Source organism: Kitasatospora purpeofusca (assembly GCF_034043715.1).
Taxonomy (GTDB): domain Bacteria; phylum Actinomycetota; class Actinomycetes; order Streptomycetales; family Streptomycetaceae; genus Kitasatospora; species Kitasatospora purpeofusca_A.
Window position 1 is genome coordinate 1 of the sequence record NZ_JAXCLC010000012.1, and the last position, 110,762, is coordinate 110,762.

The 110,762-nt window shown below is 73.5% G+C and carries 111 protein-coding genes (1 of these 111 running past the window's edge); 39 read left to right on the top strand and 72 right to left on the bottom strand.

Features of this window, described 5'->3' with window-relative positions:
* Positions 1-70: 70 nt before the first annotated feature.
* Positions 71-940 (bottom strand): sigma-70 family RNA polymerase sigma factor, encoded by an 870-nt coding sequence (locus tag SM793_RS08740; RefSeq protein ID WP_320437493.1) that lies wholly within the window; start codon positions 938-940, stop codon positions 71-73.
* Between the two features lie 75 nt (positions 941-1,015).
* Here SM793_RS08740 and SM793_RS08745 point away from each other — a divergent pair, with 75 nt between their 5' ends.
* A complete protein-coding gene (locus tag SM793_RS08745) occupies positions 1,016-1,684 on the top strand; it encodes an FMN-dependent NADH-azoreductase (RefSeq protein WP_320437494.1) in 669 nt (222 codons plus the stop codon).
* Positions 1,685-1,759: 75 nt separating this feature from the next.
* On the opposite strand, the gene SM793_RS08750 is transcribed toward SM793_RS08745, so the two are convergent.
* The 4 genes from SM793_RS08750 to SM793_RS08765 all read right to left on the bottom strand — a co-directional run bounded on the left by SM793_RS08750 (position 1,760) and on the right by SM793_RS08765 (position 3,913).
* Complete coding sequence (locus tag SM793_RS08750) at positions 1,760-2,161, bottom strand: YccF domain-containing protein (protein WP_320437495.1); 402 nt, start codon at positions 2,159-2,161, stop codon at positions 1,760-1,762.
* Between the two features lie 118 nt (positions 2,162-2,279).
* On the bottom strand, positions 2,280-2,468 hold the full coding sequence (locus tag SM793_RS08755) for a hypothetical protein (RefSeq protein ID WP_320437496.1): 189 nt from the start codon (positions 2,466-2,468) through the stop codon (positions 2,280-2,282).
* Between the two features lie 43 nt (positions 2,469-2,511).
* The gene (locus tag SM793_RS08760) at positions 2,512-3,462 is read right to left on the bottom strand and encodes a M48 family metalloprotease (protein WP_320437497.1); all 951 of its coding nucleotides are present in this window, start codon (positions 3,460-3,462) and stop codon (positions 2,512-2,514) included.
* Between the two features lie 10 nt (positions 3,463-3,472).
* Complete coding sequence (locus tag SM793_RS08765) at positions 3,473-3,913, bottom strand: BlaI/MecI/CopY family transcriptional regulator (protein WP_079008939.1); 441 nt, start codon at positions 3,911-3,913, stop codon at positions 3,473-3,475.
* Positions 3,914-4,225: 312 nt separating this feature from the next.
* Here SM793_RS08765 and SM793_RS08770 point away from each other — a divergent pair, with 312 nt between their 5' ends.
* Entirely contained in the window at positions 4,226-4,720 is a 495-nt protein-coding gene (locus SM793_RS08770; protein ID WP_320437498.1) for a hypothetical protein, read from the top strand.
* Between the two features lie 169 nt (positions 4,721-4,889).
* On the opposite strand, the gene SM793_RS08775 is transcribed toward SM793_RS08770, so the two are convergent.
* Positions 4,890-5,837: a DMT family transporter gene (locus SM793_RS08775; protein ID WP_320437499.1), complete on the bottom strand. Its 948-nt coding sequence runs from the start codon at positions 5,835-5,837 to the stop codon at positions 4,890-4,892.
* On the opposite strand from SM793_RS08775, the gene SM793_RS08780 reads away from it, so the two are divergent.
* Positions 5,836-7,317 (top strand): PLP-dependent aminotransferase family protein, encoded by a 1,482-nt coding sequence (locus SM793_RS08780; protein ID WP_320437500.1) that lies wholly within the window; start codon positions 5,836-5,838, stop codon positions 7,315-7,317. The genes SM793_RS08775 and SM793_RS08780 overlap by 2 nt on opposite strands.
* Positions 7,318-7,343: 26 nt before the next feature.
* Here the strand turns inward: SM793_RS08780 and htpX are convergent, their stop codons facing one another.
* The 11 genes from htpX to SM793_RS08835 all read right to left on the bottom strand — a co-directional run bounded on the left by htpX (position 7,344) and on the right by SM793_RS08835 (position 18,415).
* Positions 7,344-8,204 carry a zinc metalloprotease HtpX gene (gene htpX / locus SM793_RS08785; protein ID WP_320437501.1) on the bottom strand — a complete coding sequence of 287 codons (861 nt, stop codon included), beginning with the start codon at positions 8,202-8,204 and terminating at the stop codon, positions 7,344-7,346.
* A 152-nt stretch (positions 8,205-8,356) separates the two neighbouring features.
* Positions 8,357-10,009 (bottom strand): NADH-quinone oxidoreductase subunit N, encoded by a 1,653-nt coding sequence (locus tag SM793_RS08790; RefSeq protein WP_320437502.1) that lies wholly within the window; start codon positions 10,007-10,009, stop codon positions 8,357-8,359.
* 2 nt (positions 10,010-10,011) lie between these two features.
* Positions 10,012-11,568, bottom strand: coding sequence for an NADH-quinone oxidoreductase subunit M (locus tag SM793_RS08795; protein WP_320437503.1), 1,557 nt, complete (start codon positions 11,566-11,568; stop codon positions 10,012-10,014).
* A gap of 56 nt (positions 11,569-11,624) precedes the next feature.
* A complete protein-coding gene (locus SM793_RS08800) occupies positions 11,625-13,679 on the bottom strand; it encodes an NADH-quinone oxidoreductase subunit L (RefSeq protein ID WP_320437504.1) in 2,055 nt (684 codons plus the stop codon).
* Positions 13,676-14,053 (bottom strand): NADH-quinone oxidoreductase subunit NuoK, encoded by a 378-nt coding sequence (nuoK, locus tag SM793_RS08805; RefSeq protein ID WP_320437505.1) that lies wholly within the window; start codon positions 14,051-14,053, stop codon positions 13,676-13,678. The genes SM793_RS08800 and nuoK overlap by 4 nt, the downstream gene beginning before the upstream one ends.
* Complete coding sequence (locus tag SM793_RS08810) at positions 14,053-14,745, bottom strand: NADH-quinone oxidoreductase subunit J (RefSeq protein WP_320437506.1); 693 nt, start codon at positions 14,743-14,745, stop codon at positions 14,053-14,055. Before SM793_RS08810 ends, nuoK begins: the two co-directional genes overlap by 1 nt.
* Complete coding sequence (locus tag SM793_RS08815) at positions 14,742-15,299, bottom strand: NADH-quinone oxidoreductase subunit I (RefSeq protein ID WP_320437507.1); 558 nt, start codon at positions 15,297-15,299, stop codon at positions 14,742-14,744. The genes SM793_RS08810 and SM793_RS08815 overlap by 4 nt, the downstream gene beginning before the upstream one ends.
* Positions 15,296-16,255 carry an NADH-quinone oxidoreductase subunit NuoH gene (gene nuoH / locus SM793_RS08820; RefSeq protein ID WP_413815898.1) on the bottom strand — a complete coding sequence of 320 codons (960 nt, stop codon included), beginning with the start codon at positions 16,253-16,255 and terminating at the stop codon, positions 15,296-15,298. Before nuoH ends, SM793_RS08815 begins: the two co-directional genes overlap by 4 nt.
* Positions 16,252-17,295 (bottom strand): NADH-quinone oxidoreductase subunit C, encoded by a 1,044-nt coding sequence (locus SM793_RS08825; RefSeq protein ID WP_320437508.1) that lies wholly within the window; start codon positions 17,293-17,295, stop codon positions 16,252-16,254. Before SM793_RS08825 ends, nuoH begins: the two co-directional genes overlap by 4 nt.
* Positions 17,292-18,008 carry an NADH-quinone oxidoreductase subunit B family protein gene (locus SM793_RS08830; protein ID WP_320437509.1) on the bottom strand — a complete coding sequence of 239 codons (717 nt, stop codon included), beginning with the start codon at positions 18,006-18,008 and terminating at the stop codon, positions 17,292-17,294. Before SM793_RS08830 ends, SM793_RS08825 begins: the two co-directional genes overlap by 4 nt.
* Complete coding sequence (locus SM793_RS08835) at positions 17,999-18,415, bottom strand: NADH-quinone oxidoreductase subunit A (protein WP_320437510.1); 417 nt, start codon at positions 18,413-18,415, stop codon at positions 17,999-18,001. The genes SM793_RS08830 and SM793_RS08835 overlap by 10 nt, the downstream gene beginning before the upstream one ends.
* Before the next feature lie 318 nt (positions 18,416-18,733).
* Here SM793_RS08835 and SM793_RS08840 point away from each other — a divergent pair, with 318 nt between their 5' ends.
* Complete coding sequence (locus tag SM793_RS08840) at positions 18,734-19,954, top strand: sensor histidine kinase (RefSeq protein ID WP_413815899.1); 1,221 nt, start codon at positions 18,734-18,736, stop codon at positions 19,952-19,954.
* Between the two features lie 146 nt (positions 19,955-20,100).
* Here the strand turns inward: SM793_RS08840 and SM793_RS08845 are convergent, their stop codons facing one another.
* On the bottom strand, positions 20,101-21,195 hold the full coding sequence (locus SM793_RS08845; protein WP_413815901.1) for a S1C family serine protease: 1,095 nt from the start codon (positions 21,193-21,195) through the stop codon (positions 20,101-20,103).
* Between the two features lie 232 nt (positions 21,196-21,427).
* Between SM793_RS08845 and galE the strand changes: the two genes are divergently transcribed.
* Positions 21,428-22,411: a UDP-glucose 4-epimerase GalE gene (gene galE, locus SM793_RS08850; RefSeq protein ID WP_320437512.1), complete on the top strand. Its 984-nt coding sequence runs from the start codon at positions 21,428-21,430 to the stop codon at positions 22,409-22,411.
* Between the two features lie 46 nt (positions 22,412-22,457).
* Here the strand turns inward: galE and SM793_RS08855 are convergent, their stop codons facing one another.
* Positions 22,458-24,884 carry a serine/threonine-protein kinase gene (locus SM793_RS08855; protein WP_320437513.1) on the bottom strand — a complete coding sequence of 809 codons (2,427 nt, stop codon included), beginning with the start codon at positions 24,882-24,884 and terminating at the stop codon, positions 22,458-22,460.
* Positions 24,885-25,340: 456 nt separating this feature from the next.
* Here SM793_RS08855 and SM793_RS08860 point away from each other — a divergent pair, with 456 nt between their 5' ends.
* The gene (locus tag SM793_RS08860; protein ID WP_320437514.1) at positions 25,341-25,988 is read left to right on the top strand and encodes a TetR family transcriptional regulator; all 648 of its coding nucleotides are present in this window, start codon (positions 25,341-25,343) and stop codon (positions 25,986-25,988) included.
* A 205-nt stretch (positions 25,989-26,193) separates the two neighbouring features.
* Here SM793_RS08860 and SM793_RS08865 read toward each other — a convergent pair whose 3' ends face one another.
* From SM793_RS08865 to SM793_RS08890, 6 genes are all read right to left on the bottom strand, one after another.
* Positions 26,194-27,138 (bottom strand): beta-ketoacyl-ACP synthase III, encoded by a 945-nt coding sequence (locus tag SM793_RS08865; RefSeq protein WP_320437515.1) that lies wholly within the window; start codon positions 27,136-27,138, stop codon positions 26,194-26,196.
* Positions 27,139-27,300: 162 nt separating this feature from the next.
* Positions 27,301-28,590 carry a L,D-transpeptidase family protein gene (locus SM793_RS08870; protein WP_413815900.1) on the bottom strand — a complete coding sequence of 430 codons (1,290 nt, stop codon included), beginning with the start codon at positions 28,588-28,590 and terminating at the stop codon, positions 27,301-27,303.
* Positions 28,591-28,700: 110 nt separating this feature from the next.
* Complete coding sequence (gene mqnE, locus SM793_RS08875) at positions 28,701-29,864, bottom strand: aminofutalosine synthase MqnE (RefSeq protein WP_320437516.1); 1,164 nt, start codon at positions 29,862-29,864, stop codon at positions 28,701-28,703.
* A gap of 91 nt (positions 29,865-29,955) precedes the next feature.
* Positions 29,956-30,918 (bottom strand): threonine/serine dehydratase, encoded by a 963-nt coding sequence (locus SM793_RS08880; protein WP_320437517.1) that lies wholly within the window; start codon positions 30,916-30,918, stop codon positions 29,956-29,958.
* A gap of 66 nt (positions 30,919-30,984) precedes the next feature.
* Positions 30,985-31,446, bottom strand: a complete 462-nt coding sequence (locus SM793_RS08885; RefSeq protein ID WP_320437518.1) for an Lrp/AsnC family transcriptional regulator — start codon at positions 31,444-31,446, stop codon at positions 30,985-30,987.
* Positions 31,447-31,575: 129 nt separating this feature from the next.
* Entirely contained in the window at positions 31,576-32,241 is a 666-nt protein-coding gene (locus SM793_RS08890) for a UbiX family flavin prenyltransferase (RefSeq protein WP_320437519.1), read from the bottom strand.
* Between the two features lie 54 nt (positions 32,242-32,295).
* Between SM793_RS08890 and SM793_RS08895 the strand changes: the two genes are divergently transcribed.
* From SM793_RS08895 to SM793_RS08915, 5 genes are all read left to right on the top strand, one after another.
* Positions 32,296-33,039 (top strand): cyclase family protein, encoded by a 744-nt coding sequence (locus SM793_RS08895; protein WP_320437520.1) that lies wholly within the window; start codon positions 32,296-32,298, stop codon positions 33,037-33,039.
* A 66-nt stretch (positions 33,040-33,105) separates the two neighbouring features.
* Complete coding sequence (locus tag SM793_RS08900; protein WP_320437521.1) at positions 33,106-33,822, top strand: MOSC domain-containing protein; 717 nt, start codon at positions 33,106-33,108, stop codon at positions 33,820-33,822.
* A gap of 104 nt (positions 33,823-33,926) precedes the next feature.
* Positions 33,927-34,337 carry a GntR family transcriptional regulator gene (locus SM793_RS08905; RefSeq protein ID WP_320437522.1) on the top strand — a complete coding sequence of 137 codons (411 nt, stop codon included), beginning with the start codon at positions 33,927-33,929 and terminating at the stop codon, positions 34,335-34,337.
* Positions 34,338-34,360: 23 nt separating this feature from the next.
* On the top strand, positions 34,361-35,287 hold the full coding sequence (locus tag SM793_RS08910; protein ID WP_320437523.1) for an ABC transporter ATP-binding protein: 927 nt from the start codon (positions 34,361-34,363) through the stop codon (positions 35,285-35,287).
* Positions 35,284-36,267 (top strand): ABC transporter permease, encoded by a 984-nt coding sequence (locus SM793_RS08915; RefSeq protein ID WP_320437524.1) that lies wholly within the window; start codon positions 35,284-35,286, stop codon positions 36,265-36,267. Before SM793_RS08910 ends, SM793_RS08915 begins: the two co-directional genes overlap by 4 nt.
* 356 nt (positions 36,268-36,623) lie before the next feature.
* On the opposite strand, the gene SM793_RS08920 is transcribed toward SM793_RS08915, so the two are convergent.
* The 4 genes from SM793_RS08920 to SM793_RS08935 form a co-directional block, all read right to left on the bottom strand.
* A complete protein-coding gene (locus tag SM793_RS08920) occupies positions 36,624-37,262 on the bottom strand; it encodes a hypothetical protein (protein WP_320437525.1) in 639 nt (212 codons plus the stop codon).
* Between the two features lie 726 nt (positions 37,263-37,988).
* Positions 37,989-38,159 (bottom strand): hypothetical protein, encoded by a 171-nt coding sequence (locus tag SM793_RS08925; RefSeq protein ID WP_320437526.1) that lies wholly within the window; start codon positions 38,157-38,159, stop codon positions 37,989-37,991.
* A 580-nt stretch (positions 38,160-38,739) separates the two neighbouring features.
* Positions 38,740-39,963 (bottom strand): helix-turn-helix transcriptional regulator, encoded by a 1,224-nt coding sequence (locus SM793_RS08930; protein WP_320437527.1) that lies wholly within the window; start codon positions 39,961-39,963, stop codon positions 38,740-38,742.
* Positions 39,964-40,404: 441 nt separating this feature from the next.
* Positions 40,405-40,779 carry a VOC family protein gene (locus SM793_RS08935; protein ID WP_320437528.1) on the bottom strand — a complete coding sequence of 125 codons (375 nt, stop codon included), beginning with the start codon at positions 40,777-40,779 and terminating at the stop codon, positions 40,405-40,407.
* A 90-nt stretch (positions 40,780-40,869) separates the two neighbouring features.
* Between SM793_RS08935 and SM793_RS08940 the strand changes: the two genes are divergently transcribed.
* Together SM793_RS08940 and SM793_RS08945 are read left to right on the top strand one after the other, a co-directional pair.
* The gene (locus tag SM793_RS08940) at positions 40,870-42,000 is read left to right on the top strand and encodes a GNAT family N-acetyltransferase (protein ID WP_320437529.1); all 1,131 of its coding nucleotides are present in this window, start codon (positions 40,870-40,872) and stop codon (positions 41,998-42,000) included.
* A 41-nt stretch (positions 42,001-42,041) separates the two neighbouring features.
* Positions 42,042-42,797, top strand: coding sequence for an alpha/beta hydrolase (locus tag SM793_RS08945; protein ID WP_320437530.1), 756 nt, complete (start codon positions 42,042-42,044; stop codon positions 42,795-42,797).
* A gap of 14 nt (positions 42,798-42,811) precedes the next feature.
* Here the strand turns inward: SM793_RS08945 and SM793_RS08950 are convergent, their stop codons facing one another.
* The 3 genes from SM793_RS08950 to SM793_RS08960 form a co-directional block, all read right to left on the bottom strand.
* The gene (locus SM793_RS08950) at positions 42,812-43,435 is read right to left on the bottom strand and encodes a DJ-1/PfpI family protein (RefSeq protein ID WP_320437531.1); all 624 of its coding nucleotides are present in this window, start codon (positions 43,433-43,435) and stop codon (positions 42,812-42,814) included.
* 85 nt (positions 43,436-43,520) lie between these two features.
* Positions 43,521-44,006, bottom strand: coding sequence for a diadenosine tetraphosphate hydrolase (locus SM793_RS08955; protein ID WP_320437532.1), 486 nt, complete (start codon positions 44,004-44,006; stop codon positions 43,521-43,523).
* Positions 44,007-44,154: 148 nt separating this feature from the next.
* A complete protein-coding gene (locus tag SM793_RS08960; protein ID WP_320437533.1) occupies positions 44,155-46,665 on the bottom strand; it encodes a collagenase in 2,511 nt (836 codons plus the stop codon).
* A 403-nt stretch (positions 46,666-47,068) separates the two neighbouring features.
* On the opposite strand from SM793_RS08960, the gene SM793_RS08965 reads away from it, so the two are divergent.
* Positions 47,069-47,689 carry a DUF998 domain-containing protein gene (locus tag SM793_RS08965; protein WP_320437534.1) on the top strand — a complete coding sequence of 207 codons (621 nt, stop codon included), beginning with the start codon at positions 47,069-47,071 and terminating at the stop codon, positions 47,687-47,689.
* A gap of 46 nt (positions 47,690-47,735) precedes the next feature.
* Positions 47,736-47,948, top strand: coding sequence for a DUF4287 domain-containing protein (locus SM793_RS08970; protein ID WP_320437535.1), 213 nt, complete (start codon positions 47,736-47,738; stop codon positions 47,946-47,948).
* 37 nt (positions 47,949-47,985) lie between these two features.
* On the opposite strand, the gene mqnP is transcribed toward SM793_RS08970, so the two are convergent.
* Positions 47,986-48,891, bottom strand: a complete 906-nt coding sequence (gene mqnP, locus SM793_RS08975) for a menaquinone biosynthesis prenyltransferase MqnP (RefSeq protein ID WP_320437536.1) — start codon at positions 48,889-48,891, stop codon at positions 47,986-47,988.
* Entirely contained in the window at positions 48,888-50,345 is a 1,458-nt protein-coding gene (locus SM793_RS08980; protein WP_320437537.1) for a menaquinone biosynthesis decarboxylase, read from the bottom strand. The genes mqnP and SM793_RS08980 overlap by 4 nt, the downstream gene beginning before the upstream one ends.
* Positions 50,346-50,482: 137 nt before the next feature.
* Here SM793_RS08980 and SM793_RS08985 point away from each other — a divergent pair, with 137 nt between their 5' ends.
* The 4 genes from SM793_RS08985 (at position 50,483) to SM793_RS09000 (ending at position 54,114) form a co-directional block, all read left to right on the top strand.
* Positions 50,483-50,887 (top strand): PLD nuclease N-terminal domain-containing protein, encoded by a 405-nt coding sequence (locus tag SM793_RS08985; RefSeq protein ID WP_320437538.1) that lies wholly within the window; start codon positions 50,483-50,485, stop codon positions 50,885-50,887.
* 440 nt (positions 50,888-51,327) lie between these two features.
* A complete protein-coding gene (locus SM793_RS08990; protein ID WP_320437539.1) occupies positions 51,328-52,929 on the top strand; it encodes an acyl-CoA carboxylase subunit beta in 1,602 nt (533 codons plus the stop codon).
* A gap of 77 nt (positions 52,930-53,006) precedes the next feature.
* On the top strand, positions 53,007-53,216 hold the full coding sequence (locus SM793_RS08995; protein ID WP_320437540.1) for an acyl-CoA carboxylase subunit epsilon: 210 nt from the start codon (positions 53,007-53,009) through the stop codon (positions 53,214-53,216).
* 247 nt (positions 53,217-53,463) lie between these two features.
* Positions 53,464-54,114, top strand: coding sequence for a ScbR family autoregulator-binding transcription factor (locus SM793_RS09000; RefSeq protein ID WP_320437541.1), 651 nt, complete (start codon positions 53,464-53,466; stop codon positions 54,112-54,114).
* Here the strand turns inward: SM793_RS09000 and SM793_RS09005 are convergent.
* A complete protein-coding gene (locus SM793_RS09005) occupies positions 54,084-54,752 on the bottom strand; it encodes a ScbR family autoregulator-binding transcription factor (RefSeq protein WP_320437542.1) in 669 nt (222 codons plus the stop codon). The two genes, SM793_RS09000 and SM793_RS09005, sit on opposite strands and share 31 nt — an antisense overlap.
* Positions 54,753-55,113: 361 nt before the next feature.
* Between SM793_RS09005 and SM793_RS09010 the strand changes: the two genes are divergently transcribed.
* Positions 55,114-56,193, top strand: coding sequence for a ScbA/BarX family gamma-butyrolactone biosynthesis protein (locus SM793_RS09010; RefSeq protein WP_320437543.1), 1,080 nt, complete (start codon positions 55,114-55,116; stop codon positions 56,191-56,193).
* A gap of 64 nt (positions 56,194-56,257) precedes the next feature.
* Here the strand turns inward: SM793_RS09010 and SM793_RS09015 are convergent, their stop codons facing one another.
* The 7 genes from SM793_RS09015 to hemL all read right to left on the bottom strand — a co-directional run bounded on the left by SM793_RS09015 (position 56,258) and on the right by hemL (position 63,578).
* Positions 56,258-56,665, bottom strand: coding sequence for a hypothetical protein (locus SM793_RS09015; protein WP_320437544.1), 408 nt, complete (start codon positions 56,663-56,665; stop codon positions 56,258-56,260).
* A gap of 124 nt (positions 56,666-56,789) precedes the next feature.
* Positions 56,790-57,923, bottom strand: coding sequence for a c-type cytochrome biogenesis protein CcsB (ccsB, locus tag SM793_RS09020; protein WP_320437545.1), 1,134 nt, complete (start codon positions 57,921-57,923; stop codon positions 56,790-56,792).
* A 3-nt stretch (positions 57,924-57,926) separates the two neighbouring features.
* A complete protein-coding gene (locus tag SM793_RS09025; RefSeq protein WP_320437546.1) occupies positions 57,927-59,813 on the bottom strand; it encodes a cytochrome c biogenesis protein ResB in 1,887 nt (628 codons plus the stop codon).
* Positions 59,814-59,816: 3 nt separating this feature from the next.
* Complete coding sequence (locus tag SM793_RS09030) at positions 59,817-60,590, bottom strand: cytochrome c biogenesis CcdA family protein (RefSeq protein ID WP_320437547.1); 774 nt, start codon at positions 60,588-60,590, stop codon at positions 59,817-59,819.
* Complete coding sequence (locus tag SM793_RS09035; protein WP_320437548.1) at positions 60,587-61,201, bottom strand: TlpA disulfide reductase family protein; 615 nt, start codon at positions 61,199-61,201, stop codon at positions 60,587-60,589. The genes SM793_RS09030 and SM793_RS09035 overlap by 4 nt, the downstream gene beginning before the upstream one ends.
* 294 nt (positions 61,202-61,495) lie before the next feature.
* A complete protein-coding gene (locus SM793_RS09040) occupies positions 61,496-62,143 on the bottom strand; it encodes a histidine phosphatase family protein (RefSeq protein ID WP_320437613.1) in 648 nt (215 codons plus the stop codon).
* A gap of 106 nt (positions 62,144-62,249) precedes the next feature.
* Positions 62,250-63,578, bottom strand: a complete 1,329-nt coding sequence (gene hemL / locus SM793_RS09045; RefSeq protein WP_320437549.1) for a glutamate-1-semialdehyde 2,1-aminomutase — start codon at positions 63,576-63,578, stop codon at positions 62,250-62,252.
* Positions 63,579-64,045: 467 nt separating this feature from the next.
* On the opposite strand from hemL, the gene SM793_RS09050 reads away from it, so the two are divergent.
* On the top strand, positions 64,046-64,528 hold the full coding sequence (locus tag SM793_RS09050; protein WP_078879960.1) for a hypothetical protein: 483 nt from the start codon (positions 64,046-64,048) through the stop codon (positions 64,526-64,528).
* Positions 64,529-64,687: 159 nt separating this feature from the next.
* Here SM793_RS09050 and SM793_RS09055 read toward each other — a convergent pair whose 3' ends face one another.
* From SM793_RS09055 to SM793_RS09075, 5 genes are all read right to left on the bottom strand, one after another.
* Positions 64,688-66,478, bottom strand: a complete 1,791-nt coding sequence (locus tag SM793_RS09055) for an LCP family protein (RefSeq protein ID WP_320437550.1) — start codon at positions 66,476-66,478, stop codon at positions 64,688-64,690.
* Positions 66,479-66,653: 175 nt separating this feature from the next.
* The gene (locus SM793_RS09060; protein WP_413815902.1) at positions 66,654-67,997 is read right to left on the bottom strand and encodes an MFS transporter; all 1,344 of its coding nucleotides are present in this window, start codon (positions 67,995-67,997) and stop codon (positions 66,654-66,656) included.
* Between the two features lie 270 nt (positions 67,998-68,267).
* The gene (locus tag SM793_RS09065) at positions 68,268-68,756 is read right to left on the bottom strand and encodes a MarR family winged helix-turn-helix transcriptional regulator (RefSeq protein WP_320437552.1); all 489 of its coding nucleotides are present in this window, start codon (positions 68,754-68,756) and stop codon (positions 68,268-68,270) included.
* 111 nt (positions 68,757-68,867) lie between these two features.
* A complete protein-coding gene (locus SM793_RS09070; RefSeq protein ID WP_320437553.1) occupies positions 68,868-70,190 on the bottom strand; it encodes a hypothetical protein in 1,323 nt (440 codons plus the stop codon).
* 302 nt (positions 70,191-70,492) lie between these two features.
* Complete coding sequence (locus SM793_RS09075; RefSeq protein WP_320437554.1) at positions 70,493-70,732, bottom strand: chaplin; 240 nt, start codon at positions 70,730-70,732, stop codon at positions 70,493-70,495.
* Positions 70,733-71,207: 475 nt separating this feature from the next.
* On the opposite strand from SM793_RS09075, the gene SM793_RS09080 reads away from it, so the two are divergent.
* From SM793_RS09080 to SM793_RS09090, 3 genes are all read left to right on the top strand, one after another.
* The gene (locus tag SM793_RS09080; protein WP_320437555.1) at positions 71,208-71,450 is read left to right on the top strand and encodes a chaplin; all 243 of its coding nucleotides are present in this window, start codon (positions 71,208-71,210) and stop codon (positions 71,448-71,450) included.
* Positions 71,451-71,560: 110 nt separating this feature from the next.
* Complete coding sequence (locus SM793_RS09085) at positions 71,561-71,836, top strand: chaplin (RefSeq protein ID WP_320437556.1); 276 nt, start codon at positions 71,561-71,563, stop codon at positions 71,834-71,836.
* A gap of 119 nt (positions 71,837-71,955) precedes the next feature.
* Positions 71,956-72,324, top strand: a complete 369-nt coding sequence (locus SM793_RS09090) for a hypothetical protein (protein WP_320437557.1) — start codon at positions 71,956-71,958, stop codon at positions 72,322-72,324.
* A gap of 89 nt (positions 72,325-72,413) precedes the next feature.
* Here SM793_RS09090 and SM793_RS09095 read toward each other — a convergent pair whose 3' ends face one another.
* Complete coding sequence (locus SM793_RS09095; protein ID WP_320437558.1) at positions 72,414-73,070, bottom strand: hypothetical protein; 657 nt, start codon at positions 73,068-73,070, stop codon at positions 72,414-72,416.
* 301 nt (positions 73,071-73,371) lie between these two features.
* Between SM793_RS09095 and SM793_RS09100 the strand changes: the two genes are divergently transcribed.
* The 3 genes from SM793_RS09100 (at position 73,372) to SM793_RS09110 (ending at position 74,664) form a co-directional block, all read left to right on the top strand.
* The gene (locus tag SM793_RS09100) at positions 73,372-73,716 is read left to right on the top strand and encodes a rodlet layer protein (protein ID WP_266311667.1); all 345 of its coding nucleotides are present in this window, start codon (positions 73,372-73,374) and stop codon (positions 73,714-73,716) included.
* Between the two features lie 81 nt (positions 73,717-73,797).
* Positions 73,798-74,142 carry a hypothetical protein gene (locus SM793_RS09105; RefSeq protein ID WP_037779809.1) on the top strand — a complete coding sequence of 115 codons (345 nt, stop codon included), beginning with the start codon at positions 73,798-73,800 and terminating at the stop codon, positions 74,140-74,142.
* Positions 74,143-74,397: 255 nt separating this feature from the next.
* The gene (locus SM793_RS09110) at positions 74,398-74,664 is read left to right on the top strand and encodes a hypothetical protein (protein WP_320437559.1); all 267 of its coding nucleotides are present in this window, start codon (positions 74,398-74,400) and stop codon (positions 74,662-74,664) included.
* A gap of 97 nt (positions 74,665-74,761) precedes the next feature.
* Here SM793_RS09110 and hemB read toward each other — a convergent pair whose 3' ends face one another.
* The 7 genes from hemB to SM793_RS09145 form a co-directional block, all read right to left on the bottom strand.
* A complete protein-coding gene (gene hemB, locus SM793_RS09115; RefSeq protein ID WP_320437560.1) occupies positions 74,762-75,742 on the bottom strand; it encodes a porphobilinogen synthase in 981 nt (326 codons plus the stop codon).
* A 65-nt stretch (positions 75,743-75,807) separates the two neighbouring features.
* Positions 75,808-77,478 (bottom strand): bifunctional uroporphyrinogen-III C-methyltransferase/uroporphyrinogen-III synthase, encoded by a 1,671-nt coding sequence (locus SM793_RS09120; protein WP_320437561.1) that lies wholly within the window; start codon positions 77,476-77,478, stop codon positions 75,808-75,810.
* Positions 77,475-78,500, bottom strand: a complete 1,026-nt coding sequence (hemC, locus tag SM793_RS09125) for a hydroxymethylbilane synthase (RefSeq protein WP_320437562.1) — start codon at positions 78,498-78,500, stop codon at positions 77,475-77,477. Before hemC ends, SM793_RS09120 begins: the two co-directional genes overlap by 4 nt.
* A 41-nt stretch (positions 78,501-78,541) precedes the next feature.
* Positions 78,542-79,879, bottom strand: a complete 1,338-nt coding sequence (locus SM793_RS09130; RefSeq protein ID WP_320437563.1) for a glutamyl-tRNA reductase — start codon at positions 79,877-79,879, stop codon at positions 78,542-78,544.
* 34 nt (positions 79,880-79,913) lie between these two features.
* On the bottom strand, positions 79,914-80,810 hold the full coding sequence (locus SM793_RS09135) for a redox-sensing transcriptional repressor Rex (protein ID WP_320437564.1): 897 nt from the start codon (positions 80,808-80,810) through the stop codon (positions 79,914-79,916).
* Between the two features lie 101 nt (positions 80,811-80,911).
* Positions 80,912-81,697 (bottom strand): 3'-5' exonuclease, encoded by a 786-nt coding sequence (locus SM793_RS09140; protein WP_320437565.1) that lies wholly within the window; start codon positions 81,695-81,697, stop codon positions 80,912-80,914.
* A gap of 197 nt (positions 81,698-81,894) precedes the next feature.
* Positions 81,895-82,179: a glutaredoxin family protein gene (locus SM793_RS09145; RefSeq protein ID WP_320437566.1), complete on the bottom strand. Its 285-nt coding sequence runs from the start codon at positions 82,177-82,179 to the stop codon at positions 81,895-81,897.
* Positions 82,180-82,297: 118 nt separating this feature from the next.
* On the opposite strand from SM793_RS09145, the gene SM793_RS09150 reads away from it, so the two are divergent.
* The gene (locus SM793_RS09150) at positions 82,298-83,338 is read left to right on the top strand and encodes an HAD-IB family hydrolase (protein WP_320437567.1); all 1,041 of its coding nucleotides are present in this window, start codon (positions 82,298-82,300) and stop codon (positions 83,336-83,338) included.
* 76 nt (positions 83,339-83,414) lie between these two features.
* Here the strand turns inward: SM793_RS09150 and SM793_RS09155 are convergent, their stop codons facing one another.
* Positions 83,415-83,642 carry a hypothetical protein gene (locus SM793_RS09155; RefSeq protein WP_320437568.1) on the bottom strand — a complete coding sequence of 76 codons (228 nt, stop codon included), beginning with the start codon at positions 83,640-83,642 and terminating at the stop codon, positions 83,415-83,417.
* A gap of 307 nt (positions 83,643-83,949) precedes the next feature.
* On the opposite strand from SM793_RS09155, the gene SM793_RS09160 reads away from it, so the two are divergent.
* Together SM793_RS09160 and SM793_RS09165 are read left to right on the top strand one after the other, a co-directional pair.
* Entirely contained in the window at positions 83,950-84,726 is a 777-nt protein-coding gene (locus SM793_RS09160) for an ECF subfamily RNA polymerase sigma factor, BldN family (protein WP_320437614.1), read from the top strand.
* Positions 84,727-85,006: 280 nt separating this feature from the next.
* Complete coding sequence (locus SM793_RS09165) at positions 85,007-86,359, top strand: DUF5667 domain-containing protein (protein ID WP_320437569.1); 1,353 nt, start codon at positions 85,007-85,009, stop codon at positions 86,357-86,359.
* Positions 86,360-86,491: 132 nt separating this feature from the next.
* On the opposite strand, the gene SM793_RS09170 is transcribed toward SM793_RS09165, so the two are convergent.
* From SM793_RS09170 to SM793_RS09195, 6 genes are all read right to left on the bottom strand, one after another.
* On the bottom strand, positions 86,492-87,505 hold the full coding sequence (locus tag SM793_RS09170) for a lysophospholipid acyltransferase family protein (protein ID WP_320437570.1): 1,014 nt from the start codon (positions 87,503-87,505) through the stop codon (positions 86,492-86,494).
* Positions 87,506-87,511: 6 nt separating this feature from the next.
* On the bottom strand, positions 87,512-88,627 hold the full coding sequence (locus tag SM793_RS09175; protein WP_320437571.1) for an NAD-dependent epimerase/dehydratase family protein: 1,116 nt from the start codon (positions 88,625-88,627) through the stop codon (positions 87,512-87,514).
* A 194-nt stretch (positions 88,628-88,821) separates the two neighbouring features.
* Positions 88,822-88,920, bottom strand: a complete 99-nt coding sequence (locus SM793_RS09180; protein ID WP_003948845.1) for a 30S ribosomal protein bS22 — start codon at positions 88,918-88,920, stop codon at positions 88,822-88,824.
* 191 nt (positions 88,921-89,111) lie between these two features.
* Positions 89,112-89,321: a helix-turn-helix domain-containing protein gene (locus tag SM793_RS09185; protein ID WP_045937940.1), complete on the bottom strand. Its 210-nt coding sequence runs from the start codon at positions 89,319-89,321 to the stop codon at positions 89,112-89,114.
* 250 nt (positions 89,322-89,571) lie between these two features.
* The gene (locus tag SM793_RS09190) at positions 89,572-90,768 is read right to left on the bottom strand and encodes an acetoin utilization protein AcuC (protein ID WP_320437572.1); all 1,197 of its coding nucleotides are present in this window, start codon (positions 90,766-90,768) and stop codon (positions 89,572-89,574) included.
* A complete protein-coding gene (locus SM793_RS09195) occupies positions 90,749-91,234 on the bottom strand; it encodes an HGxxPAAW family protein (protein WP_320437573.1) in 486 nt (161 codons plus the stop codon). Before SM793_RS09195 ends, SM793_RS09190 begins: the two co-directional genes overlap by 20 nt.
* Positions 91,235-91,339: 105 nt before the next feature.
* Between SM793_RS09195 and SM793_RS09200 the strand changes: the two genes are divergently transcribed.
* A complete protein-coding gene (locus tag SM793_RS09200) occupies positions 91,340-91,825 on the top strand; it encodes a MarR family winged helix-turn-helix transcriptional regulator (RefSeq protein WP_320437574.1) in 486 nt (161 codons plus the stop codon).
* 46 nt (positions 91,826-91,871) lie between these two features.
* Here SM793_RS09200 and SM793_RS09205 read toward each other — a convergent pair whose 3' ends face one another.
* The 3 genes from SM793_RS09205 to proC form a co-directional block, all read right to left on the bottom strand.
* Positions 91,872-93,062 carry an MFS transporter gene (locus tag SM793_RS09205; protein WP_320437615.1) on the bottom strand — a complete coding sequence of 397 codons (1,191 nt, stop codon included), beginning with the start codon at positions 93,060-93,062 and terminating at the stop codon, positions 91,872-91,874.
* A gap of 216 nt (positions 93,063-93,278) precedes the next feature.
* Positions 93,279-93,935 (bottom strand): HAD family hydrolase, encoded by a 657-nt coding sequence (locus SM793_RS09210; RefSeq protein ID WP_320437575.1) that lies wholly within the window; start codon positions 93,933-93,935, stop codon positions 93,279-93,281.
* Positions 93,936-93,965: 30 nt separating this feature from the next.
* The gene (gene proC / locus SM793_RS09215) at positions 93,966-94,793 is read right to left on the bottom strand and encodes a pyrroline-5-carboxylate reductase (protein ID WP_320437576.1); all 828 of its coding nucleotides are present in this window, start codon (positions 94,791-94,793) and stop codon (positions 93,966-93,968) included.
* 213 nt (positions 94,794-95,006) lie between these two features.
* On the opposite strand from proC, the gene SM793_RS09220 reads away from it, so the two are divergent.
* Entirely contained in the window at positions 95,007-95,441 is a 435-nt protein-coding gene (locus tag SM793_RS09220) for a hypothetical protein (RefSeq protein ID WP_320437577.1), read from the top strand.
* A gap of 107 nt (positions 95,442-95,548) precedes the next feature.
* Positions 95,549-96,901: a hypothetical protein gene (locus tag SM793_RS09225; protein WP_320437578.1), complete on the top strand. Its 1,353-nt coding sequence runs from the start codon at positions 95,549-95,551 to the stop codon at positions 96,899-96,901.
* 21 nt (positions 96,902-96,922) lie between these two features.
* Here the strand turns inward: SM793_RS09225 and SM793_RS09230 are convergent, their stop codons facing one another.
* The 5 genes from SM793_RS09230 to SM793_RS09250 all read right to left on the bottom strand — a co-directional run bounded on the left by SM793_RS09230 (position 96,923) and on the right by SM793_RS09250 (position 102,854).
* A complete protein-coding gene (locus SM793_RS09230) occupies positions 96,923-97,450 on the bottom strand; it encodes a hypothetical protein (protein WP_320437579.1) in 528 nt (175 codons plus the stop codon).
* Between the two features lie 82 nt (positions 97,451-97,532).
* On the bottom strand, positions 97,533-99,377 hold the full coding sequence (gene ilvD / locus SM793_RS09235) for a dihydroxy-acid dehydratase (protein ID WP_320437580.1): 1,845 nt from the start codon (positions 99,375-99,377) through the stop codon (positions 97,533-97,535).
* Between the two features lie 238 nt (positions 99,378-99,615).
* Positions 99,616-100,404 carry a class I SAM-dependent methyltransferase gene (locus tag SM793_RS09240; protein WP_320437581.1) on the bottom strand — a complete coding sequence of 263 codons (789 nt, stop codon included), beginning with the start codon at positions 100,402-100,404 and terminating at the stop codon, positions 99,616-99,618.
* A gap of 32 nt (positions 100,405-100,436) precedes the next feature.
* Complete coding sequence (locus SM793_RS09245) at positions 100,437-101,240, bottom strand: sugar phosphate isomerase/epimerase (protein WP_320437616.1); 804 nt, start codon at positions 101,238-101,240, stop codon at positions 100,437-100,439.
* Positions 101,241-101,891: 651 nt separating this feature from the next.
* Positions 101,892-102,854 carry a Ppx/GppA phosphatase family protein gene (locus tag SM793_RS09250; protein ID WP_320437582.1) on the bottom strand — a complete coding sequence of 321 codons (963 nt, stop codon included), beginning with the start codon at positions 102,852-102,854 and terminating at the stop codon, positions 101,892-101,894.
* 324 nt (positions 102,855-103,178) lie between these two features.
* Here SM793_RS09250 and SM793_RS09255 point away from each other — a divergent pair, with 324 nt between their 5' ends.
* Positions 103,179-104,015, top strand: coding sequence for a hypothetical protein (locus SM793_RS09255; RefSeq protein ID WP_320437617.1), 837 nt, complete (start codon positions 103,179-103,181; stop codon positions 104,013-104,015).
* Positions 104,016-104,052: 37 nt separating this feature from the next.
* Here the strand turns inward: SM793_RS09255 and SM793_RS09260 are convergent, their stop codons facing one another.
* Both SM793_RS09260 and SM793_RS09265 read right to left on the bottom strand, forming a co-directional pair.
* Positions 104,053-105,222 carry an NADH-quinone oxidoreductase subunit D gene (locus tag SM793_RS09260; protein ID WP_320437583.1) on the bottom strand — a complete coding sequence of 390 codons (1,170 nt, stop codon included), beginning with the start codon at positions 105,220-105,222 and terminating at the stop codon, positions 104,053-104,055.
* Positions 105,219-106,274, bottom strand: coding sequence for an SAM-dependent methyltransferase (locus SM793_RS09265; protein WP_320437584.1), 1,056 nt, complete (start codon positions 106,272-106,274; stop codon positions 105,219-105,221). The genes SM793_RS09260 and SM793_RS09265 overlap by 4 nt, the downstream gene beginning before the upstream one ends.
* 175 nt (positions 106,275-106,449) lie before the next feature.
* Between SM793_RS09265 and SM793_RS09270 the strand changes: the two genes are divergently transcribed.
* From SM793_RS09270 to panD, 5 genes are all read left to right on the top strand, one after another.
* Entirely contained in the window at positions 106,450-107,643 is a 1,194-nt protein-coding gene (locus tag SM793_RS09270) for a sensor histidine kinase (RefSeq protein ID WP_413815903.1), read from the top strand.
* Positions 107,644-107,740: 97 nt separating this feature from the next.
* Positions 107,741-108,433 (top strand): response regulator transcription factor, encoded by a 693-nt coding sequence (locus SM793_RS09275; protein WP_320437586.1) that lies wholly within the window; start codon positions 107,741-107,743, stop codon positions 108,431-108,433.
* Between the two features lie 290 nt (positions 108,434-108,723).
* Positions 108,724-109,587 (top strand): Rossmann-like and DUF2520 domain-containing protein, encoded by an 864-nt coding sequence (locus SM793_RS09280; RefSeq protein ID WP_413815904.1) that lies wholly within the window; start codon positions 108,724-108,726, stop codon positions 109,585-109,587.
* Positions 109,587-110,492, top strand: coding sequence for a pantoate--beta-alanine ligase (gene panC / locus SM793_RS09285; protein WP_320437588.1), 906 nt, complete (start codon positions 109,587-109,589; stop codon positions 110,490-110,492). Before SM793_RS09280 ends, panC begins: the two co-directional genes overlap by 1 nt.
* 119 nt (positions 110,493-110,611) lie before the next feature.
* Positions 110,612-110,762, top strand: partial view of an aspartate 1-decarboxylase gene (gene panD / locus SM793_RS09290; RefSeq protein ID WP_045937962.1) — the start only. The gene runs 299 nt beyond the window's last position; 151 of the gene's 450 nt are visible here — the first part of the coding sequence; the start codon lies at positions 110,612-110,614; its stop codon lies beyond the right edge, outside the window.

Consider the following 110,762-nt stretch of genomic DNA (forward strand, 5'->3'; position numbering starts at 1 on the left):
GCGACCGACGACAACGCGGCGAGGTGCGTGCCCCAGCGCCGCACGGCAGGCGCGGGTTTGAAGACGGACCCTAGGGCGCGTCCCGGCCGGGCAGCGAGAGCTCCAGCGCCGCCAGCCGCGCCGGGTCCGCGACCACCTCGAACCCGGCCACCCGGCCGTCCGCGACCTCGAACCGCAGCAGCAGCCGCAGCCGCCCCTCCGGCGCGATCGCCGCGCAGAGCTCGCCGTCCACCAGCACCGGCACCGCGAACCGCGCCCGCCGCCCGATCACCCGCGTCTCCCGGGCCACCGCCTCGGCGCCGCGCAGCAGCACCGGCCGCCCGGCGGGCAGGGCGGCCGGGTCGGCCCGGCGCACCACCTCCGGGGCGAGCACGGCGAGCAGCGCGTCCAGGTCGCCCCCGCGCGCGGCGGCCAGGAACGCCTCCACCACCTCCCGCCGCGCCGACCCCGTCGCCTCCCCCGTGCCCGTCGCCTCCCCTGTGCCCCGGACCCGCTGCCGGGCCCGGCTCGCCAGCTTCTTCGCGGCCGCCGTGTTCCGCCCGACGATCGGCCCGATCTGCTCGAACGGCACCGCGAAGCCGTCGTGCAGCACGAAGGCGACCCGCTCCGCCGGGCCCAGCCGGTCCAGCACCACCAGCATCGCCCGGCCCACCTCCTCGACCAGCTCGGCCTCCGCCTCCGGGCCGTCCACCACCTCCTCGACCACCACCGGCTCCGTCCGCCTCCCCCGCAGCACGTCCAGGCAGATCCGCGACACCACCGTGGTCAGCCACCCCGGCAGGTTCTCCAGCTCCGCCGCGTCCACCCGTTCCAGCCGCAGCCAGGCCTCCTGCACGGCGTCCTCGGCCTCCGCCGTCGACCCGAGCATGCGCCGCGCCACCGCCCCCAGCCGCCCCCGCTCGGCCTCGAACCGCACCGCAAGCTCCTCGCGCCCGTCCATCGGTCACCTTTCCGTCCGCGCCCTCGTCACGGGGTTGACGACGCCCACTCCCCGAAGGTGACCAGGAGCCCTCCCATGCCCGCCTTGCTCCACCTCGACTCCAGCGCGAGCCCGCTCGACCGGTCCGTCAGCCGCCGCCTGACCGCCCGCTTCGCCCGCGCCTGGCAGGACCGCCACCCGGACGCCGGCTACCGCCACCGCGACCTCGCCGCCGACCCGGTCCCGCTCGTCGGCCCCGGCTACGCCTCCCTCGGCATCCGCGTCGAACGCCGGGCCGCCCCCCTCCCGCTGCCCGACGTCCACACCCTCGCGACCACCCCCGACGAACAGCACGAGTGGTCCCTCACCCATCCCCTGATCACCGAGCTGCACGCCGCCGACACCCTGCTGCTGGGCGTCCCGATGTACAACTTCACCGTCCCCGCCGCCCTCAAGGCCTGGATCGACCGGATCACCTTCCCCGGCGCCCACACCGGCCGCCTCACCGCCACCCGCGTCGTCGTGGTCACCGCCCGCGGCGGCGGCTACGGCCCTGGCACCCCGCGCGAACCCTTCGACTTCCAGACCCCATACCTGCGCGCCTGGTTCACCGAACACCTCGGCGTCCCGGACGCCAACCTCCACTTCGTCCACGCCGAACTCACCCGCGCCGCCGACATCCCCGCCCTCACCCCCTACCGCGACCTCGCCACCACCTCCCTCGGCACCGCCCGCACCACCCTGACCACCCTCGCCACCGCCTGAACCCGCGCCCGAACCCTGCGCCCGAACCACGAGAGGGCCGGCGGAAACTCCCACCGGCCCTCTCCGTTCCGTCCGCTACCGCCCGCCCCACGGCTCGTCCGTCGGCACGATCTCCCGCCCCAGCGGCGTCAGCGACACCGGGATGAGCTTGAGGTTCGCCCACCCGAACGGGATCCCGATGATCGAGACGAACAGCGGAATGCTGGTGATCAGATGCATCAGCGCCAGCCACCACCCCGCGCACACCAGCCAGATCACATTCCCGACGCACGACGGCGCCCCGGCGTCCGGCCGCTCCACGGCCTTCCGCCCGAACGGCCAGATCACGAACCCGGCCAGCCGGAACGACGCGATGCCAAAGGGAATGGTGATGATCAGAACGCAGCAGATGACACCGGCGATCACATATCCGATCGCCATCCAGATGCCGCAGAAGATCAGCCAGATCACGTTGAGAACGAAGTCGATCACCTTCATGTCCGGCACCTTCTCACGCGCGGCGGCTGCCTCCTACCACCCCGATGCCCGCTGGACTGTGTGTCTACGCCCCGGACACCGCACCTCAGGGACGGCTCAGGGTGCGGGCACGGGACGGTCAGCGCTTCCGGGCGCGGTGGTCCCGGAGGAGGGCGGTGAGGCGGGCCGGGTCGGCGCTGCCGTCGAGCTCGGCGAGGAGTGCGTCGGGGCAGAGCTCGTAGGGGTCGCCCCACCAGCGGCCGACCTCGTTGTCCCGGATCCGGTAGCCGCCGGGGACGCCCCGGGCCACGTAGCGACGTCTGGCCATGGGCCGGACGGTAGACCGGGGGCCGGTCCGGGCGCCGCCGGGTTCACAGCGGGGTGACGGCCTTGAGGATGAGGAGGAGGGCGACCGCGGCGTTGAGGGCCGAGAGGGCGGAGGCGGCGGTGCCGAGGGCGGCGACCAGGGCGGCGAGGCCGGCGGGGGTGCGGGCGGGGGGCCAGTTGCGGGCGGTGGGGACGGGGCCCAGGAGGGCGGCGACCCGGCGGGGGACGGGGCCGGGGGCGGCGAAGGCGGGGAACGCCGCGTAGGCGGCGGGGGCCGTGTGCGAGGCGAGGGCGGCCCGGGCGACGGCGCGGGCGGTGACCCGGCGGTCCCCGACGGCCTGCGCGGACTCCTCGTCGGCCCAGCGCTCCGCGCTGTAGGCGACGGCCCGCTGGAGCGGCCGGAGGAACGGGTTGACGCAGCCGGCCAGCTGGGTGGCCAGCAGGTGGCGGTGGTGCCGGTGGGTGAGGTGGGCGCGCTCGTGCGCGAGCAGCGCGGCCCGCTCGTCCTCGGCCAGGCCGTCGAGCATGCCGGTGGAGACGACCACCCGCCCGGGCGAGCGGGGCGAGCCGGGCAGCGCGTAGGCGTACGGCGCCGGGTCGGGGAGCAGGGCGACGTCGGAGGCGGCGGGCAGGGCGCGGCCGAGGGCGCGCCGGGCGCGGGCGCGGATCCGCAGGTGCCGGACCAGGGTGCGGCCGACGGCGAGCAGGACCACGGCGAGGACGAGCAGCGCCGCCGTGCCGACCGTCTCGTGGTAGGGCAGGGCGTCCCTGACCTCGGGGTCGGACCAGCTGTCGGGCAGCGGGTTGCCGGGGAGCTGCGCGGTGCCGACGACGCCGATCAGGCCGAGGCTGACCGCGCTGCACAGCGCCATCACGATGCTGAACCCGGTGAGCAGCCGGGCGGCGCCGCGCGGGTGGAGGTGCTGCTCGGTGAGACGGGCGATGGGCAGCGCCGTCAGCGGCAGGACGAGCGGGAGGAAGACGAAGAAACCCACGGTGAGGAGGTCAGCCTTCGCGGTCGGGGGCCGGGGCGGTGGCGCTGTCGAGCAGGGTGCGCAGCAGTTCCTCGTCGTGCGGGAGCAGGGCGGTGACGAAGCTGGCGAGGACGGCGTCCCGGTCGGGTTCGCCGTCCAGGACGCGGCGCATCCGCAGGGCGGCGAGGCCGGCGGCGTCCGAGGAGGCCTGCCAGAGGTAGGAGCGGCCGGAGCGGGTCCGGCTGACGGCGCCCTTGGCGTGCAGCCGGGAGAGGATCGTCATCACGGTGGTGTAGGCGAGGTCGCCGTCGAGGCGTTCCTGGACCCAGCCGGCGGTGGCGGGGCCGGGTGCGTGCTGGAGCACCGCCAGTACCTGGGCCTCCAGTTCGCCCTGGCCGCGCCGCCGGGCCCGCGGGTCGCCGGCCACCGGGGCGTTGGTGTCCTCTGCGGTGTCCGCGGTGTCCTCTGCCATGCCGGTCATCCTAACGAGAGGGCGTGGAGGCCGGAATCAGCGCTGTGGTTCGCGGACGTTCCGCCGGCAGGAGAGTCACGTGCCGCGCCTTCCAGGTCCGCGGCGGGGGTCGGACCACCAGGACCGGCCCGCCGGGGAGGCCGGGGGCGCGCGGGGCGGGTCACCCGAACAGGTGCGGTCCGGTTGCCGGGCGGCGGCGACTGGCGGACGGTCGAACCCCGGACATCCGTTCGAGTGAGTTCCGGGTCGGCGCGCCCTGGACCGGGGCGCGCTCCGGCCCGGGAACCGAGGACCCGGATTCGAGGAGGTCCCATGAGCAGCACCACTCCGCCGACCCCGCCGACACCCCCGCCGTCGGGCACGACACCACCCCCCGGACAGGGGGCCCGACCGGCCGGACCGGCCACGCCGTCGTCGCCACGGCACGGTGCCAGCGGCTGGGTGACCGGCGGGGTGCTCTTCGCCGGTGTGCTGATGATGATGAACGGCGTGCTCGACGTGACCCGGGGCATCATGGCGATCGCCGAGGACGACGTCTTCGTCACCACCCAGAACTACGTGTTCCAGTTCAGCCTCACCGGCTGGGGCTGGATCCATCTGATCCTCGGCGCGCTGATCGCGGTGACCGGTTTCTTCGTGATCAGAGGCGCCGTCTGGGCGCAGTACGTCGGCATCGGCCTGGTGGTGCTGGGCGGGATCGAGAGCTTCCTCTCGCTGCCCTACTACCCCATCTGGTCGGTGGTCGTGCTCGCCCTGGACGTGTTCATCATCTGGGCGCTGTGCACCAACGCCCAGGACCGCGCCTGACGCGCAGCCGCCGTCCGACCGAGGACCGGCCGTCGTCGGCGTGCCCCGCCCGGGCGCGCGGACGACGGCCGGGCGCCGTCCACGGCCATGCGCGCCTCGGACTCGTGCGCCTCAGCCCGTGCGCCTCAGACTTGTGCGCCTCGGACTCGTGCGCCTCAGACCGCGCGCCTCAGACCCGCGCCCGCTGGGTGAGCGCGATGCAGAGCAGCACCAGCACCGCCGTCACCGGCGCCGCGGCCGGCAGCACCTCGCCGAGCAGCAGCACCGACCAGGTCAGCGTCAGCAGCGGCTGCGCCAGCTGGAGCTGACTCGCCCTCGGCACGCCGATCGCCGCCATCCCCCGGTACCAGACCACGAACCCGCCGAACTGTGACACCACCGCCGTGTACGCCAGCCCGGCCAGCGCCTTCCCGCCGAACTCCCCCGGCTCGACGGGCAGCGCCAGCGCCGTGGTCAGCGCGGTGACCGGCAGCGCCGCGACCACCGCCCAGCCGATCACCTGCCAGCCGGGCAGCTCCCGGGAGATCCGCCCGCCCTCCGCGTAGCCGGCCGCGCAGACCAGCAGCGCCGCGAACAGGTACAGGTCGGCGAGGCCGGGCCGCCCGTGGCTCTGCAGCAGGGTGAAGCCCAGCACGGCCGCCGCCCCGGCCAGTGCCGCGCCCCAGAACAGCCGGGACGGCCGGGCACCGGAGCGGCCGGCCCGCAGCGCGGCGACGGCCGCGGTGGCCAGCGGCAGCACGCCGATGACGACCGCCGAGTGCGCGGTCGAGGAGGTGCGCAGGGCCAGCGTGGTGAGCAGCGGGAAGCCGAGGACGCAGCCCGCCGAGACCACCAGCAGGCCGGGCCAGTGCCGTCGCTCGGGCAGCGGGACGCGGGCCGCCGCCAGGCAGAGCGCGGCGAGCACTCCGGCGAGCAGGCCGCGCAGGCCGGTCGCGGTCCAGGGGCCGAAGCCGGTGAGCGCCCAGGCGGTGGCGGGGAAGCTGAAGGAGAAGCAGAGGACACCCAGGGCGGCCTGGGCGGTACCGGCGGAGCCCCCGGCCCGGGGCGCGGCCTTCGGCGCCGTAGCGGGCCGGTCCGCTATCACCGGACGGGGGGTAGCGCTATCTTGTGCTCTCATGAGTGAGCGTAGCAGTGTGACCGAACTCGCCAACAGTCTGCGGCGAGAGGTCGAGCGCTACCCGGAAGGACAGAAGCTGGCGTCGAGCCGGGCCCTGATGGAACGCCACCAGGTCAGCCCGGGCACGGTCTCCCGCGCCATCGCCGTCCTCGCCGCCGAAGGACTCGTGGTCTCCCGCCCGGGCGCCGGGGTGTTCCGCGCGGCGGCCTTCACGACCGGCCCCGCGACCGGCCCCGCGACCGGCGCCCGCAGGAGCCCGTCCGGCACCGCCCGCCCCGGCGACCTCTCCTGGCAGGAGATCGCCCTCAGCAGCGAGAGCGGACCGCGCGACCTGCTGGCCGCCCCGGTGTTCGCCACCCTGCGCGTGCCGCCGCCCGACGTCATCGACCTCAACAGCGGCTACCCGCACGCCTCACTGCTGCCCGAACGGCTGCTCGCCGCCGCCCTGGCCCGGGCCGGACGCCGCCCGGGCGCCTGGGAGCGCCCGCCCACCGACGGCCTCACCGAGCTGCGCGGCTGGTTCGCCCGCGACATCGGCGGCCACGACGGGCCGATCGCCACCGGGGACGTCCTGCTCACCTCCGGCGGGCAGAGCGGCCTCACCGTGGCGATGCGCTCCCTCGCCGCGCCCGGCGCGCCGGTCCTGGTGGAGTCGCCGACCTACCCGGGCATCCTGGCGGTCGTCCGGGCGGCCGGGCTGCGGCCCGTCCCGGTGCCGGTCGACGCCGACGGCGTCCGTACCGACCTGCTGGCGGACGCCTTCGGGGCCACCAAGGCGCGGGTCTTCGTCTGCCAGCCGCTGTTCCAGAACCCGACCGGTGCGGTGCTCTCCCCCGAACGCCGGGCCGAGGTGCTCCGGATCGCCCGGGCCGCCGGTGCCTTCGTCGTCGAGGACGACTTCTCCCGGCTGCTGGTCCACGCGGACGCCCCCGCCCTGCCCCGGCCGCTCGCCGCCGACGACCGCGACGGGGTGGTGGTGCACCTGCGTTCGCTCACCAAGGCGGCCTCGCCCAACCTGCGGGTCGGCGCCCTCACCGCGCGCGGCCCGGCCCTCGCCCGGCTGCGGGCCACCCAGGTGGTGGACAGCTTCTTCGTGCCCCGGCCGCTCCAGGAGGCGACCCTGGAACTCGTCGCCGACCCGGGCTGGGCCCGTCACCTGCGCGCGCTCGGTACCGAGCTGCGCAACCGCCGCACCGCCGCCGTCGCCGCCCTGCACCGCGAGCTGCCCGGCGTGCTCGGCACCTACCGCCCCGGCGGCTACCACCTGTGGCTGCGGCTCCCCGAGGGCGTCGACGACGGCGTGCTCACCGCCGCCGCCATGCGGGCCGGCGTCCAGGTGACCCCCGGCCGCCCGTACCACGCCGCCGAACCGCCGGCCGCCAATCTGCGGCTCAGCTACGCCGCCGCGGAGAACTCCGCCCAGGTGGTGGAGGGCATCCACCGGCTCCGGACGGTGCTGGACGAGGTTACGACGGCCTGATCGACCGCTTTCGCGCCGCTGGGCCGCTACCGGTGGCCGGCCATCCGCTCCAGCCGGGCGATCCGCTCGGCCATCGGCGGATGGGTCGAGAACAGCTTCGTACCGGCCTCGCCCGGCCGGAACGGGCTGGCGATCATCATGTGGCTGGCGGTCTGGATCTGCGGCTCCGGCGGCAGCGGCAGCTGCCTGGTGCCCACGTCCAGCTTGCGCAGCGCGCTCGCCAGAGCCAGCGGGTCGCCGGTGATCCGGGCCCCGTCGGCGTCGGCCTGGTACTCCCGGGAGCGGCTGACCGCCAGCTGGATCAGCGAGGCGGCGACCGGGCCGAGGATCATGATCGCGAGCAGCCCGAACAGGCCCGGGCCGTCGTCGTCGTCCCCCCGGCCGAACGGGATCAGCCAGGCGAAGTTCACCAGGAACATCACCACCGAGGCGAGCGCGCCGGCCACCGAGGAGATCAGGATGTCCCGGTTGTAGACGTGGCTCAGCTCATGGCCGAGGACACCCCGCAGCTCGCGCTCGTCGAGCAGCTGCAGGATGCCGTCGGTGCAGCAGACCGCCGCGTTGCGCGGGTTGCGGCCGGTGGCGAAGGCGTTCGGCGCCGGGGTCGGCGAGATGTAGAGCCGGGGCATCGGCTGGCGCGCCGAGGTGGAGAGCTCCCGGACGATCCGGTACAGCCGCGGTGCCTCGATCTCGCTCACCGGCCGGGCCCGCATGGCGCGCAGGGCGAGCTTGTCGCTGTTCCAGTAGGCGTAGGCGTTGGTGCCGAGGGCGACCAGCAGGGCGATCACGAAGCCCGTGCGGCCGAAGAAGGAGCCGATCACCAGGATCAGCGCCGAGAGGCCCCCGAGCAGGGCGGCGGTCCTCAGTCCGTTGTGCCGGCGATGCACGGGTGGCCCTCCAATGGTGCGTGGGGAAGCCCTTTCTGCCTCGTCCCTCCTGCCCGGTCAACGGGTGGGGGCCGGGGCCTTGTTCCCTTGTGACCGGCATGACACCCGACCGGGGGACGGGACCCCGCCTCGGCGCACCCGCCGGGCGGGGTTCAGAACAGCGAACCGCCGACGACCTGGAGCACCAGCTGAGGGGCCACCGAGAGCACCACCGCGACGGAGGCCGTGAGGCCCAGGGTGGCGGTCAGCGACACCGGCAGGCGCCGCTCGGGGGCGGTTCCGGCGGCCGGGGCTGCGGTGCCCCCCTTCTCCGCCCGCGCCTCCGGGGCAGCCTCCGGGGCCGGGGCGAACAGCACGGCGGTCCAGCGCAGGTAGTAGTACAGCGCGACGACCACATTGACGGCCATCACCACGGCCAGCCAGCCCAGCCCGGCGTCGACGGCGGCGCGGAACACCACCACCTTGCCGAACAGGCCGATCACGCCCGGCGGCAGCCCGGCCAGGCAGAGCAGGAAGAACGCCAGCGCCAGCGCCGTCCAGCGGCGCCGGGCGAACAGTCCGCGGAAGTCCTCCACACCGGCCTCGGACCGGCGGCCGACCGCCGCCACCACGCCGAAGGCGCCCAGGTTGACCACGCCGTAGATCAGCGCGTACGCGGCGGTGGCGCCCAGCGGGTCGGTCGTGGTGGGCGCGTAGCCGGCCGCGGCCAGCGGCACCAGCAGGTACCCGGCCTGGCCCACCGAGGACCAGGCGAGCAGCCGGACCGCGCTGTAGCGGGTGTCGAAGCGCTGGCGCAGCGCGCCCGCGTTGCCGACCGTCATGGTGAGGGCGGCCAGTACCGCGAGCACCAGGCCCCAGGTGTGCGCGTACGGGCGGAAGGCGATGGTGGTGACCAGGGCCAGTCCGGCCAGTCCGGCCGCCTTGCCGACCACCGAGAGGTAGCCGGCCACCGGCAGCGGGGCGCCGGTGTAGGTGTCCGGCACCCAGAAGTGGAACGGCACGGCGGCGACCTTGAAGGCGAAGCCGGCCAGCGTGAGCACGGCTCCCGCCTCGGCCAGCGGCTTCAACTGCGCGGGGGCGTGCTCGAGTCCGGTGGCGACGGCGCCCAGGTGCAGGCTGCCGCTCGCCGCGTAGACGAAGCCGATGCCGAGCAGCATCACGGCGGTCGCGGTGACGGAGGTCAGGAAGAACTTGAGCGCGGCCTCGGCGCCCCGGCCGTCCCGGCGCAGCGCGACCAGGGCGAAGGCGGGCAGCGAGGCCACCTCCAGGGCGATCACCAGGGTGGCGAGGTCGCGGGAGGCGGGCAGCAGTGCGGCGCCGGTGGCGCTGGAGAGCAGCAGGAACCAGTACTCGCCGCCGGGCAGCTCCTCGCGCTCCACCGTGTGGGCGGACAGCAGGGCGGCGATCAGCGCGCCGCCGAGTGCCAGCAGCTGGAAGACCAGGGCGAAGTGGTCGGCGACGTAGGAGCAGCCAACCGCGGCGGAGCCGGTGATCGACGGACTGTCAGTAGCTCCTGTTACGTTCTGCGCACAGAAGGTGGCTCGGGGTGATCCACCGGTGAGCGGGAGGAGCGAGACGATGGCGAGGGCGAGTCCGGCGGCGGTGAGCCGGCCCAGCCAGCGCTTGTGCCGCGCGGGCAGGAACAGATCGGTGACCAGCACGGCGAGGGCGGCCAGCGCGGCGATCAGCGGGGGCGCGATCGCCACCCAGTCCACGGACTGGATCAGGCTGCCCGGGTTGGCGACGGCGAGGGAGGTCACAGTGGTCTGCCCCGTGGAGTGAGATCCGAGTGCGGTGCCGAGCATGGTCAGCCACCCCCGAGCAGGTGCTTGACCGCGGGGTCGGAGAGGCCGAGCAGGAGCGCGGGCCAGAGGCCGGCGAGCAGGGTGAGGGCGGCCAGCGGTGTCCAGCTGACGGCCTCGTAGGGGCGGAGGTCGGCGAGTTCGGCCACCGGCGCGGGCTGCTTCGGGTCACCCATGCAGACGCGCCTGACCACGATCAGCAGATAGGCGGCGGTGAGGAGGGTGCCGAGACCGGCCAGGACCATGTAGGTGACGAAAGCGGGGCGCGAGAGGCCCTCGGCCGGGTCGAACGCGCCGAACATGGCGAGCAGCTCGCCCCAGAAACCGGCCAGGCCCGGCAGGCCGAGGCTGGCGACGGCGGCGAAGGCGAGCAGCGCGCCGAGCCGGGGCGCCCGCCCGTAGAGGGCGGCTCCGGTGGCGCCGGCCAGGGTGTCGAGGTCCGCCGTGCCGTAGCGGTCCTTGAGCGCCCCGACCACGAAGAACAGCAGGCCGGTGATCAGACCGTGCGCGATGTTGGCGAACAGCGCGCCGTTGACCCCCACCGGGGTGAGGGAGGCGATGCCCAGCAGGACGAAGCCCATGTGGCCGACGGAGGAGTAGGCGATCAGGCGCTTGAGGTCGCCCTTGGCGCCGGTCCTGGCCAGGGCGAGGCAGGCCAGTGAGCCGTAGACGATGCCGACGGCGGCGAACGCGCCCAGGTAGGGGGCGAGCGTCGTGGTGCCGTCGGGGACGACCGGGAGGAGGACCCGGACCAGGCCGTAGGTACCCATCTTCAGCAGCACGCCGGCGAGCAGGACGGAGCCCACCGTCGGGGCGGACGTGTGCGCGTCCGGGAGCCAGCTGTGCAGCGGCCAGGCGGGGGCCTTGACCGCGAGCCCGATCATGATCGCCAGCGCGGCGATCACCTGGGTGGAGTGGCTCAGGCCGGAGCCGTGGGCGGCGGCGAGGGCCTGCATGTCGAAGGTGCCCGCCTTGAGGCCGACCAGCAGGAAGCCCAGCAGCATCACGGCCGAGCCGAGCAGCGTGTACAGGATGAACCGGTTCGCGGCCGGCACCTTCGCGCCGCTCCCCCAGCGGGCGATCAGGAAGTACATCGGGATCAGCACGATCTCGAAGGCCAGGAAGAAGAGCACCAGGTCCAGCACCGCGAAGGTGGCCAGCATGCCCGCTTCGAGGAGGAGGAACAGCCCGGCGAAGGCCCGGGCGGAGGGAACGCCCGGCCCGGACGGCAGCCGCCGCTCCGAGTACAGCGCGCAGAGGAAGGTGAGCAGCGAGGTCAGCACCAGCAGCGGCAGCGAGACGCCGTCCACCCCGAGGTGGAGGCGCACCCCGATGGCCGGGATCCAGGCCACGTCGGTGGTGGCCTGCATCCGGGCGGGCTCGTCGTGGTCGAAGCCGGCCGCCAGGGCGACGGTGAGCAGCAGGACGGCGCCGGTCACCACCGTGCCGAGGCGCAGCGCCCGCCGGTCGGCGGCGGCCGGCTCCGGGCCGAACACCGGGGCCAGGGTGAGCGCGGCGCCGAGCAGCGGCAGCACCAGGAGGGCGATGAGGACCGCGTTCATCGGGGACTCCTGACGACAACCACGACAACGGGCGGGAACGGGAGGTACGGCATCGGCTACACCGCCACCAGGACGGCCAGCAGGACGACGCCGGCGAGCAGCGCGCTGAGGTAGGTCTGCGCGTTGCCGGTCTGCGCGAGCCGGACGACCCGGCCGAGCAGGTCGGCCCCGGCACCGCTGCCGCGCACGTACGTCTCCACGACCTCGCGGTCGAGGAAGCGGACGAGCCGGGCGGCGGCCTCGACCGGGCGGACGAACACCGCGCTGTAGAGCCGGTCGACGCCGAAGCCGTGCCGGGCCGGGCCGAACAGCGGGCCCAGCAGGGCGCGCCCGGGATCGGCGACGATCACCTCGGCGGCCGGGGCTCCGGCCTGCTCGGGCACCCGGCCGGGCTCCGCCGGGGCGGGCCGGCCCTCGGTGGCCCGGGCGGTGGCCGAGCGCCAGGCGCCGTAGGCCAGCAGCACACCGACCACGGCCAGGCCGGTGCCGGTGACAGCGGTGACGGCGGAGGGCCTCAGCGAGCCGCCGTCCAGCAGTGCGGGCAGCCAGTCCGAGCGCAGGCCGGCGATGCCGAAGCCCATGGTCGGGACGGCCAGCACCCACAGCGGCCAGCGCATCGCGGGCGGTTCGGCGACGGCCGGGTCGGCCTCGTCCGGCTCGGGCGAGTACGGCGCGTCCGGCTCGTGGTCGGCGACGGCCGGGGCCCCGGCGGTGGCGGTGGCGGTGGCGGTGGCCACCGCACCCGCCGGACTGTGGAAGGTCACCAGGAAGAGCCTGGCCGCGTACGCCGCCGTGAGCACCGCGGTGAGCCCGGCCGAGATCAGCACGATCCAGCCGGCCGCCTGCGGGACCGCCGAGGCCGGTCCCAGACCGTTGGTCAGCGCCTCGCCCTTGGCGGCGTGCTCGGCGGCGGTCAGCACCGCCTCCTTGCTGAAGAAGCCGGAGAACGGCGGCAGGCCGACCAGGGCGATCAGCGCGATGGCGGTGGTCCAGTAGGCGTCCGGGACGCGCTTGCGCAGTCCCGGGATCCTGGACATCGCCGAGATCGAGTTGGTGTGCGCGGCGTGGATCACCACACCGGCGGCGAGGAACAGCAGCGCCTTGAAGGCGCCGTGGCTCACCAGGTGGAAGACCGAGGCCTCCCGGTCGCCGCTGGCCAGCGCCCCGGCCATGTAGCCGAGCTGGCCGACGGTCGAGTAGGCGAGCACCCGCTTGAGGTCGTCCTGGGCCAGCGCGCAGAGCGCCGAGCCGATCATCGTCACGGCGGCCATCACCGCCAGGACCACCAGCGCCGCCCCGGACAGCAGGAAGACCGGCAGCAGCCGGGCCACCAGGTAGATGCCGGCCGCGACCATGGTGGCGGCGTGGATCAGCGCGGAGACCGGCGTCGGACCGGCCATCGCGTCCGGGAGCCAGGTGTGCAGCGGGAACTGCGCGCTCTTGCCCGCCACCCCGGCCAGCAGGAGCAGGGCCACCAGCGTCGGGTGGCCGAGCCGCCCGTCGCCGGCGGCCCGCAGCACGTCCTCGATCCGGAAGCTGCCGGCGTCGGCACCGAGCAGGAAGATGCCGAACAGGAACGGCACATCGCCCAGCTTGGTGACCAGGAAGGCCTTCAGCGAGGCGGAGCGGGCGTCCTCGGTCTCCCAGTGGTGGCCGATCAGGAAGTACGAGCAGATGCCCATGACCTCCCAGCCGACCAGCAGCACGATCAGGTCGCCGGAGTACACGACCAGGAACATCGCCGCCGTGAACAGCGAGACCAGCGCCGCGTACGAGGGGTAGCGCGGATCGTCCTTGAGGTAGGCGGTCGAGTAGACCTGGACACAGGTGGCGACCAGGCCGACCAGCACCGAGATCAGCGAGCTGTAGCCGTCCAGGTGGATCGCGAGCGCGATCTCCGGGCCGCCGGTCGGGGTGAGCCGGGTGGCGGCGTCCAGCACCTGGCCGGTGCCGAGCTGGATCGCGACCACCAGGGCGAGCACGGCCGAGACCGCGACCGGCACGATCGCCAGCGGCCGGGCCAGGCCCGGGGAGCGGCGGCCGACGGCCAGGGTGGCGGCCGCACCGAGCGCGGGCAGGGCGGGGACGAGGGCGGGCAGGGCGAGGTTCATGCGGCGGCCCGGCCCTTCGGCGCACCGGTCCCGACCGGTGCCTCCTCGACGTCGGCGGTGGATTCGGCCGGGTCGCCGAGCGCGGTGGCCCGGTCGAGGTCCGCCGTGCCCCGGGCCCGGAAGAGCAGCAGGACGATGGCGAGCCCGAGCCCGATCTCGGCGGCGGCGATCGTGATGGTGAACAGGGTCAGCGCCTGGCCGGCGTGCAGCGAGTCGCGCAGCCAGGCGTCGAAGGCGACCAGGTTGAGGTTGACGGCGTTGAGCATCAGCTCGACGGACATCAGCACCAGGATCACGTTGCGCCGGGCGAGGACGCCGTAGACGCCGACGCTGAACAGCAGCGCGGCGAGGACGACGGGGTAGGCGAGGTGCATCAGCTCTCCTCCGCCGGAGCGGTCTGGGGGGCCTCGGCCGGGGGCGCGGCGGCCTGCCGGGCGACCGTCCCGTTGGAGCCCACCGGGCGGCCGGCCCGGATCCGAGCGGCCCGGGGCGGCGGGACCCGCCGACCCGCGCCGCGCGACAGCACGATGGCGCCGACCAGCGCGGCCAGCAGCAGCACCGAGAGCGCCTCGAAGGGCAGCACCCAGGTGCGGAACAGGCTCGCACCGGTCACGGCGGCCGAGCCACCGCCCGCCCCGAGGTCGATCCAGGACGTCCGGAAGGCGTCCACGACCAGCGTCACCAGGGTCCCGGCCGAGGCCAGCGCGACCACCAGGGCGACCCAGCGGTTGTTCGAGTCGGCGTCCGGCGAGCGCCCGATCGGCGCCTTGGTGAGCATCAGCCCGAACAGCACCAGCACGACCACCGAGCCGAGGTAGATCAGCACCTGCACCCAGGCGATGAACTCGGCGGTGAGCAGCAGGAACTCCACCGCCAGCCCGCCGAGCGCGGCGACCAGCCACAGCGCGGCGTGCACCAGCTGCCTGGTGGTCACTGCGACCACGGCCGAGCCGAGCACGGCGACGCCGACCAGCAGGAAGACGATCTCCACCCCGGTCGGGGAGAGGAAGGAGCGGGCGGCCGGGTCCAGCGGCCCGGCCGCGGCGAGCAGGGCGGCAGCGCTCACTGCGCGTCACCCCCCTGTTCGAGAGCCGCGGCGGCGGCCGCCGCGAGCTTGTCGGCGGCCTTCCGCGCGGTGGCGATCTCCTTGGGCTCCTCGGCCGCCGGGTCCAGCGCCGGCGGCACCGGCACCGTCCACATCCAGTCCCGGAGCCGGTCCCGCTCGTGGGTCAGCTCCAGGATGTCGGTCTCCGCGTACTCGAACTCGGGCGACCAGAACAGCGCGTCGAACGGGCACACCTCGATGCAGATCCCGCAGTACATACAGAGCGAGAAGTCGATGGCGAACCGGTCCAGCACATTGCGGGTGCGGGCGCGCGCGTTCGGGTCGGCGGCCGGCAGCGTCTCCTTGTGGGAGTCGATGTAGATGCACCAGTCCGGGCACTCACGGGCGCAGAGCATGCAGACCGTGCAGTTCTCCTCCAGCAGCGCGATCACGCCGCGCGAACGGGGCGGCAGCGCGGGCAGCGTGTCGGGGTACTGCGCGGTGACGGTCTTCCTCGTCATCGTCCGCAGGGTGACGGCCAGGCCCTTGGCCAGGCCCGCACCGGGGAAACTCATGAGATCGCCACCTTGATGATGCCGGTGAGGGCCAGCTGGACGAGGGCGAGCGGGATCAGCACCGTCCACGCGAAGCGCATCAGCTGGTCCTCGCGCAGCCGGGGGTAGGTGACCCGCAGCCAGATCACCACGAAGGCCAGCGCGAAGGTCTTCAGCAGGGTCCACAGCCAGCCGAGCTGATCCGGCAGCGGGCCGTGCCAGCCGCCGAGGAACAGCACCGCGGTCAGCGCGGAGACCACCAGGATGCCCACGTACTCGGAGAGCAGGAACAGCGCGAAGCGCAGACCGGTGTACTCGGTGTACGCGCCGAAGATGATCTCCGAATCGGCGACCGGCATGTCGAACGGCGGGCGCTGCAGCTCGGCCAGACCCGCCGTGAAGAACACGAAGGCGCCGATGACCTGCCACGGGATCCAGTACCACTCCCAGGCGTCCACGATCCCGGGCAGCGAGAGCGTCCCGGCGGCCATCGCCACCGAGGCCGCGGCGAGCACCATCGGCAGCTCGTAGGACATCAGCTGCGCGGCCGTGCGCAGACCGCCGAGCAGCGAGAACTTGTTGGCCGAGGCCCAGCCCGCCATCAGCTTGCCGATCACGCCGACACCCATGACGGCCAGCACGAAGAACAGGCCGGCGTCGATCGCCTGCCCGACGAAGCCGTCCGGGCCGACCGGGACCGCCAGCAGCACGAAGAGGTAGGGCAGCAGTGAGACGGCGGGGGCCAGCTGGAAGATCCGGCGATCGGCCCCGGCCGGGACGATGTCCTCCTTCTGCGCGAACTTCACCCCGTCCGCGATCAGCTGCGCCCAGCCGTGGAAGCCGCCGGCGTACATCGGGCCGAGCCGGCCCTGCATGTGGGCCATCACCTTGTGCTCGGCCTGGCCGATGACCAGGGGGAGGGTGAGGAAGACGACCAGCGTGGCGACGCAGCGCAGCACCGTGTCGAACAGGTTCACGCGCCGTCTCCGTCCTGGTCGGCCGAGTCGGCCGACTCGGCCGGCGGCTCGCTCGTCTTCCGCTCCCCGGCGACGGGCCCGGCCGAAGGCTCGGCAGCGCCGTCCGAAGGCTCAGCGCGCTCGCCAGAAGGCCCGTCCGAAGGCTCGCCCGTCGGCCCGTCGTGGGCCGGCACCGGGTTGTGCCAGGGCGCGTCGGAGGACCGGGTCCGGGACGGCTCGGTCCGCGCGGGCCCAGGCTCCGGAGCAGCGGCGGCCGGAGCAGCGGCGGCCGGAGCGGCCTCCGCCTGGCTCGCCGACCCCTCGGAGACCGACCTCGTCCGCCGCGGCCGGTCCGCCCGCACCGGCGGCGCGGCAGCACCCTCGACACCCGCAGCGCTGTCGGCAGCCGCAGCCCCGGCAGCACCCGCCGCCGCCCGCGGCGTCCGGGCCGCGCCGGCGGCCCTGGCCCCCCGGGCGGGACGCTCGGCCACCGGCGGCAGGGTGCCCTTGAGCGGCCCCCACTCGTTCGGGTCCGGCACGCCGGCCGGCTGCATCTTGCGCCGCGCCGGCCCGTCGCCCTCGGACTCGCCCGGCTCCTTGGCACCCGGCCAGGCCTTGGCGACCCGCGCCGCGAGCACGAACTCCTTGCGCAGCGGGTACCCCTCGAAGCCGTCCGGCAGCAGCAGGGTGACCAGGTGGGGATGCCCGGGGAAGTCGATGCCGAACATCTCGTGCGTCTCGCGCTCGTGCCAGGCGGCCCCGGCGTACACGGCGACGGCGGTCGGCAGCGCCGCCCCGGCGCGCGGCACCCGGGTGCGCACCGCCAGGTGGCGCACCCCGGGGGCGTCGACGGCGGCGAGGTGGGCGACCACCGAGAAGCCCTCGGCGAGCTCGTCGACGGCGCTGAGCCAGTCGAAGAAGGTCAGGCCGAGGGTGTCCCGGGCCACGGTGAGCGCCTCGATCCAGTGCTCGGCGGGCACGTCGACGGTGATCAGCCCGTATGCCTCGGCGCCGGTCGCCCACTCCCCGACCGACGCCGCGTACTGCTCGGCCGTGGTCACGAGGCCCCTCCCTCGACGGTGCCGGAGCCCCCGGCCCTACCGGTGTCGCCACCAGCGTCGGTACCGGTGTCGGTGTCGCTACCGGCGACAGCCCCGGGCCCGGGCACCGGCGGACGCCGCAGCGCCGCCGCGGGCGCGGTGTAGCGGTCGGGCAGCGACTCGGCGGCGATCTTCTCCTGGAGCTTGAGGATGCCCTGGAGCAGCGCCTCGGGCCGCGGCGGGCAGCCGGGCACGTAGACGTCGACCGGGATGATCTGGTCGACGCCCTTGGTGACGGAGTAGGAGTCCCAGTAGGGACCGCCGGAGTTGGAGCAGGCGCCGAAGGAGATGACGTACTTCGGCTCGGGCATCTGCTCGTAGAGGCGCTTCACCGCGGGCGCCATCTTGTCGGTCACCGTCCCCGAGACGATCATCAGATCGGCCTGCCGGGGGCCCGGCGCGAACGGGATGACACCCATCCGGATGAAGTCGTGCTTGGCCATCGACGCCGCGATGAACTCGATCGCGCAGCAGGCGAGGCCGAAGTTGAAGCACCAGAGGCTGTAGCGCCGCCCCCAGTTGAGCACCACCTTGACCGGGTCCGGCGCGAGCCGGGCCAGCGGGCCGATGCGCCGCTCCGCGGCGGCACCGGGGCTCGACGGGTCCGGCACGCCCAGCGGAACGGGGCCCCCGGCGTTGCCGTGCCCGTGCGAGTGGCTGTGCGTCACGTCCATTCGAGAACGCCCTTCTTCCAGGCGTAGAGCAGGCCGACCGCGAGGAAGCCGATGAAGACGAACATCTCGACCAGCGTCCCGGCGCCGTACCCGGCGGAGGCGAAGACGGTCGCCCACGGGAACAGGTAGATCGCGTCGACCGCGAAGATCACGTACAGGAAGGCGTAGACGTAGTAGCGGACCTGGGTGTGCGCCCAGTCCTCCCCCACCGGGTCCACGCCGCACTCGTAGGCGAGGAGCTTCTCCGGCGAGTGGACCACCGGCCGGAGCAGTCGGTTGGCGGTGAACGCCACCGTCACGAAGAGCACGCCGACGACGGCGAGCAGGCCCATCGCGGCGTACGCGTCGAAGTAGCCGCTGCCGGCCGCCGGGTCGGCCGCGACCTCGGCCGCCTGCTGCCCCACCATGCCTCGCCTCCACATCGGCCGCGGAACCCGCCCTCGGGGCGGTTCTACGACGTTCCTTTACACGCTCATAACCATCGCCAGTGCGTGAGTCTAAGTGCACCGCCCCCCTGCCCGGCATCCTGCCCGGTCCGCAAGACATCCGATGGACGGCCGGTGGACATCCGGCGGCACGCGCCGGTCACCCCGCCGTCACCCGGGCCGTCCGGACCGGGGTGGGGATAACCCCCGGCCGGGGAGACGGATCACCCCCATGGCCCCGCCCGCCCCCGACCGGCGAAGCTAGGGGTTCAGCTCGACCGAGAGGGACGGAAGACCGAGATGAAGCCAAAGGACGGCCACGCCGGGGACACCGGTGCGCAGACGCCGGCGCCCGCCGGACGCACCCCGCTGTACGGCGGGCGGATGTGGCGGCAGGTCGGGCGGCTGCTGCTGAACCTGCCGCTGGGGATCGTGGGCTTCGTCTTCACGATCGTGACCCTGTCGGTCGGCCTCGCCCTGTCCGTCACCGTGATCGGGCTGCCGCTGCTGGCAGCCGGCCTGGCCGGCTGCCGGGGCATGGGCGGCTTCGCCCGCGGCCGGGCCCGGTCCCTGTACGGCTCCGGGGTGCACGAGCCGGAGCCGGTGCCGCGCCGGCCGGGCGTCACCGGCTTCGCGATCGCCCACCTGACCGATTCGCTCTCCTGGCGCTCGGCGCTCTACCACGTGCTGATGCTGCCGTGGGGGGTGCTGAGCTTCGCCGTGACCCTGGTCTTCGTCCTGGTCGGCTGGCCGGCCCTGCCCTGGGTGGTCCGCGCCGAGTCGGCGGTGGACCGGATGCTGGTCGAGGTCCTGCTCACCCCGGGCGCGCTGTCCGAGCGGGTGCGGGAGCTGGAGGACGACCGCGGCACCGTCGTCGACACCGCCGCCGCCGACCTGCGCCGGATCGAGCGCGACCTGCACGACGGCGCCCAGGCCCGGCTGGTGGCGCTGGCGATGGACCTCGGCATGGCCAAGGAGCGGCTGCGCGAGCCCGAGAACCCGCAGGACGTGGCCGCCGCCGCGAAGATGGTGGACAACGCCCACGGCGAGGTGAAGCTGGCCCTCCAGGAGCTGCGGGACCTCGCCCGGGGCATCCACCCGGCGGTGCTGACCGACCGCGGCCTGGACGCGGCGCTCTCCTCGGTGGCCGCGCGCTGCACGGTGCCGGAGGGGGTCAAGGTGCACGTCGACCTGAAGGCCCCGGACGGCGGCACCGGCCGGCCGGACTCGGCGGTGGAGGGCATCGCCTACTTCACCGTGAGCGAGCTGCTGACCAATATCTCGAAGCACTCCGGCGCCCGCTCCGCCACCGTGGACGTCTGGCGGGCCGGCGACCAGCTGCTGCTGCTGGTCCAGGACAACGGCAAGGGCGGCGCGGCCCCCTACCCGGGCAGCGGCCTGGCCGGGCTGGCCGAGCGGGTGCGGGCGGTGGACGGGGTGTTCCTGGTGGAGAGCCCGGACGGCGGCCCGACCTCGGTGACGGTCGAGCTCCCCTGGCACACCCGCACCACCCGTCGCTGACCGCTTCCGCCGCCCCGCCCCGCCCCGAGCCGCCCCGCCCCGAGGCCCCACCCACGAGCGGGCGACAACACAATCCCGGACGGCGGCGTCCCGCGAACCCTTGCGCGGTGTGCGGGGCGCCCGCCGTCCGGGGGCTGCAGGACGCCCTACGGCGTCGCCAGGGTGCCGAGGGTGACCTCGGCGGTGGCGCTCCTGCCGTCCCGGCTGTAGGTCACGGTGACCTTGCTTCCCGGCGCGAGCGAGGCCAGGGCGGTGGTGAGCGAGTTCAGCGAGTCGACCGGGGTGTCCCCGATCCTGGTGATCACGTCCCCGGGCTGGAGGCCGGCCGAGGCGGCCGGACCGCCGGCCGTGACGGCGACCACGACGGCGCCGGCCGGACGGTAGTCCTGGTCGAAGTAGGTCCGGGCGGTGATGCCGAGCGCGGCCCGGCCGGAGTTGGTGACCTTGCCGTCCTTGATCAGCTGGTCGGCGATGCTGGTCACGGTGGACGCCGGGATGGCGAAGCCGATACCGGGGGCGGCGGCCCCGTTGGCCTCCGGCTCGGTGGCGGCGAGCGTGTTGATCCCGATCACCCGGCTGTCCAGGTTGACCAGGGCGCCGCCGCTGTTGCCGGGGTTGATGGCGGCCGAGGTCTGCACCATGTTACCGATCACGGCGCCCGGCGAGCCCTCGGTGCGCGGCTCGGAGACGGTCCGGCCGGTGGCCGAGACGATGCCCTGGGTGACGCTGCTGGAGAGCCCGAGCGGGCTGCCCATGGCGAGGGTGATCTGGCCGAGCTCGACCTTGGTGGAGTCCGCGAAGACGGCCGGCCTGAGTCCGCCCGGCGGGCTGCTCAGCCGGATCACCGCCAGGTCGGAGTCCGGGTAGCCGGCGACCAGGGTGGCGTCCAGCGGCCTGGTGCTGCCGGCCAGGGTGACGGCGAAGCTGGTGGCCGTGCCGACCACGTGGGCGTTGGTGACGATGTCGCCCTTGTCGTCGTAGACGATCCCGGAGCCGAGGCCGGTCGCGGTGGTGATCTGCACCACCGAGGGCAGGACGTCCTTGATCACCTTCTGGTAGTCGGACTGGAGCTGGTTGCCGCCGCCGGACTGGGCGGCGGCGCTGCCGGAGGCTCCGGCGGAGGCGGTCGCGGATCCGGCCGACCCCGAGGAGGCGGACGAGGAGGAGGACGAGGACGGGCCGCTGCTGCACCCGGCCACCGCGAGCGCGGTCAGCACCGCGACGGCGCCGGGCCCGAGCAGCCGCCGGTCGACGGCCTTCGGCCCGGTGGGCCGCGGTCCGGCCGGAATCGGACGGGTGGGCTCCTTCTTGCGGTTCACCGGTGACGCCTCCGGATTCCTCAGCACACGGCCGCTCGGGGCCGCTCGGACAGGACGCAGAGATCTTTGTCAGCATTTCACCGAAATGTCCGATTGCTCGGCTCCGACTCGCCCGCGGCACCGGTACGAAACCCGCACACCCTAGGATTCGGCCATGACTTGGTTGATCACCGGCGGTGCCGGATACATCGGCGGGCACGTCGTGCAGCAGCTCCTCGACGCGGGCGAGCGCGTGGCCGTACTGGACGACCTGAGCACCGGTGACCGGGCCCGGCTGCCGAAGGAGGTCGTCCTGGTCGAGGGGTCGACCCTGGACCGGACCGCGCTGGACGCGGCCGTCCGCGACCACCGGGTGGAGGGCGTCCTCCACTTCGCCGCCAAGAAGCAGGTCGGCGAGTCGGTCGAGCAGCCCTTCCTGTACTACCGGGAGAACATGATCGGCCTCCAGACCGTGCTGGAGGCCGCGGCCGAGGGCGGCGTCAAGCGCTTCCTGTTCTCCTCCTCCGCCGCCGTCTACGGCATGCCGGACGTCGACCTGGTCACCGAGTCGACCCCGTGCGCGCCGATGAGCCCCTACGGCGAGACCAAGCTGGCCGGCGAGTGGCTGGTCGCCGCGGCCGGCAAGGCCCACGGCATGTCCACCGTCGCGCTGCGCTACTTCAACGTGGCCGGCGCCGCCTCGCCGGAGCTCTCCGACGCCGGCGTCTTCAACCTGATCCCGATGGTCTTCGAGCGGCTCACCGCCGGCCGGGCCCCGCTGGTGTTCGGCGACGACTACCCGACGCCGGACGGCACCTGCGTCCGCGACTTCATCCACGTCTCCGACATCGCCTCGGCGCACGTGGCCGCGGCGAAGCGACTGGCCGCCGACCCGGCCGGGGAGACCTCCCTGGTGCTCAACATCGGCCGCGGCGAGGGCGTCAGCGTGCGGGAGATGCTGGAGGTGATCGGCAAGGTCACCGGCTACGACACCACGCCGGAGATCACCCCCCGCCGCGCCGGCGACCCGGCCCGGGTGGTGGCCTCGGCCGATCTGATCCACCGCGAGCTGGACTGGACCGCCCGGCACGAGGTCGAGGACATGGTCGCCTCCGCCTGGGAAGGCTGGTGCAGCCGCCACCCGGAGGCCCGCAAGTAGACCGGCACCGGGCGCGGCGGGGGCTCCGGCCCCCGCCCCGTCCGGGTCAGTGCGAGGGCACCGCCGTGCCGTAGAAGGCGTCCAGCGCGTACACGCAGCGGTCCTTGCTGCCGACGAACACCTTCCCGCCGACCGCGACCGGGGAGCCGGTCAGCTCGCCCTTGGTGCCGAGCTCCCAGCGCAGCTGACCGCTGGCCAGGTCCAGGGTGTGCAGCGAGTGGTCCCTGCTGCCGAGGTGGACCAGTCCGTCGGCGACCGCCGGGGAGCCGACGATCTCGCCCCGCGCGGTGTAGCGCCAGCGCTCCCGGCCACCGGCCGCCTCGAGGGCGTACAGCACCTCACCGCTGCCGACCAGCACCACGCCGTCGCCCACCACCACCGGCTCGGCGCCCTGCCGGGTGCCGGTGGCCGCGCGCCAGCGGTCCCGGCCGGTGGCCGCGTCCAGCGCGTACACGGTGCCCAGGTAGTCGGCCACGTAGACCGCGTCGGCGTCCAGCGCCGGCGGGGTGAACAGCACCACCGGGGCCTCGAACCGCCAGCGCTCGGCGCCGCTCGCCGCGTCCAGCGCGTACACCCTGGTCCCGGCCGTCACGTAGAGCACGCCGGCCCGCTCGACCGGACGGGACGGCACGTCCTCACCGACCGGGACCGACCAGCGCAGGCCGGAGCCGCGCGGGTCCACGCAGCGCAGCCGGCCGCCGCCGTAGTAGTACGCCGAACCGGCCACCAGGGCGGGCCCGGACTGCGGGTTCTCGTAGTCCTGCTGGGCGTCGTCGGCCCGCCACAGCTCGGCACCGGTGACCGCGGAGCGCAGCTGGACGCCGCCGCCCCGGACACCGCAGCAGAGCACGCCGTCGGCCGCGTCCAGCGCGTACACCCAGCCGTCCAGCGAGTGCCGCCAGCGCTCGGTGCCGTCCGCGACGTCGACCGTGTAGAGGTGGGGGCCGTCGGCCGCGTGCACCCGCCCGGCGTCCACGGCCAGGGCCCAGGCGACGTCCCGGGTCTTGTAGCGGCGCTGCCCGGACCCGATGTCCAGGGCGTGCACCTCGAAGCTGGAGACGAACAGGGTGCCGTCGGCGACCACGGGGGTGCCCCAGACGTCGTTGGACATCCGGAACCGCCAGGGGCGCCAGCGGGCGGCGCGGGCCGGGGGCGGGGTGATCCGGCGGACCCAGTCCGTCTCGGCGGGCGGCGTGCCCGGGCCGGTCTGTTCGGCGCGCGGGCCGGGACCTATCCGGACCGAGGCCCCGGGCAGCCGGACCTCCGCCTCGTCCTCGCCGACCGGCCGGCGGTGGCGGCTGGGGGCGGAGATCTTCTCGGTGGCGGCCTCGGTGTCCGGACCGAGCGGCGCGCTGTGCACCGGACCGGCGGACGGCGGCGCGTGCCCGGCCACCTGCCGGGTGCGCGGGTCGTCCTGGCCGGGCCGCGGCACCGGCGGCGGGGCGAGGTGCGGGGCGGAGTGCGGGGCCGACCCGTGGCCGAGCTGGTGCTGGTGGTGCGGTGGCACCGGCTGCGGCGGGACGACCTGCGGCTGTGCAACCTGCGGCTGTGCGACCGGGGGCTGCAAGACCGGGGGCGCCGGGCGCCCGCGGCGCTTCTGCTCGATCAGGGCCAGCGCGTTGGGCGGCAGCCAGTCCCCGGCCTCGCCGGAGGCGTCGTCCCGGGAGAACAGGTGCGGGGCCAGTTCGACCTGGATCTGCTCCGGGGTCGGCCGGTGCTCGGGGGCCGGCCGCATGCAGGCCCGCACCAGGTCGACCAGCTCGGCCGGCAGGCCGGAGAGGTCGGGCTGCTCGCGCAGCAGCTGGAACACCGTCTCCACCGGGTTGGCGCCCCGGTAGGGCGGGTGGCCGGTGGCGCAGAAGACCAGCAGCGAGCCGAGCGAGAAGACGTCGCTGGCGCCGGTGACGCCGCGGCTGTCCCTGGCCTGCTCCGGCGACATGTACGCCGGGGTGCCGACCGCGACGTTGGTCATGGTGAGCCGGGTGCTGGAGACCCCGGCGGCGATACCGAAGTCGATCACCCGGGGGCCGTCCTCGACCACCAGGACGTTGGAGGGCTTGAGGTCGCGGTGGACCAGCCCCGCGGCGTGGATGGACTGCAGCGCCTCGGCGATGCCGGCGACCAGCCAGCGCACCGCCCCGGCCGGCAGCGGCCCGCAGTCGGTGACCAGGTCCTCCAGGGACGGCGCCGGCACGTACGCGGTGGCCAGCCAGGGCACCCGGGCGTCCGCGTCGGCGTCGACCACGGCCGCGGTGTAGAAACCACCGACCGTCTTGGCGGCCGCGATCTCCCGTGCGAACCGGACCCGGAACAGTTCGTCCTCCGCCAGCTCCCCCCGGACGGTCTTGATCGCCACCCGCCGGCCGGACGCGGACCGCGCCAGGTAGACCAGGCCCATTCCCCCCGCCCCGAGCCGCCCCAGCACCTCGAAGGGCCCGATCCGCCTCGGATCGTGCGCCGTCAGCTGGTCCACCCGCTGCCACCTCCCCGTATTGAGCACCGCCCGCGTGGTGCAGAGCACCCACCGCGTGGTGCCGGACCCGATTCTCCAATGCCGCCCGGTCCATCTCCAACCTCCCCCGCCCAGACGCCGTCCGGCCTGCGGGCGGGGCCACGGCGCGGTCAGCGGCTCCGGAACGGCCGGATCCTGACGTCCGCTCCGGCCCGGGCTTGCGCCCGACACGCCCGGAGCCACCATGAGGGGCGACTCACACCCCCTGTTACTTCGTCACGCTCCGTTACTCGATAACCCCTCAGCGAAGGGGTCGTCACCCTGTGGCGTCATCGGTGCACGGGGGGGCGTCATGACGCCCTCCGCAGGCCGGTGAATATCCGTCCGAAGGCCCTGGAGCCCCTATACCAACCCCCGGGCGGAGTAATTGTCACATCACCGAATCGCGCCAAGATCGGGCCACGGTAAGCTGACGGCATGACAGGACAAGTTCGCACCGTCGACGGTCGCGTCGCCGGGCGACGCGGACAGGAGACGCGGCAGAAGCTGCTCGACTGCCTCCGCGAGATGCTCAGCACGTCGCCCTATCGGGACGTCAAGGTCATCGACGTCGCCCGTATGGCGGGTACCTCCCCCGCGACCTTCTACCAGTACTTCCCGGATGTCGAGGGCGCCGTCCTCGAAATCGCCGAGGAAATGGCCAAGGACGCCGACACGCTCAAAGAGCTGGTGGCCGGAAAGTCCTGGGCAGGGAAGTCCGGCACGACCACTTCGGAAGAACTGGTCGACGGATTCCTCGCCTTCTGGCGCAAGAACGACGCCATTCTCCGAGTGGTCACGCTCGGTGCCGCGGAAGGGGACAAGCGGTTCTTCAAGATCCGCATGACCGTCCTCAACGCGGTCGCCAAGCCACTCACGGAAGCCGTCAAGGAACTCCAGGCGAAGGGACAGGCCGACAAGTCACTGGATCCGGCCGCCGTAGCCGGGTCACTGGTCTCGCTGCTCGCCTCCGCGGCCGAGCACCAGAAGGCCTTCACCTCCTGGGGCGTCAAGCTCAAGGACCTCAAGCCCAACCTCGCTCCCCTGGTGTACCTGGGCGTCACCGGCAAGAAGGCGCCCAAGTAGACCGGTCCGCACCTACCCGCCCTTCCGCTTCGCGCGCGCCCCGGCCTCCTGTCCGGGGTACGACGGACGGCGGCCGTGTCCTCGGGGGAGGTCCGCCGGCGGTCCGTAGCGCGCCACAGGCATGTCGTGCCGTTCCGGGGCCCCCGCGGGGGCTACAGCGGCCTACGGGCGCCCCGAGGGGCCCGGGCAGCGGCGGACCGGGGCGTCACGGGCAGCGGACGACCTGGCCGGCGTAGGCGAGGCCGCCGCCGAAGCCGAACAGGAGCACCGGGTCGCCGGGCGACAGCTCGCCGCGCTCGACCAGCTTGGAGAAGGCCAGCGGCACCGAGGCCGCCGAGGTGTTGCCGGAGTCCACCACGTCCCGGGCGACCACCGCGTCGGTGATCCCCAGCCGGGACGCGATCGCGTCGATGATCCGCAGATTGGCCTGGTGCGGCACGAAGCCCTTGAGCTCGGACGGGTCGATCCCGGCCCGCTCGCAGGCCTGCCGGGCCAGCGGGGCGATCTGCGTGGTCGCCCAGCGGAACACCGACTGGCCCTGCTGGCTGATCACCGGGTCCCAGCCGGTGATCACCACGGCGTCGCCCCGCTCGGGTTCCGAGCCCCAGACCACCGGGCCGATGCCGGGCTCGGCGCCCTCCTCCTGGGCCTCAACCAGCGCCGCGCCGGCGCCGTCGCCGAAGATCACGCAGGTGGACCGGTCGGTCCAGTCGAGGGTGTCCGACATCCGCTCCGCGCCGATCACCAGGGCCTTGGTGGCCGCCCCGGCCCGGATCGCGTGGTCCGCGGTGGCCAGCGCGTAGGAGAAGCCCGAGCAGACCGTGTTGATGTCGTAGGCGGCCGGGGCGCGGATCCCGAGCCGGGCGGCGACGGCGGCGGCCGTGTTGGGGCTGCGCTCCACCGCGGTGCAGGTGGCCACCACGACCAGATCGACCTCGGCGGCCGAGCGGCCGCTGTTCGCCAGGGCCTTCTGGGCCGCCTCGGTGGCGAGGTCGACGACTGTCTCGTCCTCCGCGATGTGCCGCGTCCGGACGCCGACGCGGCTGCGGATCCACTCGTCGTCGGTGTCGACCAGCTTCGCCAGGTCGTCGTTGGTGAGGACCTTGGGGGGCTGGTAGTGGCCGAGTGCCACGATGCGCGAACCGGTCATACTGCCCACTCAACCCGGTTACCCGCTGGTCAGTCGGGCGCGACCGGCTACAGGATCCGCGCCGGGATGCTGTAGGAGGCCGACAAGGACCGTTGCGGCAGGCGGGTCCCGATCGGACGCGCAAAGACAGTCGTGGACGAACGACCGCCCGGTCCGGGCCGCTCAGGCCGCCAGCGAGCCGGCGTCCCCCATCACGATCACCGGATGGGCGGCCGGGTCGAGAGTGCGGATCAACTCCGCCATCTTGTCCTCCGGCACCGAGACGCAGCCGTGGGTCGGACCGCCGTGGTCGACGTGGATCCAGATCCCGCCGCCCTTGGTCGAGCCGTTGGGGCGGCGCGGGTCCAGCGGGGAGTTCCCGGGTACCCGGTTGTAGTCGATCGCGACGACGTAGTCGAAGGAGCCGGCCAGCTGCTCGCCGGCGAAGCCCCGGCCGGAGACCACGAAGTTCGAGTCCCGGTCGTACGGGAGCTTGCTGCCCGGGTCGGCCTTGCGGCCACCGGCGTCGGTGAGCGAGAAGACGCCGATCGGGCTGCGCAGGTCGCCCTCGTTGTGGTCGGTGGTCCAGCCCTTGAAGGCGTTGTGGCCCTGCCAGGTCTCGCCCGCCAGCCAGCGGCCCTCACCGGTGCGGGTCCACAGCGTGACGGTGCTCCGGTTGGTGTCCTTGCCCTCGCCGGAGGCCAGCACCACCTGGTTGGTGCCGGCGGGTATCCGGCCGGCGAAGGCGGCGCCGAGGCCCGGGATGGCGGCCACCGAGCCGTCGGTGCGCTCGCTGCGGTCGGCGGCGGGGGTCTCGTCCTGCCGGGCGTCGGCGGCCCGGGCGGCCGGGTCGGCGGTCGGCGAGGGCCGGTCGGCCGTCGGCTGTGCGGCGACACCCTCGGCGCCGGGGCCGTCGGCGCTGGTCACCCCGGGCTTGGCGGCGTCCTCGCCGACGGTGAACCAGCCGGCGGCGGCCGCCAGCAGCAGGACGGTACCGGCGGTGACGGCGCGGCCGGTGCGCTTCTTCCTGGGCTTGCGGCGGTGGCCCCGGGCAGCCGCCCGGGGTCCGGGGGCGGCGGCGGTGCTCCGCTGCTGCGGCAGCGGCGCCGCCGGCGGAGCCGGGTCCCGCGGCTCGGGCCGGTACTCGTCCCCGTGGCCGCTCCGGTAGGCGTCCTGGTAGGTGTCCTGGTACCCGCCCCCGTACCCGTCCTGCGGGGCGGCCCGGTACACCGGCTGCTGGTCCGCCGGGAAGGCCGACCCGTCGGCGTACGGCTGGAAGGGCCGGTCGTAGACATCGGGGACATCGGGGACGTCGGGGACATCGGGGCCGGCGGGGCCCGGGTAGCCGTACCCGGCGTCCTGACCCTCGTACACGGTGCCGTATTCCTGCTGGTGCTCGCCGTACGACGGCTGCGGCACCTCCTGCACCGGCTCGTACGACGGGTACGGGGAGGTGCGACGGTGACCGGACATGTGGCCGATCCTGCCAAACGGAGGCCGGGTTGGGAAACCCGGGGGCTGTGCGGGCCCGGTGAAGGGAGCGCGCCGCCCGGGCCGCGGGGGCCCGGGCGGCGGAGCGTGCGTCAGAGGCGCATCGCCTGCGGAGTCTCCCGACGGGCCAGGTCGGGGCCGTCGTACTCGCGGATGACCTCGTAGCGGGTGTTGCGCTCGACCGGGCGGAAGCCGGCGTCCCGGATCAGGCCGAGCAGATCCTCGCGGCCCAGCTTGTTCGGGGTGCCGAAGTTGTCCGCGTCATGGGTGATCTTGTACTCGACCACCGAGCCGTCCATGTCGTCCGCGCCGTGGCTGAGCGCCAGCTGGGCGGTGGTGACGCCGTGCATCACCCAGAAGACCTTGACGTGCGGCACGTTGTCGAAGAGCAGCCGGGAGACCGCGAAGGTCTTCAACGCCTCGGCGCCGGTGGCCATCTCGGTGCGAGCCATCAGCTTGTTGCGCACGACGCCGTCCTTGGAGTCGTGGAAGTCGTGCTGGTAGCGCAGCGGGATGAAGACCTGGAAGCCGCCGGTCTCGTCCTGGAGCTCGCGCAGCCGCAGCACGTGGTCCACCCGGTGGCGGGGCTCCTCGATGTGGCCGTACAGCATGGTGGCCGGGGTCTTGAGGCCCTTGCTGTGGGCGAGCCGGTGGATCCGCGACCAGTCCTCCCAGTGGGTGTCGTGGTCGACGATGTGCTGGCGGACCTCCCAGTCGAAGATCTCCGCGCCGCCGCCGGTCAGCGACTCCAGACCGGCGTCGATCAGCTCGTCCAGGATCTCGTCGGCGGGCAGGCCGCTGATCCGCTCGAACCAGTGGATCTCGGTGGCGGTGAACGCCTTGAGCGAGACGTTCGGCAGCGCGGCCTTGAGCTCCCGCAGCGAGCGCGGGTAGTAGCGCCACGGCAGGGTGGGGTGGAGGCCGTTGACGATGTGCAGCTCGGTGAGGGAGTCGACCTCCATCGCCTTGGCGAGGCGGACGGCCTCCTCGATGCGCATCGTGTACGCGTCCTTCTCGCCCGGCTTGCGCTGGAACGAGCAGTACGCGCACGAGGCGCTGCACACGTTGGTCATGTTGAGGTGGCGGTTGACGTTGAAGTGGACGGCATCGCCGTTCTTCACCGTCCGCACGTGGTGGGCGAGCCCGCCCAGCCAGGCCAGGTCGTCGCTCTCGTAGAGCGCGATCCCGTCCTCCCGGGTCAGCCGCTCCCCCGCGTAGACCTTCGCCTCCAGCTCGCGCTTGAGCCCTGCGTCCATGCGGTGACCCGCCTCCTCCGACTTCGAATCGTTGCCGGAACGAGCGTACGCCCCCACCCGCGTCGACTCGCGGGCAGCCGCCCCGCGCGGGTCAGCCGGCCAGGAGTTCCGCGAGCAGCGCGGGCTCGATGTTGCCGCCGCTCACCACCGCCGCGACGGCCCGCCCGCCGGTCTCGGCGGCCCGGTGGAAGTACGCGGCCGGGGCGACCGCGCCGGACGGCTCGGCGACGATCCGCCCGCGCCGGGCCAGCAGCGCCACCGTGGCGCGGATCTCGTCCTCGCTGACGGTCACGATGTCGTCCACGTAGGCGGTGATGTGCTCGTAGGGCAGCACGCCCACCGAGGGGGTGCGCAGACCGTCGGCGATGGTGCGGTAGGTGTCGGCGACCGGCCAGGTGACCCGCTCGCCGGCCCGCAGACCGGCCTGGGCGTCGGCGGCCAGCTCGGGCTCGACGCCGATCACCCGCACCTCGGGGCGGGTCAGCTTGAGCGCGGCCGCCGTGCCGCCGATCAGTCCGCCGCCGCTGACGGGGACGAGCACGGTGTCCAGCTCCGCCGGGGCGTCGTCGGCGATCTCCAGGCCGACCGTGCCCTGGCCCGCGATGATGAACGGATCGTCGTACGGGGGCACCCAGACATAGCCGTGCCGCTCGGCCAGTTCGCCGGGCACCACGTCCCGCTGCTCCGGCGGCACCACCAGCACCTCGGCGCCGAACGACCGGGTGGCCTCGACCTTGACCGCCGGCGAGGTGTCCGGCATCACGATCACGGCCTTGATCCCGAGCAGTCGCGCGGCGTACGCCACCGCCTGCGCGTGGTTGCCGCTGGACTGGGCGACCACGCCGCGGGCGCGCTCGTCCTCGGTCAGCGCGGCGAGCCGGTTGTACGCGCCCCGGGTCTTGAACGCCCCGGTCGGCTGGAGGTTCTCCGGCTTGAGCCAGAGCCGGCGCTCGCCGTCGGCCGCCCAGGGCGCGGGGACCAGCGGGGTGCGCACCGCGACCCCCTCGATCCGCCGCCGGGCCGCGCGCAGCTCCTCCAGACCGACCAGTGCCATGTCCACCACTCCCCCGTGTGCTCTCGTTCGTCCGGCCCGCCCCGCGGCGGTCACCCGCCGCGGCGGCTATTCGGCGTCGGCGAACGGCAGCTCGCTGACCCGGCTCTCCCACTTGGTGGAGAGTACGACGGTGGTCCGGGTCCGGGCCACACCCTTCGTGCCCGAAATCCGCTTCACCACCGACTCCAGGCCCTCGACGTCCGGCACCCGGACCTTGAGCATGTACGAGTCGTCACCGGCGATGAACCAGCAGTCCTCGACCTCGCCCAGGTCCTTCAGCCGGAACGCGACGTCCTCGTGGTCCGCCGCGTCGGTCAGCTGGAGGCCGATCAGGGCCGTCACGCCGAAGCCGAGCGAGGCCGGGTTGACCGTCGCGCGGTAGCCGGTGATGACACCGGCCTGCTCCAGGCGGTTGATGCGGTCCGTGACGCTCGGGCCGGACAGGCCGACCAGCCGGCCCAGCTCTGCGTAGGACGCGCGGCCGTTCTCCCGGAGCGCCTGGATGAGCTGTCTGTCAACCGTGTCCATATACCGTCCGCGTCCTTCCGAACCTCACCAGACCCACAGATCATTATCCGGATTCAAAGGCGCCATGCTCGCACCAACCCGGATATCGCAGAGAACATACTCTCCTGTCCTGCGGCTCCCCACTCCCCCTCAGGCCGGTCGTTCCGCCGCGCGCGCCGCCCCGCCCAACTCGCCCTCCCAGCGGCGGTACAGCGTGTGGGGCACGCCGACGGCGTCCAGGACCCGTCCGGCGACGAAGTCGACCAGCTCGCGGACGGTGGAGCCGCCGGCGTAGAACCCGGGCGAGGCGGGCAGCACCACCGCGCCCTGCGCGTCCAGCTCCACCAAGTGCTTCAACGTCACCCCGTTGAGTGGTGCCTCCCGGACGCAGACGACCAGCGGACGCCGCTCCTTGAGGGTGACGCTGGCCACACGCTGGAGCAGGTCCTTGCTGAGGCCCAGCGCGATCCCGGCCACCGCGCCGGTGGTCGCGGGCACCACCAGCATCCCCTTCGCCGGGTACGAGCCGCTGGACGGGCCGGCCGCGAAGTCCCCGGCCGGCCAGTACCGGACGTCCTCCAGGGCGTCCGCCGCCGTCCCCAGCCACTGTGCCAGGTCCGCGCGCCAGTGCGCGTCCCGGAAGGCGATACCGGTCTCGTCGAGGATCGTCAGCCGGGCCGCGCGGCTGACCACCAGGTCGACGGACTCCCCGGCGGCGAGGAGGGCTCGGATCACGGACGCGGCATACGGGGTGCCGGACGCGCCGGAGACCCCGACGATCCAGGGGCGGCGCACGGGCTGCTCAGGCTTTTCCATAGTGCTTCCTTTCTATCCCCACCCCGCCCCGGCCCGCCCTGGAAGGATGGCCGCATGGCCCCGACCCTCGTCGACCTGACCCACCAGGTGACCACCGCGATGCCGGTCTACCCCGGCGATCCGGCCGTCCTCCTGGAGCCCGCCCTCACCACCGCCACCGCCGGGGTGAACGTGCTCGCCGTGCACCTCGGCTCGCAGTCCGGCACCCATGTCGACGCGCCGTACCACGTCGACGTCACCTGGCCGACGCTGGACGGCCTGCCGCTGGAGCGCTTCACCGGCCCGGCCGTGGTGGCCGACCTGCGCGGCCTGGAGCCGCGCGCCGAGGTCACCGCAGAACAGCTCGCGCCCGCCCTGGAACTGGCCGGCGAGGGCACCGTCCTGCTGCTCGCCACCGGGTGGGCGCGGCACTGGGGCACCGACGCCTACCTGGCCCACCCGTCGCTGACCGCCCGGGCCGCCGAGGCGATCGTGGCGGCCGGGGTCCGCACGGTCGGGGTGGACGCGCTGAGCGTCGACCCCACCCCCGATCCCGGCCCGGGCGACCCGGCGGTGGCGGCGCTGCTCGCCGACCTCACCGACGAGCACGACCAACCGGCCGCCGAGGAGCCCACGCTGGCGGCCCACCGGGTGCTGCTCGGGGCGCCGGGCGGCGGGGTGATCGCGGAGAACCTGACCGATCTGCGGCCACTGCTGGCGGCGCAGGAGGCCGGGCAAGCGGTCGAGGTGTCACTCTTCCCGCTCCGGCTGGTCGCGGCGGACGGGGCTCCGGTCCGGGCGGTGGCCCGATTGGGGTGAACCCCTCGCCACACTCGGACACTTGGTCTAGACCATCATCGGCGGGCGCCGGTACGCTGTCCGGCCATGGCAGAGATCATCGGAGTCGTCGAGCAGCTCTGGCGCTACCCCGTGAAGTCCACCGGCGGCGAGCGGCTCGACTCCGTCGAGGTGGACGACCGCGGGCTCGCGGGCGACCGCCTCTACGCCGTGCGCGACGGCCAGGGCAGACTCGGCTCCGGCAAGAACACCCGCCGCTTCCGGCGGATGGACGGCCTGCTGCGCCTCTCCTCCCGGCTCGGCCACCGGCTCGACGGCCCCGAACTGTTCGACCCGCTCGGGCAGCCGGTCGCCGACCCCACCGCCTTCCTGCGCGCCTACCTCCAGCGCGAGGACGTCGAACTCGCCCGCGAGGACGCCGTCTCCCACTTCGACCAGCTCCCGGTCAGCGTGCTCACCACCGCCACCCTGGACTGGGTCGCCCGGGCCGTGCCGACCGCCGCGGTCGACGTCCGCCGCTTCCGCCCGAACGTCCTGCTGCGCACCCCGCCGGGGACCCCGCCGTTCACCGAGGACAGCTGGTTCGGCCGGGAGGTCCGGGGCGGTGCCCGCTCGGGCGCCCGGCTCGCCTTCGTCCGCGCCAGCGAACGGTGCGCGATGACCACCGTCGCCCAGCCCGGCCTGCCGCACGCCCCCGAGATCCTCAGGGCCATCGCCCAGGCCCATGACACCCGGCTCGACGCCCTCGCCGAGGTCGCCGCCCCGGGGCGCCTCGGCGTCGGGGACACCCTGACGCTCGGCTGACCGGTCGGCCGCCGCCTCACCGTCCGTCAAATCGCTCGCTCGCTTCGCTACTTGACTGACGTACGCCTATCCTGTCTTACTGTCGTAGGACAGGAGAACAACTGGTGATCGAGTTCGTGCTCGACGGCCGCTCACGGGTGGCCACGTACATGCAGCTGGTCCTGCAGGTGAAGCAGTCGCTGCGGGTCGGACTCGCGCAACCGGGGGACCGGCTCCCCAAGGTGCGCGACGTGGCCCAGGCGCTGGCGATCAACCCCAACACGGTGCTCAAGGCCTACCGGGAGCTGGAGTTGGAAGGGCTCGCCGAGGGCCGGCCCGGCGTGGGGACGTTCCTCGTCCGCACCCTGGCCGGACCCGCCCTGGCCCACCAGGCCGAACTGCGGTCGGAGTTGGTGGCCTGGCTGCACCGTGCGCAGGCCGCCGGACTCACCCGCGAGGACATCACCGCACTCGTCGACACCACCCTGCGAGCCACCCCGGACCGGCCGCCCACCGACGGCGCCGCACCGGCCTGACAGTCATCCTGGGGGAGAACACCATGACGGAATTAGCTCTGCGCACCGAGGCGTTGGGCAAGCGCTACGGGCAGACCTGGGCACTCCAGGACTGCTCGCTGGAGCTCCCGGCCGGGCGGATAGCCGCCCTGGTCGGCCCCAACGGCGCCGGAAAGTCCACCCTGCTCCACCTCGCCGTCGGCCTGCTCCGGCCCGACACCGGGCAGGTCCGCGTCTTCGGACGGGACCCGCGCGACGACCCCGACGCGCGGGCCGACCTCGGCTTCGTCGCCCAGGACACCCCGCTCTACCCGGACTTCACCGCCGACGAGCTGATCTCCATGGGCCGGCGGCTCAACCCCCGCGGCTGGGACGACTCGATCGCCCGCGACCGGCTCACCCGGCTCGGCCTCCCGCTGGACAAGCGCGTCGGCCGGCTCTCCGGCGGCCAGCGCGCCCAGGTCGCGCTGGCCCTGGCCCTGGCCAAACGGCCCCGGCTGCTCCTGCTGGACGAGCCGGTGGCGGCGCTGGACCCGCTCGCCCGGCACGAGTTCATGCAGGCCCTGATGGGCGCCGTGGGCGAGTACGGCACCACCGTCCTGCTCTCCTCCCATCTGCTGAACGACCTGGAACGGGTCTGCGACCACCTGGTGCTGCTGCACACCTCGCACGTCCAACTCTCCGCCCCCGTGGACGATCTGCTCGCCTCGCACTGCCGGCTGGTCGGCCCCAGGACACCCGACGGCGCCGCCGTCCCCGGGGTGGCCGCGGTGATCCGGGCCAGTCACACCGAACGGCAGTCCACCCTGCTCGTCCGCACCGACGGCCCGGTTGACGCGAGCCGCTGGACCGTGCACGAGGTCACCCTGGAGGACCTCGTCCTCGCCCACCTCGGCGCCTCGGCGGGCCCGACCACCGGCCCGACCACCGGCCCGACCACCGGCCCGACCGCAGCGGAGGTGGCCGCATGATCTGGCTGACCTGGCGCCAGCACCGCAAGCAGGCCCTGTGGACGGCCGTGGCGCTCCTCGCGCTCGCCGCCGTCCTGGTCCCCACCGGCCTGGCCATGCGCTCCTCCTTCCAGGACTCCGGCCTCGGCGCCTGCCTGCGCGCACTGGGCCACGCCGAACTCGTCGACAACGGCGGCTGCGAGGCGCTGAGCGAGCGCTTCCGGAACAAGTACGACTCGACCGCCTACCTGGCCGTGCTCCTGGTCCTGCTGCCGGTCCTCGCCGGCGTCTTCCTCGGCGCCCCGCTGGTCGCCCGGGAGGTCGAGAACGGCACCCACCGACTGGTCTGGACCCAGGGCATCAGCCGCCGGCGCTGGATCCTCACCAAGTTCGGCCTGGTCGGCGCGGTCGCACTGGTCCTGTCCGTCGGCTACGCGCTCGGCGCCGCCTGGTGGCTGGAGCCGCTCGCCGACAACGGCCTCGGCCGTTTCCGCTACCTGGTCTTCGACGTCCAGGGCATCGCACCGATCGGGTACACGCTGTTCGCGGTCGCGCTCGGCATCCTGGCGGGCACGATCAGCCGCCGGGTGCTGCCCGCGATGGGCATCTCGCTCACCGCGTTCATCGCCGTCCGCGCCCTGGTCGAGCTGTTCGCCCGCCCGTACTTCCTGCCGGCCAAGACGCTCACCTACGCGATCGACAGCCCGCTGATGGCCAACCGCTTCGCCGGCTCCTGGATCTACCACGAGGGCGTCCGCAACGGCACCGGCGCCCTCGTCCTCCCCGACGGCCGGATCGGCTGCGCCCCCGAGGCCGGCGACAGCGCCGGGTGCCTGGCCCGCATCGCCCAGGACTACGGCCCCGGCCCCCACACCAACTGGCAGGAGTACCAGCCCGCCGACCGCTTCTGGACCTTCCAGGCGATCGAGACCGGGATCTTCCTCGCCCTGACCGTCCTGCTGGTCACCGTCGCCGTCCGCCGGGTCCGCCGGATCTCCTGAGCCCGGGCCGGGCCGGGCACGGGGCCGGCCCGCCGCACCAGCAGGATCAGCGGCGGGCCGGGAGCAGGCACACGGGGTGACCGGCCGGGTCGGCGGAGACGTGCGATTGGCGGTTCTACGGCAGGGCCGAGGACGCCCCGCCCGGATCGGCTCCGGACGGGGCGAGGGGGTTCTACTGCGGGCAGCCTGGCCAGCAGCGCCCACCGGGTGCAGCCGGGGCCGCTGATGGATCCTGACAGCCGGTCGGGGCCGGGTTGACGGCCTCCCCCTGGCACCGGACACAGCGGGGGGTAGCGGGCCATACGCGGGGCCACATTTCGCCGAGGGTGTTCGCGTGGTCGTCCCTGTGGAACGGGTCACGGTTGCACGGGGCTCCGTCGCACCGGCCGGGGCGAGGGCCGCCGCACACGGGCTTGCGAGTGGTTGCCGGGGTCAAGAGCCAGGGTGTAGACAGCCTGGTCAAGCTCCACGAACCCCCACCGCTTCCACGCTGCCTGGAGCTTGGCCACCGCCTCTTCGTCCGGCCGTCGGATCTCCGGATCGTCCGACTCGTACGAACACAGCTCGTCCGGCCCGTGATCATGAATCGGAGCCGGGTAGCAGACGGCCACGGCCCCGGGAACGGCCAGCTGTCGCAGAGCAGCGACCGCCAGGCGCATCCCCACCCCTTTGCCTCGCCACTCGTCCGTGACGTGCACCGACTCCAGCAGCAGCAGCAGCGAGGGGTTCATCTTGGCGAGATCGGGAACCAGCTCGCCGTCCTCGGTGAAGATGACCCGCGGGATTCGGTCGAGCAACCCCGGGTCCGCATCGAACACGGAGCGGGGGTTCGGGGTCACTCTGGGGACCACGCGGGTGATGACGGCGGTGCCGAAAATCCGGGTGTCGGCAGCGGTGTAGAACGATGCCGTCCAACGGTCGGCCTGTACCTTCCAGTCCGCATCCTCGTAGTGCCGTGACTCGTAGGCGATCAAGAACCTGTCCTGGTCTGTCACTTACGCTCCATTGCAGAGAGGGTGACCCCCGCACAAGTCACATGCGGGGGCCACCCAGTGTGTCAGCTCCCCGGCGGCGGAGAGGGCTGCCGATGCGGGTCCACCGGCGACGACGGGGGCGGCGGTGCGGGCTGTTCAGGTCCGGGCCCGCCCGGATGGATCGCCGTCACTTGCCCGTCGGAGTGGGCGGCGGGGTCTCCGGAGCCGGCTTGCCCGCGTGCTTCGGCGGGGGCTTCTCGGCGCCCTTGTGCTTGGACTCGATGACGTCACTGGGCATTGGTGCTCTCCTCTACTTGATGGTGACGGCGGTCGTGGTGTTGGTCTCCGGCGCCGTCGGCCCGGGGGGACGCTCGGTCGGGGTGTTCACGGTGACTACTCCTCACGATGGAGAGATCCGGGGCATCGGACGACGCTCCGGGCCGTACATCGGTTCGGACTGCCCGCCCCGGCCGTCTCACGGAAAGGGCGACCGGGGCAGTCAGTTGCTGTCCCCCACCCCCGCAGGAAAGGGTGTCCCGTCGAACGGGCGGGACGGGGCGAAGCGGTGTCGGAGCGCCCGTCACGTCTGACGGGTCGGCCGTGCACTTTCGCCCACTTCCCGCCGGGGACCAGCGGTGGTGCTCTCGCTGCACCCCTGAGTGCAGCGAGTACCTGCCATGAGGCAGGGGTGGAACCCCATCCGGGCGAGAACCTTCATTCGATCGCCCAGGACGGGAGCTATGGGGATCAGTCCGGGACCTGGCCTCTGTCGCACCGCACGTTCTCGCCGGCTCGCTGCGCCATGGCGCGAAGGGCGGGGTCCGCGGTCTCGTCTCGACTCAGGTTGGCGGCGGCACCGAGATTGGCGGCGAAGTCCAATGCCGCATCGTCGGCGGCGGAGAAGTCCGGGTCGCTCATGCGTTGTCCTTCGAAGGGCGATCGGACCCCCGCCCCGGTCGTCCGCCGATCCGAGTTGGCGCCACCAGGGCGGGGGTTGTGCAGCCCGACGGCACGTAGGCACCACCGGGGTGAGAGGGGTCGCCCTGGTCCGATCCCCGACAGACCTGCGACCAGGACGACCGGCGCGAGCACCACTGGTAGGACAGGCGCCCGTAGCCTCGGTGGTCCGGACGCTCCGCGGCGCCGACCGTGCGCGGCGGTGTTCCAAGTGCCACGGTCAACTCACCTCCGCGGAACTCTCGGCCGCCATGTCCGTGCGCACCCGCTCGTTGACCGTGGCCAGGCGGACGTCCACTCATCGCCGCCACCCTCGGGCCGAAGATGGTACGAGTACACATCCTCGCCAGGGACGTCGACCACCACACCCGTCCGGCCTGTGACCAAGTCGCGCGCCAGATCGCCAAGTTGAGGCCATGTACGGGCAGCCCACCGAGGGGCCTCGCTACGGGGATCGCCCCTTGGGGTCCTACGTCGTCCGCTCATGCAACAGAACGTACGTGGGCGATTACAGCTGAGTATGACTCAGCGGAATACAGTCCTATCCGTCCAGGTGGAAGCGGTCGGACATGCGCCTCAGCCGCTCGCGGGTAGCGCTCCGTTCGGCATAAACGATCTTCCTGAGCGTGGCGCGGGCGATGGGATGGTTGCGGATCAGCTGTGGGGCGATCCGCTCCGCTCTTTCGAGTTCTGCCAAGGCTCGGTCCCGGTTTCCGTCCCACAGCCAGGCCCGAGCCACGTCCATGCAATGGTGGCCGCGCCGCGAGTTCGGCAGCGCCTCGATCTGCGCCGGGTCGGATCGCTCGGCGAGTGCCAAGGCTTGCGAGTGATCCCCCATTTCCACCTGCACGGAGATCGCATGGACCAGGACATTCCCCGGCGAGAAGGTCAGGGAGTGCCGATCGAAGGCCGGCTGCTCAGTGAGCCGACCCGCTGCCTCGCGGGCCTGTCGGATGTGCTCTTCGCAGACCTGCGGATCACCTGCGCGAGCGGCAGAGACGGCGGCCCGCAGATGCAGTGTTCCCCATGCGCGCACGGCCAGGGGGTCACCTGCGCGGTACTGCCCCTCGATCGAGCCCAGCGCCCGATCCGACAGTACGACGGCATCGGACCAGTCCGCACTGGCCCACATGTCCCACACCCGCATCCAGTCAGCTACAGCGGGAAGCACTGGATCACCTGAAAGCCGAGCAGCCCAGGCTGCGCGCTCACACGCCATCGTGACCAGCTCCGGGTGCCCGAGGGCGTGAGCCGACGTATGGGCGAACTTGCAGCACACCGCATAGACCGAGAACGCCTCGTCCCGCTCTCGACCGGTGGACACCTCAGCGAGCGAGCGCGCTTCGCGGAGCATGTCCGGCAGTATCCGCAGGATGGCAACGTTCGATGCCGTGTCCCGGAGCCGGTGGAGGCGTAGCGTGTCACGCCACAGCTCGGCAGACGGACGGGGTTCGCCGTCGAAAACCGGAGTCAAGTCGTAGCGGCGCAGCTCACGCAAGATGCCCGAGGCTGACACCTGCCACTGATTCTCGGACGACTTGCCCGCCACGTACGGACGCTCTATCAGATCGTTGGGATGACAGTGCAGAGCCGCCGCAAGCTGGTTGATGATGCTTGCCCTGTCAAGTTCCACCCTGCCGTTTTCGACCTTGGACACCCACCCTTGGGTTCTGCCCATCGTCGCGGCCAAGTCAGCCTGCGGCATGCCCAGCCGTAGACGTTGGCGCTTCACGCGCTGGCCGATGGTCTCCCGCTCCTCCAGCACCGCTTACCCTCCCTCGTGGCTACAGGGACCGTACCGCGTAAGCCGAAGCACGCCGCGTGGGCTGCGGCCCCACGCTCTGCCGCTGAGCGACGGGGCTTCGTTGCGTCTGGGCCGCGAATCCGACCAACTCGGTGACCAGGGCGCGGGTGTGCCGAACCGTGGTCACCAGGGCGAGCCCTGCAGGATTCGGCCGGTCCGCCTCACGGTCGACCAGGTACACCCCCCGCCCGGGATCGGATCGCCGGCCAGGGATGCGCTGCACGGACATTTCGTACCGCTCGGTGATCCCGGCGCGGGCCAGCACGGCACCGAGTCGAAAGGCCGTCGCGTAAGCGTCGGCCTGGTCGTCACGACTCAAGAGGAGGCGCATGTCGCCCTGAGACCGGGGCGGGCCGGGCACGGGGCCGGTCCGCCCCCTTCCCGGCCCGCCACACAACCGAATCAGCGGCGGGCCGGGAGCAGGCAGAGCGGGTGGCCGGCCGGGTCGGCGTAGACCAGCCAGCCGCCGGCGTCCTGGAGCAGGGTCGCCCCGAGGGCCCGGACGGCGGGGTCGGCGGTGGCGAGGTCGGGCACGTCGACGTCCAGATGGGCCTGCTGCGGGTGCTCCGGGTCCGGCCAGCGGGGCGGGCGGTACCCGGCGACCCGCTGGAAGCAGAGCACCCGGCCGTCGGGGGTGTGCAGGGTGGACCAGTCCTCGCCCAGCGACCAGCGCGGGTCCGGGCGGTCCACCTCGCCGCCGAGCAGCCCGGCGTAGAACCGGGCCAGCGCGGCCGGGTCCGGACAGTCGAGGACGACGCACTGCAGCCGGCCGATCATCGGGGCTCCTCCGGGAGGGACCTGGGTCGGCGGCCGCGGGCTCCGGTGGCCGTGCTGGACAAGCCGACCGAAGATCGTAAACATGCTCGGATGACCACTCCGGACGGATCCGTGCCCGCGCGCCTCGACCGGCTGCGCCGCGCACGCGGGCTGCTCACCCCCGCCGAACTGCTCGACCTCGCCGACCAGGGCGTGACGGTGCTCGACCCGTTCTCGGTGATCGTCTCCCGCCGGGTGGAACTCGGGCCGGAGAACGTGCTCCACCCCGGTGTCGTCATCGAGTGCGACGAGCAGAGCCACTGCGCGGTCGGCCCCGGCAACGTCCTGTACGGCGGCACCAGGATCTCCGCCACCGACGGCGGCCGGGTCACCGTCGGCGCCCGCTCACTGATCGGCGACGGCGGCACCCGGATCCTCGCCGGCGCCCACGAGAGCATCGTCGTCGGCGACGAAGTCCGGCTGACGGACGGCGCCGAGGTGCTCGGCGACAGCCTGCTCGGCCGCGGCTCGCAGATCCTCGGCCGGATCTCCGCCCGCTCGGTCGAACTCGCCGCCGGCCTGCCGTACACCCACCCGGACCCGGACGGCCGCGGCGGCGTCCTCAAGGGACTCGGCCGGGTCTCGGGCGTCCTGGTCGCCGCCGGCGACGTGCTGTACGACATCGGCTACGACCTGAGCGAGACCGAGCCCGAACGCCAGCGGCTGTACCACCCGGAGGCCCCGCGGCTCGGCCCCGGCCCCACGCTGGAGCGACTGACGGCCGAACACGCGGGCGGTGTCCTCGCGTTCGAGCGGGAGAACCGGGACTTCTTCGCCTCCTCGGTGCCCGACCGGGGGGACGAGTACTTCACCCCCGACGGCTTCGCCGACCGGCATCGCGCGCTGCTCGCCGAACAGGCCGACGGCAGCTGCCACTTCCATGTAGTCCTGAACAGCTACGGTCGGATCGTCGGCCGGGTCAACCTGGTGGACGTGGCCGACGGCGGCGCCGAACTCGGCTACCGGGTGGCGGAGGCCGACACCGGACAGGGCGTGGCCCGGGCCGCCGTCGAGCAGGTCCTCCGACTCGCCGCCGGAAGCTACGGGTTGAGCTCGCTCACCGCGGCCTGCTCCCCGAGGAACGAGGCCTCCCGCGCTCTGCTCGCCCGCACCGGATTCGCCGAGGTGGGCGAGCGACTCGTGGACGGCGAGACCGTCGTGGCCTACCGCCGGGCCCTCTGAACGGCGGTTCGACGGCCCGACCGGCGGGCAGCTATCCCGGCATGACGATCCCTCACCGCCTGGTCGGCACCGGCGCCCACAAGGTCCTGGTCCTGCACGACTGGTTCGGAACCAGCGCCGGCTGGGGCCCGTTCCCGGACTACCTGGACGGCTCCGCCTTCAGCTACGCCTTCCTCGACTACCGGGGCTACGGCGACCGCAAGGACGTGGCCGGTGCCTACACCCTGGCCGAGATCGCGGACGACGCGCTCGCGCTGGCCGACCAGCTCGACTGGCCGGAGTTCTCACTGGTCGGGCACTCGATGGGCGGCAAGGCCGCCCAGCAGGTGCTCGCCCAGGCCCCCGGGCGGGTACGGAAGCTGGCCGGGCTGGCGCCCGTTCCGGCCGGCCCGTACCCGATGGACGCGGACGGCGAGACGCTGTTCTACGGCGCCGCCGAGGACCGCGCCAAGCGGTACCGGATCCTGGACCTGGTGACCGGGCAGCGGGCCGGCCGGGTCTGGCTCGACCTGATGGTGGACCGCTCGCTGGAGCTGTCCACCCGGGAGGCCTTCGGCGGCTACGTCCGCGACTGGGCCACCGCCGACCTGGTGGACCGGGTCGCCGGGAACCCGGTGCCGGTCCGGGTGTTCGCGGGCGAGCACGACCTGCTGCTGACCGCCGAGGCGATGCGCGGCACCTTCCTCGCCCACTACCCCAACGCGGAGGTGGCGGAGCTGCCCGGCAGCGGCCACTACCCCATGCACGAGACCCCGGTCGCCCTGGCGGCCGCCCTGGAGGCCTTCCTCGGCGAGTAGCCCCCCCCCGGCGGCTACCCGAGCTGCCGGATCCGCTCCCGGACGGCCGGCGAGGCCTTCTCCCACGACCCGCTGTCGAAGGGCGGCAGCGGGTCGTACTCGGCGTGGAGCTGGATCGCCCGGGCGGTGGTCTCGTCGGTGAGCAGGGCGGCGAGGTGCAGCGCCATGTCGATGCCGGCGGAGATGCCGGCCGCCGTGACGATCCGCCCCTGCCGCACCACCCGCTCGGGCGTGTAGGTGGCGCCGTGGGCGGCGAGTTCGCCGGCGGCCGCCCAGTGCGTGGTGGCGTCCAGGCCGTCCAGCAGCCCGGCGGCCCCGAGCAGCAGCGCGCCGGTGCACACCGAGGTGGTGAACCGGGTGGTCGCGTGCGTCCGGCGCAGCCAGTCGAGGAGCGCGGCGTCCGTCATCAGCGGCCGGGTGCCGTGCCCGCCCGGTACGAGCAGGACGTCGCAGGTCCCGACGTCCGCCCGGCCGGTGGGCACCTCCAGCCGCATCCCGCCGATGCTGTCGGCCACGACCCCCTTCTCGCCCGCCGACACGAACCGCACGGTGGCGCCCGGCAGGTGGCCGAGCACCTGGTACGGGCCGATCGCGTCCAACGGCTCGAAGTTGTCGAAGAGCAGGATGACGATGTCCATGCGCCGCAGCGTAGGGGCGGGACCGTACCGGAGTCCGCCCCTGCGCTGCGGATTCACGAGAACGAGTGGTCTGCACCACTCGCCTTTACCGGAGCGCATCCAACTCCGCGCCGAGGGCCGCGCGGATCGGGTCGTGGGCGGGGGTGAGGGCGTGCGCCGGGTCGGTCCAGCGGTCGTGCGGGTAGAGCCAGACCGGCAGCCGGACGAGGTCGGCGGGCTCCCAGTCGTAGCGGGGCCAGACGTGGGCGTGCAGCATCGGGTCGGTGTTGCCGAGGATCTCCAGGTTGACCCGCCGGAACGCGGGATCGGCCGCGCGGCAGGCCCGTTCGACGGCCTCGCCGAGGCGGTCGAGGTCCTCCAGGTAGGCGAGCCGACGCGGCCGGGGCAGGTCGGAGAGCCGCTGCACGCCCGGCTCGTCGGTCAGCAGGATCGCGTACCCGGGCAGGAACTGCACGTCCCCGATCACCGCGAAGCCGGACTCCAGCCGCCGGACGACGGTGGGGTTCTCCCCGCGCAGCGCGCTGCCGACGCGGTCGGACTTCCAGTCGTTCTCGTTCTCGTTGTCGATCACGGGCCGAGGCTAACGGCCCGTGGACGCGGAACGCCCGGCCGGGAGGTCCCGGCCGGGCGAGTGGATCCGAGGCTGGCGGATCCGAGACGGTGCCAGGTGTCAGGTCTCAGGTCTCAGGTCTCAGGTGACAGGTGACAGGTGACAGGTGTCAGAACTGGGTGGTGACCGTGACGCCGCTGAAGTCGGTGACGGCGTACAGGCTCAGGTAGCGGTAGCCGGCCGTCGGGTTGGTGACGGTGATGGACTGGGTGGCGCCGGCGGCCGTCGAGGCGGCGGTGTAGGCCGTCGGCGACGCCCAGGTGTCGGCGTTGTAGTACAGGTACGCGGTGCCGGTGCCGCCGGTGGTGGAGACCTTCAGCGTGCTGGTGCCGGCCGGCAGGTAGACGTACAGGTAGTCGGAGTTGCCGGCGGTGGCGGCGCGGCCGGACCGGGCGCAGTTCTGGCCCATCGCGTCGGCGCGCTGGTCGCCGCAGGTCAGCAGGGAGGTCCCCGGGGCGGTCACGGTGACCGTGGACGGGGTGACGGCGGTCCGGCCGGTGTCGTCGGTCGCGGTGAGGGCGACGGTGTAGGAGCCGGCCACCGCGTAGGTGTGGCTCGGGTTGCGCTCCTCCGAGGTAGTGCCGTCACCGAAGGTCCAGTGCCAGGCGGTGATCCGGCCCGGGCCGGTCTGCACGGACCGCTCGCTCGTGTTGACGGTGGCGCCGCTCACCGTGGTGTCGAACAGCGCGGTCGGGCCGGCCGCGTAGCAGGCACCGGCGGCGCAGGCGGTGAGCCAGGCGTCGAAGTCGGCGTCGTAGGAGGTGCCGAGGTTGTTGTAGACCGCGTAGCCGCCGGTGTAGTCGGCGACCCGGAACCGCGCCAGCATGGCCTGCACGTCGGCCGGGTGCTTCTCCAGCATGTAGCGGACGGCCAGGTAGCCCCACGGGTAGACCCGGGTCGAGTCCGAGTTGCCGTAGGTGTTCTGGAAGATGGTGCTGAGCTTGTAGGTGTGCTGGGCGGCCTGCGCCATCGCGTCGGTGTCGGTGGTGGCGCGGTAGCTGTACGACATGTACTCGGCGACGCCTTCGACCCACCAGATGTCCGGGACGGAGGTCTGGGTGGAGAAGTTGCCCTTCATGTCGTAGATGCCGTCGAGGTAGTGGGTGTACTCGTGGTTGAGGTTCCACACCCGGGCGGTGTCCTTGGTGTTCCAGGCCTTCTGGTACATCACGTTGACGGCCCGGCTGTTGGGGTTGGTCGGGTCCATGACGGTCTGGCCGCCGTTGTCGGTCGAGTTGCCGTAGATCGCCCACGAGTAGGTGGTGTAGTCGGCCTTGTTGGCGAAGATGCCCTGGGTGACGGTCTTGGCGTACTGGTTCGGGATCGGGCCGTTGTCCTTGGCCATGCTGTGGAAGAACCCGTCCTGGCCGCGCAGGCTGGTGCAGACGGCCTCCAGTTCGGCGGCCGACAGGGCCTGGGCCTGGAGGGTGCGGTTGTCGCAGACCAGCTGGTTCGGCAGGACCACCGAGGTGAGCTTGGCCGGCAGGTTGCAGATGCCGTAGTACGAGCACTGGCCGCCGTTGTAGTACGCGGCCTGGACGGCCGTGTACACGTACAGCGAACCGAAGGGCGTGAGGAGCGGCGCGGAGTCCAGCACCTTCTTGACCAGCGGCTTGGCCACGGCCTCGGCGGCGGGGCTGGTGCCGGCGAACCGGGCCAGGTCGTTGCCCGCGTTGGTGTCGAGCACGGCGTGGGGGCCGCTGAGCAGGTCGCGGTGCTTGATCGCGAAGTCGGCGAGCGAGTTGGCGAGGCTCGGGTCGGCGGCGAGCGCCCGGACGAACTCCTGGTTCCGGTAGCCGCCCCAGAGCGGGTAGTACAGCACCGAGTTGACCGCGCTGATCATCTGCGGGAACGCGTTGTAGGTGTTGTTGTACTCGTCCAGGATCCGCTTGTAGGCACCGATGTAGCGGGCCTGCACATTGGCGCTGTCGGTGAGCCACACCACCTCCTTGAGGAGGCTGCCGTTGTTGTCGCTGACGTCGCGCCAGCGGGTCCCGGCGAAGAGCGTGTCCAGGGCGGAGGTGACGGCGGTGGTGAGCTCGCCGGTGTACGGGCCGGTCTGGGCCGGGTTGTAGAACTGGATGTAGTAGCCCACCTGGAGGTACTTCACCAGCTGGGTGATGCCGGTCGAGTTGTCACCGGCGTATCCGGCCGCCAGGTCCTTGAGGGCGGCCGCGACGGACAGCATCCGGGACTGCTGGAAGATGGTGGGGTCGGAACCGCCGCTGCTGTACAGCGACTTGACGCAGTCCACGGTCGAGTTCCGGATGAACGCGACCAGGTCGGCCCCGGTGCGGGCCGCGAAGTCGGCCGGGGTGCAGCTCTGCACGGCGAGGGACTTGAACGCGGCGGGCGCGCTCGTCTCGGCCGGATCGTTCAGGCGGGTCGCGCCGATCAGCGCCGGGGGCAGCGCGGCGGCGGGCTCGGCGAGGTCCTCGGACCCCGTCGTCGCGGTCGGGGCGGTGAGGCCGACCGGGCCGGCCGAGGTGGGGGCCGGGGCCGGGCCGGCGCTGGCGGCGGGGGGCGCCGCGAAGGCCTGGGCCGGCAGCACGGCGGTGGCCGTGGCGCAACAGGCGACGACGCCGGCTGCGAGCATGGAGAGTCTGGTGCGCAGGAGCACGCCGAATCCTTCGTGAGTGGGGGCAGCCCGAGTTGGGGTCGGACTGAAGGAAGGAGATGTGGCGTGGATCCTGTCATCGGCGGATGATCAGAACAATGTCACAGGTTATATTGCATGAGATTTCCAGCCATCCCGCCCTCCGTTCCGCCCTCCACGCGGCCGACCTGCGACGGTTCCGGCCGGAACGAACCAGCAGGCAGGCAGCTAAGGGGCGTCCGGCCACGAGCCGGGCGGTCGCACCGGCCGGCGGACCGTTCGGACTGGCTGATCTGCGCCCCCGCACGCGGCACGCCCGACCGGGGAATTCCGGCCGGGCGTACACGGCCCGTTCACAGCGCTTCGAGTGACGCGGGTCACATCCGACCCTCCGATGAGTTCGCGCACCGGCCCCGGTCCTATGGGCATGACGAACACGATGACCGCGCGCACCGCCACCGCCTCCCCCGCCGCCCGCCCGCTGCTGACCGCCGGCGCGGTCGCCGGCCCGCTCTTCCTCGCCGTCGGAGCGGTCGGCGGACTGACCCGGGAGGGCTTCGACTTCACCCGCAACGCGCTCAGCCAGTTGAGCCTCGGCGGGCTCGGGTGGATCCAGCAGACCGCGTTCCTGCTCACCGGCGCCCTACTGGTCGCGGGCGCCGTCGGACTCCGCCGGGCCCTGCCGGGGAGCACCTGGGCACCCCGGCTGGTCGGGGTGTTCGGAGCGAGCTTCGTGCTCGACGGGTTCTTCGCCGCCGACCCCGGGGCCGGGTTCCCGGTCGGGGCGCCCGAGGGCCGGGTGACCGAACTGAGCGGACACGGCCTGGTGCACCTGGCCGGCGGGACGGTCGGCTTCCTCGCCCTGTGCGCGGCCTTCCTCGTCCTCGCCCGGCACCTCGACCACCCCTGGGCCCTCGCCTCGCGCGTCGTCGCGGCCGTCGTCCTGCTCGGCTTCGCCGCCTCGGGCGCCACCGTGCTGGCGTTCACCCTCGCCGCCGCGCTCGGACTGGTCTGGCTGACCGCTGTCGCGATCAGGCTCCATGCGTAATGATCATCAATCAGTGGACGACCGGACGGACTTCGAGGAGCACCGCATGACCACCCCCGCCCCCCACGGCCCCGCCAGCTACTTCCCCGCCATCGAGAAGAAGTACGGGCAGCCGGTCGCTTACTGGCAGGAGCTCGTCCGTGCCTCCCCGCTGACCAAGCACATGGAGCTGGTCGCCTGGCTGAAGCAGGAGCACGGGATCGGCCACGGGCACGCGAACGCCCTCGTCAAGCACACGCTCGACGAGGGCGGGAAGTAGGCCGGGCCTTTCGGACCCCGCCCCGCGGGGCGCGGCCTCAGATACCGAGGCCGCGCACCACCAGGTCCACCAGCGCGAAGAAGAACAGCGAGATGCCGACGAAGCCGTTGGCCTGGAAGAACGCCCGGTTCAGCCGGGACAGGTCGTTCGGCTTCACGATGGTGTGCTCGTAGACGAAGGCGCCGGCCACCACCAGCAGACCGGTCCAGAACGCGGCACCCGCGTCGGTGAGCACCGCGTACCAGCCGAGCAGCAGCGTGGTGAGCACATGGCAGCCGCGCGCGCCGCGGATCGCGGCCGGGATGCCGAACCGGGCCGGCACCGAGCGCACCCCGCCCGCCCGGTCGGAGGCGACGTCCTGGCAGGCGTAGATCAGGTCGAACCCGCCGATCCAGATGCCGACCGCCGCGCCGAGCACGACCGCGTCCCAGGACCAGGTGCCGGTGACGGCCAGCCAGGCGCCCACCGGACCCATCGCCTGGGCCAGGCCGAGGATCGCCTGCGGGAAGTCGGTGAACCGCTTGCCGTACGGGTAGACCACCATCGGCACCACGGCGACCGGCGCCAGCGCGAGGCAGAGCGGGTTCAGCAGCGCGGCAGCGCCCAGGAAGACCACCAGGGCGACCGCGGAGCCGACGTACGCGGTCCTCAGGGACACCGCGCCAGTGACGAGTTCGCGCCCGGCCGTCCGCGGGTTGCGGGCGTCGATCTCCCGGTCGATGATCCGGTTCGCCGCCATGGCGAAGGTCCGGAGCCCGACCATGCAGACCGTGACGACGAACAGCTCGCCCCAGTGCACCCGCCCGTCGAACCGGAACATCGCCGTCAGCGCCGCGATGTAGGCGAACGGCAGGGCGAAGACCGAGTGCTCGATCATCACCAGCCGCAGGAAGGACTTGACCTTGCCGGGCGGGGCCTCGGGGAGTGCGGCGGCGGTGCTCACAGGCCGTACTCCTTCCAGCGCCGGCTCACCAGGGCGGCGGTCCCGGGGTCGGAGGAGACCATCTCGGGCCAGCCGCCGTCGCGGGTGTAGCCCTCCTCGGGCAGCTTGCGGGTCGCGTCGATACCCGCCTTACCGCCCCAGAACTGCTGGTAGGAGGCATGGTCGAGGTGGTCGACCGGGCCCTCGACCACGGTGAGGTCGCGGCTGTAGTCGACGTTGCCGAAGGCCCGCCAGGCGACCTCCTGGTAGTCGTGGACGTCGCAGTCGGAGTCCACCACGATGATCAGCTTGGTCAGCGACATCATGTGCGCGCCCCAGATGGCGTGCATGGTCTTCTGGGCGTGCTTCGGGTACTTCTTGTCGATCGAGACGATCACGCAGTTGTGGAAGCCGCCGGCCTCGGGCAGGTCGTAGTCGACGATGTCCGGGATGATGATCTTCAGCAGCGGCAGGAAGAAGCGCTCGGTGAACTTGCCCAGCGGGCCGTCCTCCGTCGGCGGCCGGCCGACCACGATGGACTGCAGGATCGGACGGCGGCGCATCGTCACGCAGTCGATCGTCAGCGCCGGGAACGGCTCCTGCGGCGTGTAGAAGCCGGTGTGGTCGCCGAACGGCCCCTCGGGCAGCATCTCGCCCGGCTCCAGCCAGCCCTCCAGGACCACCTCGGCGTCGGCCGGGACCTGCAGCGGGACGGTCTTGCAGTCCACCATCCGCACCCGCTCGCCCGCGACGAAGCCGGCGAACAGGTACTCGTCGATGTCGCCCGGCAGCGGCGCGGTGGCGGCGTAGGTGACGGCCGGCGGGCAGCCGAAGGCGATCGCGACCGGCAGCCGCTCGCCGCGCCTGGCGGCCACCGCGGCGTGGTTGCGGCTGTCCTTGTGGATCTGCCAGTGCATGCCGATGGTGCGGCGGTCGTGCCGCTGGAGCCGGTAGAGCCCGAGGTTGCGGATGCCGCTGTCCGGATCCTTGGTGTGGGTCAGTCCCAGGTTGAAGAAGGAGCCGCCGTCCAGCGGCCAGGTGAACAGCGCGGGCAGATCGTCCAGGTCGACGTCCTCACCGGTGAGCACCACCTCGTGCACGGGCGCGTCGCCGGACTTCACGCTCTTCGGCGGCACGTGGGCCATCGAGGCCAGCTTGCCGAAGGCGTCCCGGAAGCCGGTGAAGCCCTGCGGCAGCTCCGGCTTCAGCAGGCCGGAGATCCGGTCGGCGATCTCCTCCGGGCCCTTGAGGCCGAGCGCCTTGGAGAGCCGGCGCTCGGTGCCGAAGACGTTCATCGCCAGCGGCATCGACGAGCCCTTGACGTTCTCGAACAGCAGGGCCGGGCCCTTGGCCTTCTGCACCCGGTCGACGATCTCGCCGATCTCCAGATAGGGGTCCACCTCCGCCTTGATCCGCTTGAGGTCGCCTTCGCGGTCGAGCGCCCGCAGGAACGAGCGGAGATCGTCGTATGCCATGCCTGCCAGTATCCGCCACCCGCTAGCCTGGCCTGTGTCAAGGGCCCCCTCGAAGCGGCGCACCGCCCGACGGACCGGCCCGCCGCCGTGAGAACGCGCCCGCCCGCCACCGACGTCACCCGGGGGAGACCGCCGCCGTGCTGAGGATCCTGACCTTCGTACTCCCGCTCGCCCTGTGGGTGTGGGCCTTCATCGACTGTCTGACCACGCCCGAGGACGAGGTGAAGCACCTGCCCAAGGTGGTCTGGGTGATCATCGTGCTGCTCTTCCCGCTCGTGGGCTCGATCGCCTGGCTGGTGGCCGGCAAGCAGCGCGGCGCCCTGCGGACCGCGCCGGCGGGCGGCGGTGCCGACGGCCCGGCGTACGCTCCCCGCCGTGACGGCCGGCCGGTCGCGCCGGACGACAACCCCGAGTTCCTCGCCTCGTTGAAGAAGCACAACAACGAGCACGAGGACATGCTCAAGCAGTGGGAGGCGGATTTGCGCCGCCGCGAGAACGAGCTGCGCGGCGAGGACGACCCGGACGAAGGCCGTCGGGGCTGAGCCTCCGTCGCTCGGACAGCCCACCCGGCATCCACCGGGTGGGCTGCGGTCTTTTTGGTGCATCCCTACGACTGGTCGGACACCACCGGCCCGCCGGCACGGCCTTCACCGCCGCACCAGGCGTCCCGCGGACGCCCCCTCGCAAAACCCGGCCGTCCTCGACGGTGGCAGCTGTGACCTGCGTGTTTCCTCGGGTTGCGCTCACCTGACCGCCATCTGGACGACAGCTCGGGGTAATCGAACAGCTACCGGCCGGACGGGCTGAAACGCTTCGCTTTCTGTGCAGCCCTGACATCTAAACGGACGCGACCTTGTACGGAATCGACGCCGAAACCAGCGCGCGGCCCCTCGTACAGTCATAAGTGAAGAAGTGATTCGCAGCCGGGGGCATCGCAGACGTTGGCTGTCGGACAGTTCCCTCACCTTTGGAGTGGTTCGAGATGACGGTTGTGCACCAGGCGCCGGTCGACGACGACGTCCCGGAGATCCCCACGGACGTCCGGGGAAGAGTCGCGGAACTGCACGAACTCCGCGAGCAGGTCCGCCGGGGTCCCAGCGAGAAGGCCACCGAGGCCCAGCACGCCAAGGGCAAGCTGACCGCCCGCGAGCGGATCGACCTCCTGCTCGACGAGGGCTCGTTCCGCGAGGTCGAGCCGCTGCGCCGGCACCGGGCCACCGGCTTCGGGCTGGAGGCGAAGAAGCCGCACACCGACGGCGTGATCGTCGGCTGGGGCACCGTGCACGGCCGGACGGTCTTCACCTACGCCCACGACTTCCGGATCTTCGGCGGCGCGCTCGGCGAGGCCCACGCGCAGAAGATCCACAAGATCATGGACATGGCCATCGCGGCCGGCGCCCCGCTGGTCTCGCTCAACGACGGCGCCGGCGCCCGCATCCAGGAGGGCGTCACCGCGCTGGCCGGCTACGGCGGCATCTTCCAGCGCAACACCAAGGCGTCCGGCGTGATCCCGCAGATCTCGGTGATGCTCGGCCCGTGCGCCGGCGGCGCGGCCTACTCCCCGGCCCTGACCGACTTCGTCTTCATGGTCCGCGAGACCTCGCAGATGTTCATCACCGGTCCGGACGTCGTCCAGGCCGTCACCGGCGAGAAGATCAGCCAGAACGGCCTCGGCGGCGCCGACGTCCACGCGGGTGTCTCCGGCGTCTCGCACTTCGTCTACGACGACGAGCAGTCCTGCATCGAGGAGGTCCGCTACCTCCTCTCGCTGCTGCCGCAGAACAACCGCGAGATGCCCCCGCCCGTCGTCAACGACGACCCGGTGGACCGCCGCAACGAGACCCTGCTCGACCTGGTGCCGGCCGACGGCAACCGGCCGTACGACATGCGCAAGGTCATCGAGGAGATCGTCGACCACGGCGAGTACCTGGAGGTCCACGAGCGCTGGGCCACCAACGTGCTCTGCGTGCTCGCCCGGATCGACGGCCACGTCACCGGCATCATCGCCAACCAGCCGCAGTCGCTGGCCGGCGTCCTGGACATCAACGCCAGCGAGAAGGCCGCGCGCTTCGTCCAGATGTGCGACGCCTTCAACATCCCCCTGGTCACCATGCTCGACGTCCCCGGCTTCCTGCCCGGCGTCGACCAGGAGCACGACGGCATCATCCGGCACGGCGCCAAGCTCCTCTACGCCTACTGCAACGCGACCGTGCCGCGGATCCAGCTCATCCTGCGCAAGGCCTACGGCGGTGCCTACATCGTCATGGACTCCCGCTCGATCGGCGCCGACCTCTCCTACGCCTGGCCGACCAACGAGATCGCCGTCATGGGCGCCGAGGGCGCCGCCAACGTGATCTTCCGCCGGGACATCAACGCCGCCGACGACCCGGACGCGATGCGCAACCAGAAGATCAAGGAATACAAGAGCGAGCTGATGCACCCGTACTACGCGGCCGAGCGCGGCCTCGTGGACGACGTCATCGACCCCGCCGAGACCCGCCAGGTCCTGGCGTCCTCGCTGGCGATGCTGCGCACCAAGCACGCGGACCTGCCGAGCCGCAAGCACGGCAACCCTCCGATGTAGCGGCGCCGCCCGGCCCCAGCAGTACGGCCGGCCGCGCCGACGCCCACTCACCACTTCCGCCGGGAGAAAACCGGACCATGACCGCTTCCGCCGAACCACTCGTCCGAATCGTCCGCGGCTCGCTCTCCGACGAGGAGCTCGCCGCCCTGACCGCCGTGCTGATGGCCCGCGCCGCGGCCGCCCAGCAGGCGGCCGCCGCCTCGCCGGTCGAGCCGATCGCCAACTGGCAGCGCCTGGAGCGCCGTCCGGCGTACTTCTCGCCGGTCAGCTGGCAGTGGGCCGCCTGACGCCTCGCCCGAGGGCCCGCACGGAGACCGCTCGGCCGTCGGCCGGCCACCCGCAGTACCGGGGTGGCCGGCCGACGGCGTTCCCCGGGCAGGGGGCTCAGCCGGGGCGGGGCCGGCGGGGGCCGGAACTCCGCACTGCCGCCCGAAACGGCTCGAAAGGGTCCCTACCGGACGGTACGCGGGCCGCCGCCCGGCCCGCCCCCGTAGGATCCAGCAGCTGACGACCGGAACCACCAGGGAGACTGCGATGGCCAGGCAGGCCCGCGCGCTGGCGACCCGCCAGACGGTGCTGCGCGCCGCGGCCGAGGTGTTCGACGAGCGCGGCTACGCGGGCGCCACCATGGCCGAGATCCTGGACCGGGCCGGGGTCACCAAGGGCGCGCTCTACTTCCACTTCCCGTCCAAGGAGGAGCTGGCGCTCGCCGTGATCGAGGGCCAGGGCGCCTGGCTGGCCACCTGGCAGCCGACCTCCGACAGCCCGATGCAGACCGTGATCGACCTCGGACACGCCTTCGCCCACTCGCTGCTGGACGACCCGCTGCTGCGCGGCTCGATCCGGCTGACCATCGAGCACGGCACCTTCACCCAGCCGCAGATCGGCGCCTACCAGGGCTGGACGGACGCGGCGCGGGAGCTGCTGGAGCGGGCCCGGGACGCCGGCGAACTGCGGCCTGGGGTGCGGCCGGAGGCCGCCGCGGGCGTGATCACCGGCGCGGTGACCGGCATCCAGCTCAGCTCGCAGGTCCTGACCGACCGCAAGGACCTGCTGCGACGGATGGCCGACCTCTGGACGCTGCTGCTGCCCGGACTGGTCGAGCCGCGGACCCTCGCCCGGCTGAACACCTTCGACTTCGACCGGGACCGGGGTCAGGCACCCCGGGCGGCCCGGATCCGGTAGTCCGCCACCCGGTCGGCGGGGACGAGGGACGGCAGGGCCGCCGTCCAGAGACCGCCCACCGCCTCGGCGGCCAGCCGGCCGGTGGACTCGGCGGCGAACAACACCAGCCCGGCCGCCAGGGTGGTCAGCAGCCCGGCCGCCTGCTCCCGGTCCAGCCCGGGCCGCAGCTCGCCGGCGGCGGCGGCGCGGTCGAGCAGGGTGCGGAAGACGGCGGTCAGGCTCCACCACGCGTCCGCCGAGGGCTCCGGCGGCGAACCGGCCGGCGACACCACCGCCCCCACCCCGCAGCCGGCCGGGCGTCCGCCGAGGCCGAGCAGCACACCGGCCCGGACGACCACGTCCTCGCGCAGCAGCCGGGCCAGTTCGTGGGTGAGGTCGAGGAGTTCCTGGACGGCCGGTCCCCGGCCGCGCAGCGCCCGCAGCACGGCCAGGCCGATGGTGTCGGCGGCCGCGGTGCGGACCCCGTCCGCGAGCGCCTGCTTGGAGACGAAGTGGAAGTAGAGCGCGCCCTTGCTGACACCCGCCCGGCGGCTGATGTCGACCAGGCTCGCCGACTCGAAGCCCGCGTCGGCGAAGGTGTCCGCCGCCGCGAGCAGCACGGCCTGCCTGGTCCGCCCCGCCCGTTCCTGCTTGGCCACTCGGTCCCTCCGGCCCCCGGCCGTGGCGAGCTCCGGCTCGCCCGGTTGCTGTCACGGCGCCGTCGTCGATGGTGCGGCGCCTCTGCGGACCGTCGGTGGCGCGCCGCGCCCGCCCGAAACCGCATGGTTGGTATCTAATCTAGCCCCTGTCCGACCCCCGCCGTCCAGAGGGGACCGACCCCCGTCCAAGGTCCTGGGCGGGCCGCCCGGACGTTGCCGCAGGCCGGGACCCGGGTACGGTGAACCCGTCGGGCGCGCGCGGGCGGCCACCCCGCGGAACGAGCAGAAACCGGGTGGCCTGTATGTTTTGCCCAGGCCGCCCGTACGGCCGGCCGACCGACACCCGGGAGTGGGGCCAGTCATGCCAGTGTTCACCGCGATGGACGGCGACGCCCCGTATCCCCACCCCGGCCCCGCGCATCCCAGCCCGCGCCGCTACGACTTCCACGAACGGACCGTCTCCCGCCAACTGGTCCACCGCTCCTCGGTCGCCGAAGTACTCATCACCGGCTGGCAGTCCACCGGCCCGTACGACTTCCTGCTGGGCGCCCAGTGGCCCCGGCTGCACGGCTTCTACCGGCTGCCCGGCGACCGGCACCACGACCCGGTGCTGATGGCCGAAACCGTCAGGCAGGCCGCCCTGCTGGTCGGGCATGCCGGTTTCGGCGTCCCCCACGACCACCACGCCGTCCTCGACGAACTCGGCTACACCCTCGGCCCGGCCGGACTCGACGGCCTGGCGGTCGGCGCCGCCCCCACCGAGCTGATGCTCAGGATCAGCTGCCACGACGTCCGGATGCGGCACGGCCGGCTGGTCGCGCTGCGGGTGCACGCGGAGATCGAACGCGACGGCCGCCCGGTCGGCCGCGGTGTCGGGGGCCTGCGGATCCTCTCCCCCGCCGCCTACGACCGGCTGCGCGGCCCCGGCCGCCCGGCCGCCCCGCCGCGGATCCCGGAGCAGGTCGTGGCGCCGGAACTGGTGGGCCGCCAGCAGGCCGCCGACGTGGTGCTCGGCCCCGCGCTGCTGCCCGGCAGCTGGCTGCTGCGCGCCGACGCCGCCCACCCGGTGCTGTTCGACCCGATGGACCCGGCGCCGGGGCACCTGCCCGGAATGCTCGTCCTGGAGGCCGCCCGGCAGGCCGCCCAGCGTCTGCACCACCCGGACCGGGTGGTGCCGGTGGACCTGGTGACGGCCTTCCACGACCCGATCGCACCGGACCGCCCCTGTGTGGTGCGGGTCGTCCAGGAGGCCGGGCCGGAGTCCGGTCAGGACGGCCGCGGCGGACGCCGGGCGCCCGTGCGGGTCGTCCTGGTCCAGGACGGCCGCACGGTGGCCGAGGTCCGGCTGATCGGAGCCCCGGCCGACGGTGCCCCCGCCGGCGGCGGCAAGGCCGCGGCGGCCCCGGCCCCCGCCCGCCGCGGTCTGCCGCTCGCCAGCTGAACCGGCGCCCCCGCTTCCCCGCTCCCCCGGTCTGCCGGCGCCCCGCCCCGCTGTCCCGGCCGGGTCAGGCCGCCACCAGCGCCGACGACGGCCGCCCCGCGTGCATCACGCTGAGGTTCTCCGCCAGCCGCCCCGGGTCCTGCGTCAGCCAGAGCCGCAGCGCGGCGCCCAGCATCGCGCTGGCCGAACCGATCCGCACCTGCGTCACCTGGGCGATCCGGGCCGCGCCCGGCACCAGCAGGTCGGCCAGCGGCGTCGGCAGCCAGACGGTCAGCGCGCACGGCGCGGGGGCCGCGAGGGCTCCCAGCAGCCGGTGGGCGTCGGCCGGCGAGACGAACGTCGGGATGATGTCCAGCAGAGCGTCGGCCACCACCTCGGACACGTCGCTGCGGTGCCCCTGGGCGAGCCGGCGGAGCAGCAGCTGCTCGGCGGCGGTGATTCGGACGGTCAGCATGACCTCGTCGCACTCCATTGCGCGATTTCCTCCTCAGTTCCTCCCCGTGCCGGACCGGGTGGCCCGGCACGCACTACCCCCGTCGCACCTCGGCCCGGCTTCCTCGTCTGGAGCGCCGGGCCGGTGGGTGGTTCCGTTCCGGTCAGAGCCCCGCGTAGGAGTGCTTGCCGGTCACGAAGATGTTCACGCCGTAGTAGTTGAACAGCCAGCAGGCGAAGGCGCCGAGGGCCAGGTAGGCGGCCTTGCGTCCCTTCCAGCCGGCCGTGGCGCGGGCGTGCAGGTAGCACGCGTAGGCGACCCAGGTGATGAACGACCAGGTCTCCTTCGGGTCCCACTCCCAGTACTTGCCCCAGGCGGCCTCGGCCCAGATCGCGCCCGCGATGATGGTGAAGGTCCAGAGCGGGAAGACCAGCGCGTTGATCCGGTAGGACAGCTTGTCCAGGGTCGAGGCGGCGGGCAGCCGGCGCCAGATCGACGGCGAGGTGCCGAGCGGGCCCTTGGCCAGGCCGGCCGCCGTCCGCCTGTCGAAGGAGTCCTTGCCCAGGTAGAGCAGGGTCGTGATGAACGCCGCGTAGAAGGCGCCGCCGCAGACGATCGCGGTGGAGACGTGGATCGCCAGCCAGTACGAGTGCAGGGCCGGGACGAGCTGCTCGGACTCGGTGTACAGCACCTCGGTCGCGATGCCGAGGGTGAGCACGACGGCCAGGGTGACCGGCAGGCCGAGCCAGCGGACCTGCTTCTTCGCGAGCAGCAGGCCGACGAAGGCCAGCGTCATGGCGAGCGCGAAGGCGCAGGAGAACTCGTACATGTTGCCCCACGGCCAGCGGGACACCGAGAGGCCGCGGGTGAGGACGCCGCCCACGTGCAGCAGCAGGCCGAGGACGGTGAGCGAGACCGCGATCCGGCCGGACAGGTCGGCCCTCTCGCTGGTGCCGGCCGCGCCGGGGCCGTCGACCTCCTCGTCGCCGCGCCCGCTGGTCACCACCGTCGCGCCCTCGCCGGCCAGCGCCGTGCGGGTGAGCGTGGTGGTGCCGCCGCCGGCCGAGGCGACGGTGACGGTGACCTTCTTGGCGCCCTTGGCCGCGGCCTCCGCCGCGGCGACGGTCCCGGCCAGGCCCGCCTGCTCGGTGGAGCGGACGGCGACGGTGCCCTTGGCACCGAAGGTCCACTCGAACATGTAGGCGAACATGGCGATCAGGTAGACCGCCATCGCCGAGTAGATCAGCTTGTTGGACAGGTCGGCCAGCTGCGGGTCGACCGACGAGGCGAGGTGCACCGTCTACTCCTTGGAGTTCTGATCGGCGGGAACTGCGGATTCTGCGGATGCCGAGGCCTCGTCGGCCTCCGCCGAGCCGTCCTCGGAGCCGTCCTCGGACTCGGGCTCGTTCCCGGACTCGTTACCGGGCTCGTTCCCGGACTCGGGCTCGTTCCCGGACTCGTTACCGGGCTCGTTCCCGGACTCGGGCTCGTTACCGGGCTCGGGCTCGGGCTCGGGCTCGTTACCGGGCTCGTCGTCGAGCGCCGGGGCGTCGTCCTGGAGGTCCACCGCGAGCGCGGCCAGCTCCTCGGCGATCTTCGCCGACTCGCTCCGGCCCAGCCCGGCCAGTTCGACCTGCGTGCCGCCGCCCGGCAGGGCCACCGCCCGCACCCAGATCCGGCGCCGCTGGATGAACAGCGAGCCGATCAGGCCGGCGATCGCCAGCACCGCGCCGGTCAGCGCGATCACGTTCCCCGGACGGTGCGAGACATTGAAGCTGGCCCAGTGCCGGTAGCCCTCGAAGGTGACCGAGCCGTAGCCGTCCGGCAGCTCCCAGACCTCGCCCGGCTTCATCCGGACCTTGGCCGGCTGGCCGTCCTGCTGGAGCTGGGTCAGGTTCTTCGTGTTGAGCTGGTAGATGTTCTGCGGCAGGCCGGAGTCGGTGCCCAGGTCGCCCGCGTAGGCGTTGAGCACGAGCACCGGGTCCGCGTCACCGGGGAACAGCGAGCGCGGGCCGGTGTTCCGGTCGAAGGCCACCGGGGCGGTCGGCAGGAAGAAGCCGGACAGGCCCAGCTGGGTGCGCTTCCCGTCCTTGTCCCCGTAGTCGGAGACCTTGATGACGCCGGTGGAGGTCAGGTTGCCGTCCTGCGGCAGGAACGGGGTGGCGCCGGTGTAGACCACGTCGCCGGCGGCGTTGTGCACGGTGATCCGCGGGGCGTAGCCGTGCCCGATCAGGAAGAACTTGCTGCCGCCGATCTCCAGCGGGTGGTTGACCTCGATCTTCCCCTGCTTGAGCTTCGCCGGGTCGCTGCCCTCGTAGTAGTCGACGTTCGCGGTGAACTCCCGCGCGCTGCCGATCTGCGAGCCGTTGCTCTGGAACTTCGAGGTGAACCTGTTCAGCTTCACGTAGAAGGGGTCGAGGTCCTCGGTCCCGTAGAACCGGGTGCCGGTGAAGTCGTCGAGCTGGGTGATCGTGTTCGAGTAGCCCTCGCCCTCGACCAGCAGCTTGCCGCCGGTGCCGCTGGCCAGGCTCGCCCAGGCGAAGCCGCCGAGCAGCGCGAACAGCGACAGGTGGAAGACCAGGTTGCCGACCTCGCGCAGATAGCCCTTCTCGGCCGCCACCGCGCCGCCGTCCAGGTGCGCCCGGAAGCGCCGCCCGCGCAGCAGCCGGTGGGCGGCGGCGTTGACGGCCGCGGCGTCCGCGTCCGTCCGCCAGGCCGCGTACACCGGCATCCGGGTCAGGTTGCGCGGCGCCGCCGGCGGCCGGGAGCGCAGCACCCCGACGAACTGCCAGGTGCGCGGCACGATGCAGCCGGCCAGCGAGACGAACAGCAGGATGTAGATCGCGGAGAACCAGGCCGAGCTGTAGACGTCGAACAGCTGGAGCTTCTGGTAGATCGGCGCGACCGTGGTGTGCTGCGCCTTCCAGGTCTCGACCTTGAACTGGTTCTGACCGTTCTGCGGGATCAGCGAGCCGGGGATGGCCGCCAGCGAGAGCAGGAAGAGCAGGATCAGCGCGACCCGCATCGAGGTCAGCTGGCGCCACATCCAGCGCAGCCAGCCGACCACGCCGATACCGGTCGGGCCGTCGGACTCGGCCGGGGCGGTGGTGAGCCGCTCGGCGGCTTCCTCGGTGGCGCGCTGCGCCGGGTCACCGACCCGTTCACGGTCGGTCGTCGTGTTGGTCACGGGTCAGATTCCGATCTGGAAGCCGGCGAACTGGTTCTGCAGGTCACTCACCATGGCGTCCCAGACTCCGGTGACCAGCAGCAGACCGACCACGACGAGCATGCCGCCGCCGATCCGCATGACGAGCGGGTAGTGCCGCTTCACCCAGCCGAAGGCGCCCAGCGCCCGGCGGAAGGCCAGCGCGGCCACGATGAACGGTACGCCGAGGCCCAGGCAGTAGAAGACCATCAGCAGCGCACCGCGCCGGGCGTCGGCCTGGTTGAGCGCGAGGTTGGTGACGGTGGCCAGGGTCGGCCCCATGCACGGGGTCCAGCCGACCCCGAAGACCACACCGAGCAGCGGCGCGCCGAGCAGCCCGACCACCGGGCGGCGGTGGGTGCGCACCTCGCGCATGCTCAGGCCGGGCACCAGCCCCATGAAGGCCAGGCCCATCACGATGGTGAGCGCCCCGAGCACCTTGCTGATGACCGCCTGGTGCTCCTTGAGCGTGTCGCCGAACTGGCCGAACAGCGCGCCGCTGGAGACGAAGACGGCGGTGAAGCCGAGGATGAACAGCCCCGCGCCGGCCAGCATCCGCCCGCGCCGGGCCCCGCGCGCGTCGGCGAGGTCGGCGGCCGAGAAGCCGGTCACGTAGGAGAGGTAGCCGGGGACGAGCGGCAGCACGCAGGGCGAGAAGAACGACACCAGGCCCGCCGCCAGCGCGATCGGCGCCGCGACCAGCAGCGCCCCGCTCTGGATGGTCCCGATGTTGTCGGCGAGCTGCAGCGTCCCGTTCACCGCTGCTGCTCCGCCAGCACCGGCTGGAGCATCGTCTCGAGGGCGTCGTCGGTCTGGCCGCCGACGGCCCGGGCGGCGAGCCGGCCGTCCCGGTCGATCACCAGGGTGGTCGGGATGGACTGCGGGTTGAGGCTGCCCTTGGGGAACTTGAGCAGCTGGGCGCCGGCCGGGTCGTAGATGCTGGGGAAGGTGACGCCCTTCTCCTGCTCGAAGCGGACGGCGTTCTTGATCTCGGTGTCCCGGGTGTTGATCCCGAGGAACTGCACGCCCTGGTCCTTGTACTTGTCCCAGATCCGCTGGAGGTCGTCGGCCTCCGAGCGGCACGGGCCGCACCAGGAGCCCCAGACGTTCAGCACGACGACCTTGCCCCGGTAGTCGGAGAGCTTGGCCGGGGCGCCCTCCAGGGTGTCACCGCCGATGTCGGGCGCTTCCTGGCGGTGGCCGACGGCGGCGGTGGAGATGTTGCTGCCCTTGGCGGTGACGAAACCGATCTGTCCGTCACCACTGGCCGAGGAGCCGGAGGAACTGCAGGCGGTGAGGACCAGCGCGGCTGCGGCGGCGGTGACCGCGGCGGCGGCGAGACGGGGACGGAGGCGCGTCGTGCCAGACATGTGAAAAGTTTCGCATGGAGTCACGGGCAGGTACCGGGGGGTCCGGCATTGTCTGCCGGACCCCCTCTGACCTGCGGTGGGATCGCACTGCGGGGTGTCGCGGGAGTGTGACCCAGGTCTTACTCACACGGCTCTTACACCGAATCGGGAACCATGAGCACCGTTCCGATCGTCCGGGCCTCCTCGGCGTACCCGGAACCGGACACCCCCGGACACCCCCGGATCGGCGCCCGACCGGCGCAGGCTCGGCCCGCTGACCCGCCGGCCCGCCCCTGACCGGCCCCGGAGCCGGCGTCAGGCGCCGAAGCTCTTGCCCACCGGCTTGCTCTTGCCGCCCTTGCCGACCAGATGGGCCGGCAGCAGGTCGCGGGCCGGCTCGCGGTAGCCCACCGAGACGATCCGGTCGCCCTCGTAGGTGAAGCTGGTCAGCGAGGCCAGCGAGCACTGCCGGTTGCGCGGGTCGTGCCAGAGCCGGCGCCGCTCCACGAAGGAGCGGACGATCCAGATCGGCAGCTGGTGGCTCACGCAGACCGCCTCGTGCCCCCGCGCGGCGTCCCGGGCGGCGGCCAGCGCGCCCATCATCCGCACCGCCTGCTCCAGGTACGGCTCGCCCCAGGAGGGCTTGAACGGGTTGGTGAGGTACTTCCAGTAGGACGGGTTGCGCAGCGAGCCGTCGCCCACTCCGAAGGTCCTGCCCTCGAAGATGTTCTCCGCCTCGATCAGCCGCTCGTCCGACGCGAGGTCCAGACCGTGGGACCGGGCGATCGGCGTGGCGGTCTCCTGGGCGCGCTCCAGCGGGGACGCCACCACGTGGGTGATGTCCCGCCCGGCCAGGTCCTCGGCGACCCGCTCGGCCATCTCCCGGCCCAGTTCGGACAGCCGGTAGCCCGGGAGACGGCCGTAGAGGACGCCCTCCGGGTTGTGCACCTCACCGTGCCGCATCAGATGGACGACGGTGATGTCCTTGGCGCTCACTTCTCAGTACTCCTGGGACTCGTAAGGGCTGGTCGCTGGGCCGGTGGGCCCGGGCGGTGGCTCAGGCGGTGGCTCAGGCGGTGGCTTCGGCGGCGGCCCGGGCGGCGGCGGGCAGGGCGGCGGCGATCCGCTCGATCGCCCGCTCGTCGTGCGCCGAGGAGACGAACCAGGACTCGAAGGCGGACGGCGGCAGGTAGACGCCCCGGGAGAGCATCGCGTGGAAGAACGCGGTGAAGCGGAAGGACTCCTGGGCCTTCGCCCCGTCGTAGTCGGTCACGGCGTCCTCGGTGAAGAACACCGAGAACATGTTCCCGGCGGTCTGCAGCCGGTGCGTCACGCCCTCCTTGGCGAGCGCGGCGGAGACCAGGCCGGAGACCTCGGCGGCGACCCGGTCGACGGCCGTGTAGACCTCGTCGGTGCAGCCCCGCAGCTGGGCCAGGCCGGCCGCGGTGGCGATCGGGTTCCCGGAGAGCGTGCCGGCCTGGTAGACCGGGCCGGCCGGGGCGAGGTGGCCCATCACGTCGGCGCGACCGCCGAAGGCCGCCGCCGGGAAGCCGCCGCCCATGACCTTGCCGAAGGTCAGCAGGTCGGGCGCCCAGCCCTCGTGCGCCGCCTCCAGGCCGTACCAGCCCGCCTTCGACACGCGGAAGCCGGTCATCACCTCGTCGGAGACGAACAGCGCGCCGTTCTCCCGGCAGAGCCGGGCCAGGCCGCCGTTGAAGCCGGGCAGCGGCGGGACGACGCCCATGTTGCCGGGCGAGGCCTCGGTGATCACGCAGGCGATCTCGCCGGGGTTGGCCCGGAAGGCCGCCTCGACGGCGGCGAGGTCGTTGTACGGCAGCACGATGGTGTCGCCGGCCTGGGCGCCGGTGACGCCCGGGGTGTCCGGCAGGCCGAAGGTGGCGAGCCCGGATCCGGCGGCGGCCAGCAGCGCGTCCACGTGGCCGTGGTAGCAGCCGGCGAACTTCACGACCTTGGCCCGGCCGGTGAAGCCCCGGGCCAGCCGGATCGCCGACATGGTGGCCTCGGTGCCGGAGGAGACCAGGCGGACCTGCTCGACCGGGGCGATCCGGGCGACGATCTCCTCGGCCAGCTCGACCTCGCCCTGCCCGGGCGTGCCGAAGGAGGTGCCGCGGGAGACCGCGTCCCGCACCGCGTCCAGGACGGCGGGGTGCGCGTGGCCGAGGATCATCGGGCCCCACGAGCAGACCAGGTCGACGTACTCGCGGCCGTCGGCGTCGGTCAGGTAGGGGCCGGTTCCGGACACCATGAAGCGCGGCGTACCGCCGACGGCGCGGAAGGCGCGCACCGGGGAGTTCACGCCGCCGGGCGTGACGACCGAGGCACGATCGAAGAGCGACTGGGACTGGGGGGCTTCGTAGGGGTAGCTCACGGGAGACATGGTCTCAAATCGTGTCCTTCACCTCTGCATGTCGGACCTCATCATCTGGAACGATGATCCGGGCACCCGAGTCTGTACGGTTATCCGTACAACAGGGCCCCTGGCTGCAACGGCCACCCGGACCAGTCAGACTATGTACCCGGAGTGTCTCCGGGGTTCGGCCGGCCGCGAGGGTGGGCAGGAACTCCGGGTCGATACAGGGGTGTGAAGAGGACTGCCGCGTACCGCGACTGGGTACGGCGGCGCATGACGGGTAAGGAGCACGTCCGGAGGACACCGGGCGTGCGGGGGTCTGTCGATTCCGGCGAATTCCGGTGAGGATGGTCCGAGTGTCCGAGGCGCAGGACGGCTACGACGAGGCCGCGGGTGGCCCCCGCCGGCCCGCCGAGACCGCACGCGGGGGTACGGGAGCGGGAACGGGGCGTGGCGGCCGTGGCCGTGAGAGGCGGGGTGAGGGACGCGTGGGGGTGACGTACAAGTACTTCGGCGCACCCGACCGGGCGACCGCGGCCCGGGTCCCGACCGCACTGGGCCCCGGCGGGCTCGGCCTGGACGCGGGCGAACTCGGCTCGCTCGGCCGGCTCGGCGATCTGATGGAGACCAGCGGCTCGCCCAACGGCCATCTCTCCACCAAGATCAAGCCGGAGACCATGAGCGCGATGGTCCTCACCGGCATCCAGGGCGTGCCGCTGCACCAGGTGCCCCCGCTGGAACTGGTCGTGCTGCACCCGGACTACGCCGTCGTCCAGCTCCCCCACAACGTCGTCGAACCGCTGCGGAAGGCCGACGAGACCGAACTCGGCGCCGCCGCCTTCATCTGGTCCACCGTCCCCGACCGCCGGGGCCCGCGCGACGCCTTCGTGATCTACAGCATGCTGCACGAGTGGCAGGACTTCGCCAACCGCCTCCACGACGCGGGGCACCAGCTGTACTGCCTGGTCTGGCCCTGACCCACCGGCTTCGCGGAACGTTCGACGGGCGGGCTCCCGGCACCACGCCGGGGCCCGCCCGTCGGTTTCGGGAGAGGCGCAAGGACAGGCGTCGGAGAGGCGCAGGGACAGGCGTCGGGACAGGCGTCGGGACGAGGCGCAGGGACAGGCGTCGGGGGGTCAGCCGCCGGAGCCGTAGCTGGTGTTGGCGCAGATGTCGTCGTCCGCCGAGCGGGCTTCGTCGGTGACCGAGCTGGGCAGCGGGGCGGGGGCGGCCGGGGCCGCCGGGGTGCCCGGGGCGGCCGTGCCGGCGCCGCCGTTGGCGTCGGCGTAGTCCTTGCCGAGGACGACGCTGATGCCGGCCGCCGTGGTGGAGGTGAGGGTGGCCCCCGGGAACAGCGCGGCGACCTTCTCGGCGTTGGCCTTCTGCCCGGCGCCGTACTCGATCGTCGTGGTGAGCTTGTTGGTGGACTTCGCCTGGTTGACGCCGGTGACGGTGAACTGCGCCGCCTTCAGTGCCTCACCCGCCTTGGCGCCCAGCCCGTTGACGGTCGTTCCGTTGTAGACCGCGACCCTGATCGGGGCCGCCGTGGTGCGCGCGGGCGGCGCGGTGGTGGTCGGCGGGGCCTCCGGGGTGGCCGCCGGGGCCTCCGGTGCGGCGGGCGCGGCGGCCTGCTCGCCGGTGGCGTCCTTGCCGTCCAGGGTGCGGTCGGCCTTGATCGCCTCCCACAGCCGGTCCACGTCGGGCTTCACCAGGTCGAGGTTGGCGTCGCTGAAACGCCACGGCGGGGTCACGAACTTGAGGTCGTGCAGGTCGATGTTCTTCAGCGAGAGGGCGAAGGACATCAGCTTGTCGACCGAGTTGAGCCCCTCGTCCACCCGCAGCGACTTGGTGGCCGCGTCGGCCAGCGGCAGCAGGGTGGTGGGCTCCAGGCCCTTCTTCTTCACCGTGCTGATCATCGAACTCATGAAGGCCTGCTGGCGTTTCATCCGGCCGATGTCGGAGCCGTCGCCGATGCCGTGCCGCAGCCGGACGTAGTCGAGCGCCTTCTGGCCCTCCACCTTCTGCCGTCCGGCCGGGAGGACCTGGGCGCCCCTCTTCTGGAGGTTCGGGTTGATGTCGTTCTCGTAGATGACCTTGGGCAGGCAGACCTCGACGCCGCCCACGGCCTTGGTCATCGCCGCGAAGCCCGAGAAGTCGACCACCAGGGTGTGGTCGACCCGGATCCCGGTGAGCTTCTCCACCGTGTTCTGGGTGCAGGCGGCGTTGCCCTCCGAGGAGTCGCCCTGCGAGAACGCGGCGTTGAACAGGATGTCCTTGCCCTTCTGCTCCTTGGTCCACTTGCCGTTGGGGAGCTTGCAGGGCGGGATGGTCACCAGGGTGTTGCGCGGGATCGAGACGCCGATGGCGTTCTTGTGGTCGGCGTAGACGTGCAGCAGGATCGTGGTGTCCGAGCGGGCGCCCTCGGCGTCGCCGCCGCCGAGGTCGGCGTTGCCGGCGCCCCGGCTGTCGGAGCCGATCAGCAGGATGTTCACCGGCTTGTTGCCGTTGGCGTCCGCCGCGGACTCCGGCGGGCGGTCCTTGCTGAGCCCGTCCGAGTCGATGGTCTTGATGTTGCCGTTGAGCTTGAAGTAGATCACCCCGCCGGTCCCGGCTATGAGCACCAGGGCGCCCACGGCCGTCCAGCCGACGATCTTCTTGAGGTTGCGCTCGGGCTTCTTGCCGCGCCCGCCGGCCTTGCGGTGGCCCGAGCCGTTCGGCCCGCCGTCGCCGCCCGGTCCGCCCCGGCCCCTGCCCTGGGCCGCGCGCCTGGCCTCGGCCCGGCCGCCGGTCCTGGGCGCCGGGATCGAGCCACCGGCGCCGGCCGTACCGGTACCGGGACCGCCCGCCGCAGCGCCGTCCGCGGAGCCGCTCGCGGGAGCGCCCGAACCCGCCGAGCCGGTCGGGTCCTCCGAACGCGGCCTGGCCACGCTGGACCGACTCCTGTCTCGGCGACCCGACATCCCCGCACCTCTCACGGCTGTGTCCTCGAACGATCGGCGGCCAGGACGTCCACCCCGGCGCCAGGTGGAGCATACAAGCCGACCGGAAACGCCCTGTCCCCGCTCCGGGGCCGCGAGGTCGCGGGCGGCCCCGGAGGTGCCCTCACTTCTTGGGACGCGGCAGCAGCGCGGTGACGGCGAAGGCCAGGGCCAGCAGCCCGGCGGCGACCGTGAAGGCGAGCCGGAAGCCTCCGGTGAGCGCCTCCGCCGCGGGCCGGCCGGCGGCGGCCAGGGCGTCGCCGCGGGAGGTGGCCAGGGTCGAGAGCACCGCCACCCCGAGCGCGGCACCGACCTGCTGAGTGGTGTTGAACAGCCCGGAGGCCGTCCCGGCGTCCTCCTCGCCCGCGCCGGACATGCCCAGCGCGGCCAGTCCGGAGAGCACCAGCCCGCCACCGCCGACGAGCAGCATGGTCGGCAGCAGGTCGACGAGGTAGCCCGCGTCGGCGGGCAGCCGCGCCAGCAGGCCGAGCGCCGCGACCAGCAGTCCGAGGCCGGCCAGCAGGACGGCGCGCTCGCCGAACCGGGCGCTCAGCCGGGCGGAGAGCAGCAGGGAGACGGCGCCGATGGCGACGGCGGCCGGGAGCATGGCGAGACCGGTGGCGGCGGCCCCGTAGCCACGCACGTTCTGCAGGTAGAGGGCCACCAGGACCTGGAAACCGAACATCCCGGAGATGACCAGCACCTGCACCGCGTTGGCGGTGGAGACGGCCCGCGAGCGGAACATCCGCAGGGGCAGCAGCGGCGTCGCGGCCAGGGCCTGCCGGACCAGGAAGCCGGCCAGCAGGGCCAGCGCGAGCGCACCGAGGCCGAGGGTCCGCGCGGAGGTCCAGCCGTGCTCGGCGGTGCCGACGACGGTGTAGATGCCGAGCATCAGCGCCGCCGTGATCAGCACCGCGCCCAGGGTGTCGGCGCCGGCCCGCAGCCCGGGGCCGCGGTCGGGGGCCAGGACGCGCAGCGCCAGCAGGGCGGCGGTCAGGCCGAGCGGCAGGTTGATCAGGAAGATCCAGTGCCAGTCCAGCGCCTCGGTGAGGACCCCGCCGAGCACCTGGCCGATCGACGCGCCGGCCGCGCCGACGAAGCTGAACGCGCCGATGGCGCGGCCTCGCTCGCCCGGCTCGGGGAAGAGCGTGACGAGCATGCCGAGGCTGACCGAGGAGGCCAGGGCGCCGCCGACGCCCTGCAGGAAGCGGGCGGCGATCAGCAGCTCCGGGCCGGTGGCGAGGGCGCACAGCAGCGAGGCCGCCGTGAACACCACCAGCCCGGCGACGAACACCTTCCGGCGTCCGACGAGGTCCCCGAGCCGGCCGGCGAGCAGGAGCAGCCCGGCGAAGGCGATCAGGTAGGCGTTGACGGTCCAGGTCAGACCGGCGGGGGTGAAGCCGAGGTCCTGCTGGATGGCCGGCAGGGCGACGGTGACGATCGAGCCGTCCAGGACGATCATCAGCATCCCCGCGCAGAGCACCGCCAGGGCGAGGGCCCGTGAGCGGGTGGAGGCGGTCGTGCTCGGCGCGGGCCTGCTCGGCGCGGTCGCGGTCGCGGTCGACGTGGTCGTGGTCGTGGTCGGCGCGGTCGTGGCCGACGCGCGAGTCGTCGTGGCATGCGTGGTCATGGCGGGGTCTCCCGGTGGGTCGAGTACCGGGTAAGACGCTAGCAGATGGTTTTGTTGTGGACTATCTCTTCCAAGAGAATCTTCCTCGGGATGATCCTCTTCGTGGCATCAGCCTCGGGAACGACGGGCCCGGCGGACCGTCCGCTCGCTCTCCACCGGCTCCGCCAGCGGCCCGCCCACCAGCCGGGTCAGCGCCGCGACGAAGGCGGTGCGCTCGCCCTCCGGCAGCGCCTCCAGCACGTCCCGGTGCACCCGGTCGGCGATCGCCGTACCCCGCTCGACGGCCCGCTCGCCCGCCGCGGTCACCGAGATGATCCGGGCCCGGCGGTCGGCGGCGGACGGCCGGCGCTCGGCCAGCCCGGCCTTCTCCAGCTCGTCGACGGTCACCACCATCGTGGTCTTGTCCAGGTCCGCCAGCTCGGCCAGCTGGATCTGGGTGCGCTCGGCCTCCATCGCGTGGAACAGCACGCAGTACGCGCGGGGTGTGATCCCGAGCTCGGTGAACGCGGCCGACATCCGGGTCGCGAGCACATGGCTGGCGTGGTCCAGCAGGCCGGAGATGTCACGGATCTGCCGCACGGGCGGGCTGGTCGTCATGGCTCCGAGGTTAGCAACGACCGTCCGCCGACGGACGATCCCGTGCGGGACTGTTTCCGCACGGCCCGGGCACCCGGCGCCCGGACACCCGCGCGCCGGGGTGCCGCCGGGCTACGGAATGCCGAGCTCGAACAGCGCGTACCCCGCGTACCAGCCGGCCGCCACCGCCGGCACCGCGAACAGCCCGGCCACCGTGCTCGGCCGCAGCCGGCGCAGCGCCACCGCCAGGCCGACGCACAGCGGGAAGGCCGGCAGCAGGTAGCGGGAGATGTTGCCGTAGATCTGGTTACTGCTCAGCGCCATGAAGACGGTCAGCAGCGTGTAGACCACCAGGACCAGCGGCGGCCGAAGCCTCAGCAGCAGCACCAGCAGTCCGGGCAGCGCGATCAGCAGGCACACCGCGATCAGGTCCGGCGCCGGATTGGACTGCCAGAACGTCCAGTGCCCGGTGACCGTGTCCAGGGTGCTGCTCAGGGTGGACGCGCCCCAGTCGAAGTAGCGGTTCCAGGCGCCGCGCTGGAGCTTGAAGTAGCCGGTCCAGTCGCCCATCCGCCAGCCGACCCAGGCGATGTAGCCGAGCATGCCCCACGGGGTGATCAGCATCGCGATCAGCGGCCGGGCCACCCCGTCGGTGCGCCGCACCAGCGCCACCAGCGCGGAGATCGAGACCGCGGCGATCACCGTGGCCGCCGTCGGCCGGTTGAGACCGGCGACCAGGGCGAGGACGCCGGCGGCCGGCCAGCGGCGGGTCATCACGCAGTAGCAGGCCCAGGCCGAGAGGGCGACGAACAGGGAGTCGGAGTAGACCGCCCACTCCACGCCCGAGCCCGGGAACAGTCCCCAGATCACCGCGGCGGTCACACCGGCCCGGAAGCCGCCGAGCCGCTCCGCGATCGCGAAGATCCCGGCGGCGGCGACGAAGGAGGCCAGCACCGAGACGACGATCCCCGAGCCGTACGGTCCGAGCCCGGTCACCGCGCCGACCAGCCGCATCAGCCAGGGGTAGAGCGGGAAGAACGCCGCCGAGTTCTCGTAGTAGGTGGCCAGCGGGTAGCCGTGCAGCGGGATCAGCTGCGGGTCGTAGCCGTTCTCCGCGATCCGCTGGTACCAGATGCCGTCCCAGGTGCCGAGCACGTCCCAGGGGCGGGCGCCGCCGCCGCGTCCGGGGTCCTTCTTCAGGAAGTCCTCGGTGTGCGAGAGCAGCAGCAGGAAGACGGTCAGCCCGGTCGCCTTGACCACCGCGTACGCGCCGAGCGCCGGCGCGAAGCGGTCGACCAGGGCGCCGATCCGGCCCGGCCCCGGGGCCGGGGTGTCCGGCCGACCGTTCTCCTCCGGGTCCACCGACCCGGACGGCGGCGGGTCGGACGACGGGGAGGACGACGAGGGCACGCCCGCGCCACCGCCCGACGACTCGGTGCTCGATGCCGTGCTCATCAGCTCTGGTACTCCCCGCCCCACTCGCGTCCGGCGCGCCGACCGACACCGCGACGCCGGGCGAGCCTACGACACCCCGCCCGCCGCACGGGTGGGCAGCCCGTCCCGTGGCCGGGCGGGCGGGTCGTGGACGGACCGGCCGCAGGGGTGGCGGCAGGCCGGACCCGGCCTGCCGCCGGAAGCCGGCGGTGCTGACGGCGACCGCCGTCGGCACCGGGGGCGGCAACGCCGCGAGCCGCCACTCCGCACCCCAGGAGGGAAGCGCGGGAGCGGCGGCTCGCACCGGCCGGACCGAGGAACGATCAGCCGTGGTTGACGCAGGTGTTGCCGAAGGCCGGGTTCAGCAGACCGACGATGTCGATCGTGTTGCCGCACAGGTTGACCGGCACGTGCACCGGAATCTGCAGCTGGTTGCCGGAGATGACACCGGGGGAGCCGGCAGCGACACCCTCCGCGCCGGAGCTGGCCATCGCGGAACCGGCACCGGCGGCCACGATGCCGACAACAGCGGCGCCGACGGCGGCCGTCTTCTTGATGCTCATGAGGAGCCTCCTGACTGTTCGACAGAGATGCACGGGGAGTGCGACATCTCCAACGAGACCCGGTCGAGGCGGTTGCGAGGGCATGCCCACTGTCACCCATCCGGAGGAACGGAGCCTCGTCCGGGCATTCGGGTGACTACCGAGTCCGACCGTTTCCCCCGGCGCACTGCCTCGTTCTCACAGTCGGAACACGCTCCACCGCCCGCTACGACGAGGAGATCCGCCGCCGGTCCAAGCCCGTCCGGAATTCCTCCCGGTCGCGCGTCGATGCGAATTCTTCCCGGCCGTGCGGGAATCGTTCGCGGCGCACGGTACCGCGGCGGCCGCTCATCGCCCGCACCACGGGCGACACGCGCCATCTGGGCCGCCCGAGTGACAATCACGGTATTCCCAGAAGCCACCGGGCCAGGATTTCACCTTGCCCGGATCCCGACTATTCCACAGACGGTCGGGAAGAAATCGGAGGAAGAACCACATGCGTAACCTCAAGAAGGCTGCCGCCCTGTCCCTCGTCACCGCCGGTCTGGTGGTCGGTGCGGCCGGTGGCGCGTTCGCCAGCTCCGGTGCCCAGGGCGTCGCCGCCGGCTCCCCGGGTGTGCTCTCCGGCAACCAGATCCAGATCCCGGTGCACATCCCGCTCAACGTCTGCGGCAACTCCATCGGTGTTGTCAGCATCCTCAACCCGGCGTTCGGCAACACCTGCGTCAACCACGGCTGACCCGGCCGTCGCCGCACCGGCGACAGTCGATCGGCCGCGCCCGTGCCGCATCCCGCCCCGGGCGGGGTGCGGCCCGCTCAACCCGTGTGTGATCTAGGAGATCAACCCCCATGCAGAACGTGAAGAAGGTCGCCGTCCTCTCCGCCGCCGCCGCCGGCCTGGTGCTCGGTGCCGCTGGCGGCGCCGCCGCCAGCTCCGGCGCGGAGGGCGTCGCCGCCGGCTCGCCCGGTGTCGTCTCCGGCAACCAGCTCCAGGTCCCGGTGCACATCCCGGTCAACCTGTGCGGCAACTCCATCAACGTGATCGGTCTGCTGAACCCGGCGTTCGGCAACACCTGCATCAACGCGGAGGCCGAGCAGCACCACCACGACATGGACGACTGCTGATCCCCATCGGCACGCGTTCCGCCCGAACTGCCCCCCGGCCCGCCGGCCGGGGGGCGGTTCGGCGTACCCGGGCACGGTCCGGTCGCCCGGGGCACCCCTCCCCCCGAAGGTGATTGCGCATGGTTTCGAAGAAGAGCGGGGCCGGCCTCGCCGCCGCCCTGGGCGCCGCGATGCTGCTCGGCGGCGCCGGCGCGGCGCACGCGGCCCCCGCCGAGGGCGGTGCCGCCCTGACCAAGACCGACGTCAACCAGGCGCTCGGCGGCACCACCACCGGGCTCGGCTACGCCGTGGCGCCGGTCAAGGACCTCCGCCTGGACCCGTGGGCCAACTCCTCGGCCGACGTGCTGAACAACGGCGCGACCGTCCAGCCGGTGGACTCCGGCCTGGCGCCGGTCGGCACCGATCTGCTGACCGGGCCGCTCAGCGCCGGCGGCGGTCCGCGCGACCTGCCGCTGGTCGGCGGGCTGCTCGGCGCGCTGCCCGGCTGAGCCGCCGTACCCGCAGCGCGCACGCCGGGAGCCCGGCACCCCGTCCTGCGACACGGGGTGCCGGGCTCCCGGACTGTCCGGGGCGACCTCTACAGCTGCGCCAGGCCCGCCAGGCCGGTCTCCTGGACCACGCCGGTGGTGGTCGCGGTCGTGGTGGTCGCCAGGTTGTCCACCGAGTCGGTCACCGAGATCCGCTCGTCCTCGTTGCCCAGCGAGGCGCTGGCGCCGGGCACCGCCTGCACCGCGCCGGTCACCAGCCGCGGGTCGATCTCGTCCACCTTGAGCCGCCCGTCGGCGAGCTGGCCGGTGCCGTCCTTGGCCAGCGACAGCGGCTTGCCGAGACCGATCCCGGGGGTGTCGGCGTGCAGCGGCGCCGCCGGGGCGTCCAGCAGCAGCTCGCCGAGGTCGGCGCCCCGGTCGAGCAGCGGCAGCGGCAGCTCGGCCTTGGCGGTCGGGCCGACCCGGCCGGTGCCCAGCGGCGGCACGACGCGCTCCGGGATCAACGCGTCCCCGGTGGTGTGGGCGGGCACGGGGGGCATCAGCAGCGAGGTCGGGATGCCGCCCGAGATCCGGCTGTCCAGCGGTGCCACCGGGATGTCCACCGGCACCTGCTGGGTGGCCAGCTGCTCCTCCAGGGCCCCCACCTGCTCGGGGCCGACCGGGGCGGCGGAGGCCGCCCCCTGGGAGGCGAGCATGCCCGCACCGACCGCCAGCAGCATCGCGCCGGCCCGCTTGGAGAACCTCATGCTTTTCACCGTTCTGCCTGTCCGTAGTGGAGATCTCTACAGGGAAGGGCTGCGCGGGCGCAGCCTGGAGCGATGTGCTCAACGATCCACCCGGACCCCGGATTGCGGGCGTTAACCGGTTCGGGCTAATAATCCGACAAGAAACACCCGGCCGTCGCGCCTCCCGGACTCTTTTCAGAAATCCCCGTAACCTTCCGTGCCGTCATTCTTTGATCTGAGCGTCAGTGACCGCAGACCGGGCCTGAGCGTTGTACGCGTTGTACGCACGGAAACTCAAGAGCTTTTCAGAGAGGGATCTCCCATGATCCAGAAGTCCTTCGCGGCCGCCGGCCTGGCCGCCGCCGCGCTGGCCGCCGCCGCGGCGCCGGCCTCGGCCATCGGTGACTCGGACGGCTCCGCCGGGTCGTTCCAGGGCAACGGCGGCACCAACTTCACCGGCACCGTCGGTGACCACAGCCCGAACTTCCACTTCCTGGACAACGCGAACATCTGCCTGCCCGAGATCCACAACATCGCGGTCGGCGTCCTCGGTGTGGCCGTCCCGGTCGAGGTCCCGATCGCCAACAGCGGTGGCAAGCAGTACTGCACCCAGGGCCAGGGCACCCAGACCAAGGGCGACTCGGGCGTCTCCCACCTGATCGGCTGACCTGCTCGTCCCAAGCTGCGTCATCCCTCCTGATCCACCCTTCGAATCGCTCCCCGATTCACCCCTGAGAGGAACACCGAAATGATCAAGAAGTCTCTCGCCGCCGCCGGCCTGGCCGCCGCCGCCATCGCGATGTCCGCCGGCTCGGCCTCCGCCATCGCCGACTCGGACGGCGCCGCCGTCTCGGCCCAGGGCAACGGCGGTACCAACCAGACCGGCACCCACGGCGACCACAGCCCGAACTTCCACACCCTCGACAACGCGAACATCTGCCTGCCGGAGGTCCACAACATCGCGGTCGCCGTCCTCGGCGTGGCCGTCCCGGTCGAGGTGCCGATCCTCAACAGCACCCCGAAGCAGATCTGCAACGTCGGCCAGAACACCCAGTCCTCGGGCGACGCGGGTGTCTCGCACCTGATCGGCTGATCCGGCCGCACGGCGCGACGGAGGGCCCGGGGACGTCTGGTCCCCGGGCCCTCCGGGCGTACCGGGCCGGGACGTCCGGCCGGGGGCCGCTCGGGCGGCGTCCGGCCGGGTGACAGGCCGTCGGCGGGGCGCGTGGGGCGCCGCGCCGGACGGCAGCTTGTGGTCCCGTGGCAGGACCGGTACCGGACACCGGTCCCTAGCACACGTCAGAGGCAGGGCGCCCGCACGGGGCGCTCCGGAAGAGAGGGCAGATCCATGAAGAGCAAGCTGGTCAAGGTCACTCTGACCGCCGTCGGCGCGCTGGCGCTGGCCGGCCTGGCCGCCCCGGCGGCGTCCGCGCACGTCGGCGTGGTCGGTGGCGGCGAGTTCGCCGCCTCGGCCCACCCGGTGTTCGTGGCCGGAGAGTGGTGGGGCCTCGCCCACACCTCGAACATCCACGCCGGTGCGCACGGCTGGGGCGCCGCCACCTCCACCGACGCGGTCGGCGGCGAGGAGGGCTTCGCCCACCTCGGCGGCTGGTAGCACGCACGGAGGCCGGGTCCCCTCCCGAAGGGGGCCCGGCCTCCGCCGTGTCCTGGTCCTGCTGCCGGTCCTGCTGCCGGCCCTGGTCCTGGTCCGGCTACTTCACCATCGCGGCGGCCTCGAGGGCCCAGTAGGTGAGGATCTGCTCGGCGCCGGCCCGGCGCAGCGAGGTCAGCGTCTCCAGGATCATCCGCTCCCGGTCGATCCAGCCGTTGGCCGCGGCCGCCTCGACCATCGCGTACTCGCCGGACACCTGGTACGCGGAGACCGGCACCGGCGAGGCGTCGGCCACCTGGCGCAGGATGTCGAGGTAGGCCATGCCCGGCTTCACCATCACCAGGTCGGCGCCCTCGGCGACGTCCAGCGCCAGCTCCCGCAGCGCCTCCCGGGCGTTGGCCGGGTCCTGCTGGTAGCTCTTGCGGTCGCCCTTCAGCGAGGAGCCGACCGCCTCCCGGAACGGGCCGTAGAACGCCGAGGCGTACTTGGCGGTGTAGGCGAGGATGCCGACGTCCTGGTGGCCGGCCTCGTCCAGGGCCTGGCGGACCACGCCGATCTGGCCGTCCATCATCCCGGACGGGCCGACCAGGTGGACGCCCGCGTCCGCCTGCACCCGGGCCATCTCGGCGTACCGCTCCAGGGTGGCGTCGTTGTCCACCGAGCCGTCCGCGGCCAGCACACCGCAGTGGCCGTGGTCGGTGTACTCGTCCAGGCAGAGGTCCGACATGACCACCAGGGCGTCACCGACCTCGGCGACCACGTCCCGGATCGCCTGCTGGAGGATGCCGTCGGGGTTGGTGCCCTCGCTGCCGGTCGCGTCCTGCGTCTCGGGGACGCCGAACAGCATGACGCCGCCGAGGCCCGCCGCGGCCGCCTCGGTGACGGCCTTGCGCAGGGTCTCCCGGGTGTGCTGGACCACGCCCGGCATCGACGAGACCGGGACCGGCTCGCGCACGCCCTCGCGGACGAACAGCGGCAGGATCAGCTCCGCCGGGTGCAGCCGGGTCTCCGCGACCAGCCGGCGCATCGCCGGGGTCGAGCGCAGCCGGCGCGGGCGGACGTACGGGAATTCAGCGGACACGGCTTCTCTCTCCGAACGGTGGTGCTGGTGCCGGGGGCGGCGGATGGTCCGCCCCCGGCCTCGATTCAGCGCGCGGCCTTGCGGCGCGAGCCGGGGCGGCGCTCGCTGGGCCGGTAGACCGGCTCACCGGCGGCGGTCGCGGTGTCCCGGCGCTTGGCCCCGAAGTCTGCCAGGGCCTGCGCCAGCGCCGCGGCCGACGGGGCCGGGGCCATCACGTCGACCCGCAGGCCGTGCTCCTCGGCGGTCTTCGCGGTGGCCGGGCCGATGCAGGCGATGACCGTCACGTTGTGCGGCTTGCCCGCGATGCCGACCAGGTTCCGCACGGTCGAGGACGAGGTGAACAGCACCGCGTCGAAGCCGCCGCCCTTGATCGCCTCCCGGGTCTCGGCCGGCGGCGGCGAGGCACGCACCGTCCGGTACGCCGTCACGTCGTCGACCTCCCAGCCCAGCTCGACCAGGCCGGCCACCAGGGTCTCGGTGGCGATGTCGGCGCGCGGCAGCAGCACCCGGTCGATCGGGTCGAACACCGGGTCGTAGGGCGGCCAGTCCTCCAGCAGCCCGGCCGCGGACTGCTCGCCGGACGGCACCAGGTCCGGCTTCACGCCGAAGTCGACCAGCGCCTGCGCGGTGGTCTCGCCGACCGCCGCCACCTTGATCCCGGCGAACGCCCGGGCGTCCAGCCCGTACTCCTCGAACTTCTCGCGCACCGCGCGCACCGCGTTCACCGAGGTGAAGGCGATCCACTCGTACCGGCCGGTGACCAGGCCCTTGATCGCCCGCTCCATCTGCTGCGGGGTGCGCGGCGGCTCGACCGCGATGGTCGGCACCTCCTGCGGCACCGCGCCGTACGAGCGCAGCTGCTCGGACAGGCCGTGCGCCTGCTCCTTGGTGCGCGGCACCAGGACGTTCCAGCCGAACAGCGGCTTGGTCTCGAACCAGGAGTGCGAGGAGCGGTGGGCGACCTGCTCACCGACCACGGCTATCACCGGGGTGGCCGGGTCCACCGGGGCGGACACCGGCGCGGGCAGCACCCGGGCGGCCTTGAGGTCCGCCGCTATGGTGGCCAGGGTCGCGGTGAAGGTGCGCTGGCGGGTGGTGGTGCCGGAGAGCGTCGCGCTGAGCGCCGACTCCGGCTTGCGGCCGTTGGAGACCAGCGCGTTGGCGGTGGCCGGCAGCTGGCCCAGGGTGGTGCGCACGACCAGGGTGGTCTCCGGCGCGCCCAGGTCCACCGGGGAGCCGGCCAGCAGCGCGGCGGCCTCCACGAAGCGGACGTCCGTCCCGGCGGCGCCGCGCAGCGGCACCCCGGCGTAGGCCGGCACGCCGACCGACTGGGCGACGCCCGGGATCACCTCGAAGGCGATCCCGGCCCCGGCGCAGCCGAGCATCTCCTCGGCGGCGCAGCCGTCCAGGCCCGGGTCGCCGTCGACGGTCCGCACCACGTGCTTGCCGGAGCGCACGGCCTCGGCGACCAGGTGCGCCAGGTCGAAGTCCGGCCCCTCGGTACCGGGGGCGTGCACCTGCACGCCCGAGGGACAGTGGCTGCGCACGGCGGCCGCGGTCAGCGGGTCGGCGACCAGGACGTCGGCCGAGGCCAGGACCTCGACCGCGCGCAGGGTCAGCAGGCCCGGGTCGCCGGGGCCCGCGCCCAGGAACGTGCACCGGCCGGTGGCGGGCACCGTACCCCCGAACGGGCTGTCGGCCGGGAACGGGCTGTCGGTGGCGGCGGTGGGGCTCATCGGGCTCGCTCCCCCATCAGGGCGGCCGCGCCCGCGTCGAGCAGCCGGGCGGCCAGCGCGCGGCCGAGGGCCACCGCCTGCTGCTCGGCGGTCTCGTCGAGGACGATCGGACCATCGGCGGACATCTTCAGCAGGGTGGCGCCGTCGACGGTGCCGACCACGCCCTCCAGCCGCAGTTCGGATCGGTGGCCCCAGCCGGCCAGCGCGGCGACCGGTGCGGAGCAGCCGGCCTCCAGGGTGGCGAGCAGGGCCCGCTCGGCGGCCACCGCGACCCGGGTGGGGGCGTGGTCGAGGCCCGCCAGCGCGGCGGCCAGACCGCCCCCTTCCGGGAGTGCGGCGGCGGCGCACTCGATGGCGAGCGCGCCCTGGCCGGGGGCCGGGAGCATCAGCTCGGGGTCGAGGTGCTCGGTGATCTCCGCGGACCGGCCGAGCCGGTTCAGACCCGCGGTGGCCAGCACCACGGCGTCCAGCTCGCCGGAGGCCACGAAGCCGATCCGGGTGTCCACGTTGCCGCGGATCGCGACGGTCTCCAGCCGGTCGCCGCGTTCGCGGGCCCAGGCGTTCAGCTGCGCCATGCGGCGCGGCGAACCGGTGCCGATCCGGGCCGGGCGGCCGGCTCCGGCCAGCTTCTCCACCAGCTCGCCGAGCGCCAGGCCCTCGCGCGCCACCAGGGCGTCGCGGCTGTCCTCGCGCTCGGGGACGGCGGCCAGCAGCAGGCCCTCGGGGGCCGCGGTCGGCAGGTCCTTGAGCGAGTGCACGGCGAAGTCGATCCGTCCCTCGAGCAGCGCGTCGCGCAGCGCGGAGACGAACACACCGGTGCCGCCGATCTGGGCCAGCGCCTCGCGGGAGGTGTCGCCGTAGGTGGTGATCTCCACCAGCTCGACGGGGCGCCCGGTGAGGCGGGTCACCTCGCGGGCGACCATGCCCGACTGCGCCATGGCGAGCGCGCTGCGCCGGGTGCCGAGCCGCAGGGGTGCCGCGGTGGTGTCCGGTGCATGGCCGGTGAGCGGTTGACCATTCATGGGGTGATCGTCCCGGTGGTACTCGTGGGATGGCTGACGGTTCATCCGGCGCCCCCGCCCGCAGGCTGCTGGGTGCCGATCGGAGTGCCCGAGACCGCGTGGACGGCGGCCGGGTCGAGGTCGAACAGTTCACGCAGTGCCTCCGCGTAGGAGGCGCCGCCGGGCTCGGCGGCCAGCTGCTTCACCCGCACGGTGGGGGCGTGCAGCAGCTTGTCGACGACCCGGCGGACGGTCTGGCCGATCTCGGCGCGCGAGCGCTCGTCCAGACCGGGCAGCCGGGAGTCCAGGCGGGCCAGCTCGGTGGCGACCACGCCGGAGGCCATCGCGCGCAGCGCCACCACGGTGGGGGCGATCCGCGCGGCCCGCTGGGCCGCGCCGAAGGCGCTGACCTCCTCGGCGACGATGCCGGTGACGGCGTCGACGTCCCCGGCGCCGGGAGTGGCGGCGTGGGCGTGCGAGAGGCTCTCCAGGTCGACCAGGAGTGCGCCGGGCAGCTCGTGCACGGCGTGGTCGACGTCGCGCGGCATGGCGAGGTCGAGGAAGGCGAGGGGGGTGGTGGCGGCGCGCGCGGCGACGGCGGCGGCGACGTCGTCCGCCCCGATCACCGTGCCGGCCGCGCCGGTGCAGGAGATCACCAGGTCGACGTCGGCCAGCGCCTCGGGCACCTTGGCCAGGTCCAGGGTGCGGGCGACGTCCCCGCCGAGGATCTCGACCAGCCGCTCGGCGCGCTCCGGCGTCCGGTTGGCGATCAGCAGGTCCGTCACGCCCGAGCGGACCAACGTGGCGGCGGCCAGCGAGCTCATCGAGCCCGCGCCGACCACCAGCGCCCGCTTGCCCGCGATCGCGCCCGCGCCGGCCGCGACCTGCTCCAGGCCGAAGGTCACCAGGGACTGGCCGGCCTTGTCGATGCCGGTCTCGCTGTGCGCCCGCTTGCCGACCCGCAGGGCCTGCTGGAAGAGCTCGTTGAGGCCGCGCGCGGCGGTGTGCTCCTCCTGCGCCGTGGCCAGGGCGTCGCGCAGCTGGCCCAGGATCTGGCCCTCGCCGACCACCATCGAGTCCAGGCCGCAGGCCACCGAGAAGAGGTGGTGGACCGCGCGGTCCTCGTAGTGGACGTAGAGGTGGGAGGTCAGCTCCTCCAGGTCGACCCCGCTGTGGTGGGCGAGCAGCAGCGACAGCTCGGCGACGCCGGCGTGGAACTTGTCCACGTCCGCGTACAGCTCGATCCGGTTGCAGGTGTTGACCAGCGCCGCCTCGGCGACGGTCGCGGACGCGGCCGCGTCGTGCAGCAGCCGGGTCGGCACCTCACCGGTCAGCGCGGCCCGCTCCAGCACGCCGACCGGGGCCGTGCGATGGCTCAGCCCTACGACGAGAAGACTCACGCCCGCCCCCTGGTCCCGCGGTTCTCGGTCCCGCTCATGCCGGCATCACCGCGGACAGCTCGCCCTCGCCGGGCTTGCCGGGCTTGCCCTGCGCCGTCGGCTCCGCGTCCTTGGCCGACTCGGCGGCGGTGCGGGGCTTGGTGCTGCCGCTGGCCGCGCGGCGCAGCTTGGCCGCGGCGGCGCGGACCGGGCCGGGGGCGCGGTCGAGCACGGACTCCGTGCGGTCCGGCTCGTCGCCGGCCTTGCGCTGCTCGTGGAAGGCGAGGATCTGCAGCTCGATGGAGAGGTCCACCTTGCGCACGTCCACGCCGTCCGGGACGGTCAGCACGGTCGGGGCGAAGTTCAGGATGCTGGTGACACCGGCCTCGACCAGCCGGTCGCAGACCTGCTGGGCGGCGCCGGGCGGCGTGGTGATGACACCGATCGAGACGTGCTGGCTCTCCACGATGGACTCCAGTTCGTCCATGTGGCGCACCGGCAGGCCGGCCGCGCTGCTGCCGACCACGGTCGGGTCGGCGTCCAGCAGGGCGGCCACCCGGAAGCCGCGGGAGGCGAAGCCGCCGTAGTTGGCGAGGGCGTGGCCGAGGTTCCCGATGCCGACGATGACGACCGGCCAGTCCTGGGTCAGGCCCAGCTCGCGGGAGATCTGGTAGACGAGGTACTCGACGTCGTAGCCGACCCCGCGGGTGCCGTAGGAGCCCAGGTAGGAGAAGTCCTTGCGCAGCTTGGCGGAGTTCACCCCGGCCGCGGCCGCCAACTCCTCGGAGGAGACGGTCGGCACCGAGCGCTCGGAGAGCGCGGTGAGCGCCCGCAGGTACAGCGGGAGCCGGGCGACCGTCGCCTCCGGGATGCCCCGGGCACGCGAAGGTCGGCGCGCGGCGCCCTGGTCGGGCGTCTGCGAACTGCTCTGTGGTGATCGGCCGATTGCCACGGTGCTCCTGTGGGTGAAGCTGGGCTTTGGCAGCCAGGTTATGCGTTTGTGAACGTGTGCACAAAGATGGTGTCCGATTTGTCCACGCACAGTGATGCGCATCACGCCGTGGACCCCATAGCACCGGCCGCTTTCCGGGGCGCCGCCGGGGGCGGTGCAAGGGGTGGCCGAGGGCCGTACAGCAGGGCTTTCGGCAGCCCCGGCGGAGCCGGGCGGGAGGACCCGCGCGGGAGCAGCGGCACCGGCTCCCCGGACGGGGCCGACCGGGCCCGACCCAGCCTCGGCCACGGCACCCCGGCCGCCTCCCGCAGCGGCTCCGCCCAGTCGTCCGGCGGACAGGACGGCGCGGCCAGGCAGTGGCGGAGCAGGTCGGCGGTGGCCCGGGCGTCGCCGAGCGCGGTGTGCGCGGCGAAACCGCCGAGACCGGCCGCCGCCACACAGGCCGCCAGGCCGAAGCCGCCGGCCTCCGGCAGGTGGGTCCGGGCCAGCCGCATCGTGCACAGCGAGGGCACCGGCGGCAGCGGGACCCCGATCCGGGCGAACTCGCGATCCAGGAAGGCGTGGTCGCAGGTGACGTGATGGCCGACCAGCACCCGGCCGGCCAGCAGCTCCAGCAGCAGCGGCGCGATCTCGCGGAAGCGCGGGGCGCCCTCGACATCCTCCTGCGCTATCCGGTGCACATGGGTCGGGCCGACCGGGCCGAGCGGGTCCAGCAGGGTGCAGAACTCGCCCTCGGAGCGGAGCCGCTCGTCCAGCAGCACCACCGCCACCTCGACCACCCGGTGCCGCCAGGGACTGCGGCCGGTCGCCTCCACGTCCACCACGGCGAAGCCCCCACCCGCGGCCGACGGCTCGGCGGGCGCATCCAGGGGCGGACCGGGAAGCATGGCGGCACTCCTCGCGTGCTCAGCCCCCCATGGGCGCGGACGAGTTCGATCGTAAGCCGACCGACGGCCGGTGCTCCAAGCCCGGAACGCGGATTCTTCACAACGATTCGGCGAACCGCCCCCGCCGTTCGGCGGGGGCGCGGGAGGCCCCGGCGCAGCGGGCGGGAACCTCCCCGCCGGGGCCGCCGGAGCCGGGGTCAGGCGCCGAGCGCGGCCCGGAGGCGCTTCTCGTCCACCCGCCAGAAGTCGTGCTGGCGCCCGTCGATCAGGGTGACCGGGATCTGCTCCCAGTAGAGGTGGTGGAGCTCCGGGTCCTGGGTGATGTCCTTCTCCTCGAAGGCCGCGCCGAGCTCGGCCGCCACCCGGACGATCACCTCCCGGGCGTCGTCGCACAGATGGCAGCCGGGCTTGGCCACCAGGGTCACCGTCCGGCCGGCCGGCTCCGGGCCCCGGTTCTTGTCACGTCGCAGCAGTGGACTCACCCCGCCATTGTGCGCCGCCCCGGCGGGCGGGCCGGACCGGGCCGCCCCTTCCGCCGTTCACCCGTCGGGCACGTCGCCGTCACGGCCGCCGCACAGGTGGCTGGCTATGCTCGACGGCATGGCCGTGCTCCGAAGGCTCACCCAGTCAAGGCGCCCCACCGGCTCGCGGGCCGCGCTGGCGGGCGAGGCCGCGGCGGAGGCGGCGGAGGCCGCCCTGCGGGCCGCCCCGGAGCCCGCCGGGGAGGCCCCGACCGAGCCGGCCGGCGGGAGCCTGCCGACGGCGGACGCCCGGCCGGCCGAGGGGACGGGACCCACCGGGGACGAGCCCGCCCGGCGCGGCAGGGCGCCCAGGCCCCCCGCCGAGAACCACACCCCCGAGCCGGACGACCCGCGCGCCGCCGCCTTCTTCGACTGCGACAACACCATCCTGCGCGGGGCCGCGATCTTCTACCTCGGGGTCGGGCTCTACCGGCGGGGCTTCCTCACCCGCCGGGACATCGCGCGCTTCGCCTGGCAGCAGGCCTGGTTCCGGCTGTACGGCGCCGAGGACCCGGACCACGTGGCCGACGCCCAGCACACCGCCCTGGGCCTGGTCGCCGGCAAGCGGACCGCCGAACTGGAGGCGCTCTGCGAGGAGGTCTTCGAGGAGGTCATCGCCGACAAGGTGTGGCCGGGCACCCGCGCGCTGGTCCAGATGCACCTGGACGCCGGGCAGCGGGTCTGGCTGGTCACCGCCGCCCCGGTGGAGGTGGCCCGGATCATCGCGGCCCGGCTCGGCATGACGGGGGCGCTCGGCACCGTCGCCGAGGCGCGCGACGGCGCGTACACCGGCCGACTGGTCGGCGAGCTGCTGCACGGGCCGGCCAAGGCGGCCGCGGTGCGCTCGCTGGCCCGGCGGGAGCGGCTCGAGCTCGACCGCTGCGCCGCGTACAGCGACTCGGCCAACGACATCCCGATGCTCTCGCTGGTGGGCCACCCCTACGTGGTGAACCCGGACGGCGCGCTGCGGCGGCACGCCCGCGCGCAGGGCTGGCGGGTCCGGGACTTCCGGACCGGGCGCAAGGCCGCCCGGGTCGGGCTGCCGGCCGCGGCCGCGCTCGGCGTGGCCGCGGGCGCCGTCGCGGCCTGGGCCGCGCTGCACCGCCGGCACCGCGGCTGAGCGGCCGAGTGGCCCAGCGGCCGGGCGAACCGGGCGCCGCGCACGGCCGGAGGGGCTCGCGCCGGGGTGAACCCGGTCAATTCGCGCGCTGACGATGCCGCCCGTACGGGCGAACTCCCGTGCGTCGCGGACCCGTCCGGCCCCCTCGATCGAACTCGTCAGCCAGTGACCGGATCTGATCGTTCGCCAGCTCGACAAAGTCGGGGGTTATCGGGCCCCAGAACCGGGAAACCGCCCGCCACGCCACCGAATTGGTCACCAGGCGCACCCGTTCTGTCACGTTGAGCCAGGCGATCGCCGACATGTTCGGTCAGTGTCGGCCGGATATACGTCCAATGCGGATCCCAAACGACCACTTCGACCACACGGTGTAGCTGTCATTGCACAAAGCGTTATTCTCTCCTGGATGCACGTCACCCAACCGCCCCAGCGCGACCCGGGGGGCGCGGACGTGCTCTCCGCGCAGGCGGAGGTGATCCGTCCACAGTTCTGCCTCTGGGAGTCCCGTGTACCCACCCGTCCGGAACGACGCGCCTGCACCCTCCCGCCCGTCGTCCGCGCCCCTGCGCTCCCGTACCAGCCTCCGCGGCCGTCCGGTCCCGCCCCGGCAGATCTCCACCGGCCTGGACCTGCTGCGCACCCTGCTCCGCAGCCAGCTCACCGCCGTCCCCCAACTGGTGCCCGCCGGAGCCTCGTTCGGCCAGACCCAGGACCGTCCCGGCACCCCCCTGCTGCGCACCACCGCGGCCGGCTCGACCGGGGCCGGCACCCGGGGCCGGGCCGGCAGCACCGGCGGCCGCAGCCGCTCCCGCACCACCACCGGCCCCGGTTACGAGACCGAGCACAATCCGATCATGGAGCTGGTCGAGCGCGCCCAGGCCGGCGAGAGCGAGGCCTTCGGCCGGCTCTACGACCACTACGCGGACACCGTCTACCGCTACATCTACTACCGGGTCGGCAGCCGGGCCACCGCCGAGGACCTCACCAGCGAGACGTTCCTGCGCGCGCTGCGCCGGATCGGCACCTTCACCTGGCAGGGCCGGGACTTCGGCGCCTGGCTGGTGACCATCGCCCGCAACCTGGTCGCCGACCACTTCAAGTCCAGCCGGTTCCGGCTGGAGGTCACCACGGGCGAGATGCTCGACTCCAACGAGTGCGAACGGAGTCCCGAGGACTCGGTGCTGGAGTCGCTCTCCAACGCGGCCCTGCTGGAGGCGGTCCACCGGCTGAACCCGCAGCAGCAGGAGTGCGTCACGCTGCGCTTCCTCCAGGGCCTGTCGGTCGCCGAGACCGCCCGGATCATGGGCAAGAACGAGGGTGCCATCAAGACCCTCCAATACCGCGCCGTGCGCACCCTCGCCCGTCTGCTCCCGCCCGACGCGCGGTGAACCGGCGGCGGTCCGGGGAGCCCCCCGGGGAAGCGGCGGGAGAGATAGTGGGCGGGCCGTCACCCTCGGCGGCGGCCCGACACATCCGGGTGAACGGTCGGTCCGATGATCAGCCGTGCGTAACCGACCGCCCGCGCCGCTCGTTGGCCAGCTTGCAAGCCTCCACCAGGCGTGCGGTCAAGTCGAATTGCGACCTCTCACCCGATGGAGTGGCTTTGGCTTGCCGGGGCAACCGTCCGGCAGGCCGGGGTGTCGACAACGACGAAGGGAGGTGTGGCCCGTGACTGCGAACGTGCTGGAGCACCGGCGGGCGAAGGCCTTCGCCGAGGCGCTGGAGGCCCACCAGGCGGAGCAACGCGCTACCGACGGCAACGGAACGGCCAACACCGGAACCGGCAACGCCGGTTCGGTCGCGATGGCCGAACTCATCGACACGGTCGGCGCGCTCGGCGCGCTGCCCGCCCCGGAGCTCGACCACGAGATCCGGACCGTCCAACGCGCCCAGCTGATGGCCGCGTTCGAGCAGGCCTTCGCGGGCGGACCGGGCGTCACCGTGCCGCGCCAGCGGCGCCACCGGGCCGTCCGTACGGCGCCGCGCGGACGCTGGAGCCGCCGGTTCGCGATCGGCGGGCTCGTCGCCGGCCTCGCCGTCGGCAGCTTCGCCGGGGCGGCGGCCGCCAGTGGGAACGCCCTACCCGGCGACCCGCTGTACGGCATGAAGCGCGGCCTGGAAGGACTGCGGCTCGACCTCGCGAACACCGACAGCGAGCGCGGCGAACTGCTGCTCGACAACGCGGCCACCCGGCTCGGCGAGGCCCGGTCCCTGGTGGGCCGGTCCGGCACCGGCGGCTCGCTCAGCCCGGGCACCGTCGAGCAGGTCCGCAAGGCCCTCGACGACATGCACACCGACGCCCTCAAGGGCCGCGACCTGCTGCGCGCCGTCTACCGCGACAACGGCTCGCTCGACCCGATGCGCGCCCTGGCCGGCTTCGCCCAGGACGAGGACGGCACCTGGGCCGAGGTCCAGTCCCGGCTCCCGGACCAGCTCGTCCCGCAGGCTCACCTGGTGGACCAGCTCTTCGACGACATAAGCCAGGACGTCGCGCCCCTGCGTCTGGTCCGGCCGCCCGCCAAGAGCGGGATGCCGGACGACGGCGGGGCGGGCGACGGCACCCGCGGGACGGGCGTCGAGGGCGGACCGTCCGTCGGCACCTCGCCCGGCGGCCAGGCGGTCGGCGGGGTACCGGCCCAGGGCGGTGCCACCGGCCGACCGGCCGGCAGCGCGGTCGGCGGTCGGCCGGGGAGCACCCCGCAGGTCCCGCCGCAGGGCGGCGTGCCCGCACCGGCGGCGCCCGCGGCCCCCGGCGTACCGGCCGCACCGGCGCCCAGCGGTGACGCCAATGTCGTGCCGGGCCCGGTCGGCGGCCTGGTCGACAACCTCACCAGCGGGCTCACCGGGGCCAAGCCCTCGCCCAGCGCCGACGCCCCGGCCCCGGCCCCCGCGCCGGACCGGTCCCCGGCGCAGCCGTCCGAGTCGCCCAGTGCGAGCGGCGGCCCCGCCCAGCAGCAGGGGGTCGAGGTGCCTCCGCTGATCCCGGGCCTGCTGCCCGGTCTGCGGATCCTCGGCGGCTGATCCCGGCGAGCGGGAACGGTGGTGCCCCGGCGGACGAGCTGTCCGCCGGGGCACCGCCGTTCCCGCTCGGCCCGGCGGGCACTCGGCTCGGCAGAGGACCGGCCCGGCAGAGGACCGGCCCGGCAGACCGGCTCAGAAGAAGACCGAGCGCCGCCGCACCAGCAGCTGGTAGAGGGTGTGCTGGATGGTCTCCCGGACCTCGTCGGCCAGGTCGAAGACCAGCATCGGGTCGTCCGCCGCCTCCACCGGGTGCCGGTCGGTCGCGATCGGCTCGCCGAACTCGATGATCCACTTGGTCGGCAGCGGCACCGCCCCCAGCGGGCCCAGCCACGGGAAGGTCGGCGTGATCGGCACGTACGGCAGGCCCAGCAGCCGGGCCAGGGTCCGGAAGTCGCCGATCATCGGGTAGGTCTCCTCGGCCCCGACGATGGAACACGGCACGATCGGCACCCTGGCCCGCAGCGCCGAGGAGACGAAGCCGCCCCGGCCGAAGCGCTGGAGCTTGTACCGCTCGGAGAACGGCTTGCCGACCCCCTTGAAGCCCTCCGGCCACACCCCGACCAGCTCGCCGCGCTCCAGCAGTGCCTGGGCGTCCTCGTTGCAGGCCAGGGTGTGCCCGGCCTTGCGGGCCAGCTCGTTGATCCCGGGCAGGACGAACACCAGGTCGGCGGCGAGCATCCGCAGGTGCCGGTGGTGCGGGTGGTGGTCGTGGATCACCACCTGGGTCATCAGCGCGTCCAGCGGGATCGTCCCGGAGTGGTTGGCGACGATCAGCGCGCCGCCCTCGGCCGGGATGTTCTCGATCCCGCGCACCTCGATCCGGAAGTACTTCTCCGCCAGCGGCCGCAGCAGCCCGAGCAGCACCTCCTCGGTGAGGTCCTGGTCGAAGCCGAACTCGTCCACCTCGTAGTCACCGGTGATCCGGCGGCGCAGGAAGGCCAGGCCGTCGGCGGCCCGGTCCTCCCAGCCCTTGCCGAACGCACGGGTCGCGGCGGCGCCGAGCCGACCGGCCAGCGCGCCGCCGACGGCGCCGGCCACCCGGTCGGCCAGGCCGGAGCCGTCGGCCGGCGGCTCGCTCCAGCTGGGGGCGGACTCGATCGGGATGACCTTCGCCTCACCCGGCGCGTTCTCGGCGGCGGCACTCATGGGGGTTCAGCTCCTGGGTCGGTGCGGTCGGGCGGGGGTGCCCGGAGCGGGGGTCCGGCCGGCCTCCGGGCCGAGCAGCGCGGCCAGCCCGTCGGTGACGGCGGTCAGCCGCCGCGGCGGCAGCAGGCCCGGCGACTGCGCGGCGGCGAAGTCCGCGAAGGCTTCCGGCGTGCTGAACACCGGACGGTAGCCGAAGGACTCGCGCAGCCGGGCGGTGTCCACCACCCGACCGTGGGTCAGCAGCCGCAGGTGCTCGGGCGAGACGTCGACCAGCCGGGTCTGCCGGGCCAGTCCGGCGATCCAGCTGACCGCCGGCAGCAGCAGCGGCAGGGTCGGCCGGCCCAGCCGGCGGGCGCACTGGGAGAGCAGCAGCACGCCCTCCCCGGCGACGTTGACGGTGCCGGTGTTCACGGTGCCGGGTTCGGCCGGGAAGGAAGCCCGGCAGAGCACCTCGACCACGTCGTCCTCGTGCGCGAACTGCAGCCGGGGGTCGTAGCCGAGCACGGTCGGCAGGACGGGCAGCGCGAAGTAGTCGGTCAGCGGGGTGTCGGCACCCGGGCCGACGATGTTGGCGAACCGCAGCACCGTGACCGCGACGTCCGGACGGCGCCGGGCGAAGCCCCGGACGTAGCCCTCCACCTCGACCGCGTCCTTGGCGAAGCCGCCGCCCGGCAGGGTCTTCGGCTGGGTGCGCTCGGTGAACACGGCCGGGTCGCGCGGCGCCGAACCGTAGACGCCGGTGGTCGACTTCACCACCAGCCGGCGCACCCCCGGCGCCTTCTGGCAGGCGCCGAGCAGCTGCATGGTGCCGATCACGTTGGCCTCCTTCACCGCGGAGCGGTGGGTGGAGCCCAGTCCGGTGGCGCTGACCGCGAGGTGCACCACGGTGTCGACGCCGTGCTCGGCGATCACCCGCGCCACGGCGGGGCGGCGCAGGTCCAGCTGGTGGAAGCGGTACGGCGCGGCGGGCCCGTCCGGCTCGGCGAGCGCGCGCAGTGCCGGGCCCGGCGGCTGCACGTCCACGCCGACCACCAGGTCCACCCCCGGGCGGCGGCGCAGCTCGGCGGCGAAGCGGGCGCCCAGGTGCCGGCCGACGCCGGTGACGAGCACGACCGTTCCCACAGCGCTGCACCCCATTCCTCGGCCCGGGAGACCTGCGTGCACCGTACCGCGCCGCCCCGGCGGGCCGGGAGACGACCGGGCCGGGAACAACCGGGCCGGACACGGCCGGGCCGGGAAACGACACCGCCCGCCCAGGCCGGAAGGCCTGGGCGGGCGGTGTGAAGCGCTGGACGCGCGAGCGCGGCCGGGGGCGCTTACTTCTTGTTGCGACGCTGAACGCGCGTGCGCTTGAGAAGCTTGCGGTGCTTCTTCTTGGCCATACGCTTGCGACGCTTCTTGATGACAGAGCCCACGGAACAACCCTCGCTCACTGAGACTCTCGCCCGTGAGAGACGGAGTCCATACGACTGACGTGAGGGCCCAGCCTACCGTCCACTCGCCCAGGGTCGTAATCGCACCCCCTGGAGCAGGCGAACCGCAGGCGAATCCGGAGCGAACGGAGACGGGGCCCACCGGTGGTGGGCCCCGCCCGGACCGGTCTTGCCTACGCGCTCTCGAGCCGCACGTAGGACTCCTTGAGGTACTCGTGCACTGCCTGCTGGGGCACCCGGAACGAGCGGCCGACCCGGATGGCAGGCAGCTCACCGCTGTGCACCAACCGATAGACCGTCATCTTGGAGACCCGCATGACCGCGGCCACTTCGGCCACGGTCAGGAAGACGACGTCCTGCAAGGGGCGTTCGCCGGAACTCATGACCATCACCCGACCCTTACCCGTGTGCAAGGCACCGGCTTCCCCTCCGGTGACTCCACCGGCACACGTGTATCCCCAGAGTAGTTATGGGTGGTACCAGTGGGAAGAGGGAGAAGCCCAGTCCTCGTACGGTGAGGGATAAGTCGGTTGCAGTACGTAGTCGATCGGCGATTTGTACCGGTCGGCCTGCGCACGGAACGCGACCGGACACCAGGTCCTCACAAACGGACGGCGTCCCTTCGCCGCCCGCTCAGGGCAGCAGGCCGTGGTGCGGCAGGACGGCGCGGCGGGCGGCCAGAATGGCCTGGTCGAGGCGGTCCGCCGGATCGTATCCCGCGTCGAAGTCGCGCCAGACCGGACGGGCGCCGTCGGTCATCCGCAGCGGGGCGGGGCCCCGGGTGCGCCGGTAGACCTCGGCGCGCCAGGACTCCGGGGTCTCGGTGGCCGGGTCGACCGGCCTGCCGGCGGCGGTGGCGACCAGATGGGTCCAGGCCCTCGGGACGACGTCGACGACGGCGTAGCCACCCCCGCCGAGCGCGATCCACCGGCCGCCGGCGTGCTCGTGCGCCAGCCCGTGCAGCTCCTCGGCGATGGCCCGCTGGGCGTCCACGGTGACGGCGAGGTGGGCGAGCGGGTCCTCCAGATGGGTGTCGGCCCCGTGCTGGGTGACCAGGACCTGCGGCCGGAAGGCGGCGAGCAGGTCGGGTACCAGGGCGTGGAAGGCGCGCAGCCAGCCGGCGTCCCCGGTGCCGGCCGGCAGCGGGAGGTTGGCGGCGGAGCCCTCGGCGCCCGGGCCGCCGGTCTCGGTGCTCCAGCCGGTCTGCGGGAACAGCGTGGCCGGGTGCTCGTGCAACGAGACGGTGAGCACCCGGGGGTCGTCCCAGAACGCCTCCTGGACGCCGTCGCCGTGGTGGACGTCCACGTCGACGTAGGCGATCCGCTCGGCGCCGAGTTCGAGCAGCCGGGCGATGGCGAGGGCCGGGTCGTTGTAGACGCAGAAGCCGGAGGCCCGGTCGGGCATCGCGTGGTGCAGCCCGCCGGCGAAGTTGACGGCGTGCGGGGTCTCACCGCGCCAGACGGCCTCGGCGGCGGCGACCGACTGGCCGGCGATCAGCGCGGAGGCGGAGTGGAGGGCGGGGAAGGACCAGTTGTCGTCGGTGCCGAGGCCGTGCCGCGCGTCCTGCCGGTCGGGGTGGGCGGCGGCCTGCTTGACCGCCTCGACGTACGCCGCGGTGTGCACCAGGCGGAGGGTGGAGTCCCCCGCGGCGGGCGCGGAGCGGACGGTGACACCCGGTCCGGCGGCGAGGCCGAGGTCCTCGACCAGCCGCATGGTGAGCGACAGCCGGGTGGGATCCATCGGGTGGCCCGGGCCGAAGTCGTAGGCGGTGACCGCCTCGTCCCAGAAGAGGTGCAGGCCGCAGGAGGGGTCACGCTCGGCGTCGGGCATGGCCTCCACCGTAGTGGGTGGCGGCCGTGCGGCCGGGCAACGGGTCTTCGAACGCCCGCGGCACGGGAGTCGGGACCCGGGCGCCCGCCCCGGGGGCGGGCGCGGCGGCTCCGACGGGGGCGGGCGCGGCAGCACGGGCGGAGGCCGGGACGGCGGCGCGGGCGGTTCGGCGGCCGGCCAGCCGGCAACCGAGGCAGTCGGGGTGACCCTGGCGGCCGGCCGGGTCGGGGGTGCGCCAGTGCCGCAGTTCCGGCGGGCGCGGCCCGGTGGCCTTGCCCCGGCCGCCCAGGTGGAGCGTCCAGGCGGCGACCGCCCCGAGGAGGATCAGCGCCGCGCCGGCCCAGAGTCCCGCTCCGGAGCCCGCGACGAAGGCCGCGCCCGCGACGGCGAAGCCCAGGGTGACGACGGCAGTGCCGGTCCAGCCGGCCACGGTGTGGCCCATGTCGTGATCAGCGTGTGCGCCCATGTGTCCTCGTTTGGTGTGATGGACGGGTCCACCGGGCTCCCCGTCCGCGAATGGACTGACATTTATCTCACGAGGTAAGTAACTTAGATGCTAAGGAGATTTCCCGTGGAGGGCAAGCCGCGCCCCCAGGCGTCGCCCGAGCAGGCGCTCTACGCGATGGACCGGATGATCGCGCTCGCGCAGTTCGGCCAGCAGGACATCGCGGCCCGGCTCGGCCTGAACGTCACCGACCTCACCTGCGTCGGCTTCCTGATCGAGGCGGCGATGGCCGGCGAGGCCCTGGCCGCGGGCGACCTCGCCGAACGCGCGCAGCTGACCACCGGCGCGGTGACCGGTGTGCTCAACCGGCTGGAGAAGGCCGGGTACGCCCGGCGCGAGGCCGACCCGGGCGACCGCCGCCGGGTGCGGGTGGTGCTGGAGGCCGCCGCACAGGACCGGATCATGGAGGTCTACGGCCCGTTCTACGGACGGATCAACGGTCTCTTCGCCGACTACACCCCGGCCGAGATCGCCGTGCTCACCGACTGGTTCACCCGCGCGAAGGCGGTCCTGCACGAGTCACTGGCGGAGATCAGGAAGGCGACGCCCTGAGACAGTCCCCAGAGGCAGTCCCCTGGATCGCCCCCGGCGGCGCGCCCTACGGCGTGCCGCGGACGGCGTCCCGGACGGCGTCCGGGACGGCCGGGCCGGTGGGCGCCGGGGACGACGTCGGCGGCGGGGCGAAGCGGTCCGCCAGTGGCAGGACGGCCAGCACCAGCAGCATCGGCGCCAGCAGCGCCCAGCGGTACGAGCTCGCGTCCGCGAGCGCCCCCACCAGCGGCGAGCCGACCAGGAAGCCGACGTAGTTGAACAGGTTGAGCCGGGCCACCGCGGCGTCCGAGTCGGCCGGGAACAGCCGCCCGCCGGCCGCGAACACCTGCGGGATGATCGCGCAGATCCCCAGCCCCAGCACGGTGAACCCGGCGATCCCGGCCCAGGCGGCGGGCGCGGCGGCGGCCAGCGCGAACCCGAGCGCGGACAGCGCGGCACCGGACCGCACCACCGGGACGGCCCCCCAGCGCTGCACCGCGCGGTCGCCGAGCGCCCGGCCGAGCAGCATCGCCACCATGTAGCCGAGGTAGGAGAGCTTGGCGACGTCCTCGGCGCTGCCCAGACCGTCGGTCAGGTACTTGACGCTGTAGTTGGAGACCGAGGCGTCGGCGATGTAGGCGAAGGCCATCACCAGGCAGAGCGGCAGCAGCGGCCGCCAGGGGATCGAACGGGCGGCGGCCGCGGCGGCCTCCCGTACCGCGTCGCCGAGTTCGGCCGGTCCGGCGAACCTCGTACCGGCCAGCATCGCGAGCGGGGCGACCACCCCGGCCACCGTCCCGAACAGCACCGGCAGCCCGAGCCCGACGTGCGCGCCGAGGCCCGCGACGGCCGCGCCGAGGATGCCGCCGAGGCTGAACGCGGCGTGGAAGCCGAGCATCACCGAGCGGCCGTAGCGGTGCTGGAGCCCGACCCCGAGCATGTTCATACTCGCGTCCAGCGCGCCGACCAGCAGGCCGAAGGCGCCGAGGGCCAGGGCCAGTTGCCAGAGCTCGTCGCCCAGGCCGGCGGCGGCCAGGGTGGCGCAGACCGCCGGCTGGACCACCCGCAGCACGGCCCGCGCGCCGGTCCGGCGCACCAGCCGCTCGGAGGCGATCGACCCCACCCCGGCCAGCACCGGCACCGCGGCCAGGAAGAGCGGCAGCAGCGAGTCGCTCAGTCCGTACCGGTCCTGGATCTCCGGGATGCAGGTGACCAGCAGGGCGAAGGTGACGCCCTGGAGGAGGAAGCTCGCGGCCAGCGCCGCCCGGCCGGCCCGGAGCCGCGGTGCGACCGGGACGCTCCCGTCCCCCGCGTCGCTCCCGGAACGGCAGGCACTCTCGGTAGGCACATCCACCTCGCTACTGGCCGGTACGGCGGTCGGTGGCGAGAGCGTAGGCGCTGACGGGCGTTCGCGGGAGGGGGTGCGCGTGAGGGGGTGCGCGTGAGACGGCTGCGGCCCCGTGGGGGCCGGCCGCTACCGGTCGAGCAGCGGGAGCACCTCGTCGAGGTCGGCGATCAGGCCGGTGGCACCGGCGGCGGTCAGCTTCGCCGGGTCGGTCAGGGCGGTGTAGCCGTACACGTCCATGCCGGCCGCGCGGGCGGCGAGCACGCCGTTCGGGCTGTCCTCCACCACCAGGCAGGCGGCCGGATCGACGCCGAGGGTGCGGGCGGCGTGCAGGAAGAGGTCCGGCGCGGGCTTGCCCACCCCCACGTCCTGGGCGCTGAAGATCCGCTCCTCCGGGAACCAGCCGCGCAGAGCGGTGACGTCCAGCGCGGCGCGGATCCAGCTGTGGTGCGCGGACGAGGCCAGGCAGTACGGCACGGAACGCTGGCGCAGCTCCTTCAGCAGCGTCTCCGCGCCCCGCACGGCGACGAGTTCGGCGGTGAAGGTGTCGAAGACCCGCCCGTGGAAAGCCTCGTCGAAGCCCTCCGGGAGGCGGGCGCCGTCGTACCGCTCGGCGATCACGTCGTGCACCCGGTGGGCCGCGGTGCCCATGAAGTCCCGGTAGGAGTCCTCGACGGTGGTCGGGTAGCCCAGTTCGGTCAGGTACCCGGCGAGCACCCGGTTGGAGAGCGGCTCGCTGTCCACCAGGACACCGTCGTTGTCGAAGATCACCAGTTCATGGGCCATACGGGCGACCCTACCGGCCGTCCCCGCGGGTCACCTGCCGCCGGAGGCCAGCTCCCGGGAGCGGTCCCGGGCCGCCTCCAGGGCGCTCAGCAGGGCCGCCCGCACCCCGTGGTTCTCCAGCTCGCGGATGGCCGCGATGGTGGTGCCGGCCGGCGAGGTGACCGCCTCGCGCAGCTTCACCGGGTGCTCCCCGGAGTCCCGCAGCATCACCGAGGCGCCGATCGCCGACTGCACGATGAGGTCGTGCGCCACCTGCCGGGGCAGCCCGAGCAGGATGCCCGCGTCGGTCATCGCCTCGACCAGGAAGTAGAAGTACGCCGGACCGGAGCCGGACAGGGCGGTCGCCGCGTCCTGCTGGGACTCGGGCAGCCGCAGCGCCTTGCCGACCGAGCGGAAGATCTCCTCCGCCCGCTCCAGGTGCGCCTCGGCGGCGTGCGACCCGCCGGAGATGACGCTCATGCCCTCGTCCACCAGGACGGGCGTGTTCGGCATCACCCGGACCACCGGGGTGCCGGGGGCCAGCCTGGCCTCGAACCAGGCGGTGGGGATGCCGGCCGCGGCCGAGATCACCAGTCGGTCGGGGTCGATGTGCGGCGCCAGCTCGTCCAGCAGGGTGCCCATGTCCTGCGGCTTCACCGCGAGGATCAGGGTGTCCGCGAGCTTGGCGGCCTCGGCGTTGCCGACCGCGCCGACCCCGTACCTGGCGGCCAGTTCGGCGGCCCGCTCGGGCCGGCGGGCCGTCACCAGGACGTCCGCCGGGTCCTGGCCGGCCCGCAGCAGACCGGAGAGCAGGGCCTCCCCGATCTTGCCCGTGCCGAGGAAGGCGATCTTCTGTCCGTGCGCCGCGCTGCTGGTCATGGCCGCTCCTTGCCTCCGGTGTTGTGTCCCGCCACCCCGGCCATCCTCGCACCGCGTCCCGCTCCTGGGCGGCACCGTCCACCCTGCGGGCACCCGGTTCGGGCACCCGGTTCGGGTACCCGGTGAAGCAGCCCCCTAGGGCGAATCTCGGGGTTCTCCCCTATGGCCCGGCGGTGGGCGCGGGCGCACCGTGGAGGCATGGCACACGGAGAGATGTCCCGACGTGAGAACCGGCAGGTCGCCGTCGCCGCGGCGACCTTGGGCCCGTGGCGGACGGCCGCGGGGGTCGGTGCGCTGGTGGGGGTGACGGACCTGGTGATCGATCTGATCGACGGGGACTGGTCGCTGAGCATGCTGGCCGGTCCGGCCGGCGTCGCCCTGTTCTTCTTCTTCCTGGTCGGCACGGTGGGCGGCCGGCTGCGCCGGGACACCGCCGACCGGCGACTCCACAAGTGGGCGAACGAGCACCCCTGGCAGGCCGCGCTCCCGGCGGCGGGCGGCCTGCTCCTCCTGAACACGCTGGCCCAGCTGTTCCTCGGCGACGCGGGCCTGTTCGAGGCGTTCTTCCTCTCACTGTTCCCGGCCGCCATGGTCCTGGGCGTGGCGGGGGTGGTCGGCTCGGTCAAGCGTGCCCGCGCGAAGGGCTGACGTCCCGACAGGGAACGGGTGGTCGGCGGCCCCGCTCCGGCGGGGTGTTCACCCGGCGGTGCGGCCCCGATCGAACACCCGTCACACCCCGTCGGCATACTGGCGCGATGCCGATCGCCGAAGACCCAGTACCGCGTCCGTCCGAGGAGCCGAAGGAGCCGAAGGACGGGACGGACGGGAAGGACCCGTTCGCCGGCCTCGTACTCGACGAGGACTTCGTCCGGGGCGCCGCCGTGAAGGAGCAGACGGGGCGCACCCGGATGCTCGCCGCCCGGTGGCAGCACACGCCGCCGGTCGACCCCGGCGGCCGCCGCTCGGTGAACGACGGGCCCCGGCCGCGACGGCGGTTCGCCCGCCGGGCGCGGCCGGTCGACCCGTGGGGCAACCCCCGGCCGCGCCGCGGCGGGTGGTGGCGGACGCCGCTGTTCGTGCTGCTCACCGTCGCCCTGGTGCTCGCCGCGCTGAACGTCGACGGGCTACGGTCCTGGTACTCGACGCACTTCGGCGACGGCTCCGGGTCCGGTGGTACGACGGTCGGCACGCCCGTGGCGACCGTCGCTCCGGAGACCGGGGCGCCGACCGCCGCGCCGCCACCGGCCGACCCGAAGCAGCCGACCGTCGACCGCCCGTGGGCGGGCTCCCCCGCCGAGGGGTGGCCCACCGGCATCGACGCGTTCGGGCCCGAACCGGGCACGGTCACCAGGATCGGCGTGTTCGGCGCCGACCAGGTCGCCGCGCAGGTCGACCTGGTCAAGCGGTACCTGGCGGCGGCCAATCTGGACCCGCGGACGGTGGCCGGCGGCCGCCCGGAGGCGGCCCTGGCCATGCTGAGCCCGGAGGGCCGGGCGGCGGCCGAGAAGGCGCTGGCCAGTCCCTCCCGCGACCAGGACCCGACCGGCTGGTTCAGCCGCTTCGACGGGCGCGACGCGATCCCGGTCGGCGACACCTACCGGCTGCAGGGCCGGATCAGCGTCGAGGGGGACGGCAAGCGGGGCGTGCTGGTGCACACCGACTTCACCTTCGTCTACCCGCTCCGGCCCGGCCCGGACGCCGCCAAGCGCGCCACCGCGCCCAGGCCGTCCGGTCCCGCGCGGCCGACGGGCAGCCCGGCGCCCGGCGGGGGCGCCGCGCCGAAGCCGGTCGGCCTGCTCACCCCGGCGGCCGACGTGGCCGGGGACACCTGGACGGCGCGGACCGTCGTGCGCCGGGTGGACACCTTCCGCTTCCACGACCCGGCGAAGTTCCAGGTCGAGCGGGACCGGCTCTACTTCGAGCGGACCATGTCCGACGTCGGCAACAGCGAGTGCGACGTGTACGACGGCTGGTACCACCCGCAGTTCGACCAGTTCGCGGCCGTCGGGGGGACGTCCCCCGCACCGTCCGGACCGCCCTCGGACCCGTACGACCGCACCCAGGAGCTGCGGACGGACGGCGTCTGCGGCACGGTCAGCCGCAGCTGACCGGGCCGGCGCCCCGCCGGGTCAGCGCCTGCGCCGGCCCCGGCCCGGGGCGCCGTTGCCGGGCCGGCCGCCGCGAGCGGCCTGCCGGCGGTCGTGCCGGGCGAGCGCCTTCTCGTAGCGGGCCCGGTGCAGGGCCTCGCCGGGGGCCTCGCGCAGGGCGCGGAGGAAGTAGGCGAGCAGCGAGCCGACCCCGCCGATCACCCAGACCACGCCGAGCGACTTGTCCTCGGCCATCCAGCCGGTCAGCGCGTCCCGGCCCTCGGTGAGCAGCTTCCAGGTGCGCAGCGCGGCGAGCAGCGAGCAGATCGCGACGGCGGCGACCAGCAGTCCGTTGAGGAAGCCCCCGTTGTCGGCGACCCGGATGCCGTCGACGGCGAGGCGCAGCACGAAGGCGCCGGCCGCGGCGGCGAGCAGCGCCCCGGCCGGGACGAGGACGCGGCGCAGCCGGTAGTCGCCGCCGCGTTCGACCCAGCTGGTGCCGAACCAGCGGATCGGCTCCGGTTCGGGGGCGCCGGCGGGCTGGGTGGTGGGGGTGCGTTCCTGGGTCACGGGTCCGATTATCCCCGGCGGGCGGGAACGGCGGAGGCGCCGTCCCGGTGGCCGGGACGGCGCCTCGTGGTCGGGGTGGGGGTCAGCCGAGCTTGCTGACGTCCCGGACGGCGCCCTTGTCGGCGGAGGTGGCCATCGCGGCGTAGGCGCGCAGGGCCTGGCTGACCTGGCGGTCGCGGTTCTGCGGCCGGTAGCCGTGGCCGGCCTCCAGGGCGCGCCGGCGCTCGTCCAGGACCTCGGCCGGGACCTCCAGGGAGATCCGCCGGCCCGGGATGTCGATGGCGATGGTGTCGCCGTCCTCGACCAGGGCGATGGTGCCGCCGGACGCGGCCTCCGGGGAGGCGTGGCCGATCGACAGGCCCGAGGTGCCGCCGGAGAAGCGGCCGTCGGTGACCAGCGCGCAGGCCTTGCCGAGGCCCCGGCCCTTGAGGAAGGAGGTCGGGTAGAGCATCTCCTGCATGCCGGGGCCGCCCTTGGGGCCCTCGTAGCGGATGACGACGACGTCGCCCTCCTTGATCCGCTTGGCGAGGATCGCCTCGACCGCGTCCTCCTGGGACTCGACGACGACGGCCGGGCCGCTGAACGTCCAGATCGACTCGTCCACGCCGGCGGTCTTCACGATGCAGCCGTCCTCGGCGAGGTTGCCGTACAGCACGGCGAGTCCGCCCTCGACGGAGTAGGCGTGCTCGACGCCGCGGATGCAGCCCCGGGCGCCGTCGGTGTCAAGCGACTCCCAGCGCTCGGACTGCGAGAAGGCCTCGGCGGAGCGGACGCAGCCGGGGGCGGCGTGCCACAGCTCGACGGCCTCGGCGGACGGCGAGCCGCCGCGGACGTCCCAGGTCTTGAGCCACTCGGTGAGCGAGTCGGAGTGGACGGTGTGCACGTCCTCGTTCAGCAGCCCGCCCCGGTGCAGCTCGCCGAGGATGGCCGGGATCCCGCCGGCCCGGTGCACGTCCTCCATGTAGTACGCGCCGTTGGGCGCGACCTTGGACAGGCACGGCACCTTGCGGGAGATCGCGTCGATGGCCCGCAGGTCGAAGTCCAGCTCGGCCTCCTGGGCGGCGGCGAGCAGGTGGAGGATGGTGTTGGTCGAGCCGCCCATGGCGATGTCGAGGGCCATGGCGTTCTCGAAGGCGGCGCGGGAGGCGATCGAGCGCGGCAGGACGGAGTAGTCGTCCTGGCCGTAGTGCCGGTCGGTGATCTCGACCACGGTCCGGCCGGCGGCCTCGTAGAGGGCGCGGCGGGCGGTGTGGGTGGCGAGCAGCGAGCCGTTGCCGGGCAGCGAGAGGCCGACCGCCTCGGTGAGGCAGTTCATCGAGTTGGCGGTGAACATGCCCGAGCAGGAGCCGCAGGTCGGACAGGCGTTCTCCTCGATGATCGCGATGTCCTCGTCGGAGACGTTCTCGTTGACCGCCTGGGAGATCGCGTCGACCAGGTCGAGCTTGCGCACCGTGCCGTCGACCAGGGTGGCCTTGCCGGCCTCCATCGGGCCGCCGGAGACGAACACCGTCGGGATGTTCAGCCGCAGTGCGGCCATCAGCATGCCGGGGGTGATCTTGTCGCAGTTGGAGATGCAGATCAGCGCGTCCGCGCAGTGCGCGTTGACCATGTACTCGACCGAGTCGGCGATCAGGTCGCGCGAGGGCAGCGAGTAGAGCATGCCGCTGTGGCCCATCGCGATGCCGTCGTCCACCGCGATGGTGTTGAACTCGCGGGGGATGCCGCCGGCCTGCTTGATCGCCTCGGACACGATCCGGCCGACCGGCTGGAGGTGGGTGTGGCCGGGGACGAACTCGGTGAAGGAGTTGGCGACCGCGATGATCGGCTTGCCGAAGTCCTCGCGGGCTACGCCGGCCGCCCGGAGAAGCGCCCGGGCGCCTGCCATGTTGCGACCGTGGGTGACCGTACGGGACCTCAGCTCGGGCACTGTGCTCGACTCCTTCGGAGGCTGACTGGCGGCCCCGCTCGATCAGGAGGGTGCGGGGCCACTGTGTCCGTCGAGCCTACGCCCGCCGTCCGGGCGGCGGACCCGGCGTCCGCGATGCGGTCAGCCGGGCGGGTGCCGGACGGGTGCCGGACGGGTGCCGGACGGGTGCAGGGCGGGGCATCAGCCGGACGGCCGCCGGACTGGTGCCGGGCGGGGCGCCGGTGACCTGCGGCGCGGCTCAGGACGGGGTGATCGCGACGGTCAGGTCCAGCACGTACGGCTCGACGACCGTGCCGTCCGGGAACTCCGCCAGCAGGGCCTCGCGCTCGACGGCCAGCAGCGGCGCGCGCTGCTCCGGGGTGAGCGCGGCGAGGTAGGAGCGGGAGGTGAGGTCGGTGATCACGTGGTCCACGGAGACCCGGCGCTCCCAGCGGAGCCGGGTGTGCTCCGTCCTCAGGTCGTACGGGGCGAGGTGGGAGGTGACCTCGTCGACGGCTCCGTAGCCGTGGTAGCCGGTGGGCAGCGCGGCGTGGAGCCGCTCGCCCAGCGCCCGCACCCAGGCGACGCCGCTGTCCTTCACGTTCCACCAGAGGGCCAGCGCGCCGCCCGGCCGCAGGACCCGGATCGCCTCCGGCACGGACTTCTCCGGGACGGTCCAGTGGAAGGCCTGGGCATAGGTGACGAAGTCCGCCGAGCCGTCGTGGAACGGCAGCTCGTCGCCGCTGCCCCGGACCAGCCCGAGCCCGGGCGAGGCGGCGAGGAACTGTCCGGCCATGCCCGCGTTCGGCTCCACCGCGAGCACCTCGGCGCCGCGGCCGGCCAGCAGCCGGGTCGAGATGCCGGTGCCGGCGCCGACGTCCAGCACCCGCGCGCCCGCCAGACCGCGCCCGGCCAGCCGCTCCAGCGCGTCGAACAGCTCCTGCGGGTACGAGGGCCTGGCCCGGTCGTACTCCGCCGCCACGCCGCCGAAGGACTTCGCCAGTTCGCGGAAGTCACTGCCGGGCCCGGTTCCGGTCTTTTCCGCCATGTGTCCCCCTGTGGAAGGCAGTTCGTGCGCCGTCAGCGTACGCGCGCGGGGGTGGCCAGGTGCAGGCGGGTGAAGGCGAGGGCCTCGGCCAGGTCGGCCTCGCGTTCGGCGGGCGAGGTGGAGCGGCGGGTGTTGACCTCCAGCACGACGTGGCCGTCGAAGCCGGTCCGGGCGAGGTGTTCCAGCAGTTCGGCGCAGGGCTGCTTGCCCCGGCCGGGGATGAGGTGCTCGTCCTTGCCGGAGCCGGAGCCGTCCGCCAGGTGGACGTGGGCGAGCCGGTCCCCCATCCGCTCGACCATCGCGAAGGCGTCCACCCGCGAGGTGGCGACGTGCGACAGGTCGATGGTGAAGTGCCGGTACTCCTCCTCGGTGACGTCCCAGCCCGGCGCGTACGCCAGCATCTCGCGGTCCTTGTACCGCCACGGGTACATGTTCTCGACCGCGAAGCGGACGTCCGTCTCCCCCGCCATCCGGTGGATGCCCTCGACGAACTCCCGGGCGTACTGGCGCTGCCAGCGGAACGGCGGGTGGACGACGACCGCGCTCGCGCCGAGCTTCTCGGCCGCCGCGCGGGCGCGGACCAGCTTGGTCCACGGGTCGGTGCTCCACACCCGCTGGGTGATCAGCAGGCACGGGGCATGGACGGCGAGGATCGGCATGCGGTGGGCGTCGGAGAGCCGGCGCAGCGCCTCGATGTCCTGGCTGACGGGGTCGTTCCAGACCATCACCTCGACACCGTCGTAGCCGAGTCCGGCGGCCAGCTCGAAGGCGACCGCGGTGGTGGCCGGGTAGACCGAGGCGGTGGAGAGGACGACCTTGGTGTCCGGGATGTGCAGGGCCGGGTGCGGGGGCAGGACCAGGCGGTCGGTGGTGCGCAGCAGCGGCGGGCGGGCGGCGGCCTGGCGGGCGGCCTTGACCGACTTCACGGACTGGACGGCGGCCTTGGCGGCGCCGGCCGCCCGGGCGGTGCGGGTGGGCTCGGTGCCGGGGGCCTTGGGGCCCTTGGGCGTCCGGGCGGTCTTCGCCGCCCCGGTGGCACCGGTCGTCCTCGCAGCACCGGTCGTCCTGGTCGTCCTGGTCGCCTTGGTGGCCGCGCGGCTCGCGGCCTTGCGGGCCGCCCTCTCGGCGACGCCGCCGGCCGCCTCCCGGGCCGCCTTCACGCCCTTGACGGCCTTGACGGCCTTGACGCCCTTGACACGCTTGACGCCCTTGGCAGCCTTGCCGCCCTTGACGCCCTGAGCAGAGGCAGGAGCGGGATCCGGCGAGGGTTCCGGCACAGGATCCGCGGCGGTCTCCGGCACGGGGTCCGGACCGGTGCGGCGCCCGGCGCGGCGCGGGGCGTCCGGCCGCGGCTTCCCGTCCTGGGGCGCGCGGCCCTCCCGCGTCCCGTCCTCGTCCGCTGGTTGCGCCACGGGAGACAGCGTAAGCGGACCGCGCCCGGAACGGGGAGCCGGTCGGCGCGCGCCCGGCCGCCCCGCCCCCCGGTGTCAGGGGGTGAGCACGGGCCGACGGCGGTCGGCCGGGCTGTCCATGGCGTCCAGCCGGCGCAGGATGATGCCCTCGCGCAGCGCCCAGGGACAGACGTCCAGCTCGTCCAGGCCGAACAGGTCCATCGCGGCGTCGGCGACCAGCGCGCCCGCGAGCAGCTGCTTGGCGCGGCCCTCGGAGACCCCGGGGATCTGCGCCCGTTCGGCGACCGTCATCGCGGACAGCCGGGGCAGCCAGGCGGCGAGGTTGCCGCGGGTGAGCCGGCGGTCCGTGTACGGGCCGGCGTCGGCCGGGGCGGCGCCGGTCATCCGGGCCAGCTGCTTGAAGGTCTTGGAGGTGGCGACGGCGTGGTCCGGCGCGCCGAGCCGGGAGATCTCGCCGACGACGGTGGCCATCTCGGCGCGGATGTGCCGTCGGAGTTCGCGTAGCCGCTCGGGGTCGGCGACGTCGCCGGGCAGCCAGCGGGCGGTCAGCCGGCCGGCGCCCAGCGGCACCGAGCAGGCCACGTCCGGCTGCTCGTCCAGGCCGCAGGCGATCTCCAGCGAGCCGCCGCCGATGTCGAGGTTGAGCAGCCGGCCGGAGGACCAGCCGAACCAGCGGCGGACCGCCAGGAAGGTGAGCCGGGCCTCGTCCTGGCCGGAGAGCACCCGCAGTTCGACCCCGGTCTCCTCGGCGACCCGGCGGAGCACCTGCTCGCCGTTGGCGGCCTCGCGCACGGCGGAGGTGGCGAAGGGCAGTATGTCGACCACGCCCTTGTCCTCGGCGACCCGCAGCGAGGAGGCGATCATGCCGATCAGCTTCTCGACCCCGGACCCGTCGATCGCGCCCTGCTCGTCGAGGAGTTCGGCGAGCCGGAGCTCGGCCTTGTGGGAGTACGCGGGCAGGGGTGCGGCGCCCGGGTGGGCGTCGACCACCAGGAAGTGGACCGTGTTGGAACCTACGTCGAGCACACCGAGTCGCATAACCGTCCACGCTACGCGATCTCACGCCGGAGGAGACCGGTCGTGCCGGTGTTCGTGCTGGTCCGGGTACTGATCGCGGTCCGGGGCGGACCGACCGCGGTGGACCTGGGCCCGGTTCGAACGGCATTCGGCCGGTGTTGGCCCGTCGTTCACCGGGCCGGGCGGTGCACCCACCGTGAACCGCGTGACCACGGACGGTTCGCAGCACCGCGGAGGCTCTACCCTTGCCGGGTGGCAGCAGCAGACACCTCCCAGCAGACCAGCGCCTCCAAGGGCGGCAGGAAGAAGTCCGGGAGCGGCGGCCCGGGCGCCGTCGACCTGGCGATGCCGACCCTCCGCTCCGAACTCGGCCCCGAGGTCCGCCCCGAGGTCCCGCTCGACTTCCCGCGCGCCTGGGTCGAGTTCACCGACCCGGAGGACGAGGAGCAGGTCTTCCGCTGCGACCTGACCTGGCTGACCTCCCGCTGGTCGTGCATCTTCGGTCAGGGCTGCCAGGGCATCCGCGAGGGCCGGGGCGAGTCCGACGGCTGCTGCACCCTGGGCGCGCACTACTCGGACGAGGACGACGAGAAGCGCGTGGCCGGCCACGCGGCCCGGCTGACCCCGGAGCTGTGGGAGAACCACCGGCACGGCACCGACGCCAAGGGGCGGCTCAAGCTCGACGGCGGCATCACCATGCTCGACGAGGACGGCGACCGCCAGACCCGGCGGGTCGACGGCGCCTGCGTCTTCGTGAACAGCCCCGGCTTCGCCGGCGGAGCGGGCTGCGCCCTGCACGCGCTGGCGCTCGCGGAGGGCCGCGAGCCGCTGGAGACCAAGCCGGACGTCTGCTGGCAGCTGCCGGTCCGCCGCACCTACGACTGGATCGACCGGCCGGACGACACCCGCTACCTCCAGGTCACCATCGGCGAGTACGACCGCCGGGGCTGGGGCCCGGGCGGCCACGACCTGCACTGGTGGTGCACCGGCAGCCCGGACGCCCACCAGGGCGCCGACCCGGTGTTCGTCAGCTACCGCCCGGAGCTCACCGAGCTGATGGGCCCGGCCGCGTACCGGGTGCTGGCCGGCCTCTGCGAGGAGCGGATCGCCACCAAGGGCGACCGCAAGGTGGCCCCGCACCCGGCCGACCCGGCGAAGCGGCCGAAGGCGCCGAAGAAGTAGCGCCCCCCGGGGGCGGGCCCGGCCCGCCCCCGGCCGGCTACTTGTCGATGTCGCCGACGACGAAGAACATCGAGCCCAGGATCGCCACCATGTCCGCGACCAGCGTCCCCGGCAGCAGCTCGGTCAGCGTCTGGATGTTGTTGAACGAGGCCGAGCGCAGCTTCAGCCGCCAGGGCGTCTTGTCGCCGCGCGACACCAGGTAGTAGCCGTTGACGCCGAGCGGGTTCTCGGTCCAGGCGTAGGTGCTGCCCTCCGGGGCCTTGAGCACCTTGGGCAGCCGCAGGTTGACCGGCCCGGGGGCGAGCAGCGCCAGCTTGTCGAGGCAGGCGTCGGCGAGGTCGAGCGCGTTGGCGGTCTGCTCCAGCAGGCACTCGAAGCGGGCCAGGCAGTCGCCCTCCTCGCGGGTGACCACGGTCAGCACCTGCCGCAGCTCCTCGCTGCCGTACGCCAGATAGGGCTCGTCCCGGCGCAGGTCGAGGTCCAGTCCGCTCGCCCGCGCGATCGGGCCGCTGGCGCCGTACGCCTGGGCCTGCGCCCGGGTCAGGACGCCGACACCGGCGGTGCGGGCGCGGAAGATCTCGTTGCCCAGTACCAGGTCCTCGAAGACCGGCAGCTGGGAGCGGACGACGGCGACGGCGGTGCGGACCCGGCCGAGCCAGCCGGCCGGCAGGTCCTCCTTGAGGCCGCCGACCCGGTTGAACATGTAGTGCATCCGGCCGCCGGAGGCTTCCTCCAGCACGTGCTGGAGGTCCTCGCGGCCGGTGAAGGCGTGGAAGATCGGGGTGATCCCGCCCAGCTCCAGCGGGTACGAGCCGAGGAACATCAGGTGGTTGAGGACGCGGTTCAGCTCGGCCAGCAGGGTGCGGATCCACACCGCCCGCTCGGGCACCTCCATGCCGAGCATCCGCTCGACGCCGAGCACCACGCCCAGTTCGTTGGAGAAGGCCGAGAGCCAGTCGTGCCGGTTGGCCAGCATGATGATCTGCCGGTAGTCCCGGGCCTCGAAGAGCTTCTCCGCGCCCCGGTGCATATAGCCGATCACCGGCTCGGCGCTGACGATGCGCTCGCCGTCCAGCACCAGCCGCAGGCGCAGCACGCCGTGGGTCGCCGGGTGCTGCGGGCCGATGTTGAGCACCATGTCGGTGCTGTCCGCCCCGCCCGTGACGTTCTCGGCTCCCGCCCCGATGCCGACCGTGGTCTCCCTCATGGGGTCAGAGTCTGCCATCCCGGCAGCGCCCCGAGGCTCGGCGGTACCGGCATGCGGACGGCCTGCGAGAGCCAGCCGAATCCGCCCAGGCCCGCGGGGTCGGTGAGTTCGGCGCCCTCGCCCGCGCCGCCGAGCGCGCGCAGGTAACCGACCGGGTCGCTGGAGGCGAGGGCCAGCGGCGGCCGGGCACCGCTGACCCCGAGCGCCCGCAGCGCCTCCCGCTGGGTCGTCCACAGGCTGTGGAGACCGGGCGCGGCCACCGCGTCCAGGGCCACGTGCGCGGTGACGTCGCACGAGCCATCCGGCACCGGGGGCACCTCGCGGCCGGCCCGGAAGCCGGTCCGGGTGGGGAACGGCGGGCGGCGCCCGGCGGTGTGCCCGTAGTCGACGGCGACGGCCAGGCCCCGCTCCAGGCCGGCCACCGCCTGCGCCCAGGCGGCGTCCCTGGGCGCGCCGAACTCGACGAAGTCCCCGGGCCGTTCGGCCGGCCACCAGCGGGCGGCCCAGTCGGCGTCGGCGGCGTCGACGGGCCCGCCGAGCCGCTCCTCGCCGGTCGCCGGGTCCACCTCCAGGTAGCGGAGCCGCCCGTCCTCACCGACCTCGCCGGTGTCCAGCGGCACGTTGTCCAGCCACTCGTTGGCGAACAGCAGCCCGGTGACGCCGCGCGGCACCCGCTCCGTCCACACCGTCCCGGCCCAGCCGCGCTCCGTCCACAGCCCTGTGGACGGAGCGGCGGGCGGCGCGTCCGGGCGGGCGGCGAGTTCCACCGCCCACACCCGCAGCCGCTCCCCCACCGGCTCCGGCAGTTCGGCCAGCACCCCGGCGACCAGCTCGCCCCGGCCGGCCCCGACGTCCACGAAGGCCAGTTCCTCCGGACGGCCGAGCGCCGCGTCCACCTCCAGCAGCAGCCGGGCCACCGCCCGGGCGAACAGCGGCGAGGCGTGCACCGAGGTCCGGAAGTGCCCGGCCGGGCCCTCCGGCCTGCGGTAGAAGCCGCCGTCGGGGTCGTAGAGGGCACGCTCCGTGGCGGGCGCCCACCGCATCCAGCTCATGGGCCGGGAGGCTACACACCCGGTCCGTACCCGCCCAATCCGTACGGCACCGGCATGCCCCGCTCTCCGACCTAGGGAGTAGGACGGATCGCTCTCCCGGCGGACCTGGGCACGGGGTGCGACTGCCTACGCTTGAGTCGTGCATCGACTCAACGCCTGGCTCCGCCGTCACCCCATGGTGATCGACTCCGTCTGGGCCGCGATGGTGCTCTTCGTCGGCGTGCTGCCGGAGAACGGGAGCGGGAACGCCGGCTGGCGGCTGGCGGTCCACTACGCCATCGCCGTCCTGCTGCCCCTGCTGATGGTGTTCCGTCGGCGCTTCCCCGACGCGACCGTGGCCGCCGCGGGCCTGACCGGCCTCGCCCAGGTCCTCCTGGACGTCAACCCGGCGGTCTCCAGCATCGCCTACCTGGTGTTCGCCTACACGGGCGCCGCGTTCGGCAGGCCCTGGACGTCCCGGCTCGCGCTGCTCGGCGGTCTGCTCTCGGGTCCGCTGGTGTACTGGCGGCTGCATCCGCAGAAGATCCAGTCGGTCGGCGACTCCGACGTCCGCTTCGTGAACTACTCCGCCCCCGAAGCGCTGCTCATCATCGGTCTGATGACCACCCCGTTCATCCTCTGCTGGGCCTGGGGCCGGCTGACCCGGGTGCGCCGGGCCTACCTGGTCGAGCTGGAGGACCGGGCGGCCCGGCTGGAGCGGGAGCGCGACGCCCAGTCCAAGGTCGCGGTCGCCGCCGAGCGGGCCCGGATCGCCCGCGAACTGCACGACGTGGTCGCGCACAACGTCTCGGTGATGATCGTCCAGGCCGACGGCGCCGCCTACGTCCTGGACAACTCGCCGCAGCAGGCCAAGGAGGCGCTCAGCACCATCGCCTCCACCGGCCGGCAGGCGCTGGTCGAGATGCGCCGGCTGCTGGGCGTGCTGCGCAGCGCCGACAGCAAGGGCGAGGAGTACGTGCCGCAGCCCGGCGTCGAGGAGCTGCCGGAGCTGCTCGACCAGGTCCGCACGGCCGGCCTCCAGGTGGACTTCGCCACCTCGGGCCACCCGCGCGAGCTGCCGCGCGGCGTCGAGCTGACGGTCTACCGGATCGTCCAGGAGGCGCTGACCAACGTCCGCAAGCACGGCGGCCCCGATGTCCACGCCCGGGTCGCGGTCGACTTCGGCGAGCGCGAACTGGCCGTACTGGTCGAGGACGACGGCCGCGGCAGCACCGACGAGCAGCTCGCCTCCGGCGGCCCCGACGGCCAGGGCCACGGCCTGATCGGCATGCGCGAGCGGGTCGGTATGGTCAGCGGCAGCCTCGACATCGGGCCGCGCCCCGGCGGCGGATTCCGGATCCGCGCCGTCCTGCCGCTCAAGGCCGCCTGACCCCGGACACCCGCCGGCCCCGGACACCCGCCGACGGACACCCGCCGACGGACGCCACCGACCCCCGCTGTCCTCCCCGAGGAACTAGGAGCCACCCTTGACCATCCGCGTGATGCTGGTCGACGACCAGGAGCTGCTGCGCACCGGATTCCGGATGATCCTCCAGTCGCAGGGGGACATCGAGATCGTCGCCGAGGCCGGCGACGGCGCCGAAGCCGTGGAGAAGCTCCGGCACACGGAGGTGGACGTGATCCTCATGGACGTCCGGATGCCGCGGCTGGACGGCGTGCAGGCCACCCGGCGGATCTGCCTGGCCGAGGACGGCAGCCCGCTGCCGAACACCCCGCACGTGCTCATCCTCACCACCTTCGACCTCGACGAGTACGCCTTCGCCGCGCTCAAGGCCGGGGCCAGCGGCTTCCTGCTCAAGGACGTGCCGCCGACCGAGCTGGTGGCCGCGATCCGCGCCGTCCACGGCGGGGACGCCGTGGTCGCGCCGACCACCACCCGCCGCATGATCGACCGCTTCGCCGAGGTGCTGCCGACCCCGCAGAACGGCCCGGGCGGCCCCAACACCCTGAACCCGCTCACCGAGCGCGAACGCGAGGTGTTCCTGCTGGTCGCCCAGGGCCTGTCGAACGGCGAGATCGCGGCCCGGCTGGTGCTCTCCGAGGCCACCGTGAAGACCCACGTCGGGCGGATCCTGGCCAAGCTGAGCCTGCGCGACCGGGTCCAGGCCGTGGTCCTGGCCTACGAGGCCGGACTGATCCGGGCCGGCGCCACCGACTGACCCGGGCCAACGGCGGCCCGCCCACGGCCGCCCACGCTCCGGACCCGGCCCCACGCTCCGGACTCGACCCCACGCTCCGGACCCCGCCCGGGCCGGAGCGAACCGCTCCGCGGGCCCGGCCCCGCCCGTAGAATGGGCCGGTACGTCCGGTACCCCGGCAGTGGACTGGAACGGAACCCCTGGACAAAGGTGGACGCGTGAGTCCGTCCGACTTCGCCGACCGCGGCGAGTTCGCCCCGCTCGCCGACGACCTCGGCGACCCGGCCGACCCCGGCAACCGCCCCGCCCGCCTGGCCGTCGGCGTGGTCGGCACCGGCCGGGTCGGCCCGGCGCTCGGCGCCGCCCTCCAGCTCGCCGGCCACAGGGTGGTCGCCGCCTCCGGGGTGTCCGCCGCCTCGCGCCGCCGGGCCGAGGCCCTGCTGCCGGGCGTGCGGGTGGTCACCCCGCCGCAGGTGCTGGCCGCCGCCGACCTGGTGCTGCTCACCGTCCCCGACGACGCGCTGGCCGACCTGGTCACCGGCCTCGCCGCCACCGGCGCCGTCCGGCCCGGCCAGATCCTGGTGCACACCTCCGGCGCGCACGGCGTGGCCGTGCTGGAGCCGGCCGCCGCGGCCGGCGCGCTGCCGCTCGCGCTGCACCCCGCGATGACCTTCACCGGCACCTCCGTCGACCTGGCCCGGCTGGCCGGCTGCCCGTTCGGGGTGACCGCCCCCGAGGAGCTGCGCCCGGTCGCCGAGGCGCTGGTGGTGGAGATGGGCGGCGAACCCGAGTGGGTGCCCGAGGGCGTCCGCCCGATGTACCACACCGCCCTCGCGCACGGCGCCAACCATCTGGTCACGCTGGTCGCGCAGGCGATGGAGCTGCTGCGCACGGCCGGCGTCGCCGAGCCCGGCCGGATGCTCGGCCCGCTGCTCGGCGCCGCGCTCGACAACTCCCTGCGCTCCGGCGACGCGGCCCTCACCGGCCCGGTCGCCCGGGGCGACGCCGGCACCGTACGGCGCCACCTGGCGCAGCTCAGTACGGTGTCCCCGGACATCCCCGCCGCCTACCGGGCGATGGCCCGGGCCACCGCCCAGCGGGCCCTGGCCCGCGGGACGATCGACGAGACGTCGGCGGCGGCGCTGCTGGACGTACTGAACGAGGAGAAGCAGTAATGGCACGCGGCAAGCAGCCGGGCAAGACCCAGCACGCCCCGAAGGTCCACCGGGCCGTCGTCACCCGCACCGTCGACGACTTCGAGTCGGCGTTCTGGCCGGACGAGCAGCCGGTCGACAACGCGGTCGTGATGACGATGGGCGCCCTGCACGAGGGCCACGCCGCGCTGATCCGGGCCGCCCGCAAGCAGGTCGGCCGGGACGGCCGGGTCGCCGTCACCGTCTTCGTCAACCCGCTGCAGTTCGGCGCCGGCGAGGACCTGGAACGCTACCCGCGCAACCTGGACGACGACGTGCGGCTGGCCGAGGCCAACGGTGCCGACGTGGTCTTCGCGCCGTCCGTCGACGAGGTCTACCCGAACGGCGAGCCGCAGGTGCGGATCGCGGCCGGCCCGATGGGCGAGCGCTACGAGGGCGCCACCCGGCCCGGCCACTTCGACGGGGTGCTGACCGTCGTCGCCAAGCTGCTGCACATCACCGACCCGGACTTCGCGCTCTTCGGCGAGAAGGACGCCCAGCAGCTGGCGGTCGTCCGCCGGATGGTGGCCGACCTGGACTTCGACGTCGAGATCGTCGGCGTGCCGACCGTCCGCGAGGAGGACGGCCTGGCGCTCTCCTCCCGCAACCGCTACCTCTCGGCGGAGGAGCGCGCCCACGCACTGGCCCTCTCCGAGGCCCTGTTCGCCGGCCGGGACGCGGCGGCGCGGGGCCCGAAGGCCGCCCGCGAGGCCGCCTCGGCCGTGCTCGACGCCGCCGAGGGCGTCGACCTCGACTACCTCGCCCTGATCGATCCGCACGACTTCACCGAGGCCCCGGACGACTTCCAGGGCGAGGCGGTGCTGGCCGTCGCCGCGAAGGTGGGCGCGACCCGCCTGATCGACAACGTCCACGTCATCGTCCGGTAGCCACCAGCGCCGGACCCGGCGCGCCGGATCGCGGCGCCGGACCGAAACAAACGCTCGCCCGCAGAGCGTTGGGCAGCAAGTACCCCCTAGGCATGCACTCACAGGAGGCGTGACCCGCAATGCTCCGCACCATGCTCAAGTCCAAGATCCACCGGGCCACCGTGACCCAGGCCGACCTGCACTACGTCGGCTCGGTCACGGTGGACGAGGACCTGCTCGACGCCGCCGACCTGCTCCCCGGCGAGCTGGTCCACATCGTCGACATCAACA

Excerpts from the sequence above, each read along its gene's own strand:
- SM793_RS08990 (WP_320437539.1), top strand. The coding sequence starts at position 51,328 with ATGACGGTTGTGCACCAGGCGCCGGTCGACGACGACGTCCCGGAGATC.
- SM793_RS08860 (WP_320437514.1), top strand. The coding sequence starts at position 25,341 with ATGACAGGACAAGTTCGCACCGTCGACGGTCGCGTCGCCGGGCGACGC.
- SM793_RS08950 (WP_320437531.1), bottom strand. The coding sequence starts at position 43,435 with ATGGACATCGTCATCCTGCTCTTCGACAACTTCGAGCCGTTGGACGCG.
- SM793_RS09100 (WP_266311667.1), top strand. The coding sequence starts at position 73,372 with ATGATCCAGAAGTCCTTCGCGGCCGCCGGCCTGGCCGCCGCCGCGCTG.
- SM793_RS08910 (WP_320437523.1), top strand. The coding sequence starts at position 34,361 with ATGACGGAATTAGCTCTGCGCACCGAGGCGTTGGGCAAGCGCTACGGG.
- SM793_RS08980 (WP_320437537.1), bottom strand. The coding sequence starts at position 50,345 with ATGGCATACGACGATCTCCGCTCGTTCCTGCGGGCGCTCGACCGCGAA.
- SM793_RS08835 (WP_320437510.1), bottom strand. The coding sequence starts at position 18,415 with ATGGTGGGGCAGCAGGCGGCCGAGGTCGCGGCCGACCCGGCGGCCGGC.
- proC (WP_320437576.1), bottom strand. The coding sequence starts at position 94,793 with ATGACCAGCAGCGCGGCGCACGGACAGAAGATCGCCTTCCTCGGCACG.
- SM793_RS09185 (WP_045937940.1), bottom strand. The coding sequence starts at position 89,321 with ATGAGTTCCGGCGAACGCCCCTTGCAGGACGTCGTCTTCCTGACCGTG.
- SM793_RS09080 (WP_320437555.1), top strand. The coding sequence starts at position 71,208 with ATGCGTAACCTCAAGAAGGCTGCCGCCCTGTCCCTCGTCACCGCCGGT.
- SM793_RS09120 (WP_320437561.1), bottom strand. The coding sequence starts at position 77,478 with ATGAGCCCCACCGCCGCCACCGACAGCCCGTTCCCGGCCGACAGCCCG.
- SM793_RS08945 (WP_320437530.1), top strand. The coding sequence starts at position 42,042 with ATGACGATCCCTCACCGCCTGGTCGGCACCGGCGCCCACAAGGTCCTG.
- SM793_RS08870 (WP_413815900.1), bottom strand. The coding sequence starts at position 28,590 with ATGTCCGGTCACCGTCGCACCTCCCCGTACCCGTCGTACGAGCCGGTG.
- SM793_RS08790 (WP_320437502.1), bottom strand. The coding sequence starts at position 10,009 with ATGCTCGGCACCGCACTCGGATCTCACTCCACGGGGCAGACCACTGTG.
- nuoK (WP_320437505.1), bottom strand. The coding sequence starts at position 14,053 with ATGCACCTCGCCTACCCCGTCGTCCTCGCCGCGCTGCTGTTCAGCGTC.
- SM793_RS09270 (WP_413815903.1), top strand. The coding sequence starts at position 106,450 with ATGGTGATCGACTCCGTCTGGGCCGCGATGGTGCTCTTCGTCGGCGTG.
- SM793_RS08815 (WP_320437507.1), bottom strand. The coding sequence starts at position 15,299 with ATGAGTTTCCCCGGTGCGGGCCTGGCCAAGGGCCTGGCCGTCACCCTG.
- SM793_RS08885 (WP_320437518.1), bottom strand. The coding sequence starts at position 31,446 with ATGGACACGGTTGACAGACAGCTCATCCAGGCGCTCCGGGAGAACGGC.
- SM793_RS09065 (WP_320437552.1), bottom strand. The coding sequence starts at position 68,756 with ATGACGACCAGCCCGCCCGTGCGGCAGATCCGTGACATCTCCGGCCTG.
- SM793_RS09250 (WP_320437582.1), bottom strand. The coding sequence starts at position 102,854 with ATGCGACTCGGTGTGCTCGACGTAGGTTCCAACACGGTCCACTTCCTG.
- SM793_RS09255 (WP_320437617.1), top strand. The coding sequence starts at position 103,179 with ATGCCGACCCTCCGCTCCGAACTCGGCCCCGAGGTCCGCCCCGAGGTC.
- SM793_RS09225 (WP_320437578.1), top strand. The coding sequence starts at position 95,549 with ATGCCGATCGCCGAAGACCCAGTACCGCGTCCGTCCGAGGAGCCGAAG.
- SM793_RS08830 (WP_320437509.1), bottom strand. The coding sequence starts at position 18,008 with ATGGACGTGACGCACAGCCACTCGCACGGGCACGGCAACGCCGGGGGC.
- mqnE (WP_320437516.1), bottom strand. The coding sequence starts at position 29,864 with ATGGACGCAGGGCTCAAGCGCGAGCTGGAGGCGAAGGTCTACGCGGGG.
- SM793_RS09090 (WP_320437557.1), top strand. The coding sequence starts at position 71,956 with ATGGTTTCGAAGAAGAGCGGGGCCGGCCTCGCCGCCGCCCTGGGCGCC.
- SM793_RS08865 (WP_320437515.1), bottom strand. The coding sequence starts at position 27,138 with ATGACCGGTTCGCGCATCGTGGCACTCGGCCACTACCAGCCCCCCAAG.
- SM793_RS08745 (WP_320437494.1), top strand. The coding sequence starts at position 1,016 with ATGCCCGCCTTGCTCCACCTCGACTCCAGCGCGAGCCCGCTCGACCGG.
- SM793_RS09000 (WP_320437541.1), top strand. The coding sequence starts at position 53,464 with ATGGCCAGGCAGGCCCGCGCGCTGGCGACCCGCCAGACGGTGCTGCGC.
- SM793_RS09010 (WP_320437543.1), top strand. The coding sequence starts at position 55,114 with ATGCCAGTGTTCACCGCGATGGACGGCGACGCCCCGTATCCCCACCCC.
- SM793_RS09190 (WP_320437572.1), bottom strand. The coding sequence starts at position 90,768 with ATGCCCGACGCCGAGCGTGACCCCTCCTGCGGCCTGCACCTCTTCTGG.
- SM793_RS09170 (WP_320437570.1), bottom strand. The coding sequence starts at position 87,505 with ATGAGTGCCGCCGCCGAGAACGCGCCGGGTGAGGCGAAGGTCATCCCG.
- SM793_RS09220 (WP_320437577.1), top strand. The coding sequence starts at position 95,007 with ATGTCCCGACGTGAGAACCGGCAGGTCGCCGTCGCCGCGGCGACCTTG.
- SM793_RS09240 (WP_320437581.1), bottom strand. The coding sequence starts at position 100,404 with ATGGCGGAAAAGACCGGAACCGGGCCCGGCAGTGACTTCCGCGAACTG.
- SM793_RS08770 (WP_320437498.1), top strand. The coding sequence starts at position 4,226 with ATGAGCAGCACCACTCCGCCGACCCCGCCGACACCCCCGCCGTCGGGC.
- SM793_RS09070 (WP_320437553.1), bottom strand. The coding sequence starts at position 70,190 with ATGAGCACGGCATCGAGCACCGAGTCGTCGGGCGGTGGCGCGGGCGTG.
- SM793_RS09060 (WP_413815902.1), bottom strand. The coding sequence starts at position 67,997 with ATGCTGATGATCGTCCTGGACGGCTCGATCGTCACCGTCGCCCTGCCG.
- SM793_RS08880 (WP_320437517.1), bottom strand. The coding sequence starts at position 30,918 with ATGGCACTGGTCGGTCTGGAGGAGCTGCGCGCGGCCCGGCGGCGGATC.
- SM793_RS08940 (WP_320437529.1), top strand. The coding sequence starts at position 40,870 with ATGACCACTCCGGACGGATCCGTGCCCGCGCGCCTCGACCGGCTGCGC.
- SM793_RS08890 (WP_320437519.1), bottom strand. The coding sequence starts at position 32,241 with ATGGAAAAGCCTGAGCAGCCCGTGCGCCGCCCCTGGATCGTCGGGGTC.
- SM793_RS08765 (WP_079008939.1), bottom strand. The coding sequence starts at position 3,913 with ATGGCAGAGGACACCGCGGACACCGCAGAGGACACCAACGCCCCGGTG.
- SM793_RS09140 (WP_320437565.1), bottom strand. The coding sequence starts at position 81,697 with ATGCTTCCCGGTCCGCCCCTGGATGCGCCCGCCGAGCCGTCGGCCGCG.
- SM793_RS08915 (WP_320437524.1), top strand. The coding sequence starts at position 35,284 with ATGATCTGGCTGACCTGGCGCCAGCACCGCAAGCAGGCCCTGTGGACG.
- SM793_RS08900 (WP_320437521.1), top strand. The coding sequence starts at position 33,106 with ATGGCAGAGATCATCGGAGTCGTCGAGCAGCTCTGGCGCTACCCCGTG.
- SM793_RS08740 (WP_320437493.1), bottom strand. The coding sequence starts at position 940 with ATGGACGGGCGCGAGGAGCTTGCGGTGCGGTTCGAGGCCGAGCGGGGG.
- SM793_RS09095 (WP_320437558.1), bottom strand. The coding sequence starts at position 73,070 with ATGAGGTTCTCCAAGCGGGCCGGCGCGATGCTGCTGGCGGTCGGTGCG.
- SM793_RS09085 (WP_320437556.1), top strand. The coding sequence starts at position 71,561 with ATGCAGAACGTGAAGAAGGTCGCCGTCCTCTCCGCCGCCGCCGCCGGC.
- SM793_RS08965 (WP_320437534.1), top strand. The coding sequence starts at position 47,069 with ATGACGAACACGATGACCGCGCGCACCGCCACCGCCTCCCCCGCCGCC.
- SM793_RS08970 (WP_320437535.1), top strand. The coding sequence starts at position 47,736 with ATGACCACCCCCGCCCCCCACGGCCCCGCCAGCTACTTCCCCGCCATC.
- hemC (WP_320437562.1), bottom strand. The coding sequence starts at position 78,500 with ATGAATGGTCAACCGCTCACCGGCCATGCACCGGACACCACCGCGGCA.
- SM793_RS09040 (WP_320437613.1), bottom strand. The coding sequence starts at position 62,143 with ATGCGGCACGGTGAGGTGCACAACCCGGAGGGCGTCCTCTACGGCCGT.
- SM793_RS08780 (WP_320437500.1), top strand. The coding sequence starts at position 5,836 with ATGAGTGAGCGTAGCAGTGTGACCGAACTCGCCAACAGTCTGCGGCGA.
- hemL (WP_320437549.1), bottom strand. The coding sequence starts at position 63,578 with ATGTCTCCCGTGAGCTACCCCTACGAAGCCCCCCAGTCCCAGTCGCTC.
- SM793_RS09150 (WP_320437567.1), top strand. The coding sequence starts at position 82,298 with ATGGCCGTGCTCCGAAGGCTCACCCAGTCAAGGCGCCCCACCGGCTCG.
- SM793_RS08995 (WP_320437540.1), top strand. The coding sequence starts at position 53,007 with ATGACCGCTTCCGCCGAACCACTCGTCCGAATCGTCCGCGGCTCGCTC.
- SM793_RS08840 (WP_413815899.1), top strand. The coding sequence starts at position 18,734 with ATGAAGCCAAAGGACGGCCACGCCGGGGACACCGGTGCGCAGACGCCG.
- SM793_RS09260 (WP_320437583.1), bottom strand. The coding sequence starts at position 105,222 with ATGAGGGAGACCACGGTCGGCATCGGGGCGGGAGCCGAGAACGTCACG.
- SM793_RS09155 (WP_320437568.1), bottom strand. The coding sequence starts at position 83,642 with ATGTCGGCGATCGCCTGGCTCAACGTGACAGAACGGGTGCGCCTGGTG.
- SM793_RS09015 (WP_320437544.1), bottom strand. The coding sequence starts at position 56,665 with ATGGAGTGCGACGAGGTCATGCTGACCGTCCGAATCACCGCCGCCGAG.
- SM793_RS09265 (WP_320437584.1), bottom strand. The coding sequence starts at position 106,274 with ATGAGCTGGATGCGGTGGGCGCCCGCCACGGAGCGTGCCCTCTACGAC.
- SM793_RS09195 (WP_320437573.1), bottom strand. The coding sequence starts at position 91,234 with ATGGGCGCACACGCTGATCACGACATGGGCCACACCGTGGCCGGCTGG.
- SM793_RS09035 (WP_320437548.1), bottom strand. The coding sequence starts at position 61,201 with ATGTCTGGCACGACGCGCCTCCGTCCCCGTCTCGCCGCCGCCGCGGTC.
- panC (WP_320437588.1), top strand. The coding sequence starts at position 109,587 with ATGGCACGCGGCAAGCAGCCGGGCAAGACCCAGCACGCCCCGAAGGTC.
- SM793_RS08935 (WP_320437528.1), bottom strand. The coding sequence starts at position 40,779 with ATGATCGGCCGGCTGCAGTGCGTCGTCCTCGACTGTCCGGACCCGGCC.
- SM793_RS08800 (WP_320437504.1), bottom strand. The coding sequence starts at position 13,679 with ATGAACCTCGCCCTGCCCGCCCTCGTCCCCGCCCTGCCCGCGCTCGGT.
- SM793_RS09110 (WP_320437559.1), top strand. The coding sequence starts at position 74,398 with ATGAAGAGCAAGCTGGTCAAGGTCACTCTGACCGCCGTCGGCGCGCTG.
- SM793_RS08925 (WP_320437526.1), bottom strand. The coding sequence starts at position 38,159 with ATGAGCGACCCGGACTTCTCCGCCGCCGACGATGCGGCATTGGACTTC.
- SM793_RS09105 (WP_037779809.1), top strand. The coding sequence starts at position 73,798 with ATGATCAAGAAGTCTCTCGCCGCCGCCGGCCTGGCCGCCGCCGCCATC.
- SM793_RS08775 (WP_320437499.1), bottom strand. The coding sequence starts at position 5,837 with ATGAGAGCACAAGATAGCGCTACCCCCCGTCCGGTGATAGCGGACCGG.
- galE (WP_320437512.1), top strand. The coding sequence starts at position 21,428 with ATGACTTGGTTGATCACCGGCGGTGCCGGATACATCGGCGGGCACGTC.
- SM793_RS09210 (WP_320437575.1), bottom strand. The coding sequence starts at position 93,935 with ATGGCCCATGAACTGGTGATCTTCGACAACGACGGTGTCCTGGTGGAC.
- SM793_RS08750 (WP_320437495.1), bottom strand. The coding sequence starts at position 2,161 with ATGAAGGTGATCGACTTCGTTCTCAACGTGATCTGGCTGATCTTCTGC.
- SM793_RS09075 (WP_320437554.1), bottom strand. The coding sequence starts at position 70,732 with ATGAGCATCAAGAAGACGGCCGCCGTCGGCGCCGCTGTTGTCGGCATC.
- SM793_RS08755 (WP_320437496.1), bottom strand. The coding sequence starts at position 2,468 with ATGGCCAGACGTCGCTACGTGGCCCGGGGCGTCCCCGGCGGCTACCGG.
- SM793_RS08895 (WP_320437520.1), top strand. The coding sequence starts at position 32,296 with ATGGCCCCGACCCTCGTCGACCTGACCCACCAGGTGACCACCGCGATG.
- SM793_RS08795 (WP_320437503.1), bottom strand. The coding sequence starts at position 11,568 with ATGAACGCGGTCCTCATCGCCCTCCTGGTGCTGCCGCTGCTCGGCGCC.